This is a genomic window from Nocardia sp. NPDC006044 (genome assembly GCF_042871115.1).
Lineage (GTDB): Bacteria > Actinomycetota > Actinomycetes > Mycobacteriales > Mycobacteriaceae > Nocardia.
Window position 1 is genome coordinate 57,672 of record NZ_JBIAID010000004.1, and the last position, 109,387, is coordinate 167,058.

General features: G+C 67.0%; 117 protein-coding genes and 3 pseudogenes (2 of these 120 only partly in view). 64 read left to right on the plus strand and 56 right to left on the minus strand.

The window, feature by feature from the left end; genetic code table 11:
* Positions 1-957: the 5' portion of a PP2C family protein-serine/threonine phosphatase gene (locus ACFYO1_RS31475; protein WP_387238883.1), read on the minus strand. 336 nt of this gene lie to the left of the window's left edge; 957 of the gene's 1,293 nt are visible here — the first part of the coding sequence; the start codon lies at positions 955-957; the stop codon falls past the left edge of the window.
* Positions 958-1,168: 211 nt separating this feature from the next.
* Positions 1,169-1,660 carry a hypothetical protein gene (locus tag ACFYO1_RS31480; RefSeq protein WP_387238886.1) on the minus strand — a complete coding sequence of 164 codons (492 nt, stop codon included), beginning with the start codon at positions 1,658-1,660 and terminating at the stop codon, positions 1,169-1,171.
* A gap of 645 nt (positions 1,661-2,305) precedes the next feature.
* Between ACFYO1_RS31480 and ACFYO1_RS31485 the strand changes: the two genes are divergently transcribed.
* A complete protein-coding gene (locus tag ACFYO1_RS31485) occupies positions 2,306-4,876 on the plus strand; it encodes an MFS transporter (protein WP_387238890.1) in 2,571 nt (856 codons plus the stop codon).
* A gap of 1 nt (position 4,877) precedes the next feature.
* Here ACFYO1_RS31485 and ACFYO1_RS31490 read toward each other — a convergent pair whose 3' ends face one another.
* Entirely contained in the window at positions 4,878-5,573 is a 696-nt protein-coding gene (locus ACFYO1_RS31490) for an SDR family NAD(P)-dependent oxidoreductase (RefSeq protein ID WP_387238893.1), read from the minus strand.
* Positions 5,574-5,663: 90 nt separating this feature from the next.
* Here ACFYO1_RS31490 and ACFYO1_RS31495 point away from each other — a divergent pair, with 90 nt between their 5' ends.
* Complete coding sequence (locus ACFYO1_RS31495; RefSeq protein WP_387238896.1) at positions 5,664-6,158, plus strand: MarR family winged helix-turn-helix transcriptional regulator; 495 nt, start codon at positions 5,664-5,666, stop codon at positions 6,156-6,158.
* A 144-nt stretch (positions 6,159-6,302) separates the two neighbouring features.
* On the opposite strand, the gene ACFYO1_RS31500 is transcribed toward ACFYO1_RS31495, so the two are convergent.
* The gene (locus tag ACFYO1_RS31500; protein ID WP_387238899.1) at positions 6,303-6,698 is read right to left on the minus strand and encodes a hypothetical protein; all 396 of its coding nucleotides are present in this window, start codon (positions 6,696-6,698) and stop codon (positions 6,303-6,305) included.
* A 136-nt stretch (positions 6,699-6,834) separates the two neighbouring features.
* Positions 6,835-7,425, minus strand: a complete 591-nt coding sequence (locus ACFYO1_RS31505) for a DinB family protein (protein WP_387238902.1) — start codon at positions 7,423-7,425, stop codon at positions 6,835-6,837.
* Positions 7,426-7,735: 310 nt separating this feature from the next.
* Between ACFYO1_RS31505 and ACFYO1_RS31510 the strand changes: the two genes are divergently transcribed.
* Positions 7,736-8,065, plus strand: a complete 330-nt coding sequence (locus tag ACFYO1_RS31510) for a hypothetical protein (RefSeq protein ID WP_387238905.1) — start codon at positions 7,736-7,738, stop codon at positions 8,063-8,065.
* Between the two features lie 111 nt (positions 8,066-8,176).
* Here ACFYO1_RS31510 and ACFYO1_RS31515 read toward each other — a convergent pair whose 3' ends face one another.
* The 3 genes from ACFYO1_RS31515 to ACFYO1_RS31525 all read right to left on the minus strand — a co-directional run bounded on the left by ACFYO1_RS31515 (position 8,177) and on the right by ACFYO1_RS31525 (position 9,744).
* Positions 8,177-8,515: a hypothetical protein gene (locus ACFYO1_RS31515; protein ID WP_387238908.1), complete on the minus strand. Its 339-nt coding sequence runs from the start codon at positions 8,513-8,515 to the stop codon at positions 8,177-8,179.
* Positions 8,512-8,967 (minus strand): VOC family protein, encoded by a 456-nt coding sequence (locus tag ACFYO1_RS31520; protein ID WP_387238911.1) that lies wholly within the window; start codon positions 8,965-8,967, stop codon positions 8,512-8,514. The genes ACFYO1_RS31515 and ACFYO1_RS31520 overlap by 4 nt, the downstream gene beginning before the upstream one ends.
* Before the next feature lie 96 nt (positions 8,968-9,063).
* Positions 9,064-9,744, minus strand: coding sequence for a TetR/AcrR family transcriptional regulator (locus ACFYO1_RS31525; RefSeq protein WP_387238914.1), 681 nt, complete (start codon positions 9,742-9,744; stop codon positions 9,064-9,066).
* A gap of 69 nt (positions 9,745-9,813) precedes the next feature.
* Here ACFYO1_RS31525 and ACFYO1_RS31530 point away from each other — a divergent pair, with 69 nt between their 5' ends.
* Positions 9,814-10,923, plus strand: coding sequence for an FAD-dependent oxidoreductase (locus ACFYO1_RS31530; RefSeq protein WP_387238917.1), 1,110 nt, complete (start codon positions 9,814-9,816; stop codon positions 10,921-10,923).
* Between the two features lie 99 nt (positions 10,924-11,022).
* Here ACFYO1_RS31530 and ACFYO1_RS31535 read toward each other — a convergent pair whose 3' ends face one another.
* From ACFYO1_RS31535 to ACFYO1_RS31550, 4 genes are all read right to left on the minus strand, one after another.
* On the minus strand, positions 11,023-11,442 hold the full coding sequence (locus tag ACFYO1_RS31535) for a Dabb family protein (RefSeq protein ID WP_387238920.1): 420 nt from the start codon (positions 11,440-11,442) through the stop codon (positions 11,023-11,025).
* 25 nt (positions 11,443-11,467) lie between these two features.
* Positions 11,468-12,667: an MFS transporter gene (locus tag ACFYO1_RS31540; protein WP_387238922.1), complete on the minus strand. Its 1,200-nt coding sequence runs from the start codon at positions 12,665-12,667 to the stop codon at positions 11,468-11,470.
* Between the two features lie 247 nt (positions 12,668-12,914).
* Positions 12,915-13,088, minus strand: coding sequence for a hypothetical protein (locus ACFYO1_RS31545; protein WP_387238925.1), 174 nt, complete (start codon positions 13,086-13,088; stop codon positions 12,915-12,917).
* A gap of 236 nt (positions 13,089-13,324) precedes the next feature.
* Entirely contained in the window at positions 13,325-13,858 is a 534-nt protein-coding gene (locus tag ACFYO1_RS31550; protein ID WP_387238928.1) for a GNAT family N-acetyltransferase, read from the minus strand.
* A gap of 270 nt (positions 13,859-14,128) precedes the next feature.
* Between ACFYO1_RS31550 and ACFYO1_RS31555 the strand changes: the two genes are divergently transcribed.
* On the plus strand, positions 14,129-14,608 hold the full coding sequence (locus ACFYO1_RS31555) for a hemerythrin domain-containing protein (RefSeq protein WP_387238931.1): 480 nt from the start codon (positions 14,129-14,131) through the stop codon (positions 14,606-14,608).
* Between the two features lie 402 nt (positions 14,609-15,010).
* Here the strand turns inward: ACFYO1_RS31555 and ACFYO1_RS31560 are convergent, their stop codons facing one another.
* Positions 15,011-15,844 (minus strand): hypothetical protein, encoded by an 834-nt coding sequence (locus tag ACFYO1_RS31560; RefSeq protein WP_387238934.1) that lies wholly within the window; start codon positions 15,842-15,844, stop codon positions 15,011-15,013.
* Positions 15,845-16,021: 177 nt separating this feature from the next.
* Here ACFYO1_RS31560 and ACFYO1_RS31565 point away from each other — a divergent pair, with 177 nt between their 5' ends.
* The 3 genes from ACFYO1_RS31565 (at position 16,022) to ACFYO1_RS31575 (ending at position 17,655) form a co-directional block, all read left to right on the plus strand.
* Positions 16,022-16,450 carry an SgcJ/EcaC family oxidoreductase gene (locus ACFYO1_RS31565; RefSeq protein WP_387238937.1) on the plus strand — a complete coding sequence of 143 codons (429 nt, stop codon included), beginning with the start codon at positions 16,022-16,024 and terminating at the stop codon, positions 16,448-16,450.
* A gap of 105 nt (positions 16,451-16,555) precedes the next feature.
* Positions 16,556-17,194: a GntR family transcriptional regulator gene (locus ACFYO1_RS31570; protein ID WP_387238940.1), complete on the plus strand. Its 639-nt coding sequence runs from the start codon at positions 16,556-16,558 to the stop codon at positions 17,192-17,194.
* On the plus strand, positions 17,191-17,655 hold the full coding sequence (locus ACFYO1_RS31575; protein WP_387238943.1) for an OsmC family protein: 465 nt from the start codon (positions 17,191-17,193) through the stop codon (positions 17,653-17,655). The genes ACFYO1_RS31570 and ACFYO1_RS31575 overlap by 4 nt, the downstream gene beginning before the upstream one ends.
* 21 nt (positions 17,656-17,676) lie before the next feature.
* Here the strand turns inward: ACFYO1_RS31575 and ACFYO1_RS31580 are convergent, their stop codons facing one another.
* Positions 17,677-18,123 (minus strand): hypothetical protein, encoded by a 447-nt coding sequence (locus ACFYO1_RS31580; protein WP_387238946.1) that lies wholly within the window; start codon positions 18,121-18,123, stop codon positions 17,677-17,679.
* Between the two features lie 700 nt (positions 18,124-18,823).
* On the opposite strand from ACFYO1_RS31580, the gene ACFYO1_RS31585 reads away from it, so the two are divergent.
* Together ACFYO1_RS31585 and ACFYO1_RS31590 are read left to right on the plus strand one after the other, a co-directional pair.
* The gene (locus ACFYO1_RS31585; protein ID WP_387238949.1) at positions 18,824-19,327 is read left to right on the plus strand and encodes an SRPBCC family protein; all 504 of its coding nucleotides are present in this window, start codon (positions 18,824-18,826) and stop codon (positions 19,325-19,327) included.
* A 336-nt stretch (positions 19,328-19,663) separates the two neighbouring features.
* Positions 19,664-20,974 (plus strand): FAD-binding oxidoreductase, encoded by a 1,311-nt coding sequence (locus ACFYO1_RS31590; protein ID WP_387238952.1) that lies wholly within the window; start codon positions 19,664-19,666, stop codon positions 20,972-20,974.
* A 208-nt stretch (positions 20,975-21,182) separates the two neighbouring features.
* Here the strand turns inward: ACFYO1_RS31590 and ACFYO1_RS31595 are convergent, their stop codons facing one another.
* From ACFYO1_RS31595 to ACFYO1_RS31605, 3 genes are all read right to left on the minus strand, one after another.
* On the minus strand, positions 21,183-21,572 hold the full coding sequence (locus tag ACFYO1_RS31595) for a GNAT family N-acetyltransferase (protein WP_387238955.1): 390 nt from the start codon (positions 21,570-21,572) through the stop codon (positions 21,183-21,185).
* A gap of 250 nt (positions 21,573-21,822) precedes the next feature.
* Positions 21,823-22,515, minus strand: a complete 693-nt coding sequence (locus ACFYO1_RS31600) for an SMI1/KNR4 family protein (protein ID WP_387238958.1) — start codon at positions 22,513-22,515, stop codon at positions 21,823-21,825.
* A gap of 85 nt (positions 22,516-22,600) precedes the next feature.
* Complete coding sequence (locus tag ACFYO1_RS31605) at positions 22,601-22,918, minus strand: DUF222 domain-containing protein (protein WP_387238961.1); 318 nt, start codon at positions 22,916-22,918, stop codon at positions 22,601-22,603.
* 340 nt (positions 22,919-23,258) lie between these two features.
* Here ACFYO1_RS31605 and ACFYO1_RS31610 point away from each other — a divergent pair, with 340 nt between their 5' ends.
* Both ACFYO1_RS31610 and ACFYO1_RS31615 read left to right on the plus strand, forming a co-directional pair.
* Positions 23,259-23,651: a VOC family protein gene (locus tag ACFYO1_RS31610; RefSeq protein WP_387238964.1), complete on the plus strand. Its 393-nt coding sequence runs from the start codon at positions 23,259-23,261 to the stop codon at positions 23,649-23,651.
* Positions 23,652-23,956: 305 nt separating this feature from the next.
* Positions 23,957-24,148, plus strand: a complete 192-nt coding sequence (locus ACFYO1_RS31615; RefSeq protein WP_387241719.1) for a hypothetical protein — start codon at positions 23,957-23,959, stop codon at positions 24,146-24,148.
* A gap of 41 nt (positions 24,149-24,189) precedes the next feature.
* Here ACFYO1_RS31615 and ACFYO1_RS31620 read toward each other — a convergent pair.
* Positions 24,190-24,355 (minus strand): annotated as a pseudogene (locus ACFYO1_RS31620) (heat-shock protein HtpX); the annotation flags it as partial.
* Positions 24,356-24,504: 149 nt separating this feature from the next.
* Positions 24,505-24,870, minus strand: coding sequence for an ArsR/SmtB family transcription factor (locus ACFYO1_RS31625; RefSeq protein ID WP_387238967.1), 366 nt, complete (start codon positions 24,868-24,870; stop codon positions 24,505-24,507).
* Between the two features lie 119 nt (positions 24,871-24,989).
* Here ACFYO1_RS31625 and arsM point away from each other — a divergent pair, with 119 nt between their 5' ends.
* From arsM to ACFYO1_RS31650, 5 genes are all read left to right on the plus strand, one after another.
* A complete protein-coding gene (gene arsM / locus ACFYO1_RS31630; RefSeq protein WP_387238969.1) occupies positions 24,990-25,805 on the plus strand; it encodes an arsenite methyltransferase in 816 nt (271 codons plus the stop codon).
* Positions 25,806-26,150: 345 nt separating this feature from the next.
* Complete coding sequence (locus ACFYO1_RS31635) at positions 26,151-26,909, plus strand: hypothetical protein (protein WP_387238972.1); 759 nt, start codon at positions 26,151-26,153, stop codon at positions 26,907-26,909.
* 254 nt (positions 26,910-27,163) lie between these two features.
* Positions 27,164-28,246: a hypothetical protein gene (locus tag ACFYO1_RS31640; protein WP_387238975.1), complete on the plus strand. Its 1,083-nt coding sequence runs from the start codon at positions 27,164-27,166 to the stop codon at positions 28,244-28,246.
* A gap of 119 nt (positions 28,247-28,365) precedes the next feature.
* Positions 28,366-29,172, plus strand: a complete 807-nt coding sequence (locus ACFYO1_RS31645) for a DUF3137 domain-containing protein (RefSeq protein ID WP_387241628.1) — start codon at positions 28,366-28,368, stop codon at positions 29,170-29,172.
* Positions 29,169-29,780 (plus strand): LemA family protein, encoded by a 612-nt coding sequence (locus ACFYO1_RS31650; protein ID WP_387238977.1) that lies wholly within the window; start codon positions 29,169-29,171, stop codon positions 29,778-29,780. The genes ACFYO1_RS31645 and ACFYO1_RS31650 overlap by 4 nt, the downstream gene beginning before the upstream one ends.
* A 47-nt stretch (positions 29,781-29,827) precedes the next feature.
* Here ACFYO1_RS31650 and ACFYO1_RS31655 read toward each other — a convergent pair whose 3' ends face one another.
* Together ACFYO1_RS31655 and ACFYO1_RS31660 are read right to left on the minus strand one after the other, a co-directional pair.
* The gene (locus ACFYO1_RS31655; protein WP_387238980.1) at positions 29,828-29,968 is read right to left on the minus strand and encodes a hypothetical protein; all 141 of its coding nucleotides are present in this window, start codon (positions 29,966-29,968) and stop codon (positions 29,828-29,830) included.
* Between the two features lie 40 nt (positions 29,969-30,008).
* Positions 30,009-30,455, minus strand: a complete 447-nt coding sequence (locus ACFYO1_RS31660; protein WP_387238983.1) for a TIGR03618 family F420-dependent PPOX class oxidoreductase — start codon at positions 30,453-30,455, stop codon at positions 30,009-30,011.
* 752 nt (positions 30,456-31,207) lie between these two features.
* On the opposite strand from ACFYO1_RS31660, the gene ACFYO1_RS31665 reads away from it, so the two are divergent.
* Both ACFYO1_RS31665 and ACFYO1_RS31670 read left to right on the plus strand, forming a co-directional pair.
* Positions 31,208-31,378 (plus strand): hypothetical protein, encoded by a 171-nt coding sequence (locus ACFYO1_RS31665; protein WP_387238986.1) that lies wholly within the window; start codon positions 31,208-31,210, stop codon positions 31,376-31,378.
* Positions 31,379-31,555: 177 nt separating this feature from the next.
* A complete protein-coding gene (locus ACFYO1_RS31670) occupies positions 31,556-31,714 on the plus strand; it encodes a hypothetical protein (protein ID WP_387238989.1) in 159 nt (52 codons plus the stop codon).
* Here ACFYO1_RS31670 and ACFYO1_RS31675 read toward each other — a convergent pair.
* Together ACFYO1_RS31675 and ACFYO1_RS31680 are read right to left on the minus strand one after the other, a co-directional pair.
* The gene (locus tag ACFYO1_RS31675; protein ID WP_387238992.1) at positions 31,711-32,025 is read right to left on the minus strand and encodes a transcriptional regulator; all 315 of its coding nucleotides are present in this window, start codon (positions 32,023-32,025) and stop codon (positions 31,711-31,713) included. The two genes, ACFYO1_RS31670 and ACFYO1_RS31675, sit on opposite strands and share 4 nt — an antisense overlap.
* On the minus strand, positions 32,013-32,435 hold the full coding sequence (locus tag ACFYO1_RS31680) for a hypothetical protein (RefSeq protein WP_387238995.1): 423 nt from the start codon (positions 32,433-32,435) through the stop codon (positions 32,013-32,015). Before ACFYO1_RS31680 ends, ACFYO1_RS31675 begins: the two co-directional genes overlap by 13 nt.
* Before the next feature lie 409 nt (positions 32,436-32,844).
* Between ACFYO1_RS31680 and ACFYO1_RS31685 the strand changes: the two genes are divergently transcribed.
* Positions 32,845-34,392: a HEAT repeat domain-containing protein gene (locus tag ACFYO1_RS31685; RefSeq protein ID WP_387238998.1), complete on the plus strand. Its 1,548-nt coding sequence runs from the start codon at positions 32,845-32,847 to the stop codon at positions 34,390-34,392.
* A 72-nt stretch (positions 34,393-34,464) separates the two neighbouring features.
* Here ACFYO1_RS31685 and ACFYO1_RS31690 read toward each other — a convergent pair whose 3' ends face one another.
* Positions 34,465-34,641 carry a hypothetical protein gene (locus ACFYO1_RS31690; protein ID WP_387239001.1) on the minus strand — a complete coding sequence of 59 codons (177 nt, stop codon included), beginning with the start codon at positions 34,639-34,641 and terminating at the stop codon, positions 34,465-34,467.
* A 731-nt stretch (positions 34,642-35,372) separates the two neighbouring features.
* Here ACFYO1_RS31690 and ACFYO1_RS31695 point away from each other — a divergent pair.
* From ACFYO1_RS31695 to bla, 4 genes and pseudogenes are all read left to right on the plus strand, one after another.
* A complete protein-coding gene (locus ACFYO1_RS31695) occupies positions 35,373-36,245 on the plus strand; it encodes an alpha/beta fold hydrolase (protein WP_387239004.1) in 873 nt (290 codons plus the stop codon).
* A gap of 230 nt (positions 36,246-36,475) precedes the next feature.
* Positions 36,476-36,616: pseudogene (locus ACFYO1_RS31700) on the plus strand (TetR family transcriptional regulator); the annotation flags it as partial.
* A gap of 317 nt (positions 36,617-36,933) precedes the next feature.
* Positions 36,934-38,145, plus strand: coding sequence for an alpha/beta hydrolase (locus ACFYO1_RS31705; RefSeq protein WP_387239006.1), 1,212 nt, complete (start codon positions 36,934-36,936; stop codon positions 38,143-38,145).
* Positions 38,146-38,626: 481 nt separating this feature from the next.
* Positions 38,627-39,514 (plus strand): class A beta-lactamase, encoded by an 888-nt coding sequence (gene bla, locus ACFYO1_RS31710; protein WP_387239009.1) that lies wholly within the window; start codon positions 38,627-38,629, stop codon positions 39,512-39,514.
* A 61-nt stretch (positions 39,515-39,575) separates the two neighbouring features.
* On the opposite strand, the gene ACFYO1_RS31715 is transcribed toward bla, so the two are convergent.
* From ACFYO1_RS31715 to ACFYO1_RS31730, 4 genes are all read right to left on the minus strand, one after another.
* Positions 39,576-40,196: a dihydrofolate reductase family protein gene (locus ACFYO1_RS31715; protein WP_387239012.1), complete on the minus strand. Its 621-nt coding sequence runs from the start codon at positions 40,194-40,196 to the stop codon at positions 39,576-39,578.
* Positions 40,197-40,245: 49 nt separating this feature from the next.
* Positions 40,246-40,848: a dihydrofolate reductase family protein gene (locus ACFYO1_RS31720; protein ID WP_387239015.1), complete on the minus strand. Its 603-nt coding sequence runs from the start codon at positions 40,846-40,848 to the stop codon at positions 40,246-40,248.
* A gap of 35 nt (positions 40,849-40,883) precedes the next feature.
* Positions 40,884-42,056 carry an epoxide hydrolase family protein gene (locus ACFYO1_RS31725; protein ID WP_387239018.1) on the minus strand — a complete coding sequence of 391 codons (1,173 nt, stop codon included), beginning with the start codon at positions 42,054-42,056 and terminating at the stop codon, positions 40,884-40,886.
* 331 nt (positions 42,057-42,387) lie between these two features.
* Positions 42,388-42,747 carry a VOC family protein gene (locus tag ACFYO1_RS31730; RefSeq protein ID WP_387239021.1) on the minus strand — a complete coding sequence of 120 codons (360 nt, stop codon included), beginning with the start codon at positions 42,745-42,747 and terminating at the stop codon, positions 42,388-42,390.
* A 546-nt stretch (positions 42,748-43,293) separates the two neighbouring features.
* On the opposite strand from ACFYO1_RS31730, the gene ACFYO1_RS31735 reads away from it, so the two are divergent.
* The gene (locus ACFYO1_RS31735; RefSeq protein ID WP_387239024.1) at positions 43,294-45,999 is read left to right on the plus strand and encodes a caspase family protein; all 2,706 of its coding nucleotides are present in this window, start codon (positions 43,294-43,296) and stop codon (positions 45,997-45,999) included.
* A 43-nt stretch (positions 46,000-46,042) separates the two neighbouring features.
* On the opposite strand, the gene ACFYO1_RS31740 is transcribed toward ACFYO1_RS31735, so the two are convergent.
* The gene (locus ACFYO1_RS31740) at positions 46,043-46,279 is read right to left on the minus strand and encodes a hypothetical protein (RefSeq protein WP_387239027.1); all 237 of its coding nucleotides are present in this window, start codon (positions 46,277-46,279) and stop codon (positions 46,043-46,045) included.
* A gap of 312 nt (positions 46,280-46,591) precedes the next feature.
* Positions 46,592-46,888 (minus strand): annotated as a pseudogene (locus ACFYO1_RS31745) (TetR/AcrR family transcriptional regulator); the annotation flags it as partial.
* Positions 46,889-47,147: 259 nt separating this feature from the next.
* Here ACFYO1_RS31745 and ACFYO1_RS31750 point away from each other — a divergent pair.
* Together ACFYO1_RS31750 and ACFYO1_RS31755 are read left to right on the plus strand one after the other, a co-directional pair.
* The gene (locus ACFYO1_RS31750) at positions 47,148-47,606 is read left to right on the plus strand and encodes a hypothetical protein (RefSeq protein WP_387239030.1); all 459 of its coding nucleotides are present in this window, start codon (positions 47,148-47,150) and stop codon (positions 47,604-47,606) included.
* Between the two features lie 96 nt (positions 47,607-47,702).
* Positions 47,703-48,560, plus strand: a complete 858-nt coding sequence (locus tag ACFYO1_RS31755; RefSeq protein WP_387239033.1) for an ADP-ribosylglycohydrolase family protein — start codon at positions 47,703-47,705, stop codon at positions 48,558-48,560.
* An 8-nt stretch (positions 48,561-48,568) separates the two neighbouring features.
* Here the strand turns inward: ACFYO1_RS31755 and ACFYO1_RS31760 are convergent, their stop codons facing one another.
* Positions 48,569-48,961 carry a hypothetical protein gene (locus ACFYO1_RS31760; protein WP_387239036.1) on the minus strand — a complete coding sequence of 131 codons (393 nt, stop codon included), beginning with the start codon at positions 48,959-48,961 and terminating at the stop codon, positions 48,569-48,571.
* Positions 48,962-49,269: 308 nt separating this feature from the next.
* Here ACFYO1_RS31760 and ACFYO1_RS31765 point away from each other — a divergent pair, with 308 nt between their 5' ends.
* Entirely contained in the window at positions 49,270-49,404 is a 135-nt protein-coding gene (locus ACFYO1_RS31765) for a hypothetical protein (RefSeq protein ID WP_387239039.1), read from the plus strand.
* Positions 49,405-49,637: 233 nt separating this feature from the next.
* Here ACFYO1_RS31765 and ACFYO1_RS31770 read toward each other — a convergent pair whose 3' ends face one another.
* Entirely contained in the window at positions 49,638-50,507 is an 870-nt protein-coding gene (locus tag ACFYO1_RS31770; protein ID WP_387239042.1) for an NAD-dependent epimerase/dehydratase family protein, read from the minus strand.
* Between the two features lie 86 nt (positions 50,508-50,593).
* Positions 50,594-50,926 carry an EthD family reductase gene (locus tag ACFYO1_RS31775; RefSeq protein ID WP_387239045.1) on the minus strand — a complete coding sequence of 111 codons (333 nt, stop codon included), beginning with the start codon at positions 50,924-50,926 and terminating at the stop codon, positions 50,594-50,596.
* Positions 50,927-51,165: 239 nt separating this feature from the next.
* On the opposite strand from ACFYO1_RS31775, the gene ACFYO1_RS31780 reads away from it, so the two are divergent.
* Positions 51,166-52,068, plus strand: a complete 903-nt coding sequence (locus ACFYO1_RS31780; protein ID WP_387239048.1) for a LysR family transcriptional regulator — start codon at positions 51,166-51,168, stop codon at positions 52,066-52,068.
* Between the two features lie 158 nt (positions 52,069-52,226).
* On the opposite strand, the gene ACFYO1_RS31785 is transcribed toward ACFYO1_RS31780, so the two are convergent.
* Positions 52,227-52,664 carry a DoxX family protein gene (locus tag ACFYO1_RS31785; RefSeq protein WP_387239051.1) on the minus strand — a complete coding sequence of 146 codons (438 nt, stop codon included), beginning with the start codon at positions 52,662-52,664 and terminating at the stop codon, positions 52,227-52,229.
* Positions 52,665-52,851: 187 nt separating this feature from the next.
* Here ACFYO1_RS31785 and ACFYO1_RS31790 point away from each other — a divergent pair, with 187 nt between their 5' ends.
* The 8 genes from ACFYO1_RS31790 (at position 52,852) to ACFYO1_RS31825 (ending at position 59,925) form a co-directional block, all read left to right on the plus strand.
* Positions 52,852-53,346: a TlpA family protein disulfide reductase gene (locus ACFYO1_RS31790; RefSeq protein WP_387239055.1), complete on the plus strand. Its 495-nt coding sequence runs from the start codon at positions 52,852-52,854 to the stop codon at positions 53,344-53,346.
* Positions 53,343-55,154, plus strand: coding sequence for an ABC transporter ATP-binding protein (locus tag ACFYO1_RS31795; protein ID WP_387239058.1), 1,812 nt, complete (start codon positions 53,343-53,345; stop codon positions 55,152-55,154). Before ACFYO1_RS31790 ends, ACFYO1_RS31795 begins: the two co-directional genes overlap by 4 nt.
* A 344-nt stretch (positions 55,155-55,498) precedes the next feature.
* A complete protein-coding gene (locus ACFYO1_RS31800) occupies positions 55,499-55,942 on the plus strand; it encodes a S26 family signal peptidase (protein ID WP_387239060.1) in 444 nt (147 codons plus the stop codon).
* Positions 55,939-56,457: a MauE/DoxX family redox-associated membrane protein gene (locus ACFYO1_RS31805; RefSeq protein WP_387239063.1), complete on the plus strand. Its 519-nt coding sequence runs from the start codon at positions 55,939-55,941 to the stop codon at positions 56,455-56,457. Before ACFYO1_RS31800 ends, ACFYO1_RS31805 begins: the two co-directional genes overlap by 4 nt.
* 113 nt (positions 56,458-56,570) lie before the next feature.
* Positions 56,571-57,179, plus strand: a complete 609-nt coding sequence (locus ACFYO1_RS31810) for a dihydrofolate reductase family protein (protein WP_387239066.1) — start codon at positions 56,571-56,573, stop codon at positions 57,177-57,179.
* Between the two features lie 35 nt (positions 57,180-57,214).
* Entirely contained in the window at positions 57,215-57,538 is a 324-nt protein-coding gene (locus ACFYO1_RS31815) for a YciI family protein (RefSeq protein ID WP_387239069.1), read from the plus strand.
* Positions 57,535-58,761 (plus strand): RNA polymerase sigma factor, encoded by a 1,227-nt coding sequence (locus ACFYO1_RS31820; RefSeq protein ID WP_387239072.1) that lies wholly within the window; start codon positions 57,535-57,537, stop codon positions 58,759-58,761. Before ACFYO1_RS31815 ends, ACFYO1_RS31820 begins: the two co-directional genes overlap by 4 nt.
* A 243-nt stretch (positions 58,762-59,004) precedes the next feature.
* Positions 59,005-59,925 carry an NADP-dependent oxidoreductase gene (locus ACFYO1_RS31825; protein WP_387239075.1) on the plus strand — a complete coding sequence of 307 codons (921 nt, stop codon included), beginning with the start codon at positions 59,005-59,007 and terminating at the stop codon, positions 59,923-59,925.
* Positions 59,926-59,977: 52 nt separating this feature from the next.
* Here the strand turns inward: ACFYO1_RS31825 and ACFYO1_RS31830 are convergent, their stop codons facing one another.
* Positions 59,978-60,514 (minus strand): GNAT family N-acetyltransferase, encoded by a 537-nt coding sequence (locus tag ACFYO1_RS31830; protein WP_387239078.1) that lies wholly within the window; start codon positions 60,512-60,514, stop codon positions 59,978-59,980.
* 354 nt (positions 60,515-60,868) lie between these two features.
* On the opposite strand from ACFYO1_RS31830, the gene ACFYO1_RS31835 reads away from it, so the two are divergent.
* Both ACFYO1_RS31835 and ACFYO1_RS31840 read left to right on the plus strand, forming a co-directional pair.
* On the plus strand, positions 60,869-61,438 hold the full coding sequence (locus ACFYO1_RS31835; protein ID WP_387239081.1) for a TetR/AcrR family transcriptional regulator: 570 nt from the start codon (positions 60,869-60,871) through the stop codon (positions 61,436-61,438).
* Positions 61,439-61,594: 156 nt separating this feature from the next.
* Positions 61,595-61,819, plus strand: coding sequence for a hypothetical protein (locus ACFYO1_RS31840; protein ID WP_387239084.1), 225 nt, complete (start codon positions 61,595-61,597; stop codon positions 61,817-61,819).
* Between the two features lie 78 nt (positions 61,820-61,897).
* On the opposite strand, the gene ACFYO1_RS31845 is transcribed toward ACFYO1_RS31840, so the two are convergent.
* The gene (locus ACFYO1_RS31845) at positions 61,898-62,224 is read right to left on the minus strand and encodes a DUF732 domain-containing protein (protein WP_387239087.1); all 327 of its coding nucleotides are present in this window, start codon (positions 62,222-62,224) and stop codon (positions 61,898-61,900) included.
* 176 nt (positions 62,225-62,400) lie between these two features.
* On the opposite strand from ACFYO1_RS31845, the gene ACFYO1_RS31850 reads away from it, so the two are divergent.
* Entirely contained in the window at positions 62,401-62,976 is a 576-nt protein-coding gene (locus ACFYO1_RS31850) for a hypothetical protein (RefSeq protein WP_387239090.1), read from the plus strand.
* 7 nt (positions 62,977-62,983) lie between these two features.
* Here the strand turns inward: ACFYO1_RS31850 and ACFYO1_RS31855 are convergent, their stop codons facing one another.
* Complete coding sequence (locus tag ACFYO1_RS31855) at positions 62,984-63,817, minus strand: enoyl-CoA hydratase/isomerase family protein (RefSeq protein WP_387239093.1); 834 nt, start codon at positions 63,815-63,817, stop codon at positions 62,984-62,986.
* A gap of 122 nt (positions 63,818-63,939) precedes the next feature.
* On the opposite strand from ACFYO1_RS31855, the gene ACFYO1_RS31860 reads away from it, so the two are divergent.
* Positions 63,940-64,320, plus strand: a complete 381-nt coding sequence (locus tag ACFYO1_RS31860) for a winged helix-turn-helix transcriptional regulator (RefSeq protein ID WP_387239096.1) — start codon at positions 63,940-63,942, stop codon at positions 64,318-64,320.
* Positions 64,321-64,394: 74 nt separating this feature from the next.
* A complete protein-coding gene (locus ACFYO1_RS31865; protein ID WP_387239099.1) occupies positions 64,395-65,033 on the plus strand; it encodes a hypothetical protein in 639 nt (212 codons plus the stop codon).
* A gap of 25 nt (positions 65,034-65,058) precedes the next feature.
* On the opposite strand, the gene ACFYO1_RS31870 is transcribed toward ACFYO1_RS31865, so the two are convergent.
* Positions 65,059-65,337 (minus strand): hypothetical protein, encoded by a 279-nt coding sequence (locus tag ACFYO1_RS31870; RefSeq protein ID WP_387239102.1) that lies wholly within the window; start codon positions 65,335-65,337, stop codon positions 65,059-65,061.
* 98 nt (positions 65,338-65,435) lie between these two features.
* Positions 65,436-66,503 carry a LysR family transcriptional regulator gene (locus tag ACFYO1_RS31875; RefSeq protein ID WP_387241631.1) on the minus strand — a complete coding sequence of 356 codons (1,068 nt, stop codon included), beginning with the start codon at positions 66,501-66,503 and terminating at the stop codon, positions 65,436-65,438.
* A gap of 34 nt (positions 66,504-66,537) precedes the next feature.
* Between ACFYO1_RS31875 and ACFYO1_RS31880 the strand changes: the two genes are divergently transcribed.
* Positions 66,538-68,295, plus strand: coding sequence for an adenine deaminase C-terminal domain-containing protein (locus tag ACFYO1_RS31880; protein WP_387239105.1), 1,758 nt, complete (start codon positions 66,538-66,540; stop codon positions 68,293-68,295).
* A 41-nt stretch (positions 68,296-68,336) separates the two neighbouring features.
* Positions 68,337-69,041 carry a YitT family protein gene (locus ACFYO1_RS31885; RefSeq protein ID WP_387239108.1) on the plus strand — a complete coding sequence of 235 codons (705 nt, stop codon included), beginning with the start codon at positions 68,337-68,339 and terminating at the stop codon, positions 69,039-69,041.
* A 33-nt stretch (positions 69,042-69,074) separates the two neighbouring features.
* Here the strand turns inward: ACFYO1_RS31885 and ACFYO1_RS31890 are convergent, their stop codons facing one another.
* From ACFYO1_RS31890 to ACFYO1_RS31915, 6 genes are all read right to left on the minus strand, one after another.
* A complete protein-coding gene (locus ACFYO1_RS31890) occupies positions 69,075-69,227 on the minus strand; it encodes an ATP-grasp domain-containing protein (RefSeq protein ID WP_387239111.1) in 153 nt (50 codons plus the stop codon).
* Positions 69,228-69,238: 11 nt separating this feature from the next.
* Complete coding sequence (locus ACFYO1_RS31895) at positions 69,239-69,703, minus strand: MerR family transcriptional regulator (protein ID WP_387239114.1); 465 nt, start codon at positions 69,701-69,703, stop codon at positions 69,239-69,241.
* On the minus strand, positions 69,700-70,020 hold the full coding sequence (locus tag ACFYO1_RS31900; protein WP_387239117.1) for a hypothetical protein: 321 nt from the start codon (positions 70,018-70,020) through the stop codon (positions 69,700-69,702). Before ACFYO1_RS31900 ends, ACFYO1_RS31895 begins: the two co-directional genes overlap by 4 nt.
* 52 nt (positions 70,021-70,072) lie before the next feature.
* Positions 70,073-70,948 carry a TIGR03621 family F420-dependent LLM class oxidoreductase gene (locus tag ACFYO1_RS31905; protein WP_387239120.1) on the minus strand — a complete coding sequence of 292 codons (876 nt, stop codon included), beginning with the start codon at positions 70,946-70,948 and terminating at the stop codon, positions 70,073-70,075.
* 127 nt (positions 70,949-71,075) lie between these two features.
* On the minus strand, positions 71,076-71,411 hold the full coding sequence (locus ACFYO1_RS31910; RefSeq protein ID WP_387239123.1) for a hypothetical protein: 336 nt from the start codon (positions 71,409-71,411) through the stop codon (positions 71,076-71,078).
* A gap of 90 nt (positions 71,412-71,501) precedes the next feature.
* Positions 71,502-72,092, minus strand: a complete 591-nt coding sequence (locus ACFYO1_RS31915; protein ID WP_387239126.1) for a TetR/AcrR family transcriptional regulator — start codon at positions 72,090-72,092, stop codon at positions 71,502-71,504.
* A 131-nt stretch (positions 72,093-72,223) separates the two neighbouring features.
* Between ACFYO1_RS31915 and ACFYO1_RS31920 the strand changes: the two genes are divergently transcribed.
* The gene (locus ACFYO1_RS31920) at positions 72,224-73,423 is read left to right on the plus strand and encodes an FAD-dependent oxidoreductase (RefSeq protein WP_387239129.1); all 1,200 of its coding nucleotides are present in this window, start codon (positions 72,224-72,226) and stop codon (positions 73,421-73,423) included.
* Here ACFYO1_RS31920 and ACFYO1_RS31925 read toward each other — a convergent pair.
* Together ACFYO1_RS31925 and ACFYO1_RS31930 are read right to left on the minus strand one after the other, a co-directional pair.
* Entirely contained in the window at positions 73,420-74,058 is a 639-nt protein-coding gene (locus tag ACFYO1_RS31925) for a histone deacetylase (RefSeq protein ID WP_387239132.1), read from the minus strand. The two genes, ACFYO1_RS31920 and ACFYO1_RS31925, sit on opposite strands and share 4 nt — an antisense overlap.
* A 109-nt stretch (positions 74,059-74,167) precedes the next feature.
* Entirely contained in the window at positions 74,168-74,830 is a 663-nt protein-coding gene (locus tag ACFYO1_RS31930; RefSeq protein ID WP_387239135.1) for a class I SAM-dependent methyltransferase, read from the minus strand.
* A 60-nt stretch (positions 74,831-74,890) separates the two neighbouring features.
* Here ACFYO1_RS31930 and ACFYO1_RS31935 point away from each other — a divergent pair, with 60 nt between their 5' ends.
* From ACFYO1_RS31935 to ACFYO1_RS31970, 8 genes are all read left to right on the plus strand, one after another.
* Positions 74,891-75,679 carry a glutamate racemase gene (locus ACFYO1_RS31935; RefSeq protein ID WP_387239138.1) on the plus strand — a complete coding sequence of 263 codons (789 nt, stop codon included), beginning with the start codon at positions 74,891-74,893 and terminating at the stop codon, positions 75,677-75,679.
* Between the two features lie 65 nt (positions 75,680-75,744).
* Positions 75,745-76,692, plus strand: coding sequence for a winged helix-turn-helix transcriptional regulator (locus ACFYO1_RS31940; RefSeq protein ID WP_387239141.1), 948 nt, complete (start codon positions 75,745-75,747; stop codon positions 76,690-76,692).
* A gap of 79 nt (positions 76,693-76,771) precedes the next feature.
* Complete coding sequence (locus ACFYO1_RS31945) at positions 76,772-78,232, plus strand: carotenoid oxygenase family protein (RefSeq protein WP_387239144.1); 1,461 nt, start codon at positions 76,772-76,774, stop codon at positions 78,230-78,232.
* Positions 78,229-79,218, plus strand: a complete 990-nt coding sequence (locus ACFYO1_RS31950; RefSeq protein WP_387239146.1) for an LLM class F420-dependent oxidoreductase — start codon at positions 78,229-78,231, stop codon at positions 79,216-79,218. Before ACFYO1_RS31945 ends, ACFYO1_RS31950 begins: the two co-directional genes overlap by 4 nt.
* Positions 79,211-80,395, plus strand: coding sequence for a thiolase family protein (locus tag ACFYO1_RS31955; RefSeq protein WP_387239149.1), 1,185 nt, complete (start codon positions 79,211-79,213; stop codon positions 80,393-80,395). Before ACFYO1_RS31950 ends, ACFYO1_RS31955 begins: the two co-directional genes overlap by 8 nt.
* Positions 80,396-80,405: 10 nt before the next feature.
* Positions 80,406-82,181 carry a class I adenylate-forming enzyme family protein gene (locus ACFYO1_RS31960; protein ID WP_387239152.1) on the plus strand — a complete coding sequence of 592 codons (1,776 nt, stop codon included), beginning with the start codon at positions 80,406-80,408 and terminating at the stop codon, positions 82,179-82,181.
* A gap of 8 nt (positions 82,182-82,189) precedes the next feature.
* Positions 82,190-83,428, plus strand: coding sequence for an acetyl-CoA acetyltransferase (locus ACFYO1_RS31965; RefSeq protein ID WP_387239155.1), 1,239 nt, complete (start codon positions 82,190-82,192; stop codon positions 83,426-83,428).
* A gap of 258 nt (positions 83,429-83,686) precedes the next feature.
* Positions 83,687-85,354, plus strand: a complete 1,668-nt coding sequence (locus ACFYO1_RS31970) for a hypothetical protein (protein WP_387239157.1) — start codon at positions 83,687-83,689, stop codon at positions 85,352-85,354.
* Positions 85,355-85,432: 78 nt separating this feature from the next.
* On the opposite strand, the gene ACFYO1_RS31975 is transcribed toward ACFYO1_RS31970, so the two are convergent.
* Positions 85,433-86,347, minus strand: a complete 915-nt coding sequence (locus ACFYO1_RS31975; RefSeq protein WP_387239160.1) for a MerR family transcriptional regulator — start codon at positions 86,345-86,347, stop codon at positions 85,433-85,435.
* Positions 86,348-86,414: 67 nt separating this feature from the next.
* Here ACFYO1_RS31975 and ACFYO1_RS31980 point away from each other — a divergent pair, with 67 nt between their 5' ends.
* Positions 86,415-87,080 carry a maleylpyruvate isomerase family mycothiol-dependent enzyme gene (locus tag ACFYO1_RS31980; protein WP_387239163.1) on the plus strand — a complete coding sequence of 222 codons (666 nt, stop codon included), beginning with the start codon at positions 86,415-86,417 and terminating at the stop codon, positions 87,078-87,080.
* 40 nt (positions 87,081-87,120) lie between these two features.
* On the opposite strand, the gene ACFYO1_RS31985 is transcribed toward ACFYO1_RS31980, so the two are convergent.
* The 3 genes from ACFYO1_RS31985 to ACFYO1_RS31995 form a co-directional block, all read right to left on the minus strand.
* Complete coding sequence (locus ACFYO1_RS31985; RefSeq protein WP_387239165.1) at positions 87,121-88,014, minus strand: class I SAM-dependent methyltransferase; 894 nt, start codon at positions 88,012-88,014, stop codon at positions 87,121-87,123.
* Positions 88,015-88,180: 166 nt separating this feature from the next.
* On the minus strand, positions 88,181-88,648 hold the full coding sequence (locus tag ACFYO1_RS31990; protein ID WP_387239168.1) for a GAF domain-containing protein: 468 nt from the start codon (positions 88,646-88,648) through the stop codon (positions 88,181-88,183).
* 97 nt (positions 88,649-88,745) lie between these two features.
* Positions 88,746-89,450, minus strand: a complete 705-nt coding sequence (locus tag ACFYO1_RS31995; protein WP_387239171.1) for a GntR family transcriptional regulator — start codon at positions 89,448-89,450, stop codon at positions 88,746-88,748.
* Between the two features lie 157 nt (positions 89,451-89,607).
* Between ACFYO1_RS31995 and ACFYO1_RS32000 the strand changes: the two genes are divergently transcribed.
* The 4 genes from ACFYO1_RS32000 (at position 89,608) to ACFYO1_RS32015 (ending at position 93,946) form a co-directional block, all read left to right on the plus strand.
* Positions 89,608-90,885: an MFS transporter gene (locus ACFYO1_RS32000; RefSeq protein ID WP_387239174.1), complete on the plus strand. Its 1,278-nt coding sequence runs from the start codon at positions 89,608-89,610 to the stop codon at positions 90,883-90,885.
* A gap of 10 nt (positions 90,886-90,895) precedes the next feature.
* The gene (locus ACFYO1_RS32005; RefSeq protein ID WP_387239177.1) at positions 90,896-91,546 is read left to right on the plus strand and encodes an allophanate hydrolase subunit 1; all 651 of its coding nucleotides are present in this window, start codon (positions 90,896-90,898) and stop codon (positions 91,544-91,546) included.
* Entirely contained in the window at positions 91,543-92,430 is an 888-nt protein-coding gene (locus tag ACFYO1_RS32010) for a biotin-dependent carboxyltransferase family protein (protein ID WP_387239180.1), read from the plus strand. Before ACFYO1_RS32005 ends, ACFYO1_RS32010 begins: the two co-directional genes overlap by 4 nt.
* Positions 92,431-92,620: 190 nt before the next feature.
* On the plus strand, positions 92,621-93,946 hold the full coding sequence (locus ACFYO1_RS32015; RefSeq protein ID WP_387239183.1) for a lipase family protein: 1,326 nt from the start codon (positions 92,621-92,623) through the stop codon (positions 93,944-93,946).
* Here the strand turns inward: ACFYO1_RS32015 and ACFYO1_RS32020 are convergent.
* The 5 genes from ACFYO1_RS32020 to ACFYO1_RS32040 all read right to left on the minus strand — a co-directional run bounded on the left by ACFYO1_RS32020 (position 93,887) and on the right by ACFYO1_RS32040 (position 103,861).
* Entirely contained in the window at positions 93,887-100,159 is a 6,273-nt protein-coding gene (locus ACFYO1_RS32020) for an amino acid adenylation domain-containing protein (protein WP_387239186.1), read from the minus strand. The genes ACFYO1_RS32015 and ACFYO1_RS32020 overlap by 60 nt on opposite strands.
* Positions 100,160-100,326: 167 nt before the next feature.
* Positions 100,327-101,199, minus strand: a complete 873-nt coding sequence (locus ACFYO1_RS32025) for a PaaX family transcriptional regulator C-terminal domain-containing protein (RefSeq protein ID WP_387239189.1) — start codon at positions 101,197-101,199, stop codon at positions 100,327-100,329.
* A complete protein-coding gene (locus ACFYO1_RS32030) occupies positions 101,180-102,415 on the minus strand; it encodes a kynureninase (RefSeq protein ID WP_387239192.1) in 1,236 nt (411 codons plus the stop codon). The genes ACFYO1_RS32025 and ACFYO1_RS32030 overlap by 20 nt, the downstream gene beginning before the upstream one ends.
* Before the next feature lie 4 nt (positions 102,416-102,419).
* On the minus strand, positions 102,420-103,274 hold the full coding sequence (locus ACFYO1_RS32035; RefSeq protein WP_387239195.1) for a tryptophan 2,3-dioxygenase: 855 nt from the start codon (positions 103,272-103,274) through the stop codon (positions 102,420-102,422).
* A 161-nt stretch (positions 103,275-103,435) separates the two neighbouring features.
* Positions 103,436-103,861, minus strand: coding sequence for a nitroreductase family deazaflavin-dependent oxidoreductase (locus ACFYO1_RS32040; protein WP_387239198.1), 426 nt, complete (start codon positions 103,859-103,861; stop codon positions 103,436-103,438).
* Positions 103,862-104,130: 269 nt separating this feature from the next.
* Between ACFYO1_RS32040 and ACFYO1_RS32045 the strand changes: the two genes are divergently transcribed.
* The 6 genes in view from ACFYO1_RS32045 to ACFYO1_RS32070 are tightly spaced (each overlapping or abutting the next) and all read left to right on the plus strand, a layout consistent with a single transcriptional unit that may run on beyond the window.
* Positions 104,131-105,084 carry an NAD-dependent epimerase/dehydratase family protein gene (locus ACFYO1_RS32045; RefSeq protein WP_387239201.1) on the plus strand — a complete coding sequence of 318 codons (954 nt, stop codon included), beginning with the start codon at positions 104,131-104,133 and terminating at the stop codon, positions 105,082-105,084.
* Entirely contained in the window at positions 105,081-106,019 is a 939-nt protein-coding gene (locus ACFYO1_RS32050; protein ID WP_387239205.1) for a glycosyltransferase family 2 protein, read from the plus strand. The genes ACFYO1_RS32045 and ACFYO1_RS32050 overlap by 4 nt, the downstream gene beginning before the upstream one ends.
* A complete protein-coding gene (locus ACFYO1_RS32055) occupies positions 106,016-107,215 on the plus strand; it encodes an ATP-grasp domain-containing protein (RefSeq protein ID WP_387239208.1) in 1,200 nt (399 codons plus the stop codon). The genes ACFYO1_RS32050 and ACFYO1_RS32055 overlap by 4 nt, the downstream gene beginning before the upstream one ends.
* Positions 107,212-107,898, plus strand: a complete 687-nt coding sequence (locus ACFYO1_RS32060; RefSeq protein WP_387239211.1) for a hypothetical protein — start codon at positions 107,212-107,214, stop codon at positions 107,896-107,898. Before ACFYO1_RS32055 ends, ACFYO1_RS32060 begins: the two co-directional genes overlap by 4 nt.
* The gene (locus tag ACFYO1_RS32065) at positions 107,898-109,106 is read left to right on the plus strand and encodes a hypothetical protein (protein ID WP_387239214.1); all 1,209 of its coding nucleotides are present in this window, start codon (positions 107,898-107,900) and stop codon (positions 109,104-109,106) included. Before ACFYO1_RS32060 ends, ACFYO1_RS32065 begins: the two co-directional genes overlap by 1 nt.
* Positions 109,106-109,387, plus strand: partial view of a hypothetical protein gene (locus tag ACFYO1_RS32070; RefSeq protein WP_387239217.1) — the 5' portion only. Its footprint extends 660 nt past the window's final position; the window shows 282 of its 942 coding nt (coding positions 1-282); its start codon is at positions 109,106-109,108; the stop codon falls past the right edge of the window. The genes ACFYO1_RS32065 and ACFYO1_RS32070 overlap by 1 nt, the downstream gene beginning before the upstream one ends.

Consider the following 109,387-nt stretch of genomic DNA (forward strand, 5'->3'; position numbering starts at 1 on the left):
CACCTGCGTGCCGGTGCGCATCAGCATGCCGGGGTGACCGGCTCTGGTGATGACGACCCGGTGATCCCAGGGGCGCAGAACCAGGCTGGTGAGGGTGGCAAAGGTCTGTTTGCCGGTGCGTTCGGCGAGCAGGACTTCCTCCAGCAGCCGCAATTGACGCAGGCCGAAGATGTCGCTGAGCACCAGGGTGCGCCAGGCCAGCCGCAGGGCGACGCCGGTCGCGGCCTCGTCCGGTCCGTGGCCGGCGACATCGCCGATCAGCGCGTGCACGGTGCCGTCGGCCTGCTGCACCACGTCGTAGAAGTCGCCGCCGAGCAGCGCGTTGGCCCGGCCCGGACGGTAGCGCGCGACGATGTCGACCGAGCGTTCGCCGCGCAGCAGCGGCGTCGGTAGCAGGCCACGTTCGAGGCGGGCGTTTTCCTGCGCGCGCATCTGACTGGTCCGCAGGGCCGCGGCGGCGCGTTCGGCCTGCTTACGCTGAATGGCGTAACGCAGTGCGCGACCGAACAATTCGGGCTCGATCCGGCCCTTGACCAGGTAGTCCTGGGCGCCGGCGGCGACCGCGGCGAGCCCGATCTGCTCCTGGTCCAGCCCGGTGAGCACGACGACCGCGACCCGGTCGGTGTACTCGCGCACCACGCCCAAAGCCTCCAGGCCGTCGGCGTCGGGGAGGTGCAGGTCCAGCAGCACACAGTCGGGTAGCTGTTCGGCGAGGAGCGCCCGCGCCTCGGCCGCGGACCGCACCCAGCGCACCGGCAGACCCGGCGCGCCATCGGCGATCAACTCCTCGACCAGCAACGCGTCGGCCTGATCGTCCTCGACCAGCAGCACCGACAGATCCGGCCAACTCCAGACGGCAGCGCGGTCTGGTCGGCGCTCAGGAATCGGTGCTTCTGCGCGGGCCTTGCCGTCACCGTCGCCGAGAAGGCCTATCTGCCCACTCTGCCCGGAAAGCATCGACTCCGGTCTCCTTCCATCCGCGTTGACCTACTCGGTCGTCGTCAAATACGACTAACGCGGAGTACCCACATTCGCGCAGCGCACCCTCCGGGTCTTGTACCACGCGACGTGCCACATTACCGCCCCCGCGGCATCTGGCGAGACTTACCGGGTGGGGCGGGTGTCGCATACGCCGACCGGTACAGTGCCGGGCCCGCGCGGCGATGGTTTACCTGGGACGCCAGGTGGTGAAGTCGAATTCGAGGTATTGCTCCGCGGCCGAAGGAATATGGGTGAGCGTGAGTTCCGCGAGATTGCCCTGATCGGTTTGCACGCAGAGGTGACCGCCGGTGGGCAGGTGGTACACGTTGTCCAGGGTCTGGCTCCAAGCACCGGGCACGATCGCGCTGCAGCGGTCCAGGCCGGAGCCCGCGTCGGTGCGCGGGACGGCGAAGCGGGCGTGGCCGTCGGTCATGGCGTTGAGCGAGTCGGCGGTTTTGGACGGGCTCATGTCTACGCCGGATTTGTCCTGGTAGTAAACCTGTCCGGTGTCCAGGTCGATGCCCTCGACGTTGGCGATCTTCTGGTGGCCGTGGGTGAGGGAGGGCGGCTCAGGGGTGGTCGGTCGCGGGGACAGGCCTGGGACAGCGGAGTCGGCCGGCGCGGCCGAGGGCGAATCGGAGCCGCGGTCGTGGGCGACGGTGTAGATCAAAGCGATCACGGTCGCGACACTGCCCACCACTGTCCAGAGCAGAGTCGACCGCCACAAGGATGCCGGCCGCCAGAAAGAGGTGGAGCCCGCCGGCCTGGTGTCGTTCGGTGCGGGTGGCGGATCGCTGGGTGGGTTCGGCGCCGGTGGTGCTGCGTCGGGTGCCGGGTCGTTTTCGGACATCTGTTGTTTCCCCCTGTCGCCGGATGCTGGTCGGAACCTGCGACAAAGGCGAACCGCAGCCCGCGCCGCAGAAGCATGTCCCGCGCGCGGCGAGACACGAAAGACCTTACATAGCAGGCGGCTATCTGGGCGCGGGTTTCTCCGGAACCCGCCACCCGCGGTGATAATGGATTGACAGGCTTATGTATTGTTCGCGACAGCAACTAGTTGCGCGGTTTTGGTAGGTCTGCTGGTGAAAATGGGGAGGGGCCACGCCCGTTGGCGGCCCACAGCACACCGGTAAGCTCGCCGAACTGTCGCACCGCTGAGAGTTTTACCAGCAGTAGTTAGTGCAGATCGCTTGTGTCACAAGGCTTGGCGAGTGCCGAGCCGATCCGATCGATGGCCGCGCAGCATATTCGGGGCGACCGACGAGCGGAAGCGCGTGTTCGAGAAAGACCGCTGACAACGCAGCCGACCAGAATTAGGGCGCACATGACGAATTCCACCACCCAGGCAATGCCGCCGGGCCTGGAAGCGGACGCGGGTCCCGCACTGTCACACCGGCAGATCCTGACCATCCTGTCCGGTCTGCTGCTCGGCATGTTCCTGGCCGCGCTCGACCAGAACATCGTCAGCGTGGCGATCGTGAAGATCTCCAACAGCCTGCACGGCTTCGACGAACAGGCGTGGGCGACAACGGCTTACCTGATCACAGCGACGATCACCACGCCGCTCTACGGCAAGCTGGCCGACATCTACGGGCGTAAGCCGTTCTACCTCACGGCAATCGGGCTGTTCATCGTCGGCTCGGTGGCCTGCACCTTCGCCACCTCGATGTATGAGCTCGCCGGGTTCCGCGCGTTCCAGGGACTCGGCGCGGGCGGCCTGATGTCGTTGGCGTTCACCATCGTCGGCGATATCGTGCCCGCCCGCGAGCGGGTGCGATATCAGGGCTATTTCATGATGGTCTTCGGTTTCGCCACCGTACTCGGGCCCGTGCTCGGCGGGTTCTTCTCCGATCTGGACACCCTCGGCGGCATCGCCGGCTGGCGCTGGGTGTTCCTGGTGAACGTCCCGGTGGGTGTGCTCGCCTGGCTCGTGGTCGCCAGGGTGCTGAATGTGCCGCACCAGCGGCAGAATCACCGCATCGACTGGTTCGGCGCGGTGACGCTGACGATCTGCACCGTGCCGCTGCTGGTGGTCGCCGAGCAGGGGCGGAACTGGGGCTGGCAATCGGATCGGGCGCTGCTCTGCTACGGGGTCGGCGGGGTCGGGCTGCTGCTGTTCCTGCTCGTCGAGTTCCTGATGAAGGACGCGGCGCTGATTCCGTTGCGGCTGTTCAAGAGTTCGACGTTCAGCGTCACCATCGCGGGCGGCTTCATCGTCGGCATCGCCATGTTCGGCGCGATCACCATGGTGCCGCAGTACTTCCAGGTGGTGCGCGGCTTCACCCCGACCAACGCCGGGCTGCTGATGCTGCCGCTGGTCATGGGCATCACGGTCGGCTCGCAGCTCGGCGGGCGGATCACCAAGAAGACCGGGCGCTACAAGATCCTGCCCGTGGCAGGCACTTTCATCACCGCGGTCGGCTCGGCGCTGTACGCGCAGGTGCACTACGACAGCGTGCTGTGGCAGCCGCTGGCGTATTGCGCGGTGATCGGGCTGGGGCTCGGTTTCTGCATGCAGACGTTGGTGATCGCGGCGCAGAACGCGGGCCGGCGTTCGGACATGGGCGTGTCCACCGCGGCGGCGACCTTCTTCCGGCAGATGGGCGGCACCCTCGGCGTCGCGGTGTTCCTGACCATCCTGTTCAACCTGTTGCCCAACAAGATCATCGACGCGTTCGGCGGAACGTTGCCGGCCGGTTTCGATGCCGAGCAGCTCAGCAACATGCAGAGCAACACCAGTGGCATCGAGGCGCTGCCCGACGAACTGAAGGTGCCGATCCTGATCGGCTTCACCAACTCCATGCACTGGGTGTTCTATGTCGCCGCGGCGGTGGCGTTGCTGGCCTGCCTGGTGTTGATGTTCATGAAAGAGATCCCGTTGCAGGACAATCCGGTGCCTGCCGCCGTGCGTGCACCTGGCCCGGCCACGGAGTCGAGCTGGGACGAGGATCAGATCTGGGAGGGCGCCGCGCAGGCGCTCGCCGAACCCGAACCGGTGCTCGCCGGGGCGGTCGGCAGGCCGGCGGCCGCCGAACACCGCGGTCACGGTTCGCCCGAGTTCGCCATGGCGGCAACCGGTTCCACGGTGACCGTGCTCGACTCGGTGGAGGGTTTCGAAGGGTACGGCGATGGGGCGATCGGTGGACGGATCCGGCGGGAGAACGGGCATCCGGTGCCCGACGCGGCGCTGACCCTGATCGATCAACGCGGGCATCAGGTTTCGCGGGCGACCGGCGACGCGGACGGCGGTTACGTCATCGGTGTGCCCGAGACCGGCAGCTATGTGCTGATCATCTCCGCCACCGGCCATCAGCCCGCGGCGGTGACGGTTTCGGTGGGCCAGCGGGCCCAGCATCTGGATCTCACCCTGCTCGGCTCCGGTGAGTTGTCCGGCATCGTGCGCTCCGCCGCCAGCGGCACCCCGCTCTACGGCGCCACCATCACCCTGACCGACCTGCGCGGTGAAGTGGTCGGCGCGGCGATGACCACCGCCGACGGGCGCTACGTGTGCCACGGGATCGTCTCCGGCACCTACACATTGGTCGCCGTGGCCGAACATATGCGCCCGAGCGCGACCACCCTCACCGTTCCCGATGCCGGGCTGCTCCGGCACGACATCGAGATGTCGCCCATGGCGGTGCTCGCCGGGTCCGCGCTGGCCGAAGACGGTCGTCCCGTCCCGGACGCGCAGATCAGCGTCCTCAACACGACCGGTGATCTCACCGCCACCGCTCGCACCGACGACAACGGCCGCTACCTCGTCACCGATCTGCCCCAGGGGCAGTACACCGTCGTGGCTCGCGGTTACCCACCGTCGACCAGCCAGATCACCGTCGCCGGTGGCGAGGTCAACCACGACGTGAAACTCGGCTACCAGCTGGAGGATTCGCAGTAGATCAACCGGCGTAGGTAACGTCCGCCTCGTTCCTGTCCTGATGCATGTCCCACAGCAGTTCGGCCAGGTGGGCGGGGGAGACGACCGGCACGTCCCAGACCGGTTCACCGGCCGCCTTCGCGCGTTCGAGTTCGGTGTGCCAGGCGCTGTTCTCGATCGCCGCGCCGATATAGAGGCCGCCGACGTAGACGCCTTTCCCGGCCACCTCGGCATGCAACGCCTGGAGGTAGTTGCGCTGGGCGGCGAGAGTCAGCCCGCCCGCGACGCGCGGATTCCCGTGCACGGCACTCGCCCCCTGTGCGCTCAGGATCGCGCCGTCTCCGCGAGACACCATGGCGGGCAAAAACTCTCGCACCAGCTCGAGCAGGGAGTAGACCCCGAGCCGCATCAGGTCTCGAACGTGCTGCGGGGTCAGATCGAGCACCGGGACGAAACCGTTGGCCGCCGCGCCGTAGTACAACACGTCGAGATCGCCGACGGCGGAACGAATCTGCTCGGCGAGCGTGGGAATCGCGCCGGTGCCGGCCAGATCCGCGGTGATGATATGCGTTGTTCCGGAGAGCTTCTCGGCGAACGCCTGGAGCGGCTCGCGGCGCCTGGCGACCAGCACCACGTCGTACCCTTCGTCCGCGTAACGGTGTGCGACGGCCTGGCCGAGGCCCGGCCCGGCGCCGAGTACGGCGATCGACTTCGTCATGAATACCCCTCGAGAGCAATGAGATTCGGAAAGATCCGCGCAGCGCGACCTGACCCTCCCGATAATAGTCACAATCGCTGATGATCAGCAATGCTGACGATCAAGAAAGTATATGGTCTCCAGGTGCCGATTCCTGCTCACCCGCCGCGACCATCCGAAGAAGCCGCGCTGCCTCGGCTCGGATACCTGCTCAAACACGCAGCCCTGCACTACGCGGAGCTGACCTCGGCCGAACTCGCCCCGCTGGGCATCACCCCTCAGGAATGGGCGGCCCTCAACTGCCTGGACGATCAGCCCGACCGCTCACAAAAGGAAGTAGCAGACCTCCTCGGCATCGACCGCACGACCATGGTCGCACTCATCGACCGCCTGCAAACCCAAGCCTGGGTCGAACGCCGCCCCCACCCCGCCGACCGCCGCAAAAACACCGTCACCCTCACCCCGCCCGGCCGCGCCATCCTCCACTCCGGCGCCACCATAATCGACAACTGCGAACACCAATTCCTGGCAGCCCTCGGCGCCCCAGCCGCCCACCAGCTCAAACAAGCCCTGCGCACACTGATCACGGCCAACCAATCACGCTGAACTACGAGCCTCGCGCCGAGATGCGCTGCTGGACAAGTGATCACAAGGAATTGGTGTAACTGGTCTCTCGGGCGATGCCTGCATCAGTTCCTCCTGATCATCCGACCGATAGCGAGGGTGATCGTCGGCTCTGACGAGGGTGCGTCAATCTTCTACCGGCAGGTGGGGGGAGTGGTATAGGAGTGCTTCGGCCACGTCCCAGGGGTCGGTGACGGTGGGCAGGTTGTCGAAATCCGTGGGGGAGATGTCGACGGTGAAACTGAATGTTCCGCGCCCGTCCAAGGTGACGCCGGCGTAGCATCGCCAGGCCTGAAGGCGGCCTGCGACAGTGGTTTTGGCGCAGATCGGGATCAGCACGACCGAGACTATCTCTGGCAGAGAAGCTTTGGTCCACAGTGGTCTGCCGTAGGCGGAGAAGCCGTGGGAGCGAGCTGCCGTGCCGAGTTCGAGCAGGCCGAGACCGTTCACGCGTTTTACGACCGAAGGTACCTCCTGCCCAAGCAGTCCCGGCCGCATGGACCGCGCCTTCCCGAATCGCATAGTGCACCTTCCGAACAAGCGGCCGGGTGCGCCGCAACGGTCACCCGACCGATGATTCCGGCCGAGCCGCTCGCCCGCCACCCCGGGATTGCCCAGTGGCCCCACCGGATCGACGGCGGGCGCGAGGACGTCTCGGTCAGTCGAGTCCGGCCGCCTGTTTCGCGGCGTCATCCAGCTTGGACCGATACCCCTGCCACCAGTCCGGATCGCTGGTAGGCAGGTTGTCGTTGTGCGGGAGCAGGCCGGCGGCGCCGTCGATGAGTTCGCGAATGATGTCGGCATGTCCCACATGCCGGTTGGTCTCGGTGGTCACATGCACCAGGATCCGATGCAGAGTGACGACCCGGTCCTTCGTCCACCACGGCACCGAACCCTCGGCAGTCAGGTCCAGGCTGTCGATCGTCTCGTCGGCGTGCGCCCAGGCCCGCTGATAGAACGCGATGATGTCCGCCCGCGATTCATCGGCGGTGGCCCACATGTCGGCCGTGGGATCGGCGTCGAAATCGAGCTTCGTGATGGGTTCGTCGACCGGCCGTCCGAAGGTGTCGCCGAAATACCCGAACTCGATCGCGCCGAGATGTTTCACGAGCCCCAGCAGATTGGTGCCGGTAGGCGTCATAGGCCGGCGAACGTCATACTCGGACAGCCCATCGAGCTTCCACAACATCGCTTCGCGGGCATACCGCAGATACCGGTGCAGATCCGTCTTGGGATCGGAGGCAGTCATGTCGAGCACTCTGCCAGGAGACCCACCCACCCCGCCCATTTTCCGGTCGCCACCAGCAAAATTCACTCGCGAGACGAGGCCGGTTCGCTCGAATTGCCATGGTGCCCTGGATGAATGACGTAGGACCGGCCGAACCGCTGAACGCTTCCTCAGGTCCGGGGTGGATTCCATTGCCCCCCGGGCACCCACGTTGTCGGTTGTTCGCTCGACTACCGCCTCGAACCCATGCGGGGGAACGTTATCGGGCAGGTACGTCTCGGCAATCGTCGTGCCGGACGGTCGGAGCGCACCTGGAAAGGTAAGGAGCAGCATGGAAATCCGGAAAACATTGATCAGATCGGCTTTCGCTCTTTGTTTGGGCATCGGTGGCGCGCTGATCGCGGTCGCGCCTGCCCAGGCGGGTGTACTCGGCGGTATCGACGTCCAGCGCGCCTGCCGTGCGAACCACGGCGGAGATGTGTGGTGGAACGCTACGCTGGTCACGCAGGATGCTTTCGGTTGGCGCTGCTACAGCGACAAAGTCATGAAGTACGACAACGGCATCGATATGAACGCGGCATGCCGTGCGCAATACGGCAACCGGGCGAAGGCCCACGCCTTCAATGTGCACGACCCCTACAGCTGGGTTTGCGAAAGCTGAAGTCCGAGAAACGGTTCGGCTCGACCGTCCAGTGCGGCCGGGCCGTACTGCTCACTGACCGGGGCAGTGGATTCAGCAGGCACCGGCCGCGGGCACGGTCGGGTCGATGGTTCAGGCGGGGATGGCGTCTCCGGGGAAGCCGAGGCTGGGGTGTACCTCGACGCGGATCATGTCGGCTTGCACGCACGGGTCCCCGGCCATGATCTGCGCGGCTTCCTCGGCGGGCACGGTCATGATGGCGACGCCGGCGACTGTGTCGGAGACGACGGGGCAGAGCACGGCGATCACGCCGTCGGCGCGCAGCGACACCATGCGCCGCTGGTGTTCGAGTTCGATGGCGTCCGCGCCGTCCATGGTCCGCTTCGGTCCCCACTGGAGGAGCGCGACGCTGAACGGTTTGGCGGTCGCGGCCAGGGCCTGGATCTGCTCGTCGGTGATTGTCGTGGTCATTCTGTTCCTCGATTCTCGATCTGCTCGGCCAGCGAGACGATGATTCCTTCGGGTCCGCGGATGTAGGCCATCCGCCACATCCCTTCGTATTCGCCGATGCCACCCACGAGGCCGTAGCCGTCGGCGGCGGCGTGCTCGACCGCGGCCTTCAGATCGGTGACCACGAAGGCGACGTTGCGCAGGCCCAGTTCGTTGGCCGGGGCGGCGGGCGAACCGGGGAGGTGATCGGGCCGGACGAAGCTCGACAGTTCCAGCGTCGTTCCGCCACCGGGTAACCGCAGCATGACGATCTCGGTGGCCGCGCCGGTCATGCCGATCACGGTGTCCAGGAACTCGCCCTCGACGGTCATCTTCTGGTCTGCTTCCAGCCCGAGACCGACGAAAAACGCTGTCGCGGTGTCGATGTCGGCAACGGTGATGCCGACGTGGTCGAAGCGCTGCGCGAAGCCCATTCGATACCTTCCTACGTTGTCGGAGACGCTGAGGACGGTAGCACCTTTGAGTTCCCTAAGGGAACTCTATTGGTGAGATCGGTGTCGGGCGAACGCTCAGCTCGGCAAGCCGGCTGCGATGCCGTCGAGCAGGAAGCGGAGCCCGGCCTGAAAGGTCTGGTCGGCGTCCAGGTGCGTGGCATCGTGCACGACCGTGGACAACGCGGGGAACTGCCCGGTCGCGAAGGCGCGCGTGAGGTATGGCCCGCGCGCGGCTTGCCAGCCCCGCTCGTCCAGGCCGGTGGCCCGCTCGGCCCGCCGCTCGGCGATCTCCCGGCGCACCGCGCCGGTCACGTACGCGTTGACGGCGGCGACCATCGGCATGACCGCGTCCACGTCCAGATCGCGCAACGCCGCCGCCACCGTCTCCCCGTTGGTCAGTGCATGGGGTCCGAGTTGCGGTCGGCCACCTAGCAATTCGGCGAGCCATTCGTGCCGATGCGCGGCGTTGCGGGTGGCTTCGGCCAGCGATTGCAGCATCGCCCGCCACCCGTCGCCGGCCGGCCGGATCTCGGCCTGGACGGCGTCGACCATCAGGTCGAGCAACTCCGCCTTGTCGTCGATGTAGCCGTAGAGCCGCATCGGGCCGACGTTCAGCTCGGCGGCGATCTTGCGAAACGACACCGCGTCCAGGCCGTCCGCGTCGGCCAGCCGGATCGCGGCTTGGACGATCTGTTCCCGGCTCAGCGGGGCCGGCGCGGGTCGATTCGGTGGCTCCGGCCTTTCCCATACCAGCATGAACTGACAATACATCGCATCTGTCGATACAGTGTATCGAGCTATGCGGTGTATCGAAGGAGGGCAATCATGACCATCGCCATTGTCGGGGCCGGCCTCGGCGGCCTGGCGCTCGCGCGGGTACTGCACGTCAACGGGATCGATTCGGTGGTGTACGAACGTGAACCGGCACGTGATGCGCGCGGGCAGGGCGGCATGCTCGACATCCACTCCGGCCAGCGGGCGCTGCACGCGGCCGGTCTGATCGACGAGTTTTACGCGATCGCCCGCAGAGAAGGTCAGGACATGCGGCTGCTCGAGCCGGACGGCACCCTTCTGCTGCAAGAAGACACACCCGACGACGCCCCGCTCGATCGCCCCGAGGTCGACCGGCTCGATCTGCGCAACCTGCTGCTGGATTCCCTGCCGGAAGGGGTGGTGCGCTGGGGACACGCGTGTACATCCGCCAGGCACGGCATGCTGCAATTCGCCGACGGCAGCAGCGCGACGTGTGACCTGCTGGTCGGCGCGGACGGCGCGCAGTCCCGGGTCCGCCCGCTGCTCACCGACGCCCGCCCGGCGCATATCGGCCAGAACGTCGTCGAGCTCGGCATCCCCGACATCGACCGCACGCATCCCGACCTCGCGGCGATGGTCGGGCGCGGAAACTATTGGGTCATCGGCAACGGAATATCCTTGGGAGCGCAGCGAAATGGCGACGGCCGTGTGCGCGTCGGCCTCAGCTTCTACAACACCGCCGAGGACTGGTTCGCCGCCGGCGCGATCCCGTTCGACGATCCGGCCGCCGCTCGCGCGCGGCTGATCGACTTGCTCCCCGGCTGGCACCCCCGCATCACCGCGCTGATCGCGGCCTGCGACGACGCGATCGCGCCGCGCACGCTCACCACCCTCCCCGTCGGCCTGACCTGGCCGTCGACGCCCGGTGTCACGCTGCTCGGCGACGCCGCGCACCTGATGCCGCCGGTCGGGGAGGGCGCCAACATGGCCCTGCTCGACGGCGCGGTCCTGGGGCTCGCGCTGGCCGCCCATCCGAACGACTTCCCCACCGCGGTAAAGGAATACGAACGCGAAATGTTCGAACGCACCAGCGCGGCCGCCCGCATGTCCGCGGACATGCAGGAACTGCTGATGTCGCCGGACGCCGCTCAGAGACTGCTGGCCTTCTTCCAGCCTGGCTGAGCGGCCGCCGAACACGTTGCTTGCCCCGTGGGTGAGCAATAATGCGAAACCCCCTGCCGGACAGTTTGTCGGGCAGGGGGTTTCGGGTTCGATCGGTTCTTACTGTTCGCCGTGCCGGCCGGGGGCGGCGCTACCGCTGTATTCGCCCAGATCGGAGACCAGCTTGGTCAGTTCCGGGTCGCTGTCGTAGCGGCGCTGGTGCAGTTCGGCGATCTTCTCGGCCATCGCCGGGTCCGGGTCGTCGGTGATGTCGAAGGAAGCGAACTTGTCGACCAGGGGAAGGCCGACGCGGTCGGTGTGGCGGTGGGTCGGGTGGATCAGGTACTCCCAGTAGCCGTCCAGGTCTTCGATGACGAACACTGCGCCCCACTGGTATTCGCCACCGAAGTCGGGGCCGACCACAAAGGACTTCACCGAAGGGATGCTCCGTCCTTGGTTGCGCAGGCTCTCGATGGCCTCCTCGACGGCTTCGGGGGAGGCGTCGGCGCGGAGGGTGAGGCGGTTGCAGTGGTAGATCATTATCTTCATCCTTCATTCGTTGGTGTTACTTGGCATTACGGAGCAGGGGCAGCGCGATCGCCGCGCCCGCGGTCATGGCGAGCCCGGTCCAGAGGAACGCGTCGCCGATGCTGGTCAGGTGGATGAGCGGCGCGACGATCAGCGGAGATACGAACTGGCCGAGGAAGATTCCGGTGACCAGGCCGCTGAGGATGCGGCCGCGGGTGGCGGGCGGTGCGAGGTCGCTCAACCGCAGGTTCAGATTCGGGACGGCGAGGCCGACGCCGAAGCCGCCCACGAGCAGTCCGGCCACCACCTGCGCCACGGTGCTCGCGGTACCGACCAGCACCCACCCGAGGCCCAGCGAGCCCACGCTGGCGGCGGTGAGGACGCTCGGTGACCAGCGGGCCCGCAGGGACGGAAAGGCCAGTGCGCCAACGACACTGCTGAGAGTCGTCGCGGCGATCACCACACCGACCAGGGCCGGACCGATGTGCAGTTGCGCCAGCAGGAAGGGCAACTGGGTGGGGGCCATGTAGAAGGCGAGCGTCACCAAGAAGGCGAGCAGGTAGAGCCCGGCGATCGGCCGGAAGATACCAGTCCGCGCATCTGCAGTTTCGACACCGACTGGCCCGGATGTCTTGTTCCGCTGTTGTTCTCGCAGTGCAAACAGCGCGAACGGCAGGATCAACGCGGAGACGCCGTAGATCCAGAACGGCAGTTTCCAGTTCGACGCGGCCAGCAGACCCGCCAGCGGTAGGAAGACGACACCGCCGATACTGGCGGAAGCCTGTTGCAGCCCAAGGAAAGTCGCCCGCTTCGGTCCCTCGAACCAGTCGGTGACGATGGCGCTGATCGCGGTCATGATGCCGCCGACCGCGACGCCCACCAGGGCTCTGGTCACCAGCAGGACGCCGATGCTGTCGACGAAGAACCCGGCCGCTCCCGCCACGGCGTACAGCGCGAGACTGCCCACCAGCAGCGGCTTCCGCCCGATCCGGTCGGCCGCCATGCCCGCCAGCGGTGCGCTGAGACCGATGGCCAGCGACGTGACGGTCAGCACCAGCCGCACCAGCACATCCGCCCCGGCCACCGCCGAGAACGTCTCGCGCATGGCGGGCAGGCTCGGCGCGATGACCGCCGGGGCCATCAGCGTCAGCGTCGCGGCGGCCAGCACGGTGGCGCGGGCGATGCGCGCCGGCGCGGCCGGCAATCGCTGCACCGCCTCGTCAGGTGCCGCGCTCATGGTGTTCCTCCTCGTGTCCGGCAAGTCGTGCTCGCTTGCTGACCTCGAGATTTCCATCCGAGCACCGGCGCCCGCGTCGGTGATTTCTACCTAGATACGTAGGCGATCCAGCGGTTAAGTAACGACCGGGGTAGTCCTGGTCTCGACCACTCGTCGGTGATCCCATCGCGCTTCGGCCCCGGCGATCGCGGCGAGGTCGGATCAGCTGCGGATCGAAAGACGAATCCACACAGGTTTCGGCGGTTCCCTAGAGCAACTCGCCGTAACCGCAGATGTGCACGGCGGGCGGTCCGGCGATCATCTCTCCGACCACGTAAACGGCTCGGCTGCGCTGCCCCGATGGCTTGGCATGCGGCTGGAGCAGCTCGCCGTAGCCGCGGGCATGTACGGCGGGCGGCCCGGAGATTATCTCGCCGACCACGTAGCGACGGCTCGGCCGCGCTGCTCCGGTTGCCTGGCATCCGGCTGGAGCAGCACCGAGGTCAACGCGAAGTTCCTGCGCAGCTCGCACAGCTGGCAGCACTGTTCAACCCGCGCACGGGCTGGCTGCTCGTCGTCTCGCCGTAGCTGCGGGTTACCCGGCGGCAGCCTTGCGATCATCTCGCCGACCACGCAGACGGTTCGGCCCGCGCTGCACCCGGGGGCTGGGCACGCGGCTTATAGCCGGGGTTTCACCATGTGCACGGCACCGCTGATGTGGTTGGGCGGGAGGGGGTTCGGGGTGGGGAGGAGCCGGTAGCCCGCGTTCCGATACATGCGGATGTTGCGTTCGCTGCGCGCGCCGGTGAACAGGACGAATTGTTCGATGTGCGGCGGAGCGAGACCTTCGATCAGTCGCAGCAGGTGGGAACCGGCGCCGCGACCGGCCAAATCGGGGGCGACCATGAGCCGGCCCACGTGCCAGTTGTTGCCTTCGACCTGGCCGCGTACCGCGGCGACCAGACGTCCGCGTTGCCGCACCACCAGGGTCGTCGAAGTGCTCGCCCACGCCAGGACCTCGTCGTGGGTCTCGAGCAGTGGGGGGAGGTCGAGCATGTCGTTGAGCACAGCCTCCGGCACCCAGCAGCATCGTTGCAGGACAACGAGTTCGGCGAGATCGTCCGCGGTGAATCGGGAGAGTGTGGAGCCGGGGAGCACGCTCGACAGGGCGTCGTGGGACAGGTCCGTCTGGTTCGGCGACCGCGTGGTCATGAGCGGTTCTGGCCGATTCCGGTGGTGCCGATGAGAATGTCGCGATACATAACCCGAAATTAGGGCGCGTTGTCGTCCCGGAGCAAGGGAAATACCGAGCATTCCAGCCGAGTGGCCGAGGTGATCCAGCCGATCGGCGGTCCGAACGGTGCTCGGACGGCCCCGCGAAGCAGTCGGCGCGCCGCCCGACCCCCTAAGCTGTCGTGGTGTCGCGTGTGCGCGCCCGGTGGACGGCGTCGGCATGGAGGCACCACATTTCGAGAGGCAGCCGTGGATCCCCATCGCGCCCGCACCCTGAGCCATGAACTGATCGACACTCACCAACGGTTGCGTAGTGAACTACGCCGAGTCGCCCGCGCATTGGACGAGTATCGGGAGGACGAGCCGATTGGTCCGCTCCGAGACCTGCGCACGCACTGCCTGACCTTCTGCCAGGCCCTCACCGACCATCACACCAGCGAGGACGAGACAGCGTTTCCCGTTCTGGCCCAACGCTTCCCGGATCTGGCGTCGGTGCTCGCCGAACTCTCCGCCGACCACCACCTGATCGCGGACATCCTGACCCGAATGACCACCGCGCTAGCCGAACTCGACCCCGGGAATCTAGCGGCGGTGCGCAGCGAGATCGCCGGACTATCAGCCATCATGGAGTCCCATTTCCAGTGGGAAGAACGCCGAATCACCGCCGCCTTGGACAAACTGTCCCCCTCCGACTATACCGCAGAGGCAATGTTCAGCGCTGGACCATGACGTCCGCCAGCAAGCGCAGGAGCTGATGAGGACGTCGCGTGCCGAGGCGGCCCAGGGGTGCGTATCGGCAAGTGCTGTCAGCCAACAGGTTTGGTCAACATCACTTGCGAAACGAATTCGGTCGCCACCAGTGATCGTCGCCAATCTGCCGCGCTCAGTGGCTCTTTCGCGCTCAATGCCGCCCGTAGTCGCCGTCCTTGTTCGTACAGGTCCGCCACGCTCGCAAAGCCCATCGCGATCGCGAGTACCTCCGTGCAGGGCCGCCCCATTCGCCGAGCCCGCGCTGTAGTACTTCCTGTTTGTCAGCCGAGAGGTCAACCGCTATCAGGCCATCCGCTTCCATCGAACCATGTTGGCCTACGCAGCGTCGTCCTGGGCAGTCAGCGCAATGACGGCCGATTCTCAGTCGGTGGGGGACAATTGGACGACAATCCCGCCGAAGCGGGCCTCCTGCATGGTGGCGGGATGGCCGTCGATGAAGCACACGCCGGTTCGGGTGACCTCGACGCATTCTTCGTACGGGGTGTCCGGATGGTCGATCGTGTCGGTGTAGTAGGCGATCATGCCGCCGCTGAGGCTGGTGTTGTAGCCGGTGATTCGGCGGCCGGCGTGATCGGTGGTCCGGCTCAGGCAGTGTTCGCAGACTGCGCGGGGGTAGCGGTCGGCGTAGACGGCCGGTTGCGCGCAGAGCGGGCAGGGGTGGGTGTATCGGCGGCCTGGGGTTGCGGCCTGTAACAGGAAATCGTTGCGGGCGAGGATGTTTCGTCCGGTGCCCGTCTGGTTTCGGCTGTGCCGGAGGTTCAGGAGAACGAACTCGGCGTAGTCGGCCGTCTCGGCGTCGAGCGCTTCGTGCCCGGGCAGGTCATCGATTCGCCCGTGGCCGGCGTCGTAGGCCGCGAGCGCCGCTCGGTGCGCCACCGAGAGTTCGCTGTCCGGGATGTAGCGGTTCGCGTGTTCGGCCCGAGCCAGGTGTTCGGCGATTATTTCGTCGATGGTCCGTCCGTCCGCCAGCAGCACTCCGCTGCCATAACCGGACGTGGACACCAAGACGTAGCCGTCCATAGGCCCACGGTCGCCGTTGATCTTCTCCAAGAAGGCGAAACCACGTCCGTAGCGGGCATTCTCGAGACCCGGATGGGGATAGTGGACGAGTGTGCCCGGATCCTGCGCCACATCACGCGCGTACCGCAGGGCTTCGTCGAAGGTCGGCGGCGAACTCAGGTCTGGACGCTTCATGACCGCCACCCTATCGAGCCCGATATCCCCGCGATAATCTCTTCGGCGGTCTTGGAATCCGCAGCTGCTCTGGCTCCAGAAATGTTGGTGCCCAACGTTGTAGCCGAGTGCCGCGGTCAACCGGTACAGGCCGAACCGCTTGACCTTCACCGAGGTTCAGGTTTCAGAATTCGGTGCATGACCGATGACACCGCCGCGATCCGCGAACTGTTCGACCGCTACACCGAGCTCTGGACTCGGCACGAGATGCGGGAATGGGGCGAGTTGTTCACCGAGGACTGCGACTTCATCACGCACCGGGGCGTGTGGTGGCGGTCGCGGGAGGAGAGTGTGCGTGGGCATCTGGACGTCCCCGAATCCGTTCTGGCGCAGAAGAAGAACTACACCCAGACGATCGTCGACCTCCAGCCGCTCACCCCCGGAGTGATGCTGGTGCACACCGAATGGGCGTGGCCCGATCACGTATTGCCGGGTGCCGCCGCGGGGGAGGACCGTCGTGGACTCATCACCGCGCTTCTCGTGCGCCGCGCGGAGGGCTGGTTGATCCGAGCGGCCCACAACACCCGCCTCAACGGGCTCGACGACTTCGCGCCGGTCGCGTCGTGAAGCGCAGGCTCGCGTAGTCGGGTATCCGATCGTCGCCCCAAACGGGCGATAATCGGGACGGTGGCATATCGTATCCTTTGTATACAACGGATGCGAAGGGGTGCTGTGGTTTACGAGAACATACGTGAGCTGATCGTGCTCGGGGTGTTCCCGGCGGGGCAGGCGCTCGGTGAGCAGGAGTTGTCCGATCGGCTCGGAGTCAGTCGCACGCCGGTTCGGGAAGCATTGCGGCGCTTGGAAAGTGATGGTTTGGTGGCTGCCGCGCGCCGGGGTGTCACGGTGGTCGAACTGGATGCCAAGGCGCTGCGGGACGCGTACCTGATGCGTGCCTCCCTGGAGTCGCTCACCGCGGAACTCGCCGCCCGGCGCCAGCAGGCGGGTGAGCTGTCCCCGGCGTCGCTGCGCAGGCTCAGCGAGCATGCCGACCTGGCCGACGCGGCGACTCGCCGGGGCGATCTCGCCGCCGGTGTCGAGCACAATCGCGCCTTTCACCGGTACATCGCCGAACTCGCCGATATCCCGCCGGCGCTGGAGGTGCTGGAGCGGATCTGGGATCGGATCGTCGTGTCCACCCGGGCATCGCTGAACGCGCCACCGAGACCGGCACGGGTGGACGAGCAGCACCGCCACCTCATGGCAGCGATCACCGCGGGTGAGCCGGATGCGGCTGCCGCACATGCCCGTAACCACGTCCTGGCCACGATGTCCGTCGTGGCCGAGCTAGAGCAAGGAGCGGCCAGTTGAGCAAAGAGCACGGCTATCAGGTGACAGTGCGGTGGACCGGCAACACGGGGACCGGCACCTCCGGCTATCGCGACTACGGCCGCGACCACGACATCCTCGCCGATGGCAAGCAACCGGTGAAAGCTACTGCCGACCAGGCTTTCCTGGGCACCGCGGATCGATGGAATCCCGAGGAGTTGCTGGTCGCCACCCTGTCGCAGTGTCACATGCTCACCTACCTCGCCCTGTGCGCCCGCGCCGGCGTGGTGGTCACCGACTACACCGACTCGGCCAACGGTGTGATGGAAGAGGATCTCGGTGGCGGGGGGCACTTCACCGAGGTGGTGTTGCGGCCGGAGGTAGTGATTGCCGATCTGGACATGCGCCACCAGGCGATGGAGTTGCACGAGCGGGCGCACAAGTTGTGTTTCATCGCCAATTCGGTCAACTTTCCGGTCCGTCACGAACCGGTGGTGCGCTGATCTGTTGTCCGGATGCGGATTTCAGATCGGTTCGAGTAGCGCGGTGAGTCTGGCGGTGCGGCCGGTGGCATCGAATTCGAAATGCAGGTAATGGTCGTTCACCGCGTATCGGTCGAAGTTCGGTCCGCTGCGCTCCGGTGTCCCGAGCATTGCTGCCGCTTCGGCACGAGTTGCGTTGGGGGAGAGGCCTTCCAGTAAGTCGTGCGGGCGCGGATACAGGCCGTAGGCCTCGTCCTGGTTGTCCGGCTGGGTCCGCACCATCGCCGATACGAGTACGTCGTCTTCGAAAAGCAGGTCCGTCCCGGCCGGGTGGAAGACGTAATACGTCGACCTGGTCTCGTCCCAGTCGAACTCCTCGATCGTCATCACGGGGCCTACCAGTGCGATCGCGGCGAGAATGCGGTTGTCGCCTTGCCGAAGCCCGAGAACCCCCAGCAGTACGGCGATCTCGCCTCGGACGACGGTCATATCCTTACTCCGAATCGGCAGGCGCGGGCGATCAACAGGTCGGGCGTCCGATCGAATCGCTCGCGACACCCATCGAGGAGTTACGTTATCCGATGGCTTCTCGCTCGTCGGTACGCTGCTGTGTGCGCCGGATCGCCGGCGGGGCATCGCGTTTCGCCTGTCCCTCGGCGCCCGGAGTTCGTCCACAGGCAGGCGCGGTGCGAATCGCGATGGGTGCGGGCACCTCTCGGCGCATGAGTGGGTACGAGCCGGCTGGTTTGCTGAGGGCTGTAGTCCAGCCGGCTTCACACCCCCGGCAGCATGTGAGAACCAACCACGACATGACGGGTCTCCGAGGCTGTCTTGTCGCACACCGGGCCCCTGGTCTACGCCCTCCTCAGGACCTATTACTCACTGTGGCAACTCCTGCGCCACAGGTCTGAGGTGACCTTCCTCTCCGCGCCTGCGCCACCGACCTGTTCGAACGACGAGTAAATCCGGTGGTGCCGACATCCAGGTGGCCAGGCTGACCGCCCTCGCAGGGTGCCGGAAACGGCTGGACGCGACGGAAAAATCGGGCCGCTGACGCATCTGCGGCGAGCCCCGGCAACGACGATTCCGAGGCATCGGCTTCCAGGTGAACCGTCGTGCCTTGGGGGAAGGCGCCGTGCCCGTGCGCTAATATAGAGTGATCATTCTATAAACTGTGCGAGGAGGAGTTATGGCCGTCTACAACGTGCACGAACGACTGCTAGCCGCCAAACCCAGCGAGGTGGGCGCGCTAATCGACACTCTCGCGAGCAGCGACGACAAGCTGTGGCCCCCCGGATGGCCGCCGATGGAGTTCGACCGCCCACTGGCGGTCGGTGCGGTCGGCGGGCACGGACCGGTCCGCTACACCGTCGCCGCCTACGTACCGTCCACCTGGGTGCGGTTCACCTTCACCGGCCCCCGCGGCTTCGACGGCTTCCACGAATACGCTGTCCTGGCCGTCGACGCGGACCACACCCTCCTGCGGCACACCGTCGCCATGAAAACCCACGGCACCGCCCGACTCACCTGGCCCCTGGCCATCGGGCCACTCCACGACGCCTGCCTGGACGACAGCCTCGACCGCGCCGAACTCGCCTGCGCGGAAACAGTTGCACGGCCGGCACATTGGGGACCATACGTCCGGCTCCTACGCCGGCTCCTCGGATCCCCAAAACTCCCGAGCACCAACTGACCGGCCCCCGAGGCCATCCCGCCCCGGCCGACTTGCACACCAACAAACCCCGGTCCGAGCATGCGAATGACGCACAGCCGCACCACTTCTGATTTCCCGCACCGAAAATCGCATGCAATTTCAGGTGCGGGAACTCAGAAGTGGTGCGTGAAATCGGAGGGTGTGCGGAGGCGGGTCGGCGTCGAGCCTAGCGACACCGCACCGATGGACCGATCTGCCGGGCCGCACGGTTTGAGCGAGCGCTGGCGTGGATCCCGCAGCAGATGTCACACCGGCGCGCTCTACGTCGTCATTCAGTAGACAACCCGGCTCGACAATGACGATTGAGGATTGAGAATGACTATCGAAAATCTGCGCACCTCGGTCCGTGGTGGTGTGCTGCTGCCGGGCGATGCCGAGTTCGATCGGGCGGTGCAGCCGTGGAATACCGCTGTGACGCAGTCGGTGGCGGGTGTGGTGGAGGTGGCCGACGCGCAGGATGTGGCGGCGGTGCTCGAATATGCTCAGCAGTCGGGGCGCGTAGTGGTGACACAGCCGACCGGGCACGGTGCGACCGGTGATATTGATGGTGCGATTTTGGTGCGTACCAGGCGGTTCAACACCGTCGATATCGATCCCGTGCAGCGGGTGGCGCGGGTGGGTAGTGGGGTGCAGTGGGGCCAGGTGCAGGCTGCGGCGGCGGGGTATGGGCTGACCGGTTTGGCTGGGAGTAACCCGGTGGTCGGGGTGACCGGGTACACCGTCGGTGGTGGTTTCGGCTGGTTCGCGCGTAAATACGGGTGGGCTGCGAATGCGGTGCGTGCGGTCGAGCTCGTCGATGCTTCCGGGCGTCCGCAGCGGGTGACGGCTGATTCGGATCCGGATCTGTTCTGGGCGGTGCGCGGCGGCGGCGGTGATTTCGGGATCCTCACCGGGCTGGAGTTCGAGTTGTTCGCCCTGCCCCGGCTGTACGGCGGGCGGGTGACGTGGCCGGCCGAGCGCGCTGGCGAGGTGTTCGACGCGTTCACCGCGCTCACCACCGACGCGCCTGCCGAATTGTCGGTGTGGTTGCAGCGCTACCAGATTCCCGGTATCGCGCCGAGTGTCTCGATCGATTTCGCTTACCTCGGTGACGCGGCCGAGGGCCGTGAGCTGACTCGCCGATTGGACACGATCGACGGTGTCGTCGCCGATACTCGTGGTGTGCTGACTCCGGCGGAGATCGGCAAGATCACTGCCGAGCCCATCGATCCGAGCCCGTCGCTGTCGCGGGGTGAGATCCTGACCGAGCTCGACGACGCGGTGGTGAAGACCTTGATCGAGGCGCCGGTCGCGCCGTTGCTCAATGTGCAGATCCGCGGTTTGGGTGGGGCGCTCGCCGAGGATCGGGCTGGTGCTGGTGCGCGCGGTACGGTGGCCGAACCGTATGCGTTGTATCTGCTCGGGCTCGGGTTGCCGCATCTGCTCGGTGATATCCGCACTCGATTCACCGAGATCACCGACGCGCTCGGCAGCCAGATCACCGGTGCCAAGCCTTACACCTTCCTCGCTCCCGGCGAGTCCGCCGCCGTCGCCTTCGACCCCGACACCCTCACGCGACTCCGGGAGATCAAACGAAACCGCGACCCGCACAACATCATCCGCGCGAACTTCCCAGTCCTGGACTAGCCGGAGTTCCCTCCGCCGTCCCGCCGCATGCAGTCGACTCCGGATGCGGGCACAGATCACAGACTTCGGGTGAAGTCCACACCGGCCTGTGCTCGCTCATGAGCAGCATTCATCAACGATCGGTGCGGCCAGCCGAGCGACCGGTGGGGCTGTGGGCGGCGGCCGAGAGTCGTCAGCAACACCCCAGGTTGTGTCGGATGTCCTGGTATCAACGTGTATTCACGCGGCGACCGTTGGCGGCGGGCCGGTAGGTGTAGTGAATGAGTCCCTGCTGAAACTTGCCCACATTGTCGTAGAGAGCACGAGCCGGGGCGTCCTCCAAGGTGTTCCAGTAGAGGCCGGGGAAGCCGTGCGCTGTGGCGTCCTGCGCCACCCACTCGATCACCGCCGTGGCCACGCCGCGGTAGTGCGCGATTGCGACCATCTCGCCGTCCAGCCGGGCAGCGATCCCGCGTATTCGCTCGTCATCGAGCAGCCTTCGCCATGTACGTTCGTAGTCGTCGTCGCTTCGTTCGACCGCGAAGTAGACGTCTTTACCCCTCGCCAGCAATTCCCAACTGGCGCGGTCGGATTCAGTCAGGAGGTTGATTTCCACCACGTGACCATCCTGCCCTACGGTTGAGCCTGGCCGGCGTAGCAAAGGCGGTCGGCGGCCGACGTTCTCTGTAGATGTCTGGCGGGCCGAAGGCGGTGGAATCCGTTCGTCCTAGGTTGCGGATCTGGACTTCGTCGCCGCCGCTCGACAGGACGTCCCGGCGCTGGTCGCGGAGGTCCGGCGACTGCGAGTCGCAAGGCCAGACGGCCCATGATCGCTCATCGGCACTGATGTTCGCGTGGATCCCGCCGCATTACCAGGCGTGGGGTGCGCGGTCCGTGAGTTCGGCTTCGCTGCGGTCCAGCCAGCGCCGATACCATTGCGTGAAGCCGAGTTCGGTGCCGGCGTCATCGACCAATGGCTCGAAACCGCAATCCTCGGCGGTGCTGTCGGCCCACATCCGCCCGCGCGACTTCCCGCTGACGACGAGCGCTTCGCGCTGTGCGCAACCCAGGTGGCACAGATAGAGCAGCCCGACCGAATGCGCTGGCCGGTAGACGATCTCATCGTGCTTTTCCCAATGCGCGTCCTCGGCGGCGTTGAAAGCCGCGACCGAGTCGAAGTCCGCGGGAACGGGAGCAGCGGGGAGTCCGGCGGCCGGATTGAAGGCGGCGATGTAGGGAAACGGTTGCGCGAGTGTGTCCAACACGGTCAATTCCGCGCCGTCCCCCTCCCACCGCCATCGCCCTTCCACCCGGCGAGCCGGGAACAGCCCGTAGGCCGGCCCGGCGCCGCCTCGGCCGACAGTAAGGAGGAAAGCTCGATACTCCTCGGGCAGCGCCACCCCTACCTGGTCTTCGAGCTCACTCAATTCGGCGGTAGTCAACGACGGTTCGGCACGCCACCCGTGCCCGGCCGGACCGCTCGCCCCGAAAACCTCGTTCGCGCCTGGAGTCTCGGCAATGCGAGCGAGTCTGTCGGGGACATCGGACCAGTCATGAGTCATGGCCCGCACCGTATCGTGGGGCAGAACCGGCGGATGCCCGGCTCGTTGCAATTTCAGTCGTGCCGAGCCGTTTCCTGCGCACGGATCAACTGGCCGCCGCCAACACCCGCCACACCTTTCTGGAACGCGGGCGAGCCTGCGGAGCGGCGTACTCGATTCGACGACGCGCTTCGGGTGCACTGATCCGCAGCAGATCCGTCAATAGCTCCACGGTGTCCCGATAACCGGTATCCGCGGCGAGGCCACGACGCTCCGCTTCGGCAACGGCGGCGCGCATGGCGGCATCCAGCCGTCTGCGGCGGCGTTCGGTTTCGACGAGGGTGCGCAGCAGGTCGACATCGGTCAGCTCCGACCATCCTGGTGCTGGAGCATCCGGCGCAAGCGCGGTCGAATGTATGTTCACCCGAGGCAGCCTACCGCATAATAGAACATATGTTCGACAATTCGGATCTCTGTTGCGTCGAGTCGGACATCTTCCGCCGTTCTCCTGGAAACCCGCAGGCAGGCAGGTTTCGGACGTCGTGTCGGAGCGGTCCGGAGGATCGGGGCGCGGGCGTGAAACCGAACGGGCAAGCGTCCCGGGTGTCGCTCGAAGCTCGCTCGTCGGCCGAAGCCGCGCTTCCTCGATCGACGACGCTCGAGGTGTTCGTGCGGACCGTCCTGTTACCTTCCCCGGCGTGCGCTCGTCATAGGAGCGACGACCGAATACGAGGTCGTCGCACCGACGAGCAACGGAGCACGGAATGCTGAGCAACATCATGTACGCGACGATCTACGTCACCGATCAGGACCGCGCGCTGGAGTTCTACACCGAGGGCCTCGGCCTGGAAAAGCGGATCGACTTCGCCGGCCCTGACGGCCGTTTCCTCACCGTCGGCGTTCCCGACAGCTCGGTGGAGATCATCCTGTGGTCGCACGCGCCGGCCGCGGGACAGCCGGCCGAGGTGGGCCTGCGCGTCGCGCCCGGCCCCCTCATCCTCGAATCCGATGATCTGCGAAAGGATTTCGAGATTCTCCGCCAGCGCGGCGTCACCTTCGAAGGTTCCGAGCCGGAAGAGTACCCCTTCGGAATCCGCATCGAGGCAACGGATCCCGACGGCAACCGGATCTCGCTGCGCGAGCAGCGCAGGCCGTGACCGCTCGCCCATCCGACGTCCTCGCCGAGGCGTCCCTTTCCACGAAATCGCCCACATCCTGGGGAAATCCACCGACGCCCCAAGATGATCGGCAGCCGCGCCCGCCGCAAGGTCCGAGCCACAGGCCAGCAGGGGTACACCGGTAGAAAGCATCGCAAGGTCGTCCAAGCCTTTCACGACGCTGCCCAGGGCGGCGACTTCGCAGCGCTCCTGCGCGTCCTGGACCCGAACGTGAAATTGACCGTCGACACCCCCGACGGTTCGTCGTCACGCTCGGCGCCACCGAGGTCGCCGCCGGTGCCCGCATGTTCTCGGGTGAGGTCGCCCGTCACCGCCCCGTCCTGGTCAACGGCATCCCAGGGCACATGTCCTGGCGCCCGGACGGAAACCCCTTGTCGGTCATCGCCTTTACCGTCGCCGAAGAACGAATCATCGCCATCCACATCGTCATCGATCCGGTAAAGCTCGCCGCGATCCACCTACCCGACCCGGTCTGAACTAGTAGCCGAGCGACGGGCTCGGGGCGCGCCGAGCAGGTCTCGGCCATGGCCTCGATGGCGGCGGGATTGTTGGTGTCGGCGAGGTGGTTCCGGCGGAGCGGACTTCGACCCGGTCACCGGTGAGATGGGCGGTTAAGCCTGGGTCATTTGGGAACGTCCGGCGTTGTGGACGCAGACGAACAACACGTTCGGCCTGGATGTCACTGTGGGATAGCGCCTTTCGGCGATGCTGGCGTGCGGGACGGCGGCAGCATCGACGGGCTGCGGGTGACGCGGGGCAGTAGACGGTGACCAACGTTGCGCTGCCGAGTGTTCGGGGGCAAGCCGTCGCGTCAGTGGCGGCAGCATGGCGTTCAGGCCGGAGTGGCAGCCAGTCCGGTTGGGATCAAGGCGTCGGAAAGTCGTTGCAGCGCAGCGGGAACGACCCGGTAGTAGACCCAGGTGCCGCGCCGTTGCGAGGTCAGCAGGCCGGCCTCGCGCAGCACCTTCAAATGGTGGGAGATGGTCGGCTGGGAGAGCTCGAACGCCGGGGTCAGCTCGCAGACGCAGACTTCCTCGCCGCCCGCGGCCGCGATCAGTGAGAGCAGCCGCAACCGGACCGGATCGCCGAGGGCTTTGAAGGTGGCCGCCAGGTCGGCGGCGGTGGCTGGGTCCAGTCGTTCGGAGACGGTGGTGCAACAGCCGGTCGCGGCAAGCACCGGAAGTTCTTGTTTCGACACTCATCAATATTGACAGATATCTATTCGGCGCGCCAGACTTGCATCGACAGATGTCAATACAACCCGGTCAGTGAGGGATCGCCCTTCAGCTCCGGGTGTTTCCGAGAGGGAGTGCTCCCATGTCCGAGCCGATCAACGAACTGCGCGAGACCGTGCGCGAACGCTATGCCGCCGCCGCGGTGGCCGTCGCGAGCGGCGGGACCGCCGAGGACTGTTGCGGCGGCAGCGATGGTTGTGCGACCGGGGTCATCGAGGTCGATGAGAACTTCGGTGCGAGCCTGTATGGGGCGGGCGACCGGGACGCGCTGCCCATCCAGGCGGTCGCCGCGTCACTGGGTTGCGGGAACCCGACCGCGGTCGCGGATCTGCGCGAAGGGGAGACCGTTCTCGATCTCGGCTCCGGTGGCGGGATCGACGTACTGCTGTCCGCGCGCCGGGTCGGGCCGAGCGGCAAGGCGTTCGGGGTCGACATGACCGATGAGATGCTCGCCCTCGCGCGGGAAAACGCCGTCAAGGCCGGGGTCACCAACGTCGAGTTCGTCAAGGGGACGATCGAAGCGATCCCGTTGCCCGACAACACGATCGACGTGGTGATCTCCAACTGCGTGATCAACCTCTCGACCGACAAGCCCGCCGTGTTCGCCGAGATGGCCCGGGTTCTCGCGCCGGGCGGGCGCATCGGAATCTCCGACGTCGTCGCCGAAGACACCCTCACCCCCGCTCAGCGCGCCGAACGCGGCGACTATGTCGGCTGCATCGCCGGAGCGCTGTCGTTCGCCGAATACCGCGCCGGACTGGAAACGGCCGGGCTCACCGAAATCGAGATCACCCCAACCCATTCCGTCGCCGAGGGCATGTATTCCGCGATCGTGAAAGCCGTCAAACCCACCGAGTCGGCGAACCAGGCCTGCTGCGGTCCGAGCTGCTGCTCCTAGAACCGTTGCGGCGCCGGGCATCCGGCGCCGCACAGTCCGCTCCAGCAAGAACAGGCACTATCCAGTGGCGCACCGAATGGGCAGCTGGTGATCGGAACCTACTCGGTGTGCCACTGATCGTGCTTCGGTGCGGGGAGAGCGCGCGGATGTATCCCAGAGTTCGGCAGAGCCATGTACCCGTCGACCAATCGGGCAACCGCTAACCGGACGCAGCGAACCGAGCTTTCGGATCGCGGTCATTGTCGGAGCCGCGCTGATGACGGCGGGGAGCCGGCCGAGTGAGATCCCGGTCGCGCTAGAGTTTCGGTCGTTCACGGAGACTTACGTTTTGATTCGGGGTATGTGGTGGCTCTCACCAGCCAACAACAGGAAGAACTACTCGACGAAATCGAGCAGGTGTTGCGCGGTGGTCTACCCGCGGGCGGGCGAGGGGTGTTCACCTGGTCTTCGGTGGGAGATGGCGGCTCACAGGCCGGATTCGCGGTCGTCGATGGTGAGGGGAAGCCCATCGCGTATCGCCATCCCGAGGGGTTGGCCGACCTGTGCTGGCGGTTGAAACAGGGCATGAACCGGCCCGACATCGGGACCTGGTTCACCGTGCGGTGCCAGGTCGACGAAAGCGGTTCTTTCCGAGCTGATTTCGACTACGACGGCGAGCCGTCGATGGGGGCGATACCGGAGCACTACGCCCGGGAGATGGAGTGGTTTCCCCGTGCCGCTGCGCATGTTCCCGACTGGCTGAACGCGGTCCTCGACCGAGTTCCCAATGTCTACATGGGCATCATCGCCGAACCAGGCGACCAGTACGAGGACGAGATCGGCCCGCACCTGGGCGAGGTCGCCATCGCGTTTCGCCGGGCCGGTTGGGACGTCCGCCGTCGCCAGTTCGGCGAACTCGACCTCAGCATCGAGTGGGGGACCCTCGAAACCGTCTCCAGCTACGGGCACATCCGCCTCGCGGGAAAGATCGATCCCGGCCGGTGGACCGTTCTGGTCGACCTGATGACGCAATCGGGTTGGAACGCCGGCGGTGAGCTCTACGACGGCGGCACCATCACCGCCGAATTCCGTCGAGCCGACGACGGCGCACGCTCGGCCGAGTGACACGGTCACGGCGGGACCGCCATTCGCGCCCCGCCGGCTTACACGGCGATCACGCACGCGGCCATGACATGCTCGCCCCGGCCGCGAGCGCCCGCTGGTGCCGCTCGCCACGTGGGGAGTAGTCGAATTCGATTGCAGTGCAGCCGAACTCCGGCACGCCCGCGTGGCTTCATTCGTCGCGTCGAGTATCACGCGGAGAAGTCACTGCCAGGCGGCTCCGGTTTCGGGACAGCTCGTACGGGTAGGCGGCTGCCATGGACGGCAACGAACACGAGGACGATAGGCCAGCCGATCAGCGGGTCTCGGTGTTGCTCATCGCGGATCCGGGTAAACCTGCCGCTGTCGCCGAACACCTTGCACGGGGGCTGCCCGCCCGCCTGCGAAGCCGCGACCATTCCGGTCGCCGGTGGACCACCAGCGTGCGCCCCAAACCGTATCTCCCCGATGAGCAAGCGAGTCTCGCGGACGCGATCGACACGGTCGATCCGTCCGCCGAAGCCGAAGACCTCGTTGTCTACCTCACCGATCTGCCCCGCCGCGACGACACCCTGCCGATCGTGGCCGACGTCAGCACCGACCATCAATTCGCGCTCATCTCCGTGCCCGGCGTAGGTGGGCTCCGCCTAGAGCAACGCCTCCGCACAGTCATCGAACTCGCGATCAGCCACATGGTCGGCGACCCGCGACTGACACCGGCCGGCGCCGAGCGGCGGTTCCCTTCCACGGAAATACCCAGCGGCACAAGATATTTCACCCCGCCGGGCCTGCGACGACTGCGCCTGCTCTCGGGCATGGTGCGGGCCAACCGGCCATGGCGGTTGGTCACCGGTCTCTCCAAGGTGCTCGTCGGCGCCTTCGCAACGGGCGCGGTCGCGCTGGCCACCAGCACGATCTGGATGTTCGCCGACACCATGGGTCCCTGGCGCATGAGTGCGGCGACGATCCTGTCGATCGTCGCGATGGTTCTGTGGCTGATCCTCGACCACGAACTGTGGGAACGACCGAAATCGCGGTCGGACCGCGAGCGATCGGTGCTCTACAACACCGCGACCGTAGTCACCCTGGTCACCGGCGTCGTGGTCTTACACGTGGCGTTGTTCGGACTGTTGCTGTGCACCGCGTGCATGACCCTTCCCCCGGAACTGTTATCGCGCATTCTGGGGCACGGAGTGAGCTTCGCCGATTACCTCACACTGGCATGGTTGCTGGCGTCCATCGCGACCGTCGGCGGGGCCCTCGGATCCGGTCTCGAAGACGACACCGCGGTCAAGGACGCGGCATACGGGGTCCGGCAGCGCCAACGTCTCGACGAACACCGTTCCAGCGCGCCGCGATGATCGGCCCCTCGTGGGCCGCAGCGCCGACCGTCAGCCGTTCGTAAGGACATCGCAAGGTTCGTGACGATCATTGAGGCATCCGCGCCCGCGGTGTGACGCAAGGAGAAGCAGTGGGTGGCATGGCCGATGATCTGAGTGCGAGGGGGCCGATCTGGGCGCGGCCCCGTCTGCTCAACACATTGACGTTCATTACGTTCTTGGTTCTGGTGATCGTGCAGGGCATCTGGTGGCGCGATCATGGGAAACCGGTGTCGTGGATACTGTTGCTCGCCACGCCGTTTCTGGCTTTCCTGCCCTCGGGGGTGATCGTCAAGCTGTTCCGGAAACAGTGGACCGCGCGGTGGGCCGAGCAACACGGTTTCAGCTATCAACGTGCTGCCGACTGGGGAGTGCCGGCTTGGAACTTCCCGCCGTTCACCATTCGCCGGGCGCGACGGATGCGGGTCCGGGACGCGATGCAAGGCAGAGTCGGTGCCTATCCGGCGAGCTTTTTCCATCTGACCTGGCTCAACAACAACAAAATCAACGTGAGCACCCACTACCGGAATGTTTTCGTTCTGGACCTTCCCACGGCGCTGCCCCGGTTGACGATGGGCCCGAACTTCGACACCACCGCGGGTACCCGGGTGGAATTCGAATCCGCCGAATTCAACGGCAAATTCGCGGTGTACTCCTCGAATCCGGCTTTCGCGCACGCGGTTTTCACCCCGCGCACCATCGACCGGTTGATCGAACTCGGCCGACGCGAACCCGCGGTGCTGCTGACCAAATTCGAGATCACCGGGAATCAGTTGGTCGGCGTAACCACGCTCGGCAACCGTCCCTGGGAGATCGCCGCGGTCTTCGATGTGATGCGGGTAATCGCCGACGGCATCCCGCGGTTTGTGTGGTCCGACGGTACTGCCCCGGAAAGGACTGTGGCATGAGCGGCACCGTCGGCATCCTCGTAGCTCTGGCAGGAGCCATCATCCTGATCCTCTGGTACTTCGCGGTGTACAACGAATTCGTGCGGTTGCGGAACCTGGTGGCCGAATCGTGGCAGCAGGTCGGCGTCGAACTGCAGCGCCGCCACGATCTGGTGCCGAATCTGGTCGCCACCGTCGAGCAGGCGGCGGTCTTCGAACGCGGGAGTTTGACGGCAGTGGTCGAGGCCCGCAATCGTGCACACGTCGCCGGCGCGTTGGCGCCCTCCCCGGGACACCGAGCCGCAGACGTCTCGGAGGTCGCGACTGCGGAGAACGCCCTCACCACGGCGTTGGGTAGCGTGCGGGCACTCGCCGAGCAGTACCCCACCCTGGGCGCCGTGCGAAACTACCTGGCATTGCAAAGCGACCTGGCCGATATCGAAGACCGGATCGCGGCGGCGCGGCGGCTGTACAACGGCAATGTGCGGGCGTTGAACACGAAGATCGAATCCGTGCCCGCCGGACTCATTGCTTCTTTCCACCACGTTTCGCCCGCCGAATACTTCGAGATCAGCGGCCCCGACTTGGGGGCGGTAACCGACGTTCGCCGATTGTTCGGCGCCTCCTGAACGCCGGCCCGCGCCTCGCTTCTGTCGCTCCGCCCGCTTACCGCGGACTAGTTCTGCTCGTTCGTTTCCCAATGCTCCTTTTCGTCTTGCAGCAGTGTCCGCCTCCGGTCGAATGCGTGCTCCCAGAACGCTATCGAGTCCTTGGCGGATTGTGACGGGGTGGAGTGATCATCCGGGTCTTCGCTCATAGGCGATCCTTTCTGCTCAGCTGTGACACGAGGTGGCTCATCACATCGCGGCGTTGGTATATACCCGGGTCGGGGTGACGAAAACGAGGGTGCCGTGTTTGTCGCGCATAACCTGGTCGTAGGTGTCCCAGTCCTGGGTGACACCGGCGTTTCCGAAGATTTCGCGGATCAGGAGCCGCTGCCTTTCGGCGTCGATATCCGGATCGGGGTCGTCGGCGCCGACCAGCTGAGTTGTTCCTTCGACAGTCACCCACTGCCAGCCGCTGCGAATGGTGAGGGCGATCGCCGGGTTCGCGCGCAGATTGGCGAGTTTCACAGTGGCACTGGGGGATACGAAGGCGACGACGTCGGTTCCGGTGATCGGATGGGGCAAGACGGCGGCGTTGACGACCGTGGCGTGCGGTGTGCCCTCGGCGCGCAGCGTGACCGCGACGGAAAGGCCGTAGTCGAGCGGCACCAGGTCGGCGAAAGACTTCAGATCTGTCACATTGCTCCTTCAGCGGAATCGGCATGGTCGGAACCCAGCGAACGGCCATTCTGCGGTATCACCCCGGTCTTGCGGCAAGCCCCCCGGTCCGATATAAGTTGAAGTAGGGGAGGGGAAATTCGCGACGTATTCCGGCCGGTAGCCTGCCAGGGCATATCACGCGTTGATGCCGCTTAGTGCGTGGTTCAGGCCAACGACGCCCTAGTGGCGCAAGCGGTCGACTTCGGCGCCCTCCGCCGGATCTGGACTACGTCATGGGCTGTCACGGGAACTGACGCCACGCCAGATCAACGCCGATCCGAACTCTGCCGACGCACGACATTGCCGCCACGCGTGCTCGGGTGAGCAGCGCGGCATGCCGGAAGGTCAACGTGCGGAGATCGTCTCGGGCTCGGCACCCCGCGCACATGCCGCGATGCGGGTGTTCGCCCGGCTGCCATCGGCTCTGTTGCTGGTCGATTGATCACGAGGAGCTGGTGTAGGCATCCGTCGAGAGGCCACTTACATCATTTCCTCGTGATCAGTTGTCCAGCAGCGTATTTCGAGAAGAACTCTGCTGTAGGTACGCGCATGCCGATTGTACGATGGTCCATCTTCCTCAATATCGAGTGTCAACATGGATTTCGGGGCATGCCCACGGCGGCTCGCACTGACAGGATGGCCACGAGCCGAGCAGAACCGTCGTTCGGTGGAACCAGCTGCAGTTCTTCGGACTGCTGAATTTCAAGCCCGAGGACTCCTACGGCAGTTGCGTGGTCCTGGTGCCCGACACCCAGCAGCTCTTCGAGGCGTTCGCCGCCGGCATGCGCGCGGTCCACGGCAAGCTCCTGGTCTCTGGAATCCCGCGGATGACCCGCCCGCGGAAGCGCAAGAACGCCGACAACTACTCCGGGTTCACCGTGATCGACCCCGGCTGGAACTAAATCCGGATCTTCGCGGCGGCGGGTACCGACGGCACCGGTGCGCCCGCGGTCGGCAAGCTGGCCAGGGCACTGGAGAACGCCGTAGTTCTCGGTGACTCCAAGGGCGACAATCAGCAGGCGGCGAAGATCCTGGACGCCAGGCTGGGCCGGGCGCATGGGCGCGCACCAGGTGCCGCAGTGATCGCGTCATTGGCCGCTGCGGGCGAGATCCAGAAGAGCAACCGGGTTCCGCGCTGGTCCCGGGGGCCGGCCTCGCTCGAGCGCGGCCCGGATCGCCTGCGCGACGAGACCCGGAGCAATCACGGTGCCCTGACCGATGATGGCCGCCACGACTAGGAATCGCTCCGGTCGGAAACCGTCTCACTCGCTTTCTGGGTCAACGCGGTGAGCGCTTCGAGATGGGTGCGGTAAGCGTTGCGGCCCGCGAAGGTCAGAGCTAGCCAGGTTTTCGGCTTGCGGCCTTCGTAGCCCTTGGTGACGGTGAGGTATCCGGCGGTCTCCAGTTGAGTCATCGACTTGGAGAGCGTGGACTTGTTCATCTCGCAGAGCTCGGTGACCACCAGGAACTCTGCCTCGCTGCAGCCGTTGAGGAAGGCGACGAGTTTCAGGCGTGGCAGCGAGGCCAACAGGCCGTTCAGTTCTGCCATGATCGCAGTTTGCCCACCGAGATCCGGGGTCGCGCCTGTACGAACCAGATCCATACGCCGATGATTGCGCTGGGCACCAGTTGTAGCCAGATGCCCAAGCCGCCGAGCCCGATCGGCGTGATCGCGACGACCAGAATCACCATCGTGTTCTGCTTCCATTCCGCGATCGGCAGGGGAAGGATACCGCGGGCACGCCGGACATCGCGCAACCAACGCAGCAGCCGGAAATACACCGCGCCTACAGCGATTCCGGCGACCGCGAGGATGGCACGAACGAGAATACTTCCGCTGTCGTCGATCGCGGTGCACAGCAGGAAGGCAGCGATCCCACCGGCCGCGCCGGCCGCGACCGGACCCCAGCTCGGCAAAGAAGTGGCGGCGTGTGCCCGCCGTGTGGCGGCGGTGGCCATCGCCAGGGCCTGCTCGGGCGTCTGTGTATCTCGCATGCGCAGACTTTAACGCGGCAAGTTTTCATTTGGCAACCAGTTTTCGAATGCAGTTATAGGGTGGCTGGACATCGTGCGTGCGGCATGTGCGGCGGACGCCGCTCCAGCGGAGACCGGCTGGCCCCGGTTGACCCTGGAGGGTTTGGTGTGGTGATTGGTCGTGCGCCGTGGGTGGCGGTTGGGGGTCCAGCGTCGGCCAGTGGTGACGACGGCATGGGGGCGGCGCCGGATGGTCACCGCGATAGCGGCTCAGCCACACCGATCCCAAGGCGTGATCGAGAGTTCGCTGTCGACCGGGTTGTCGGAGGGCTATGGCACAGTACTCGGCGCAGTGTCCCTCTGGGACAACCTATTCGAAGGGTGATTGATAACGGTGCGTATCGAAGATGCCATCGCCGCGTTGGAGTCGGCCGAAGAGCATGTCCGGCAGTCGGCTGTGGAGACGCTGATCGCATCGGGCCGCCGGGCGATACCGGCCATGGTGCGCGAACTGCGTGAGACCGACTCGACCGCCAGGGCCGATGCGTGCGCACAGGTGTTGACCGGGCTCGGCCCTCTGGCTTACCCGCCACTACTCGAGCTGTTGTCCGGAATTCGTACCGCGCCCGAATCGATCGAGGTGAATTCCCGCACCGAGTATCGCGTTTGCCGACTGCTGGGCCTTCCAACCATCAACCAAGCGGCTTACTACGCAGAACACAGCTGGGTGGGAGCGGAATACGCGGCGCGATACTGGGTCGCCAACCACATCGGTGAACACCGGCTGAGCGAGTATGGGTTCGTGCTCGCGGTACTGCTCGGCGATGACGACGAGAGAGTACACACCAGGGCGGCGAAGGCTTTCGTCGAGATAGGCACCGAGCTGGTTCCGATGCTGCATCAGATCCGGCGGTCGTCTCTGCCGGCGCGGCACCTCGCGTTGCAGGTGCTGGCCGAAATCGGCTGGCACAGCATCGCCCCGGAAGATCTGCGTCTGTTGCACCGGTTCGTAACCAGCGAACTCGCTCGCGAAGCACCGCAGGTGCCGGCCTCGACGAAATGCTTGTGGTGGGCGCTCCCGACCGATGATCGGGAGGCGGTGCTCGAGGCATTCGGGCTTTCCGATCCAGTGCCGGCGACCATTGCCATGGGCAAGGCCGTGGCTGAACAGAGCGGCCTCCGTTGGGCGTGGGAGTGCGAACAGGTCTATGTCAGTCCCGTATTGAACGGGTGGACACTGGTGTTCGGTGACGCGAGCTCGCACTATCCCCGCGACGAACAGCGGATCCGCGCATACCTGGAAGACGATTTCACGGCAGCACTTTTTGAACTGCACTCCGATGATATGAAAGAGGTGACACGCGAGTCCGTAGCGCGCCCCTCCCTCGAGGAGCGTTGCATCGAGTTGAGCTTGCGGTTCGGAGCAGCTCACTATTACAAGGAGGTGGACGCCTACGACTGGGGTGGCTGGTGCATCGCCGAACAGGGGGAGATACGCAGAAAGGCCGAGTGGGGCGATGCCATGGACGATCTGAGCTTGGATGGCGATGGGCACCCCTCGGAACAGGGACTGCGCGTGGAGTCGATCTCGACGTGGTTGGGTGAGCACGGTTTCGCGCCCAGCGAATGGGACGAGCTTCTCGAAAGCGTCAAAAGACGCTTCACTGAGAATTCGGACCGCAGTACATACGATGCTGTTATCAAGGACGAATGGGCGAAGTTCGAACAGCGGACAGGAATCCCGAAGGCGATGACGACCACCCGGATCGCGGAGAGGGCGTCGGTCGGGCCGGCCAGTTTGGGGCCTGGCACTGAGGTGAAAGGACACGGTGTGCTCGCGTTGACAGAATACGGCCGCCGGACCGGCGGATACCGCAGTGCGCTCCCCCTCACGCCCACGGCGGTCGTTGCCTCGATAAGGCCAACACGTGGGCGGCAATAGAAGGTGAGATCCAGCGGCGTCAGCTCGGGAAAGACGGCCTCGAGATCCATCGGACGTGGCGGGTGTCGTGAGTCATGCGACGAGCCGGGAATGCGATTGCGCCGGTAGCTGTTCCATTCCGATTTCCATCCGGCGAACGTAGCGATCATCGGGCTTGCGCGGGTGATGCGGGAGGCCGGGCAAGAGAATCGACGGCAATAACAGCGAGCCACGATCAACTTCATCACCGCGACTATCCAGCGTCAGCATGACCTGTATGTAGGGATCTATCAGGATCCGTCATTCGCAGAGAAGGCCGCAACGGTCGATGGCCGTGAGTTTCATGAGCTCACTTCATATTTGGGTTACCTGGACTACCTGGCCGCCGGAGTCAACATGGGGATCTTCGCCTCGGAGGTTGTGAGCAGGACAATCGGTAGTCGCCTGATCCGCGCCAACGACACCTGCGGGGAGTGGATCCAGATAGAAAGGGCGCGTCTGGGCAACCCGGGGGTGTACATCGAACTGGAGGATCTCGCTCCCCGACTGCGGTCACTCCGTGAAGGCCATCTAATCAAGCGTGCCCAGGCCGATTAGCAACACTGCTGAATCCTGGCGGCAGGTCGGACAACGGGCCGAGCTCTGTTGGTATCGGCGGCTTCCGGCGTCACCGCCGAATGCGTCTGGCGCCCTGAGTGGCCGTTGAATGCACGCTCATGCCGCGGCCCGCGCGTTCTGAATCGGCCGCGGGCTCGGCCAGCGAGTGCGCGCTCGTGCCGATTTGCATGTGGTGCGCCCTCCTCCGAGCCGGGTTACCCGGCTCGGAGACGCGGGATAAGACAGGGAATTCGGCCTGGAGTGGGTAGTGATCGGAGATGCGGTACGAGGTTTGGGTGCGAGTGTTGTCGGTGATCCGGGATGATGTCGTGTCCTGGTGGGTTTGGCGGTCGACATTGCGCAAGATGAACCAGAGCAAAGCCGTCGGTGACCGAAGGAGCGCGATGACACTCCCCGAAGAACAACTGATCGACACCGCCCGTGGAGCGTTCAATGTGTTGACCTGGCCCGGGGACAGTGGCCCGGCGCTGGCCATCCACGGTCTCGCCAGCACCAACCGACTCTGGACCTGGTTGCATCAGGCCGCACCCTGGGCCACCCTCCTCGCGCCCGACCTGCCCGGCAGGGGTGCGACCCCCGTCAGGGACGCCCGCCCGTCGTCCGCACGAAACCACGCTGACGGACTGGCAGCCCTGCTAGACGCGATCGGCGTCGAAACCGTCGACGTGATCGGCATGTCCTTGGGTGGGTTCATCGCGGTCGAGTTGGCCGCGCGTCACCCTGATCGGGTTCGTTCGGTCACGCTGGTCGACGGAGGCCTACCCACCCCGGTAATGGCGCAGCCCGAGGAACTTGCCGGGATGCTGCGCGCGAAGTACCGCGAACAGCCCGACTGGCCCGATGTGACCGCGTATGCGCGGCACCACGCCGACACCGAGACGCCACTGGTGAACGCCGCCGATCCGCGGTTCGTCGAGATGCTCGCCCACGAACTGCGCGATGGCACAGCCGGGGGTCCGGTGCTCCGTGACGTCGACACCGAAGTCCAAGACGCGGTCAGCGTGCTCGCTTCCGAGCGGCCGATCGCCGCGCTGGCCCAGCTCGAGGCACCGACTCGGCTGTTGCACGCTCAATGGTCCACGGGCGAGGGCAGTGCGCCGATGTACCCACCCGAGCATGTAGCGGCCCTCGAGAAGCGAACGTCGGCATTGATCCATACCGAGCTTGTCGAGCGCGTGGACCACGCGGCGCTGATCATGACCGACCGCGGTGCCGAACGCTGTGCGGCCGTCCTGGCGAAGGCACTGGGGCGATGAGTACCCCATCATTCATCAAGGTCGATTAGAGCTGAGGGGACGGGCAGATCGGTGGTCCGATCCAACGCACGCTCATGCCGCGACCCGGGTGTTCCGGAGCAGTTGCGGGCGCGCCAGTGGCGTATGCACCTACATGCCGACGTGCGATCACATCGGGCCGCGGTGACGGTAGGGCGATCCGAGCGGGCAATTCCGCAATCGGGGCCGCTGGGGTGCAGGACAATCGGATCATGCGGATCGAGCCGAAACCCAGGCCGACACTACGGGATCGGAAGAAGCAGCGGACCCACCGCACCATTCGGGTCGAGGCGTTGAGGTTGTTTCACGCGCACGGCTACTCCGAAACCACCGTTGAGCAGATCGCCGCCGCGGCCGACGTCGCGCCGAGCACGTTCTTCCGCTACTTCCCGGCCAAGGAGGATGTGCTCCTCGTCGATGATCTGGACGCCCTCATGATCAAGGCCGTTCGGGCACAGCCTCTCGACCTCCCGGTTCTGGAGGCATTTCGGCGCGCCACGGCGGAGGTCATCGCCGGCCTCGATGCGGAGGCCCGCGAGTCCGTGCGGCAGCGCCAGGATCTGCTCTGCAACGTTCCACAACTCCGCGGGGCACTGGCCCGCGATCTCGACCGCAGCATCGCCCTGGCCGTGGGTGATTCGACGCCCTGCATCCGCAGGCCAAGGGCACCATGGAACAGCTCGGCCACGATCACACCGACTTCGACAAGGTTTTCGACCTGGTGCAGAGCGGGGCGATGCTGCCGAAGGCCTGGGCTACTGTGGCTGCCCAAGCCGAGCAGCGCGCCGCCCAACACGAGCGAAACGGCTTCGCGCGCACGGCCGCCGATCTCTACCTTCGCGCCGCGGTGATGTGGGGCAGGGCGCAGTACTCGATATTCGACGCCACCGACGCGCGCAAACGCGCCTTCCGGGAACGCGCCAACCACTGCGTCGAGCGGTTGAGCGAGTTACGCGGCGGACTTGTCCGGCGCGTGGCGCTCGACTTCGAAGGCGCGCAGATCTTCGCGTTGCTGCACCTGCCGGCGGGCACGGTGCGCAACGCGCCTGCGGTGATACTCGGTCCGGGTATGGACATGATCAAAGAGGACTACCTCTACGCCGCCGAGCGGTACTACACCTCGCGAGGCGTGGTCGCATTGTCCATCGAAGGCCCGGGACAGGGCGAGACCCGGGCCAACGGACTGACCGTGGATCTCACGAACTACGAACGCGCGATAGGTCGTTACCTCGACTACCTGGCCGAACTGCCCGAAGTGGATCCGCGACGGATCGGCATGTTCGGCATCAGCATGAGTGGCTACTGGGGTTCGCGCGCGGCCGCCACGGATCCGCGGCTGGCGGCGCTGGCCGCCTTCGAGGCGCCCACCGGCGACTTCCACACCATCTACGAGCGTGCCCAGCCGACCTTCAAGCACAACTACATGTACATGTCCGGCTATACCGACGAAGCGGCGTTCGACCAGGAGCTCACGGCCCGCATGCCGCTGGGCGATCTCGTCGGCGAGATCACCTGCCCGGTGCTGTACGGCATCGGCGAATTCGACGAGTTGACCCCGCTCGAGCAGGCCCTCGCCAACTACGAACTCGTGCGCGCGCCCAAAGAGATTCGTGTCTACGAGGGGGAGTTCCATCCGCTCGGCGGAGTCGCGGCCGAGGTATTCCGCTTCGGCGCGGAATGGCTCGAACGGGCGCTGTCCGGCGAATTCGCGGACCCCGGGCGAGACGTGCGGCACTACGTGCACCGCGACGGCCGGACCACCGACGGCACCGCCGATCCCCAATGGTGGTCGGGCGCTGTCCCCGCCGCAATCGCGCAGCTGCGAACCGAACAGCGGCTCGGAGTTGAGCTGCCCGCCCGTACCGTGTTCGGCACCGAATAGCGTTTCCCGTCGTCCAAGCGAACATCCTCTTCCGCCGCGATGCGGGCGTTCGGACCGGCTGCCATCGGCTCGGTTGCTGGTCGATTGATCACGAGGAACTGGTGTAGGCATCCGTCGAGAGGTCACTTACATCAGTTCCTCGTGATCAGTTGTCCAGCAGCATATTTCGGGACTCGTTCTGCTGAACGTACGCAAATGTAGATGAGCGGGTGAGGCGTGGTGGAGTCGCCGGAACCCCGAATGTGTCTGCCGGGGTAAGTCAACGCGCAGAGATCATCTCGATCTTCACGACGCACCATCATGTCGATTGGGCGATAGTGGGCCGTAGCGCACGATGGCGACTGCGGCGTTCGTTGGTCCTAACCACGTCGATTAGCAGTCCGCGCGGGCCTCCGTCGCGCTCTGAGCCGAATCGAGTTGCAATCAACTCGGTGTATCCAGTACTCGTGGGAGTACTGGACGACTACGAATGGGGAGGCGAATGCCGCTGCCGCAGAACATCATCACCCGTCGCACCATGCTGGGCGCCCTACTGTTGCCGCTGGCCGCCTGCGCGGCCGAGGTCGCACCGGCCGCGCCGCCTGCCGTCACCGAGCGCCACGACCAACTCTTCGAGCTGGAACGACGATTCGACGCCCGTATTGGCGTCTTCGCCCTCGCCACCGCCACCGGCCGCACCATCGCCCACCGCGCCGACGAGCCCTTCGCCTTCTGCTCCACCTTCAAAGCTCTGGCGACCGCCGCGATCCTGCACCGAAACCCGTTGTCGCACCTGGATACCGTCGTCACCTACTCCGACGCCGACCTGATGAAGAGCTCCGCCATCACCCGCGACCACGTCGCCACCGGCATGACCATCAGCGCTCTCTTCGACGCCGCCGTGCGCTACAGCGACGGCACCGCCGGCAACCTGCTCCTACGCGACCTCGGCGGCCCCGCCGAACTCACCGCCTACCTCCGAACCCTCGGCGACACCGTCACGAGAATGGACCGCACCGAACCCTTCATCACCGAAGCGACCCCCGGCGACCCCCGCGACACCTCCACTCCGCGCGCCCTCGCCACCGACTTCCAGCAAATTGTTCTCGGCGATGCCCTCCCCGACGACAAACGCGCACTCCTGCTCGACCTGCTCGAACGTAACCTGACCGGCGCCCAGCGCATCCGCGCCGGCGTCCCGCGGGACTGGCGCGTAGCCGACAAGACCGGCACCGGCGACTACGGCACCCTCAACGACATCGCTGTCCTCTGGCCCCCGAACACGGCCCCGATCGTCCTGGCGATCATGTCCAGCAAACCAGCCAAGGACGCCTCCTACGACCAGGCGGTGCTGGCCGAAGCGGCCCGCTACGTAACCTCAGCCCTCTGACCCGGGGCACAAGCCCCGACACAGAGGCAATCGCCGAACTTTGGTCGGCGCTGCCGTCCGTTCAGGGCAGCACGCGATAGGTCAGGTGCGTGACCGAACTCGCTGCTCGCGACTCCACCTGCGTGAGGTTCAGTGGCGGGACACCCTCGAACAGTCGCGTTCCGGCGCCGAGCATGAGTGGCGCGATGTGCAGCCGTATCTCGTTGATCAAGCCTGCGGCGAGGTATTGGTTGACGGTGGTCGCGCCGCCGTGGATGGAGATGTCGCCGTCCCCGGCGGCATCGCGTGCCCGTTTCATCGCGGCTTCGATTCCGTCGGTGACAAAGTAGAACGTGGTGCCGCCGTCCATCGGCTGCGGATCGCGCGGGTGGTGGGTGAGCACGAAGACCGGGGCGTGGTAGGGCGGATTGTCGCCCCACCAGCCCTTCCACTGCCGATCCCACTCGCCGCGAACCGGACCGAACATGTTGCGCCCCATGATGAATGCCTTGGCGGTCATCATCCGGGCGAACTCGGCCGGGTGCTCTGCGGCACCTTCGGTGAACCAGGCGTGCAGCTTGTCACCCCAGCCGTCGCCACCGTCGTCGCCGAACGGACGTTGCTCGCTCTGGTTGAGCCCGGCCGAGTATCCGTCGACCGAGACGGTGAGGTCGCAGGTCACCTTGCCCAGGTGTGCGGTCATTACGCTGTCCTCCTCGTGGCGATCTTCCGTTGCAATTCCGGGCCCACGGCTATTTGCGCACCACGTAGCGCAAATGCAGGACGCCTGGATCCTCCAGCGTGCGTACCAGATCGAGTTCGGTGTGCTCGGCAGGGAGATCATCGAAGAGCCGCCGGCCGCGCCCGAGCAGAACCGGCCGCAGCTGGATGTCGATCATGTCGAGTACGCCGGCCCGCAGAGCCTGCTGGCCGGTGTAGGCGCCGTGCATCATCACCCTCCGCCCGCCTGCGGCCTGTTTGGCCTGCTCGACACAGGCGGCGACGCCCTCGGTGACGTAATGCACACGCTCATAAGGGTTCTCGGCCGGCGGCCGGTGTGTCGGCACGAAGATCGGCACCCCGTTGTGATGGTCTCCGTTCCAGTAACCGGCGAACTCCGCGGTCCGTTTCCCGGCGATCACGGCCCCCGTCGCCATGGCCTCGTCGAACACGAGTCGGCTGTTAGGGTATGTCGGGCGGAAGGTGTGGGGCACCCCCGCATCGGACGCGCCTCCGCCGTCGAGCCAATCCATCAACCGCATCCCGTTGGTGCCGGCGGGGTTCTCGGCGTTGTCGTCCGGGCCGGTGATGAACCCATCGAGTGACATAGCCATGGTCAGGAACACCTCAGACATCCACTTCATCCTTCACATCCGGTGGGCGGTATGGGTTAGGACGATGCGGGCGTCGGAAACTCATCGCGGAGCCGCCGGAAAAACCTGCGGACATCGTCGGCGAACAGGTCGGGAACTTCGAGGGCGGGAAAGTGCCCGCCCTCGGGGTGTTCACCGAGAAAAGCCGCGCTGTCGTCGGCACTGAGGGCCTTGCGCACGAGAGGATCGCTGTAGAACAGCGACTGGCCCTGCGGAACGGGTGAAGACCCGCCCCATCCGCTGTTCGGGGCGTGGGCCATTTCCCAATAGAAGTCGGCCGCGCCCGGTCCGGTGCGCGTGAACCAGTACAGGCTTGCCGTGAGCAAAACCAACTCGGGATCGATCGGCGTCGCCGGGTTGGCCCACTCCTGGAACTTCTCCGCGATCCAGGCCAGCTGCAAGATGGGTGAGTCGGCCAAGCCTGCCGACAGGGCGTTGGGTTCGGTCGATTGCAGCACTCGGTAGCCCTTGCTGTGCGACCAGCTCCGCTGTGCCGCTTCGAGTTGTTCGCGTTCGGCGTCGCACAGGCCGTCGGGAACCGGGAAGTCTTCGCCGACCATGCCGAGCTGGAGACGATCGCCGTGGGTGTGCGCGCCGATCACCCGCTCAGGTAGCAGCGCCGCCATCCGGCTGGCCACCCCTGCGCCGATGTCGCCGCCCTGCACACCGAAACGCTGGTAGCCCAGGCGCGTCATGAGCTCACCGAATGCCAGCGCGGTTCGATCGAGATTCCAGCCACGCGCGGACAGCGGTGTGGAGAACGCGAAGCCGGGCAGCGACGGGATGACCAGATGGAAGGCGTCGGCCGGGTCCCCGCCGTATGCGCGCGGCTCGGTCAGCAGCTCACTCACGGGCAGGAATTCCAGGAAGGACGTGGGGTAGCTGTGGTTCAGCAGGAGCGGCGTCGCGTTCGGTTCGGGAGAGCGCAGGTGCAGGAAATGGATGATCTGCCCGTCTATTTCGGTGACGAACTGCGGCAGGGTGTTCAGCTCGGTCTCGTGCGTGCGCCAGTCGAATTCGCGGGTCCACCGAGTGGCCAGCTCACGCAAGTAGTCGGTGGCGATGCCGTGGTCGCGGTCGGCACCCGTGCCGGGGATCGGGTACGGCGAGCGGGTACGCGCCAAGCGGTCAGACAGATCATCGATGTCGACCTGCGGAATCCGGATTCGGAAGGGAATGATGTCGGTCATGCAGATCAACCTAGGTTCGATCTAGGCCAGAATCGGTCCTAGATCATCCGCACGAGTTTTGTGTCGTGCACTACGTACGCGCTGGTCGCCTCCGATTGCCCTCCCGGCCCGCCGAATCGTGACGCCGTTGATCTGGCGGCATCCGTGCGTAGATGGCGTTCGGCAGTCGCCGCCCGAGCATTGACCCGCCCGGTCCGAGTCTGAGGATGTCGATCGATCACCGGGCATGGCGGTGGCATCTCGCGAGGGACAGCGGTCACCGGTGCCTGATGATAGCCTGTGCAGCAGCGTATTCCGGCCGCGGCTCACCCTGGTATCCGCTCGTGTCGGTTCAGGGCGTTCCCTGGGGCGAGAGTGGTACTTCGGCCAGCGACAGGCTGTTTCTGTCGGGGTCGAGCACTTCGATGTGCCGTACACCGCTGCTGTAGGTTTCTACCGGTCCGTGGGTGATGGCATGTTCGGCGAAGCGAGCCAGGAAATCATCGAGGTCGGTGACGCTCAGGGTGACCATCGCTCCGCCCACCCGCTCGGCCCGGACCGCACGATCGTCGACGACGATCCAGGCGTTCTCACCGGTCTGCCACAGGGATTCCTCGCCGATGACCAGGTCCGCTGGACGACCGAAAAAGGCTGTATACCAGCGCAATGCCCGGGCCTGGTCACTTACGCACATGACACTGAACAAGTCCATTCCAACCACTCCTGTCTGCGTTACACGAGTTCGGACGACGGTCGCGGCCGGAAATCATCGGCCTGAACAAGAACGTCCGCGCGTGCCGCTCGTGGCTTCCCGGCGCGCATCGAGAAGGTCCCGCGTGCCGCGCGCAACTGCTTGGCGGTCGCCATTCCGGTGGGCAGTTGCGCCCAGCTGTGGGAACGCCGGCAATCCGGCGCACGCTGCCCCATCCTGACCTGAACGGGCAGATGGGCGAGGGCACGCAGGTTCGCGACGTCGCGGCAAGGGCCCGCGCCAGGCGCCGGCCCTGGGTTCGGCCCAGGCCGAGATCATGGTGGGAAGAGGGCGTGCTGCCCGCGGTGTGCCGGCCGACTTATCTTCGTAATCGGGTGTTCCGGAGTTATCGGGATTACCATCGGACCCGTGGGGAGAAGGCTTGCGCTGATTATCGGTTCCGAATGTGATGCGCTCATACACCTCGGATTTCCGTCCACCCTCGCTGCGAAAGCCGCTGCTGCTCTTGCTGATTCCGGCCAATGGCGGCCGGCCGTACCCGACGGTATGACGATAGTGAACCCGACCGTCCGGAATCTCCAGGCCGCGTTGCGATCGGCATTCGAGGCCGCGTCCCGGCAACAGGCAACGTTGCTGTTGTGGTTTATCGGGCACGGACTCAGTGCCAATGGCGACTATTACTTCTTGGCCCGTGATTCACTCGAATCAGACGCGGCCGGTAACGCGATTCTGGACTCGCAGTTTGCCGTTCATCTCGCCCAGACCCTCAAGGAACGGATCAGCGGTTCGCCGGGACTGGATGGTCTGCTGGTCGTGGTGGACAGTTGCGAAGCCGCAGCGGCAGCGGACGCTGGGGCACGCAATTGGCCTGCCCTCGTCCGGCAGGTGTCCGGCCGGGTGGACCTTCTGGTCGCCAGCGACGACGGCAAGGCCTACAGCGGGTGCTTCACCGAGACACTGCTCGAGACCTTCCGCACTGGAATACCCGCCGGCGGAGAGAATTTGCTGGCCGCGGATCTCCTTGCGCCGGTCGCGCGAGCCTGTAAAAACCAGCAACCACAGCACTTCTCGTACGCCGCGGGCTCGCCCACCCCGGTCGCCGACCACGGATTGTGGTTGGTACCCAACGTGACTCGTGCTCGCGACGCGGTGCGCGACCGTCCGGACGCGAGCACCGTCGACGAACTCGTTCGCGGATTGCACGTCACCAAGGCGCTGCGCAGTCAGGTGAACGCCGTGGCCGAGCACGGCTACGAGCGCCTGCGGGTGCTCCTCGGGCCGGGCGGCAGCGGAAAGTCCACCGCCGTCGCCCTGCTGGTGCGCCCAGACCTGCTCGGCCTCGAAACCGCCATCAGCGCAGCACATATCGGCGCTGCCGTCTTCCTCACCGGCACCAGTACGCTCCGGTCGGTGACCGAGGAACTCGCCGTTCAGCTCGAACGCCGAGTCGCGCTGCTCAGCGCCGCGGGGGAGATCGAACCCGTCGCGACGGTCATTTCCGGCGAGTACCGCAAGGTGACAGCGAGATTGGCACGGGCGCTCGTGACGCTGGGCGAAACCGGGCGCACCACAACGCTTCTCATCGACGGGCTCGATCTGCCAACCGAGCACGGACACCGCGACGAACTGTGGGCCGCGATCGAGACGTTGACCAGCCACGCCGACTTCGCGCATGTCCGCGTAATCGGCACTGCCCGTAGCGATGCCGATGCGCCCCCGCTGCCGTCGGACCTGCGTATGTGGCGTTTCGAGTTGCCGATGCCCGGTGTGGGCGTCGTGGGTGACTACCTGTTGCGGCACGCGCATGACGAACACGGTGAGCCGTGGCCGAGGTCCAGCGTCACCCGCGCACTCACCGCCGTCGACCCCGGCGTGCCGGCTGACGGGGCGTGGCCGGACCGCCCGTGGCGTGCGGTGGGGGGCTGGCTGCATGCCCGGTTGATTGTGCAGGTCGACCGGTTCCTCGGGGACGCTGACTTCGCCGCGGGTCTGCCCATCGACTGCCTGGTCCGGCATCGGCTGGGGCATCTGCAGTGGTCGCTGAGCGGGCCGCGTGCGGAGGCGGTCGGGCTGCTGATCACCGTCGTGGTCGCCGCGGAAGCCGGCCCGGTCCTGCCGATCGATATCGTCCGGCGCGCACTGCACGATCTCGGCGCGCGCACCATAGATGAAGCGCAGGTGCGTGATTCGGCGGTCGGCCTCGGTGCGCTGATCGCCCGGCGCCGCCCCGGCTCGACCGGCGAGCATCTCGGCGTCGCGCATACGGCATTGAAAGATCCACTACGCAAAGCGAATCCACGCAAAGACATCTCGAGCGTCCGCGCGCACCGGGCGATCATTGCCGCGCTCGGCCAGAGCGGCACCGCCGAGGCCGCCGCGTATCGGGAGGTGGCAGCCATCCGGCACTACCTCGGAGCGGGGGATCCGGTCGGTGCGTTCGGCGCACTGTACGCGTTGCCCTCGGCGTCACTGACGGACCGGATCGAGTTGTGGGAGGCGTGGCTGCCGAACTTCACCGCTCGTCTCGGCCCGGATCACCCCGAGACGCGGCGGGTGCGCGACACCATCGCGAAATGGCGTACTCCACCCGATCCGCCCGCAAGGCGCGGCCGTCGCAGCATTCCGCGTACGCTGATCGGCGCGGTGATCATAGCCATCGTGCTGGGACTGTGGGGCACCTGTTCGCGAATGACACCGCCGCCCGCCGAGATCGCTGCCACCGGCTCCGTCTTCACCACTCCACCAACGGATTCCGCGGTGGACGAGACCGAACAGCTTCCGCCTGACCCGAACCCGAAGCCCGAGCCGACCCGCACCGGACAGCCGCGGTCGAACGTGCCGACCGCGGCACCACCCACCACGGCGTCCACCGTCGAATCGACCACCAGCCTGGCGAAAGTCATTCCGATTCCCATTATCCCCTCGAGCACGACGCAAAAGCCGGCCTGCACCCCCTACAGCACCGCGGTCTACTACGGTGACGTCCAATACGGGAAGGCGGTCAAGAAGTACATCCCCTTCGCATACATGGAGTGCGACAACCTGGCCGTAGTGCAACTCGATGACGGCATGAACGGCAAGGCCTTCTCCATCCTCGACGGGGAATGCCCACCGCCCCAAGGGAAGACCGAATGCTACCTGCGGGTGATATTCCACCCACCCGACGCGGGCCAGTTCGACGCAACACTGAAGATCAACCAGAAGAACGGCACTCCACGCCTGAAGATCACACTGCACGGCACCGGGACATAAGACCCTGTGCGGTGTACCGGGTCGCTATTGTTGTGTCGATCCGCTAGTCGACAGACCCTCGGGCAGTCAGGACGGTCCTGAGCACGTGCTCGACCGCGGACTCGAACAATGCTCCCCGTAGCTCATTTCGGGTAGCCAGGTTGCGACCGGCGAGGTCGAGCATCTGATCAGGGGTCAGGCGGCGCACTACCAGAGCGGCGACGTCTTCCAGGTCGAGGTCGCTGTTCGCGTAGTCCAGTCTGATCAAGGCGAACGCGACGACGATTTCCTCGTCGGTCATTCTTCGCCTCCGCAGTTCGCTCGTACGGCCACGCCGTGACAGTCAAGGTTAAATTCTACGGCGTTGGTCATCGCTTCACCTTCCGGTCGATGCTGACGCCGAGTTCACGGCCGCGAGCCGGATCTCGCTGGTCTCGACGGCCACGTCCGAGCCTTGGTGATGTGGCATCTTCACGGCGGCGAGCCGTAGTGAATCCTCGACCCGATCGATGATCACAGATTGAAAGTGGCGCAGTTCACATATCGCTCATCGCTGGGTGCTGCCGGTGCGACGACCGGGCCGGCGGGTCTTCCCGTGTAGCCCTGCTGTGGGTCAGTCGACGCGTGGCGGGTCGACAGGGGGCAGGGGGCGGCGGCAGATCTCTTGGGCTTCCTCGGCGGAGAGGCCGAACATGCGCAGCAGGTCCTCGGTCACTTGGTCGGCGGCCTCGGCGTCGTCGCGTTCGGGGTGATCATGCAGTAGCCGACCGAGGCACAGGGCCGCGCCGGCGACGATGGTCATCGACAGTTCCGGGTCGTGGATGGTGAAGCGCCCGGCTTCGGCCGCGGCCTCGATGTCCTCGCACAGCAGGTCGAGCAGGGCGCCGTGCCGGTCGAGCGCCTCCTCAACCCCGAAAGCCGCTGATTGATCCCAGGCCCTCAGACGCCCGGCCAGTAGATATCCGGAGGTGTATTGCAGGCCGACGGGAGGGCGGATACGTTGAGCGGGTGAACATTTCCTTCGGAAAGGGCGCCGTGCGCCCCTGCCGGTGAACCCGGTGCCTGGCTGGCCTCCCCATAGCAGCGACGACCAGCCCGAGTTGACCCAACCTGCCTGCGGGCCGGCCCAGCGTGGTTGTTCCAGCTCGCCGAATGATCACGGACGCACCGTGATGGATGATCATCGGTCAGATTGCGGGTTGGTGGATTGGCGCTCGCCCTTCAAGCTTTATCGAGATCAAGAACCGGTCGGGCCGATTGTCAGCTATTGGTCCGAAAGGCCTTGGGCGCCTGACCTCGTCGAGAACGGCGGTCACAGTGGGGCTGAAAACCCAGACGTACAGCCTTGGGCTACTGGGGTTTTCGATGATGACGACCATGACCGGGCCGAGCGCACGGATCGCCTTTTGCGGTTCCTGCCGATGATGCAGGAACGCGGAAGAAGTGTGCCCGCTGACGAACAGGATTCCGAGGAATTCACCGCGGAAATGGCCCGGAACGGGGCTACACAAGCCGATCTCGACTGGTGCACGCGCGGTACCTGGACGATCCAGACCTGGGACGGCAAGCATCACCCGATGCATTCGGTCTGCTTCATCGCCCCACGCACGCTCCGGTGGCAGTGGTGATTCCGGCGTTGCGCTTGATCGAAATCGGCTCTGCGCTGCGGATGTGGGTTCTGCGAGACTGGTCGGATGAGTTCTGATGGCCGATCACAGGCGCTGATGTCGCTGCGGGGCTTGGCGGTGGGGGATGCGTTCGGGTCGTGCTTCGATGATCCGATCAACCATGACGCGCTTCGGGAACGCAGGGTGCTGCCCGGTCCGTGGTTGTGGACCGACGACACTCAGATGGCGTGCTCGATCTTCGCGGTCCTGACCGAACACGGCCGAATCAGTCAGGACGCGCTGGCGCAGTCGTTCGCCGAGCACTACGACATCTACCGTCGATACGGCCCCGGGACGAGTCGGATTCTGCGGCTGATCCGCCAAAAGGGTTACCACTGGCGCGAACTCGCTCAGCAGGCGCGCGACGGCCGGGGGTCTTGGGGGAATGGTGCTGCGATGAGGGTGGCGCCGCTGGGTGCGTGGTTTGCCGACGATATCGATCGCGTCGTCATGGAGGCCACTGCCTCGGCGGAGGTCACCCATGCTCACCCGGATGCCGTAGCCGGGGCGGTCGCGGTGGCAGTTGCTGCCGCCTTGTCCGCGGTGAAACCGGAACTGCATGGTGCCGAACTCCTTCGGGTGATCGCCGCTCAGGTGCCGGATGGACCGGTCTGGGACAAAATCAGGAACGCGGAGTCGATCGACGATTCCGAGACTGCCGCTGGGGAATTGGGCGTCGGCCAGGAGACCTCTGCGCTCGATACTGTGCCCTTCGCTCTCTGGGTGGTCGCCCATCATGGGTGGGATTTCGCCGACGCGTGTTGGACGGCCGTCGCGGCCGGCGGTGATATCGATACCACCTGTGCGATCATCGGCGGGGTTCTGGGTGCGCGCGCGAAATCCGTTGGCATACCCCTCGATTGGCTCGAATGTTGCGAACCGCTACCCGATTGGGCGAAGGCGTTCACAAGGTGATCCAGGTGTCACATGTCGTCTTCGGTCGCGGGTAAGGCGAACACGTCTCCCCGGAGGCAATTTCCCAGGGGGGCGCGGCTCAACGGCCATGGCTCGTCGACGACGACCTTCGCCGTCCATCCTTCGAGTTCGAGGCCGTCGGCTTGGTATTCGTCGAGGCGATTTGCGACCTCGTCACTCAGCAGGCCCGCTTGCTCGAGAATGGTGAAAAGTGCTTCAGCGGCGCAACTCACCTGCTGCTCTGCCTCGAGGGAGTCGCTGTCGGGGTGAAGGTCGAGATACGCCCGGCGGGCGGCAGCAAGCAGGCGCGACGCGTCTGTGATGTGGAAGTCGCGGCGGTACCTCAGTGAGATGTTCATGCCGTCTGCCAGTGGCTCGTTTCCGCGAACTTCGTCGGTCATTCGGTGATGGTAGAGCCCTGCTTCGGCAACTTCGACGGAGCCTGGCTGAGTGGCCAGTCATCTGACTGGATGCATCTGATCGCTTGTGCGGCAACGTACTCGAGCTTCAGCTGAACGCGTGCTCATGTGGTCGCTGGGCGGGCGGCGCGAGATCGGCTGCGTGGCAGATGTATTCGATTCGCCCGTTTGAGCTCGAATATGCCGGGTATCAGCTGGTCGATCACAGATTCTCGCATCAGTGCAGCCGATCGGATGCGATGCGAGAGCGTCACGGTTAGGAGTTCGTCATTATTACGCTGGGTGTTGTCTTGCTGGTTCTCGGTTTCCTGCTGGGGATTCCGATTCTGTGGACATTGGGCATCGTGGCCCTGGTGGTCGGTGCGGCGCTGGCGTTGTTCGGCGCGCTGGGACGGCCGGTGGCGGGCCGGGCTCACTATTACTGACCGGGCTGGCTTCGGTATCGGAGTGGTTGGGGCGGGCCGAACTCGGCCCGCCCCAACGGTTTCCGGCTTGGTGAATTGGAGCCGGGTGAGCTGGCGCGTGTGTGCGCCCGACTCGGTTGGCGATGTCCGCAGCTCGACGGTCGTCGAAAGTTCCCCGGTGCCTTCTGCATCGACGAAAGTGCTTGCAGAGCAAGCCTGTCCGGCAATATGGCAGGCTTGCCGGCAAGAGCGAGTCAGCGATAGGACCCGTTGGTCAGATCCGAGATGACGTCGGCACCCTCGGGCTTCCAGTTCAGCTGCTCGATTCCGGCCTGTCCGCTGATGGTCTGGCTGAGCGCCAAGGCATCGGCGAAGGGCGTGCCCAGTTCTGCTCGGGCTTCATCGAGGGGCCAGACCTTGATATTACCGCTGACACCGGCGGCTTCGGCTGCGGCCGTGGCCAGTTCGGCGACCGGTACGGCAGACTGGCTGATGCCGTGCCAGATCGAACCCGCCGGAGCCGCGTGCACGACCTTCGTGAACAGGTCGGCCAAGTCGTCGATATGGACCATGGGCCACACAACCGACTCGTTGGCGACGACCACGGGGGCCTCCTGCTTGCGGGCCAGATCGACCAGCAGAGCGGGGATTCCGCCGCCGCGGCCGTGCACGATGCCGGGGCGGACGACGGCCGCGCGGACGCCCGCGTCGGCGAGCGCGAGGACCTGGCGTTCGATCTCGGGACGGTACCCGACGATGGGAATCGGGTTGGTGGGCGAGGTTTCGTCGGCGCCGTCGGTCGCGCCGAGCACCCAGACCCCGCTGGTGTAGACGAACGGCTTGCCGGTACCGCGCAGCGGATCGGTGAGCGCGACGACCGCGGCCGCGTCGATGGCGGCGTCGCCGCTGGGAGTCGCCAGATTGACCACGGCGTCGATATCGGGGGTCACCGCGGCGGTCAGCGACGCGGGATCGGAGAGATCTCCCGTGCGGGTCTCGTACTCACTCGCGCCGGTTCCGACACCGGGACGTTCGAGCGCCACGATGTCGTCCCCGAGGGACGAGAAGTGTTCGGCGACAGCGGAACCCACATACCCGCCCGCCCCGATGAGTAGTACTCGCACGAAATTTCCTCCTGTTTGTAGCTGCCGTCCAGGACTAACCAACCTGAGCGGTACCCCCGTACGGTATTACATCGACTCGAACTCGATCAACCTCGCGACCATGGCGAGCAGTCGGTGCCGTCCTGCACCGGGTAGTCGATGATGATCGCGCCGCCGGTGGCGTAGTTGGCGACATCGGCCGCTGCTCGGCGGCCTTCCGGCGAATTCCGCGCCGCTGTCATGGCGTCGGCGTCGGCATATTCGGCTTCGAAAATCGCGAAATACGGCGCTTTTTCGTCGGCCGCTGCGACATCGAAGCTGTAGCGCCATGCGCGCACGCCAGGGATGTCTCTGACCAGGGGAAGGTGATTGGTCACGTAGTAGTCGCGGAAGTGGCCGGGGTCGACGGGCTCGGAATATAGGACAACCAGCTTATGCATGACTGCCTCCTGGATCGCTAGGTGCGGGATATCGGGATTCGGGTGCGGACTGAGGTGGGTTCAGCGGGGTGCGGGCGAGTATCGAGAGCGGATTCGGGATCGGCGGTGTGTGCGGGCGATGCCCGGTACCGCAGTCGGTTGAATCGTCATATGCGCAGGTTAGGGCTCGATGTGCGGACGAGGGAAAGACCGGATCGCGATAGACTCAGAACGGATCGTTATCAATCGAGGGAGGGCGTATGGCACCGGATACGGTGAGTCTGCGGTACTTCCTCGTGCTGGCGCAGGAGTTGAATTTCACCCGCGCGGCGGCCCGGATCGGTATCGCGCAGCCCGCGCTCAGTGCCCGGATGCGCCGATTGGAGGCGGAACTCGGTACGAGTCTGCTGATTCGCGACACCCGCAGCGTCGTATTGACCACGGCCGGCGCGGCTTTGGCGGAATCCGCGCCGCCCGCGCTGGCGGCGCTGGACCGGGCCTGGGACGCCGCCCGGAACGCGGGGGCCGGTGAACTGGGCACGCTGCGCATCGGATACAGCCTCAGCGTGGGGGCCGAGACGGCACCGGCCCTGGTGGAGCGGCTCGTTCGCAGCAGCCCGGGCCTCGACGTCGGCGCGGTCCCGATGGCGACACCGGAGCTCTCCCCGGCAGTCGCCGACGGCCGCATCGACGCGGGGATCACGCGCGGTGAACAGCCGGGGCGTGGCGTGCGCCGGTTCTTGCTGCGGCGGGTGCGCGTCGGGGTCCAATTGGCACAGCATCATCCGCTGGCCGAACACCCGGAGATCGAGATCGCCGATGCGGCCGCGTATCCGCTGCGACTGCCGGACCGTACGGCCAACCCGGTGATCCATGATCAGCTGGCCGCGCTATTCCGCGACATCCGGCCGAGCCCCCGATTCCACACGCCCGCAGTATCTTTCGACATGTCACAGCACGACCTACGCGACGGACGCACCCTCGCGCCGGCCGGTGAGACCGCGGTCACGACACTATTGACCGGCCTCACGTGGCGACCGCTGCGCGGCGCACCCGCCCTGACGATCCACCTGGTCCTCCCGCGCGTGCAGTCACCAATGCACCGCCGCATCCGTGCCGTCGCCAAAACTCTTGCGCACGAGCTGAACTGGCTGCCGGACTGACGCCTGGCAGATCACGCCCAGGCGAATCCCGCCGGACCGGCCGAGCGCGGCGACGTGCCCGGATCGGTCGCCGCCAACCCTAAGGGCGACCGATCCGGGAACGCGCGAACCGGCGATCGGTGGGTGGGCCACCGGTCATCGGCGTGTCTATGGATGTGTCATCGGGAGAGCGAGTCGCGCAGATCGGCGACGGTGGCGCGGCGCTCGTAGGCGATCCAGGCGAAGATCGCCGCGAGAGCCAGGGGGAACAGGGCCATGGCGGGCTGGCCGGCGAGGAACGCCTGGGTCGCGGCGGCGAGCACGGTGACGATGGACAGGCCCGCGGCGGCGAGAGCGCTCAGGCGCGGCACCAGCAGGCCGATGCCGCCGGCGACCTCCGCGACGCCGATGAAGATGAGCAGCCCGAACGGGATGGTCAGGTTCGCGGGAGCGTTTTCCATCAGGGTGTTCGGTATGACGAGCTTCGGGCCGCCGGAGGCGATGATGAAGAACAGGCCGAGCACGATCTGCAGGGTCCACAGGACGCGGTTGCGGACCTTGCCGGGACGGTAGGTGGTGTCGGCGGTGAAGGCGGCGGCGGGGTTTGCGGTGGTCATCGTTCTGGTCCTTCTCGTCGGTCGCGCCGGGTTGGTTGCGCGTTCGAGGGATAAGACGGAGCACCGCCGGAGAACTCATCGCTGTCCGCAAAACTTTTTCGACCCGGGTCGCGCATCGGCAGGCGGTGGTGCGACACCTAGCCCGGTACCGATGTCGGCGGCATACCTATTCGCCGATGCTGCTCCCATGGCCTTCGTTGTCGCCGCTGTTGTCGTGCTCGCCGTTCTGGTGGTCCTCGATCTGCTGCTCACCTTTGCGGTGCTGCGGCGCTTGCGGATTCACGAGGAGCGGCTGGCGACGCCGGGGGCGGCCCGGCCGAGCGACCGGGATCAACTGATCGGGCGGCAGCTGCCGCAGTTCGCGGGAACCGGGGCTACGCGGCTCGTCGCGTTCTTCTCCGCGGGTTGTGCTCCGTGCCTGGAACAGGCGGCGGAGTTCGCGGAGCATCCCGATGCGGAACGGGTGGCGATTCTGGTGCTGGGGTTGGCACCGGAAGCCGAGCGGGAGCGCCTGCGCACCGCGCTCGGTGCCGCGCCCACGGTGATCGGCGAGCCGGCCGGTGATGCGCTGGCCGGAGAGTTGGGCGTGCGCTCGTTTCCGCAGTTGCTGCTGCTGGATCAGTCCGGAACCATTGTGGCGGCACGACATTCGCTCGCCGCTTTGTCCGCGGGCGTCGCGTGACGGTGCGGTCGCGGCTGCGCACCGCATGGCAGCTGTGCTGGGCGACCGGCCGTGGACTCACCCTCGTTCAGGTGGTGATCACGCTCATCGGCGGCTTCCTGGCCTCGGCGGTGACGTGGTCGACGAAGTTCACGATGGACGGCCTCGCCGAGCCGGGGCACTCGCGGCAGTTGGTCGCGGCCGTATCGGTCCTGGCGGTGGCCGGCCTGCTCGGTGCGTGCGAGCCACGAGTCGCGGAATACGTTCGGGCCGAACTGAATCGGCGCGCCTACCTGCTGATGAACGACCGATTGTTCACCGCCGTAGGCGAATTCCAGGGGTTGGAGCGATTCGAGGATCCGAAGCTGCTCGACCGCATCCGATCCGCACAGCAGAGCACCTCGAACGCGGTGGCGCCCGCGACCACCGGGCTGTTCTCCGCGGTGCGCGATCTGGTGTCGCTGGCCGGGCTGCTCGCCACCGTGTATCTGCTGGCGCCGGTGATGGCGCTGATCCTGGTGCTGTCGGCGGTGCCGGTGTTCTTCGCGCAGCTGTCGCTCGCGCGCCGGTTCGCCGGGATGCTGGACACCATGTCGGCGTCGAGCCGGCGGCAGTTCCAGCTGAGCGCGCTCAACAGTGATGTCCGGGCGGTCAAGGAGATTCGGCTCTTCGGCCTCGTGGACTTCTTCCGCGAACGGGTGCTCTCGGCGATCGTCGCGACGAATCACGCACAGCGCGACCTGGACCGGCGGCAGCTGCGGGTGCAGGCGTCGTTGTCCGCGCTCGGTAGCGTGATCGGCGCGGGCGGGCTCGCGTGGGCGGTGTACGCGGCGAGCCATGGTCGGTTGTCGATCGGCGATGTCTCGGCCTTCGTCACCGCGGTCGCGGCCGCGCAGGCGGCGCTGTCCGGTCTGGTCACCAAGATCAGCGGGGCGCATCGAGGGCTGTTGCAGCTGGATCACTATGTGCGCGTGGTGAATATGCCGCCGGATCGGCCCGCGCCCGCGCTGCCCGCGGTGTTGCCCACGCTCAGCGACGGTATCGAGCTGGTCGATCTCTGGTTCCGCTACGACGAGTCGCAGCCATGGGTGCTGCGCGGACTCGATGCTCGGATCGCGCACGGTGAGCTGCTCGGGGTGGTCGGTCGCAACGGGGCGGGTAAAAGCACGCTGATCAAACTGCTGTGCCGCTTCTACGAGCCCGATCGCGGCGTGATCCGCTGGGACGGCGTGGATATTCGCGATGTCCCGATCAAGGAGTTGCGGCGTCGGCTCGGCGTCCTTTTCCAGGATTTCATGGAATACGACCTCACGGTGGCCGAGAATATCGGCATCGGTGATCTGCCCGCGCTGTCCGATCAACGGCGAATCGAATGGGCGGCGGCCGAGGCCGAAATATCGGAGAAGATCGAGACGCTGCCGCACGGTTATGCCACCATGCTCAGCCGAATATTTTTCAAGGAGACCGATAAAACTGACGCAGAGCACGGTGTCACCTTATCCGGCGGGCAATGGCAGCACATTGCCATTGCCCGCACATTCATGCGCGACGACCGGGAGCTATTGATATTGGACGAGCCGGGTTCCGGCCTCGACGCGGAGGCGGAGCATCGGCTGCATCGGCGATTGGCAGCACATCGGACGGGCCGGACGAGTGTGCTCGTCTCACACCGGCTCGGTGCGGTGCGAGATGCCGATCGGATTCTGGTGCTGGACGAGGGCCGGATCGCCGAGGAGGGTACGCACGCCGCATTGATGGCGCTGAACGGGCAGTATGCGCGCATGTTCACGGTGCAGGCGCAGGGCTACGCCGGCACCCGCGCTGGCTGAGGAACCCCCGGTCCGGCGACGCCTCCGGACCGGGTGCGCTAGATCATGGGCACCCCTGCCGGCAGCCGTAGCCACCGCAGGTATAGCCGGTGCCCGGGCAATAGCGGCATTCTTGGCAGCAATACGACGGATAGTTATTGTCGTGATCACACCAGCATTCCCGCTCGGGTGCGGTACAGGCGGACGCATCCATTTGTGGTACGAACTTCGCCAGCAACCGGTCACCGGCCCTGCGCGCGATTCCGATCATGAATTCACCTCATATCTCGCCGGCCCGTCCGGCGGCGGACCGATCATAACCACATTGCTTTCGATTACGGCAAGCGAAATTGCAGGAGACGAATATGAGATCGCTGGGAGTGGTCACCGCACTGCTGGCCGCGGCGGGCGCGATATTCGCCGCGCGGCGAATTCTGGTCCTGGTGAATGTCACCGGCGCCAGCATGGAACCGACGCTGCGCGACGGCGACCGGATCCTGGTTCGCCGCCGCGGTCCGGACGGCCTGCGACGCGGTCGGATCGTGGTGCTGATGGCGCCCGAGGCAGCACAGGGACCGGACTGGCAGTGTCCCGGCTGGCACGTCAAACGTGTTGTCGCACTGCCCGGTGACCCGCTGCCGGCCGATGTCCCCGCCCCCGACGACACGGGCCTGGTGCCGCGGGATTCGGTGGTGGTGTTCGGCGACAACCCATTCGGCGGCGACTCGCGCAACTGGGGGCCGTACCGCGTCGACGGTTTCGTCGGCACGCTGGTCTGCCGCACCCGGACCGCGGGCCGGCTCGCATGATCTACCTCGTGCTGTCCTGCCGGTATCTGCTCGGGGGAGTGTTCCTTGTGTCGCTGGTGGGTAAATTGCGAAGTCGCGCAGCGTATTCGGAGTTCGTCGCGGCGACGGGCGCGCTGCTGGGCGTGGTTGATCGGACGGCGCGGTGGGCGGCGCGGGCTACCGTCGCGGCCGAGGTGGTCATCGTCTGCGCGCTGATCGCCGAACCGGTGGCCCGAGCCGGTCTCGGGCTGGCCGCGCTGCTGCTGGGATGTTTCACCGTCGCGCTGACGCGTGCGTTGCGGCGCGGTTCCACCACCCCGTGCCGTTGCTTCGGCGCCTCCACCACACCGATCCGGGTCGAGCACGCGATGCGCAGTGCCGTGCTCGGCTCGATCGCGCTCGGCGGGCTGCTGATCGATCTCACCCTCGCGACACACCGCTATGAACTGGCCGGTATCGCGGTATCGGTTCCGGCCGTGGCGGCGGGCATCCTGCTGACCACCCGGCTCGACGATGTGGCGGATCTCCTGCGTTGACGACCCGGAAAAGTTTCTCGAAGAAATCCGGCCGAGGCTGTCGGATCGGGGCAGCGGTGTTCGTAGCAGTGGTGAGGCCACCCACCGGGGGTGGCGCGAGAAGGGAAAAACCAATGAGCACCACCTTGACTGTCGACTTCTTCTGCACCCTCGACGGCTACGGCATGGCCGAGGGCTGGCCCGGATACTGGGGCAAGGAAGGCCCCGAGGTCATCGCGGACCGGGTGCGTACCTTCGCTCAGGAGCAGGTGCTCGTCTTCGGCGCGACGACGTTCCGGCAGTTCCGCAAGTTCGTGACCATGTTCGACGAGCCCTACTACGACAGCCTGAACAAGCTGCCGAAGCTCGTGTTCTCCAGCACGCTCGAAGCGCCGCTCGGATGGGCGAACTCGACCGTCCTCGACGAAGACGCGGTGACGGCGATCGAGCGGCTGAAGCGCACGACAGATGTGCCGATGCGTTCGCACGGCAGCATCTCGCTGAACCGTGCGCTGCTCGCCGCAGGCCTGGTCGACCGGCTCGAAATCCTCATGTTCCCTGCGGTTTCCGGCCGCGCGGGCGATGCGGCGCTGCTGCACGGCGGGGCCGAGCTCGACCTGGAACTCGTCGAGTCGACCGTGCTCGACGGCCGGACGCACAAGCTCGTGTACACCCCGCATCTGCACACGGCGGTGCCCGTGGGCGCAGGTCCGAAGCCCCGGACCGCCGACCAGGTCGCCTGACCACATTGCTTGACACCACAGGAGAGGATTTTCGTATGCGCTATCTGGTTTCCGTGATCGACGACAAGAGCAATCCCGGCAGCACGGACCGGCAGCCGGCGATCAGCGAGTTCAACGACCGGCTGATCGCTGATGGCTACTGGGTTTTCGCGGGCGGACTCGCGGACACCGACACGGCCACGGTCATCGACAACCGCGGCGAGCAGGTGGTGTTCAGCGACGGGCCGTTCGTCGAATCCAAGGAGTACCTGGCCGGCGTGTGGGTGTGGGAGGCCCCTGATCTGGACGTGGCATTGCGGCTGGCCGCCGAGGCGTCGAAGGTCTGCGATCGCAAGATCGAGGTGCGGCCGTTCCAGTGAGCGACATCGAGGAGGCGATCACCCGCGCCCTGCACGAGGAGTGGGCCCGGGTGGTCGCCGGTTTGACCAGGCGATTCGGTGATCTCGACATCGCCGAGGAGGCGGCGGCCGAGGCGTTCGCGACCGCCGTCGAGCGGTGGCCGGCCGACGGCGTGCCGCCCAACCCCGGCGCCTGGCTGACCACCACCGCAAACCGCAAGGCCATCGACCGGATCCGCCGCGAGAACAAGCGCGACGACAAGCACAAGGAGGCTCAGATGGTGTACGACGACGACCCGCCCGAGCCCCTCGGCGTCATCGACGACGACCGGCTGCGGCTGATCTTCACCTGCTGTCACCCGGCGCTGGCCATGGAGTCCCGGCTCGCGCTGACGCTGCGCATGGTCGGCGGTCTGACCGTGCCCGAGATCGCCCACGCCTTCCTGGCGACCGAGGCCGCCACGGGGCAGCGGATCACCCGGGCGAAGGCCAAGATCAAGGCGGCGCGCATTCCCTATCGGATGCCGTCCGCCGAGGATCTGCCGGCCCGGGTCACCGGCGTGCTCGTCGTGTTGTTCCTCGTCTTCAACGAGGGCTACCTGGCGACCGGCGCCGGCACCGATCCGGTCCGGTCCGACCTGACCGCCGAGGCGATCCGGCTCACCCGCCTGATTCGTGCCCTGCTGCCGGAGGACGGCGAGGTGGCCGGGCTGCTGGCGCTGATGCTCCTGATCGAGGCCCGTCAGCCCGCCCGGGTCTCGGCCACCGGCGAGCTGGTCGCGCTCGACGAGCAGGATCGCGGGGCCTGGGACGAAGAGCTGATCGCCGAGGGGCACCAGCTCGTGCGCGAGCGCCTGGTCGCCGGAGTAGCGCCCGGTCGCTATCAGATCTTGGCCGCGATCAACGCCGTGCACACCTCCGCGCGCGACATGCGCGACACCGACTGGTCCCAGATTCTCGCCCTCTATGACCAGCTCGTCCGCCTCGACCCATCGCCGATCGTCGCGCTCAACCGGGCCATCGCCCTCGCCGAGCTCGACGGTCCTGAGGTGGCGCTCGCGGCCGTCGAACGGCTCGAAGACAAGCTGGGCGGCTATCACGCCTACCACGTGACCCGGGCCGACCTGTTGCGCCGGCAGGGGCGGAGTCAGGAATCGCGTGGGGCGTACGACAGGGCCATCGAGTTGGCGGGGAATACCGCAGAGACCGCGTACCTGACCCGTCGGCGCGACCAATTGCGTTGACGTAGAGCGCGACTCCACTCTTGTACACGGGGCCGTGCCAGGTCATGAACTAAGAGTTCCGTTGGCATTCCGTAGGCGCGCCCGGTCGAGCCGATCAGGACTTGGACGTTCGCCTCGCCGAAAGCTTCGGGGCCAAGGCTGTGACCTGCCTCTCATCCGGTTGCCTCTGACGTTGGCGTGAGAGGTGACGATGGTCCTACAGCGCCCGGAACCGCCGGGCCGGTCACCGGGAGGCGACGAAAGATGGTGCGGGCATGGGGTTTCGGCAGGTTCGGCGGGCCTGAGGTGCAAGAGTTCTTCGATCGTCCCGATCCCGTCCCCGGACGCGGCGAGGTCCTGATCCGGGTCGATGTCGCCGGTGTGAATCCGCTCGATCACATCCTGCGCTCGGGTCTGGTCGCCGAACTCGACAGCGGGCGTCCGTTTCCGCGCGTGCTGGGGATGGAGGCGGCGGGGACCGTTCTCGCCCTCGGCGAGGACGTCGATGGGCTCGAGGTCGGTGACGCGGTCTTCGGCTTCGCGCTCACCGGCGGTGGCGCCTATGCCGAGACGACGGTCTTGTCCGCGCCGAACACCGCGCGCATCCCGGCGGGGTTGTCCGCGGCCGTCGCGGCGACGCTGCCGGTGGCCGGGACGACCGCGGTGGACGCGCTCGACCAGCTCGGCCTCCCCGCCGGTGCCACGATCCTGGTCAACGGGGTCGGCGGCGGGGTCGGACTCGCCGTCGCCCGGCTGGCCGTCGCGCGCGAACTCCGAGTGCTCGGCACCGGGAGTGCGGCCAAGCGTGAATACGCCGAGGGCATCGGGGTGCGGTTCATCGACTACGCCGGGGATGTCGTCGCCGGGGTCCGCGAGCTGATGCCCGACGGCGTCGACGGGATCGTCGACCTGGTCGGCGGCGCCTCGCTGCGGGCGGTCGCCGGGCTGGCCCGGGATCCGCGCAACGTGATCGCCGTGGGTGACGCGTCGGTGTCCGAACTCGGTGGGCGTTTCGTCGATCGTCGCCTCGACCGCGAGAACCTGGAGCGCACCGCGCAACTCGCCCTCGACGGAGTCCTCGACCCGGTGATCTCGGCGATCTATCCGCTCGCCGACGCCCCCGCCGCCCTCGCCATCGTGGAGAACGGTCACTCCTCGGGGAAGGTCATCATCCAGGTCGCATAAGACCGATCGTTGCCGGCGATCCTCGCGATTCTGGGCTTGAACCCGGATCGCGTCAGGGCAGCGGTTTGTTGTAGATCATGAAGTCGCAGGGGGTGGCCAGTAGTGGGGCGAGGTGTGGGTAGTCGTCTTCGAGGGCGCCGCGGCGGACGACTCGGTAGCCGAGGCGGGTGTACCACTCGGCGAGGAACTTCTTTGCCGGATGGGTCCAATCCCTTGGCACAAGAAGCTCCAATTGCATGGTGTGCGCGCCTTTTTCGGCGCTTCGTCGTTCCGCGAACCGGACCAGTTCACGCCCGATTCCGGTGCCTCGCCGCGCGGGTGCGGCGACCAGCATGCCGAATTCGCCGAGCCTGTCGTCCAGCTCCTGTATTCGCACCGCGCCCACGAGTTCCCCCGTCGAATCGTGAGCCACCGCGATCTCACCCGCCGCGATGAGATCCGTCAACTCCGCGGGCGTGGTGCGCGCCGCCCCGCCCGCCCAGATCCCTTCCTCCGCAACTTCATACACCTGATTGATCAGCGCGGTCAGTCCGGCAACCAGCTGCTCATCGGAAGCTGCCGCGCTCGAAAGCATTTCGATGCGAACCACGATTACCTCCTCGTTTCCGACGATATCGCCGACCGTCCACATGTTCGCCGACTCGGGGAGTGCCGACGAGCAGATCGCCGTTCACGAACCCGCGCGGGATCGCCGTCGATGCCGTTCCCTAACCGGTCCGGGATTATCGGTTCTTGCCGCATCGACACATCCTCCTTGCCTGTGCAGCAGCTGGTCCGTGACACCTGACAGTCAAGACCGTGCCGTCAGGGCACGGTCAAGTCCTCAGGCAGCTTTGTCCCGGCAGAAGTTCAGCGAGGCCGTCAGCGTGGTGAGCGCCGGCACTACCGCCGAGTCGTTGTCCCGTCCCACGGGTGATGAGACGAAGTCCCGTACACTGCTCCCATGGCTCGCTGGCAACCCGACGCACCAGGGCGGCTCGCCGCCGCTGCCCTAGAGCTGTTCGAGGAGCGCGGGTACGAGAACACGACCGTGGTCGAGATCGCGGAGCGCGCGGGGCTCACCAAGAGCACGTTCTTCCGGTGCTTCACGGACAAGCGCGAGGTGCTCTTCGGTGGGGGAACGGTGGCCGGTGCGCTCATCGAAGGGATCGTCTCGGCGCCGCCGGAGGCCGGGCCGCTGGACGCGGTGGCGGACGCCCTCGACGCGCTCGGCCGGACGTTCTTCACCGCCGACCGCCGCGAGTTCAGCGCCAGGCGCCAGGCTGTGCTGAACGTCAATACCGAACTGCGCGAACGCGAAGCCCTGAAAAGGGCCGACCTCACCGCCTCGATGATCGAGGCACTCGACCGCCGCGGAGTTCCGAACCTGACCGCGCGCGTGGCCGCACAATTGGGCACGCTCGCCTGGGAAATCGCCTACGAGCAGTGGATCGATGCCGGCAACGGCGAGGATTTCGGCCCGCTGGCCCGGCGAGCGCTCGCTGAAGTACGCGCGGCCGGAGTCGTGCAGTAGCCAGGACCCCGGCATGGAGTGCATGCCGGGATGTGTTGCACCGCAATCACTCTGACGCGCGGACCGCGCAGCTTGCCGTGTCGCCTGCGGCGAGTTCTGTAGTGCCCGCGGCCGGGGCCGTATGTTACGTCGGACTTGGACGTAGGGTGAGATCCCGTGGAATCAGACAGCAACCTGGAGGATTTACGGTCGGTGCTCTCGTGCGTTTTCGAGAAGCTCGGGGCCGAGAGCCTCACCGAGCCCGACCGGGTCGAGTTGGTGGCTCGCGCCGAGGTGGTTCAGGACCAGATCGACGCGATCCAGGATGTCATCGCTGACGAGGAGGGCGTAGCCATGCGGACGACCTCCGTGCCGGAGCCCCCGGGCGATCGGCTGTTCTGAGCGCCCGAACCGCGCGGTCGCGGCAGCAGAGTGTGCTCGCTCGGCTCTGGTGCCCGGCACACCCGCTGGGCGACCGACTCAGGACGCGAAGGACGGGCACAGATTCGTTGTCGCCGCGCTGACGAACAACGTGCCCTGCCCGAACTGGTAGGCCCGTTCGACCGCGGAGATTTCATCGAGCACCGGCACGCCCGCGCGCAGGTGGTCACACGTCGCGTAACCCGCGTTGATCATCTCGGTGGTCGACCGTCCGGGCAGGGTGGCGTTGTTCAGGCTGATCTCGTCGACGAACGCGGACTCGGCGCTGCCCGCGTCGGCTGTCGCGACTGCGGCGCCGCCGAGGGCGACGAAGGTTGCGGCACAGGCAATGGCGAAGGTGCGGAGGCGAATTCGGTTGATATCCATGATGTCATCCTTGGGTCCAGGTGCCGTTGTCGGCGTAGCGTCAACGATCCCGTAGTCGACAGCGCCGAGAAACCCACCCCAGGGCTGACCCTGACCACCCCTGCCCGCCGATCCATCCCGCACTTCTCGACGTGCGAGCCCACAGACTTCCGCCGTACTTTCGAAGTGCCTCTAGGATGCTCGGCGTGCCTGTCTCCATCGCCGATCTCGTCGGCTATACCGAACGTGACCTCGACGCCGACCTCGCGCGCTGGTTCCCCTCCGCGCCGCTGGTTCAGGTGCCGGACGAAACACGCTCGGTGACACCATTTCTCGCTCGCCTCGCGCCGGCTGATGCCGCGGCACTGAGCGCGCTCGACCGTCGCGCGCGTTCCGGCCTGCTGCCGCAGTTCCTCGACATCTTCGACTGGTCCTACGGCTTCGATTTCGCCGGAAACGATTGCGGTATCCGCGATTCGGACTACACGACCGAACTGACCGACGACGATGTGTATTCGATCGGCGCCGACGGCGGCGGCAACCTCTACGTCGTGCTCACCAATGGTCAAGTGGCCGTATGGTTTCACGAGGAGGAGGTGGTCGAGGGTGGCACCCGCTTCGACAACCTCGACGTCTTCCTCTGGTCGTTCGTGCGCTACCGGGCGGTCCGGGCCGGACGCCTGACGCGCTCGGCGGTCGAGGCGGACTTCCGCGCACTCGCTCAGGACGGTGCGCTCGATCCCGGCCTAGGCTTGCTCCGGTTCATGCAGTAGCCGAGTCCTATCCGGCCAGTCTCCGGAGCAGACCCTCCAAATCGCGCTCGCCCGTGCGGGTCTGGGCGCCGTTCGCCAGTCCGCCGCGGATCAGCCGCTCCGCGGCGGGACGAGCGAACGTGCTCGCCCAGGCGAGGTGTTCGCGCACCAGGCCCGCGCCGAGATCCTCAGGGGCGAGGGCACGATTGGCCGCCGCGATCACGCCCTCGGGCAGTGCCGCGATGTTGCGGGCGAGGTGGTCGACCAGGTCGTCGAGTTCGTCGGCGGGCACGGCCCGGTTGATCCAGCCGTAGCGCTGCGCGGTCTCGGCGTCGAACAGTTCGGCGCCGAGCACCGCCTCCAGCGCGCGCTGCCGACCGACTCGGGCCGCCAGGTATTGCGTGCCACCGCCGCCAGGGACGATGCCCATGAGCGCTTCGATCTGACCGATCGCCGCGCGACCGATCGCCGCGAACGACATGTCCGCGGCCGCAACGAATTCCGCTCCGCCGCCGCGCGCTATCCCGGCGAGTTTGACGATGGTCACCTGAGGTTGGTGCCGGAGCGATTCACCGAGGGCTTGGAAGACATTGACGCCGTCCGGCAGGTCCGCCGCGAGTTCCGCGAACGCGTCCGGTGTGTCGACCAGCGACATGTCGACGTGCGCGATGAAGAACTCCGGGTCGGCGCTGTCGAACACGATTACCCGAATCGAATCGTCGTCCCGCATGGCAGCCAGCAGGTTCCGCAGGTCGCGCATCAGGGCGACGTTCAGTACGTTGACCGACGGGTTGTCGAGCGTGACGTAGGCGATGCCTGCCGCACGGCGCACGCGCAGGGTGGTGTAGGCGTCATGGTTCATGGAGATCTCCGATCCGTACCCGATAGGCATCTAGGTTCCCGATGCATACTTACCCTGCGGCGACGGAAGACCGGCGTCAATAACGCACTTTCAGCATCGTAAGGATGGCGAAGGATACCGATATGACCAGCTCTGACCCCGGCGTCGTCTTTCGCTCCGACTGCCCGAGCCGCCCCATCCTCGATCAGATCGCCGACAAGTGGTCGATGATGGTGATGGCGATTCTCGACGAGCCTCGCCGGTTCAACGAGATCAAGCGCCGCCTCGAAGGTGTGACCCAGCGGGTCTTGACCCAGACCCTGCGCCGGCTGGAACGCAACGGGATGATCGTTCGCCGCGTGCTGGCGACATCCCCGGTCGGGGTCGAGTACTCACGCACCCCGCTCGGCGAATCCCTGCGGGAGCCCTTCGACCAGCTCTACGCCTGGACGGTCGCCCACGCCGACGAAATCCAAGCGCGCCAAATGGATTACGACCGAAGAGATACCGCGCCGAACCCGTGACAGGACTGCCGGATAGGTTGCCGTGTCCGAAAATCCCTGGCCCCGATCGAACCGATCGCTCTAGCCTCGCACCGGTGCAGCTCGAGATCAGCGTCCACCGCGCACGGCTGGGACGGGACGAATACCGGGTGATCCGGCCCACCCGCCCGATCACAGGTGCTGTGCTCAGCGACTGTAATCCCTCCTACCGCTTCGAATTGACTGCGGAGGCGGCGTTTCAGGTCACCGGGCTGTGGTTGCTGGCAGCCCGATCCCGGCACAGCCTCGTGCATATTCCGTTGCGCGGCAACCAGCCACCGGATCCCATCTCTCCGACCGAACGCGGCGAGCTCGATCTGGTGCTCGGACATTCGCACAGCGGTTTCGCCCCGAATCACTGGAAAGCGTTGCGCCGCAGACTCGATCGCGGTCAACCCCAGATGGTGGCGTGGAACCCCGACGACGTGCTGTGCTGGGACGAGGTGCACCGCGAAAGCGCCAAGTGGCGCTGGCGGCGGCCCGCCGGGGCTCGGTTGCACGAGCAAGTGCACGCGCACACCCTGATCTTGCTGGGTACCGCGGGCAACTACCTGCACACCGCTCGCTACATTCTCGACCTTGCGCTGTGGCAGCCCGACTCCGACGGCCTGGGCTATCGCTCCGCGACCGTGCACCCCTCCGACGGTCAACTGGATCGGCGCGGACAGGGGATCTCTCTCATCCGGTGGAGCTGAGGCTCACCCGGCGAGGTTCGGGCGTTCAGTCCTCGCTGGGCTGCTGGTGGCCGTGCTCGAGTTCGTTTCCTGATTGATCGAGCACTACGAAGTCGTTGCCTGAGGCTGTCCAGACCACGATCCCCTTGTCGTTCCAGGACACATCGAAGTCCGCGTCGCCGATCATCCGCTCCGCGCGATCGCTCTCATCGAACTCGACAGTGAAAGCATCCCCCGGGCGCAGCCGATACTCCTCCGCCCTCGGCTCCACGAAAATCAAACAGGGCTTATCAGAATGCGGGTTGGTGAATCTGATCTTGGGCACAGCAGCAGCGTATCGGGAGCGGACATCACAGACGTGCATTTATGAAACGCCAAGTGCGCCAGCGAGGTTGCCGGGCGTATCGCGTTCCGCCCGCCGCACTAGGTGGCCTCTGTCGGTCGCATTGCGTCGAGTGCGGACCTCGGTTCGCTGGGTTGGAGGGCGCCTACGATTTCTTCGGCGAGGAGGAAACTGGCTAGGCCGTGGGCGTGTTTGGCGCGGCGGACGAGGGAGACGATGTTGTCGCTGAAGGCGTCGCGAACTTTGCGGAAGGCGAGGCGGCCGTCGCGCAGTTCCTCCGCGACGTCGAACTCGCTGAGGAAGGCGATGGCGTCTCCCGAGGTGGCGAGCCGTTTCATCGTCTCGATCGAATTGGTGTGGAACGCCGGTTCGATGTCGAGGTCGGCCTTGGCGAAGGCTTCGGCGACGATGCCGTGAATCACCATGGAGCGGTCGGCGAAGATCAGTGGGTACGGCGTGCACTGAGCCAGCGGGATCGTGTCCATGTGGGCGAGCGGATGCTGCGGGGAGACAACAACTCCGAGGCGGGTGTTGTTCTGCCAGCAGACCTCGATCTGCGTCGATGACGGAACGTTGAAGCCGAGCCCGAGATCGGCCTCGCTGTTCTCGACCGCCCGCAGGATCTCCATGGTCGTCATGGTGCGGATCGATATCCGGACCCGTGGATGGCGGGCGCGGAAGGTCGTCGCGGCCGTGGCGACGACGCTGCTGGCCAGGCCGGTCATGGTGGCGATCACGACTTCGCCGGCCCCGAGGGCGTGCAGATCGCGGATGTCGGCGACCGTCTCGCGGTATTGCTGAAGCGTCCGCCGGATATGCGCGAGCAGCGCTTCGCCGGCCGGGGTGGGGCGCATACCGCGAGGCAGACGCTCGAACAATGGTTGATCGAGTTCGGCTTCGAGGAGCAGGATCTGCCGGTTGATCGCCGACGGCGCGACGTGCAGCCTGGCGCCGGCCGCACGGATGGACCCGAGCCGGGCAACCTCGTCGATGTATTGCAGCAACCGTGAGTGGAGCATCGCGCGCCTCCTGAGCAATGTGTACGAAAAAAGAGTACGCGTCGTGCGAAAACGGATGCTTGTCAGCAACGGTACCGATCGCGTTCTATCAGTACCAGGCAAGGGGCCGCGCGCATCGGCCGCCTTCACCTGCAAGTGCCTGAACATCGACGTAAGGACCGCAGTGCTCCAACAAGATTCGACAACCGATGCCCCACGCGCAGACGTGGCCGCCCAGGACGATCACGTACGGACGATCTTCGCCATCCTGGAGGGCGAGCGGGAAGCAGACCTGCTGCTGCGCAACCTCAATATCCTCGATGTGCACAGCGAAACCGTCTATCCCGGATCGCTGCTGGTCCACGGGCAGCGCATCATCGCGCTGAACCCGGACGAATCGATCGTGCGGTTCCGCGAATCCTTCGACGGCGAAGGCCTTTACGCCATCCCCGGCCTGATCGATGCCCACCTGCACTTCGAATCCCAGCTCGCGCACCCGGCGGCGTTCGGCGAAGCCATTGTGCCCAGCGGAACGACCACGGTGTTCGGGGAGACCCTCGACTTCGCCAGCGCGGCAGGCGCGGAAGCCGTCGACGCCGCCCGAGCCCTGTTCGCCGACCACGACAAGCTGCCGTACCGGCTGTATGCCTTCGCGCCGGGAAAGAAGACCTCGCCGGAAGTCACGGAGGCGATGCTGGCGATGGATCCGGTCATCGGGCTGGGGGAGCTGGCTCACCTGTCCTACATGACCGGTAACGCCGACGATTTCCGCAAGTCCGCGCTCGGCCGGGCGAACGCGGGATTCGTCAACTGCCACTGGGGAGTCACGTCCCTGTCGGACATGCTGCTCAACTACATGCCCGCGATCGGCGTCGACAACAACCACGACGTCTGGAACGAAGACGACATCGAGAAGAGCATCCGCTACGGCCTGAACACTCAGATCAAGTTCGGTGTCGGCAGTCCCGAGGTCATTCGAACCATGTTGCGCGCCATCGTGAAACGCCGCTGGCCCGCCGAGAACTTCGCGCTGTGCGCCGACAACATCTCGGTGGATCGAGTGTTGCGGCAAGGCCACATCGACTGGGTCGTATCCTTGGCCGTGGAGATGGGCATGCCGCCGATCAAAGCGATCAAGATGGGCACGCTGTACGCCGCGCGCTCGTTCCACAAGGACCGTGACCTCGGCTCACTGAGCCCGGGCCGATTCGCCGACATCGTCCTGACCGACAGCCTCTCCAAGATCAACCCCCGCTACGTGTTCAAGGGCGGTGAACTCGTCGCGAAGGATCGCAAGCTGGTCGCGCCGGTCCGCATCGACTACTCCGTCCTGGCCAAGCAACCGAAACCCGGCCTCGGCGACCTGCGTGCCGAACAACTCGACCTCGTCCCACTCGAGTTGTCCGACAACGGGACTCAGGCCAAGGTGCTGCTCTTCGACGTGTACGGTCGCGGGCATCTCAAGTTCGCGCAGGAGGTGTGGGTTCCGTACCGCGACGGTGCGGTCGTACCCGAACACGAAGGCGAGCGGCTCAACCGGATCTCCGTCGTGCAGCGTTACGCCGACGGTGCCCGGCACATAGTCAACGGCCTGTTCAAAGGCGTCTCGATCGACAGCGGCGCGGTGTCCACCTTCTGGCCGGCGCCATCGGCCTACTTCGTGGTCGTCGGCACCGACAGCGCCGAAATGCGCGACAGCCTGACGCAACTCGACGGTCTGGTCGGCGGCTGCGTCGTGACCGCGGACCGGGAGGTGAAAGCCGTTCTGCCGCTGGACTTCTACGGCGTGATGGCCGACATGGACCTCGCCGAGCTCGTCGAGGCGACCCGCGCGATCGACGACGCTTTGGCGAAGCTGGGCAATCACAACGAAGGTGAGCCGGTGGTCAACAAACTACTGACCCTGTTCATCTCCCTGGACCGCTTCGGATTCATGAAATAACCCCGGGATTCTCCCGATACCGCGACAGAGATGCGACCGTCATGCAGCACGACAAAGACGCAGGAGTCGTCGACACTGGAAACAAGGTGCGGCGCTGGATCACCTACGTTGCCGGAATCTATATCCTGACGCTGGGCCTCAGCCTGGCGATCAGAGCGGGGATCGGCATTTCCCCGCAGAGCAGCCTCACCCGCACGATGACGCTGGTGCTTCCCCCGCTCAGCCAGGGCACATTCAACCTCATGCTCGAGGTCATCATGCTCGTCCTGACCTTCCTGGTCCGGCCGCGGGCATTCCGGGCAGGGCACCTGCTTTCGATGATCCCGGCGCTGGTCCTGGCCTTCTTGCTCGACTTCAACCTGATGCTCACCGAATGGATCGACGTCGGGCCGTATCTGGCCGATCTGGTGCTGCTGTTCTTCGCCGACGCGATGCTGGCACTCGGCCTCTTCCTGATGATCCGCGCCAATCTGGTGCTGATGCCCATCGACCTGTTCGTCAACACCATCCAGCAGAAGACCGGCCGGAAATGGGGAAACATCAAAACGGTCTTCGACTGCACCTTGCTTGCCCTTTCGGCGGGCATCGGGCTGCTGTTTCTCGGCGCACCGCATTTCATTCGCGAAGGCACGATCATCAACGCCGTCCTCGTCGGACAGTACGTGAAGCTGTACTTCTTCTTGTACAAGAAGTTCGCGGGGCGGAAGACGCTCACGCCGGCCGTCCCTGACCCTGTAGCGGAATAGCGCGACAGAGCAGTGTGCCCGGCCGGCGACCGCTCAGTCGCGAAAACTCTTGTGCAGGAGGGTAATCACTGCTTCCGGCGGGATGCTGTCCGGCCGGTCGCTGACCTGTCCGTCGCCAATCTCGATCAACCGCCAGATCCCGTCTTCCCGCTGTGCGAAGTCGGCGGTGACGAAGGGGAGATGCACGGTTGAACCGTCTAGTAGTCGCGATCCGGGGTGTCAGGGGTGATGTCACCGCTCGCCTCGGCGCTGTCCGCATCGGTGAACGGTATTGGGCAGCAGGGGCTTTCGCTACAGACGAGGAAATCGTCACAACCGGCGGCGAGTGTCGCGCGCAGGGTGTCGCGCACGGTGGTCAGCTCGGCGAGTTTCGCGTCGACCTCGGCGAGTTTGGTGACCGCACGGGCGTGTAGCCCCGGATCGGCGCGGCGGGATGGTCGAGTGGCCCGGAGCAGATCGGCCACTTCCTCGAGGGTGAATCCGAGCCGTTGCGCGGCTTTGATGATCCGCAACGTAGCGACCGTCTGCTCGGGATAGCGCCGGTGCCCGCCGAGCGACCGGTCCGGTTCGGTCAGCAGACCACGTCGTTCGTAGTAGCGCAGCGTCTGAATGTTCACCCCCGCCGCGGCGGCGACCTCGCCGGTGCGTAATCCCTCGCTCATCGCGACGCGCCTCCGATTCGCCGTTCGAGGGCGTCCAGGATCTCGACACGACCGACCGGGACATCGATGTGCAGCACCGCCCCACCGGCGGCGGGTTCGAAGGTGAACGCGAAGAACGAGCAGCAGTCCGTTTCCCGCGCCGCCAGCTCCCGCCCGAGCGGCACGGCATCCGCGTCGATCAGCAGATCCAGGCGGGTGCGGTCCGGTCGCTCGGCGCGCAGTACCGAGTCGGTGAAGAACTGATCGAACTCGGCCACTCGTGTCGGCCGCTGAGCGGTCGGCAGGGCGCAGGACTCCGGTACCCAATCGGTCGTCATGAATCCACGGTAAACCTGTACCCAGGTACCGGATGCAAGCCCGAATCAGCGCCTATTTCAGGAGTTCGAGCACAGGCGCGAACGACTCCATGTCCCGTTCCATCATGGTGAAGTAGGTGACCCCGTAGCGGTCCCGGCATTCCCGCACGCGGTCGGCGATCTCGCGGGGTGTGCCGACCAGAACACCAGGCGCGGTGCGGATTCGGTCGTCGGTGAAGCCGGGCTGGAACGCGCGCACCCGCTCGTGGACGGCGTCCCGCTCGGCCGCGGTGCCCACCGCCCACACCAGCAGGTTGAGTTCTACCCGATCGCGGCGGTCGCCGAGCAGGCCGCGCACATAGTCGGCGCGTTCGGCGAGTTCGTCCGGGGTCATGGCGTTCGGCGGGCCGGACTTCGGCAGCGCGGCGCCGGGCAGAGCGATCACGTCGGCGTGCTGCGCGGCGATGCCGAGCAGGCGGTTTCCCGATCCGGCGATCATCAGCGACGGCCCCTCCGGCCGCACGGGCGCCGGTTGATAGTCGGGGTCGGAATACAGCTTCCGCATGGTGAGCACGGTCTGCTCCAGATGCGCGACGCGCGCGCCCGGGCTGGGCATCGGTATCCCCGCCGCCTCGAATTCGGCCCGCACGTATCCCGCGCCCAACCCCAATTCCAGTCTGCCGCCGCTGAATTGATCCAGGGCGGCGACGTCACGGGCCAGCAGCACCGGATTGTAGAACGGCGTGTTCAACACATAGGTGCCCAGCGTGATTCGCTCGGTCGCCTCCGCCGCCAGCGACAATGCCGGAAAGGGAGCGGCCAGCCCGAGATGGTCGGGCACCGACAGGACGTCGTACCCGAGCGACTCCGCCCGGCGAACCTTCTCGACCCAATCGGCATGCGAGCCAGGCATAGCCAGGGTGATACCGAAACGAAACTCATTGACCATGATCTCGAAGGTAGTCACCCCCGCAACCCGTCCACATCGGCCAACCGGCCGAATAACTCCGCCGCCCGGCGGGTCGCAGGCGCGCGTCCGGCACCCGGTCAGCGGCACATCAGCCTTCTGGTCTCGGTCAGCAGGCGGTCTGGAACGGGAAGCACGGCTGCGACGGGACAGTCGGCGGCGCGGGCGCGACGGTGGTCGGCACCACAGTCGTGTCGTCCGGTCTGTCGGTGGACCTCATGTGGGTGAGGGTCAGCACGACCAGCACGAGGACCACGCCGCCTACGAGCACCCCGATGCCCCACAGGATCGGCATAGGCGACGCGCTGCGGTAACCGTGGAAATACGGAGACCGGTAACGCCCCGGCCGAGGCGCGCGTCGATCGGTGAAACGGACGGATCCGCGCACGTAACTCCCGCCGATTCGCCCCCTGCGGGTATGCGGCCGCACAGCTTCATAGCCCATGGCCATCAGTATGGCGCGGGGGCCCGACACGATCGGCCGGTCGGTGAAAGATGGCAGCTGCCAACGTTTCAGAGGGGTTGTGCCACGGGGTCAGGGGTGGGTGGGTTGCGTGCCCGACCATCCGTTGTCGAGGAGCGCGAAGATTTGGTCGAGGGCGGGTTCGGGGTCGGGGCGTCCGTGGACGAGGGTGACGGCTTCGAGGGCGAAGTGGGCCAGGGCTTGGCAGGAGGGGTCGTCGTGGGGGAGTCCGCGGTCGTCGGCGATCGCCGCGGCCAAGGTGGTTTCGTGGCGCAGCGACATTCGCCGGGAGTGCTCGCGCAGTGCCGGCGTGGTCTCGATCAGGCGGAGGAAATCGGCGAAGCGCGGATCGGCGCGGGCCTGCCGGGACCGTTCGTCGCGCAGTAGCTGGCGCAGCGCCTCGGGGATGGACCGGCCGGCGGGGCGCTCGCGGACGGCGGCGACGAGCGCTGCCTCGCGGTCCGCGTCCTGGTCGAAGACCAGCGCTTCCTTGCCGCCGGGGAAGTGCTTGAACAGCGTGGTCGTCGAGACGTCGGCGGCGTCGGCGATCTCCCGCACGCCGACCGCGTCGTAGCCGCGATCCAGGAACAGCTCTATCGCCGCGTCCGCCAGCGCTTGGCGGGTGGCGGCCTTCTTGCGCTCGCGGCGTCCGGTCTCGGTCACTCCACCAGCTTAGCTTCTGGTTGAACAGTTCACAAAGTTAAACGGTTGCACTTTTTTGACGGTTGCACTTATGGTGGAAGCGTCCGCCGGCGACGAGCACTCCGCCGGCTCGAAGCGAAAGGAAACTCCTCATGGCCACACCCCGAATCGCCATCATCGGCGGCGGTCCCGCCGGCCTGATGTGCGCCCGAATCCTCCAGGGACACAACATCCAACCGGCGGTGTACGACGCCGACGCCGCGGTCGACTCCCGCGACCCGGGCGGCACGCTCGACCTGCACGCCGACTCCGGCCAGATCGCGCTGGAGGACGCCGGGCTGATGGACGCCTTCCGCTCACTGGCCCGCGTCGAGGGCCAGGCCAAGAGCCGCCGCGACCAGCACGGCACCGTTCTCGCCCAGTTCATCCCCGTCGAGGGCGACGAGGCGGCCCCCGAGATCGACCGCGGCCAACTGCGGACCATGCTCTACGAACACCTGCGTCCCGGCACCGTCCGCTGGGAACATCAACTCACACAAGCGATTCCGCTCGGCGATGGAACGCACCGACTGGAGTTCGCCAACGGCGTGAGTACCGAAGTGGACCTCGTCGTCGGCGCCGACGGCGCGTGGTCCAAGATCCGCCCGCTGCTCACCGACGCGAAGCCGCAGTACCTCGGCGTCTGCTTCCTCGACGCCCGATTCGACGACGTGGACAGCAGGCATCCCGAGGTCGCCGCGATCGTCGGCGACGGCCACATGTTCTCCACCGACGGCGACGGCCGAGCGGTGATCGTCCAGCGCAACAGCAACGGTGTCGTCCGCGGCTACATAGCTTTTCGCGCCGAACTCGATTGGTACGTCACGGCCGGTGTGGACATCACCGACCGCGCGGCCGTCCGGTGCTACCTGCTGCGCGAATTCGACGGATGGTCCCCCGCCATGCGCCCGCTCATCACCGACAACGACAGCGACTACGTGCAGCGCAGCTTCTGGGCGTTGCCCGCCCCGCTGACCTGGCATCAGGTCCCCGGCGTCACCCTGATCGGCGACGCCGCCCACCTCATGGCCCCCTTCGGCGGCCACGGCGCGAACCTTGCTCTGCTCGACGGCGCCGAGCTCGGGCGTGCCATCGCGAAGGAGAACACCCTCGACGACGCGATCGCCCGGTACGAGACGCCGATGTTCGCGCGATCCGGCGAACTCGCCGCAGGCTCGAACGCCGCGCTGACCAAGTTCTTCGCCACGACCCCCGCCGACGCCCCGCACCTTCCCCCGGATCATGCGCGGGAACACCAGAACTACCAGGACAGGGCAGTGGAATACCGGCGCAGGCAAGCCGCGGAGGCTTAGTCGGTAAGGAGGGCGGCAAGGGTTTCCGGGTTCCAGGTGAGGTCCGCACCTGGGCGAGTAGCCAAGTAGGCGGCGGTGGATTCGATTGTCCAGCCGTGGGATTCGATGAGGCCGGCCGCCAGATGACGTAAGTAGGTGGGGGAGGGGGAGTTTCCGGGTAGATCGGTGTAGTGCCAGGGTGCGGTGCAGGTGAGGATGGGGTGGTTGTCGAATGTCCCTGCGTAGGAGAGGGTTTCGTATCGGCCGGGACCTTGTGGAGAGCGTCCCGTGGTGATCGCCTCGGTGAGGTCCAGGTCGGTGCCGGGGAGCCGGTACATTTCCTGGGCGGCGATATCGGAGAACTGGGCGGCGGTGAGCAGGTACGCGCGGGCGGCGGTTTCCCCGGGACCGTCCGGGTCATAGAAGGCCCGGCCGCCGGTCCACACCAGCGATTCGGTGGCGAAGTAGAGCAACCCCGGCAGCATGAGGGGAATCGAGCGGGCAGGCTCGGACGGATCGCGGCACCCCGGAACCGCCCGCGCCCCACCCTCGGGCGTCCCTCCGGTGAGATAACACCGGAGCCGGCTCAGATGCATGTTCGACCCATACGCCGCATACCAGACCAGCCCCGTCCGGGGACGACCCACACCGTTCATCTCCCCATCCTGCCGCCGCGCGTATCTCTCCCGCAGCCGCACGCCTCTTGATTTCTCGCACCGGAAATCGCATGGGATTCTCGGTGCGGGAAATCAGAAAGGGTGCGGCTCAGCTCCGCTGGAACAACGCGCGCCACCGGATGAAGTTCGGCCGGCCGGCGGGGGAGGCCTGCTCGACGCGCACCGGGCGAAGATCCTCGCCCGCGAACGCGTCGATCTCGGTTCGAGTCAGCGGCCACGGTGGCCCGTCCACCTCCGCGCCTTCCGCTCGGATTCCCGCGATGACCAGCAGATCCCCACCGGGCGCCACCATCCGCGAGACGTTGGCGGTCGCGACACCCCGTAAGGCGATGGGCAGGGACTGCACGGTGATCGACTCGACCACCAGATCGAACGCTCCGGTCCACTCGCCGGGCGGATCGAGCAGATCGCCGACGACGTAGTTCACCTCGGACGCCGGAAACCGTTCCCGCGCGGTCTGGATCGCGGTCTCCGCGATGTCGAACGCGGTCGTCTCGAAGCCGAGCGCGGCCAGATGCTCGGCATCGCGCCCGAGTCCGCAGCCGACCACCATCGCCCGCATCCCACCGGTCCGGTCATGTCGCTCGAGCCAATCCACCAGCAGTTCGTTCGGCTCGTCCGCATCCCACGGCACCACCGCCGCACCCTCCGCGGCTGCCACATACAGCTGCTCGAACCATCCGGTCGGATCACCTTGCCGCAGCGAGGCGGTGGCCAGCCGGGTCGCATCCCTATCACGAGAATCGCTCACCCGCCGAGTCTGTCAGGCGCCCGCGCCGCCCGCACAACGACCACCGGGCATGATCAGCGGGTGACCTCGCTACGCCGCCCGATCGCGGTCTTCGACGCCGGCCTCGGCAGCTACTCGGCCGTGGAACTGCTGCATCGCCGCCTACCCGACCGCGACCTCGTCTACCTCGCCGACCGGGCCAGCTTCCCTTACGGCGCGAAGAACCGGACCGAGTTGCTGACGGTGGTCGACCGCGCCGTCCGATTCCTGGCCGACTTCGAACCGAGCGCGATCCTGCTCGCCTCCAACGCGCCGTCGGTGACCATCCTCGACGAATTGCGCAGCCCGGTCCCGATTTTCGGCGTGCGCCCGCCGGTGCGGGAAGCGCTTGCCGTGGCCGGCGAGGTCGCGGTGCTCGGCGTGCGCTCACTGGTGGAAAGCGCCGAGCTGGCCGAATTCCTCCGCGTCGAAGCGGATTCGGCGATTGCCCGGGTCCATGCCGTAAACGCCTCTGCCCTCGTGGAACTCGTGGAAAGCGGCGACTTCCTGTTCCGTCGTGAGCACACCGCGACGATGATCGCCGACTTCCTCGACGCCCTGCTCGCCGCGCATCCGGGCATCGCCGCGATAACCCTGTCCAGCACCCACTTGCCTTGGCTGCGTGACTATTTCGAACGCGCCCGCCCCGAGCTGCGCCTGTTCGACCCGATCGAGGGCGTCGTCGAGCAGATCCGTCCGCTGTCGGCCGCGGGCACCGGTACCGTTCTGGGCCTGGTGACCGAGAACGAGCAGTACCCGGCCGCCGAGTTCCGCGAGATGCTCGCCCGGCTGGAGATCGACCTCGAGCTGGAGTCCGTCGTCATTCCGTGAGCGCTACATGGTCGCCAATGAACTACAGTTAATGAAGTGCAACGAGTCCCGGGAGGTGCAGGCGGATGACAGAGGAACCGATCGATCCCGAACTGCCCGCCCCGCACCCCGTCGCGGCCACCTTCGACCTGCTCGGCGACCGCCTGACGCTGACCATCCTGCGGCACGCCTTCGTCAATCACACCCGCAGGTTCAACCAGTGGATCGAACGCACCGGCGCCCCGCCCGCGGTGCTCACCGCGCGCCTCGCCGCCCTGGTCGACGCGGGCGTCTTCGTCCGCACCCCGCAGGCGGTATCCCCGGATCGCTTCGACTATCTGCTGACCGATCTCGGCCTGGCGACCTGGCAGATCCTCGTCTCGGTCTGGAGCTGGCAACGCGAATGGACCGCCGCGGGCGCGCTGCACCCCGACCTGGTGCACGATGCCTGCGGTCACCGCGGACCGCCGGTGCTGATGTGCCGCTCCTGCGGCCGCACCGTCACCCCGCGCGACACCGAGGTCGACCTCGGCGACGATGCGTTGTGGCGCTTCACCTCCAGCGGCCGGCGTCGTGGCCGCGCCCCCGTCTCCGCCGGCGGCGACATGCAGTTCGACGAGGTCATGGAGGCGATCGGCGACCGCTGGAGCGCCACCGTCACCGGCCTCGCCCTGGCCGGCATGCGCCGCTTCGGCGACTTCCGCACGGCCATGAACATGTCCCCGACCACCTTGACCGAGCGCCTGTCTCGCCTGTGTGACGCCGAGATCCTGCGTCGATCCGGCGAGGGCGCCGGGCGCGAATACCGCCTGACCCCGCGCGGCCGGGCGCTGTTCGCGATCTTCGCGTTCCTGCTCGCCTGGTCGGACCTCGCACACCCGGCCGCGCCCGAACCCGGTCTGCGCATCCGCCACCGTGAATGCGGCGCACCCCTCGCGCCCGCCCTGCGTTGCCGTGGCTGTGAAGCCGAACTCGACCGCGGCGACGTCCGATTCGAACCGGTCGCCCAGGCGGTCCTCGACCGCTTGGCCTGAGCCGCCCACCGGCGACCCTTGACACCGCTCGTTGAGACGCGTATCACTTCAATAACTGTACTGAAGGGGCAGGCGACTCATGACGCTCAACGAAGAACTGATCGCACCGGCGGCGCAGGCGCTGACCAATCCGTATCTGGAGGGCATGTACGCGCCGACCTCCGACGAGATCACCGCGACCGACCTCACGGTCCTGCACGGCGAACTCCCCGCCGACCTCGACGGCGTCTACGTCCGCAACGGCCCCAACCCCCAGTTCGCGCCGATCGGCCGCTACCACTGGTTCGACGGCGACGGCATGCTGCACGCGGTGCATTTCGAGCACGGCAAGGCCACCTATCGCAATCGCTACATCCGCACGACGGAGTTCGAGGCGGAGCGCGCCGCCGGAACCGCCCTGTGGCGCGGCGTGATCGAGCCGTGGGACGACAACCCGCCCGGCGATCGCCGGGAACGCAACTCGGCCAACACCGACGTCGTCTTCCATCACGGCAACCTGCTCTCGCTCTGGTACCGCGCGGGCAAACCCTATGCGCTGGACCCGATCAGCCTGGAGACCCGCGGCGTCGACACCTTCGGCGGCACCCTGCCCGGCGAGATCTCCGCGCACGCCAAGGTCGACGAACGCACCGAGGAATTCGTCTTCTTCGACTACGGCATCCACGCGCCCTACCTGCGCTACGGCGTCGCCGACCCGTCCGGCACGGTCACCCACTACACCGGCCTCGAATTGCCCGGCCCCCGGTTGCCGCACGACATGGCGATCACCGAGAACTACTCGATCCTGATGGATCTGCCGCTCTACAACGACCCGCGTGCGGCCGCGGCGGGCCGGTTCAAGCTGTTCTTCGACCGCGACCTGCCGAGCCGGTTCGCGGTCCTGCCCCGCCGCGGCGACGGTTCGCAGGTCCGCTGGTTCGAGGCCGCGCCCGGCTACATCTATCACACGGTCAACTCGTGGGAGGAGGGCGACGAGATCGTCTTGATCGCCTGCCGCGTGTCCAAGCCGAGCCCCGTCTCCGACCGCACCAACCCGCTCGCTCAGCTGCTGGCCTACCTGCGCCCGGAGGCGACTCTGCACAGATACCGCTTCAACCTGCGCACCGGCGCCACCATCGAGGAGCCGATGGACGACGTCAACACCGAGTTCCCGGCGATCGATCAGGGCACCACCGGGCAGCGCGGCCGCTGGTCCTATCAGATGCGGTTATCCGTCGACAGCACAATGCTTTTCGATGCGGTGATCAAGTACGACCTGCGCACCGGTGCGAAGCAGACCCAGCCGTTCGGCGACGGCTTCTTCGGCAGCGAACTCACCGTGGTGCCCCGCCCGGACGCCCGCGACGAGGACGACGCCTGGCTGACCATGTTCGCGTTCAACAGCCACACCCAGCTGTCCGAGGTGTGGATCTACGACGCCGCAGACCTTTCCGCCGGTCCCGTCTGCCGCCTCGGCCTGCCCACCCGCGTGCCCCTCGGCTTCCACGCCACCTGGGTCAGCGGTGAGCGGATGCGCGCGGCCGCCCATCCGGCCGAGTGAGCGCCGTCGATCACCGGCTGAGCGTGAGCCTGCCGTACTGGCAGGACCGCGATCCGCTGGATGCGCTCGCCGTCGCCGAGGCCGCCGACAAACTCGGCTACCACCGCCTGTGGATCGGCGAAATGGCGACCTTCGACGCCTTCGCACTGGCCACCGCGATCGGCCTGGCTCCGGGCCGGATCCCGTTGTGCCTCGGACCGTTTGCCGTCGATGTCCGCACGCCCGCCACGATCGCCCTCGGTGTCGCGAGCGTCGCGGCACTGACCGGTCGATCGGTCGACGTGGCCATCGGCAGCTCCAGCACGGTCGTGGTGAGCGGCTGGCACGGTCGCGAAAGGCGGCGCACCGCAACGCATCTTGAGGAATCGGCGCAGATCCTGCGCGGCTTGCTCGCGGGTGCCAAGGTCGACTTCGAGGGTGCGGTGGAACGGACCAAGGGCTACCGCCTCCGTCTCGCGCCGCCGAATTCGTCCCTGACCGTCGCCGCGTTCGGTGCCCGCGCCTTGGCCGCCGCGGCCCGCACTGCCGATCGTGTGGTGCTCAATCTGGTAACCCCCGAACAGGTTTCACGATGCGCCGCGTTGGTGCGTCAGGCGGCGAACGAGGCGGGTCTACCGGCCCCCGCGCTCTCGGTGTGGGTCACCGCAGCCGCGGACCCGACAGCCGACATCCTCGCGACCGTCCGCCGTGGCGTAGTGGGCTATCTGCGAGCCCCGGGCTACGACGCCATGTTCGAGGAGGCGGGCTTCGGCGAGATCGTGCGCCTCGCCCACAGCGGCGCACACCCACGCGAGGTCCTCGCCGCCGTACCCGACGAATTGCCCGCAGCCGTAGGCATGTTCGGTGACACCGCCACCCTGACCCGCCGCCTCGCCGCGTACCGCACAGCCGGCGCCGACGAAATCGTGGTGGTCCCGGCCACGTCGGCCGCGGACCCGGCCGGCCGGCACACTCTCGAAACCCTCGCGAGGATCGACCATGTCTGACGCCTACCTCTACGACGCGATCCGGCTGCCCCGCGCCCGCGTCCGCAGAACCGGCGGCACCCTCGCCGAGATCCCACCTCACGAACTCTTCGGGCAACTGCTCGTCGCGCTCGAAAACCGTTCGCTCGATCCCGATTCCGTCGATGACATCGTCGTCGGCATCAGCACGACGGTGGGCGAGCAGGGCGGTAACCTCGCCCGCGCGGCAGCCCTGTGGGCCGGCTGGCCCGACCGCGTACCGGGCGGCGTGGTGTCCCGGCTGTGTTGCTCCGGTCTCGACGCGATCGAGAGCGCGGCGGCCCGGGTCGCCACGGGCTACGCCGATGTGATCGTCGCAGGCGGCGTCGAATCGATGTCGCGGGTGCCGATGCTGTCCGACCGGCCCGCCGTCGCCACAGACGCCGACCTCGGCGAGCGCACCGGATTCGTCACGATCGGCGTGTCCGCCGATCTCACCGCCGCCGCCCACGGCATCACCCGCGCCGAACTCGACGCCTATGCCGTGCGGTCACACCAGAATGCCACCGCCGCAACGAGTTCCGACTCCCTGATCCCGGTCCGCAAAGGCGGCACCGTGCTCCTCGACGCGGACGAGGGCGCTCGGGCCGACGCGAACAACGACGCGTTCGCCGCCCTGCCCGCCCTGTTCGGCGACGATCCGGCCTGGGCGCGGGTGGCCCGCCGGCTGCCCGGGTCGCCGCGCCCAGCGGACGGTCTGCACACCATCGCCACCGCACCCCAACTCGCCGACGGCGCCAGCGGGCTGGTCGTCGGCAACCGCCGCGCGGAACAGGTGCTCGGACGGCCACCCATCGCCGCCATCGCCGGCACCGCGCAGACGGCGGTACGCTCCCCGCTCCTGACCGCCCCGGCCATCGCGGCCAGGCTGGCCCTGGACCGCGCTGGGCTCACCACCGCCGATCTGCACGTGGTGGAGGCCAACGAATCCTTCGCCGTCACACCGATTCTGCTCATCCGGGAGCTCGGCATCGACGAGCACCTGGTCAATCCGTCCGGCGGCGCCCTGGCCGTCGGACATCCCCTCGGGGCGACCGGCGGCAACCTGATCGTCCAAGCGCTCGACGCACTCACGCGCACGGGCGGCGAACACGCGCTGGTCACCATTCCCGCGGCCCTCGGGCTGGGCTCCGCGGTCGTGCTGCGGCGTCTGAATTGAAGGAACACCCATGGTCGACGCACCGATCACCGCGGCCGAAGTAGCCGCAGCCAACGCCAACGCCGCCGTGGATCCCGGCGGACCCGTCGCTACCTGCCACCCCGCCGACACGGTCCGCGAATACCTCGAACGTGGCTGGTGGCAACCGGATACGTTGCCGGAGCTCTTCCAGCGCCGGGTAGACGCCGCACCGGACGCGCCGGCCGTCACCGACCCGGCCAACCTCGCCGCCTTGACCGGAGCGCAACCGGAGACCCTGTCCTGGCGCGAACTCGACGAGCGCAGCACCGATCTCGCGGCGGTGCTGTACCGCAACGGCATTCGGCAAGGCGACACCGTCGCGATCCTGCTGCCGAACTCGATCGCGTTGACCGCCACCTACTTCGCGCTCTGGCGGCTCGGTGCGGTCGCGACCCCCATGCCCGCCTCCTACCGCCGCCACGAACTGTCCGGCATCGTCGCGGCAGCCGACGCACGGGCGATCATCACCGCGGGCGAGCTGTCCGGGCGTGAACTCGCCTGCGAGGCACTGGAAGTCGCCCGCACGGTCTTCGCCTTCGGTCCCGGCGTACCGGACGACGCGATCTCCCTCGACGACCCGATCGACGCCGCCGACCGCGAACGTCTGCGTTTCTACGTTCGCGGACTGACGGTTTCGGTCAACGACCGCGTCACCATCTGCTGGACCAGCGGAACCGAGGCCGCCCCCAAGGGAATTCCCCGCTGCCACGGCGACTGGATCGCCATGGCCGGGGGCGTGCAGGACGGACTGCACCTCACCGCGGAGTCCGTGCTGCTCAACCCCTTTCCCATGGTCAACATGGCGGGCTTCGCGGCGGCGTTCCTGCCGTGGCTGCTCACCGGCGGCCACCTGGTTCAACACCACCCGCTGGACCTCCCGGTGTTCCTCGGCCAGATCGCGCGGCACGAGGTTACCCACACCAGCATGCCGCCGGCCCTGCTGACGATGCTGCTGCACAACGAGCCGCTGCGCGCCTCGGCCGACCTGTCCTCACTGCAACGCGTCGGCTCCGGGGGTGCGCCGTTGCCGCCCAGCGTGGTTCGCGGCTGGCAGGACCGGCTGGGCATCGAGGTGCTCAACTTCTTCGGCTCGAACGAAGGCGTCTCGCTGCTCGGCGCGCCCGCCGACTTCCCCGATCCGGAGGTGCGCGCGCAATTCCTGCCGCGTTACGGCGCACCGGGTGTCCGCTGGTCGACTCGCCTCGCCGAAAGCACCAGGGTCAAACTCGTCGACGTCGTCACCGGCGCCACGGTCACGGAAGTCGGTGGCATCGGCGAACTCCGGCTGCTGGGCCCCGCCGTCTTCGGCGGCTACCTGCCCGGCACCGCGACGTCCGAACCGTTCGACGACGACGGCTTCCTGTGCAGCGGAGACGTATTCGAGCTCTGCGGCCCCGACGGCCGCTACCTGCGTTTCGTCGACCGGATCAAGGAGATCATCATCCGCGGCGGCATGAACATCGCCCCCGCCGAGATCGAGGGCCTGCTCGCCGACGCCCCCGGCGTCGCCGACGTGGCGGTGGTCGGCTACCCGGATCCCGTGCTGGGCGAGAAGTGTTGCGCCTTCGTCGTTCCCGACCCCGGCGCGAGCGTCACCCTGGACGGCCTCGTCGACCATCTGCGCGCCCACGAGGTGGCGTCGTTCAAATTGCCCGAGCGATTGGCGATCGTCGAGTCGCTGCCCCGTAACCCGGTCGGCAAGCTGCTGCGCCGCGAGTTGCGGGAGACGCTCACCGCCGACCCGTCGACCACCCAGCACACGTAGGAGTTCCGATGTCCATCAGCAGCATTCACCTACTCGGCGGCAGCCAATCCGACTTCGCCGTCAACTGGCATCGTGCCGGGAAGGGCTTCGACGCGCTCATCGGCGAGGTGGTCGGCGCGACCCTCGCGGCGACCGACGTCGCGCCGAGCGAGATCGGCGTGATCCACGTCGGTAATGCGTTCGGTCAGTTGTTCACCGGCCAGGGCCAGCTCGGTGGCATGCCGGCCACGGTCATCCCGGAGCTGTCCGGCCTACCGGCCAGCAGGCACGAAGCCGCCTGTGCCTCCGGCAGTATGGCGTTGCTCGCCGCCATGGCGGACCTGGAGTCGGGTCGCTACGACTGCGCGCTGGTGGTCGGCGCCGAGCTGGAGAAGACCGTGTCCGGCGACGAGGCGGCGGGCTATCTCGGCGCCGCCGCGTGGGTCGGCCACGAGGCGCAGGACGCGAAGTACGTGTGGCCCACCATGTTCGCCGATCTGGCCGACGAATACGACCGGCGGTACGGGCTCGACGACGCGCACCTGCGCGCGATCAGCGAGCTCAACATCGCCAACGGCCGCGCCAACCCGCTTGCGCAGACCCGGAACTGGACCTTCACCCCGGACAGCTTCGGCGCCGACGACACCGCGAATCCGCCGGTGGCCGGTCGGCTACGCCGTCAGGATTGCAGCCAGATGACCGACGGCGCGGCCGCGGTGATCGTGGTGTCGGATCGATTCCTGGCGCGCCGCAGTGACTTACGTCCCGCGGAGCAGGCCGTGATCACCGGCTGGGGTCATCGCACCGCGCCGTTGTCGTTGGCGCAGAAGCTGACTGCCTCCGCCGACGATCCGTACGTGTTTCCGCATGTGCGCCGGACGATGCTCGACGCGCTGGGCCGCGCCGGCCTGCCCGGCATCGACGCGGTCGACGGTGTCGAGGTGCACGACTGTTTCTCCATGTCGGAGTACATGGCGATAGATCATCTCGGCATCACCGGCCCGGGGGAGAGCTGGAAAGCGGTGGAGGGCGGCGATATCGGGCGCGACGGCCGGATTCCGGTCAATCCCGGCGGCGGATTGATCGGTGGTGGTCATCCTGTCGGCGCTACTGGTGTACGAATGGTACTCGATGCCTACAAACAGGTCACCGGGAAAGCAGGAGCTTACCAAGTGCCGGACGCGCGCCGGTTCGCCACCCTCAACATCGGTGGGAGCGCCACCACCGCAGCGAGTTTCGTCGTGGAGAGCCGGACGAATCGGTCATAGTGAAGTCGATTCGTTCCTGATCGCGCCGTATTCGCCGCCGGGGCAAAGACACTCGGATCCGCCGCGCGGCAACGGCAACTCTGCGGTTGCGGATCGTCGTGCCTGCTCTATGATCATCCAGGAAACGCGTTCGCGGCACGCCGCATTCTCCCGGCAAATCGACGGTTTTCGCTGGCAACGGTGCGTCGACGGCGAATGCGATGTAGCCTTCCCACGCGTGATCACTTGTCTGCCATCGAATCTCCTCTTGGAGCCGAAATGACCATCCAGCATCCCATTGAGGACGAGGTCACACAGCTGGCGCGGCGGGTCGAGAAGGCCCGTGGCCGGCTGGCATACCAATTCGATCCCGCGTTGACCGAAGCGCTGTCCGAGGACGAGCTGCTAGCCGAACGCGAGCTCGCCGAGAAGATCCGCGGGCAAGACCGTGGTCAGCGCTGGAAAGAGGCTCAAGCCGCCGCGGGAGCGGCCGACCGCGCCAGGCAGACCACCGAAGCGATCGAGAAGGCCGACATGCGAGATCTACTGGTGGCCCGCAAGGCAATTGCCGCCCAGCGTCGTGAGTCGAGCCCGCACGCCAAACTGGCCTCCCTATACCGGCACCGCGCCTGGTCGCTGCGGGCGCTGGCCGGTGTGGTCGCCGCGGGCATGCTGTGGTCCGCGGTCAACGTCCAGCACAACATCGCGCCCGGCGGTCCCGGTGACCCGCTGTACTGGTTCAGCTACCTGCTGGAAGGCATGATCAGCGTCTGCCTGATCATCATCATGATCGGCACCAACAAGGTGGCCGAGTGGGGCGTCGTCGACAACCGCAAGCAGGTCGTCGCCGCCGAGGTCGCCCTGCTCGGGCTGACCGTCACCCTGAACACGTATCCGTACCTGCGCGCCGAGCACTGGTACGACGCCGCTGTGCACGCGGTCGCGCCGGTGATGATCGGCGTCTCGCTGCTCATCCACGACGCCGCGAGCGCGCGCTACGGCCTCGCCATCCACCGCGCCACCGACCAGGTCCGGGATCTGCCCGACCCGGCCGAGCAGATCCGCCGCACGCTGCCGAACCTCGCCAGCTACCGGATGCGCCGCCCGGCCGCGGCCGAGATGATGGCGTCCAACGCGTTCGCCGAGCTGACCGTCGAAGCCGAACCGGATCCGCTCGCGGAACTGAACGCGGCCCCGACCGGCATCGTCGATCCCGAGATCGAGGACGCACCGGCCGTCGTGATCGCCGACGAGGACGACACGGCACCCGAGACCCCGGCCCCGGCCCCGGCCCGGTCCGCGTTCCGTTCGGCCGCTCCCGCGCCGTCGGCGAAGGTCGTGGCCGCCGCCACCCTCGGCAGCGACCTGTCCGACAGCACGGCCGAGACCCGGCCGGTGTCGAAGTCCGAGAACGGCTCCGCGCCCGGCACTTCGAAGCCGGTCCAGGTCGAAGAGCCGGCCGCGAAGAGCAAGCCGGTGAACGGCGATACGCACAACGGCGTCGACAGCAAGCCGATCACCCCGGTGAACGGCTCCAGCGCGCCGGCCAAGCCCGCCACCCCGGCCGCCACCAAGCCGGTCGTCGCCCCGGCGGCCCCGAAGCCGGCCACGCCGGGCAAGCCCGCCGCGCAGGCCGCACCGGCCAAGCCGAGCAAGCCCGCCGCGGAGAAGGTCGCCGCCGCTCCGGCCGACCGCCCGTCCGCGACCGCCGCGGCGTCCGCGACGACCGCCGCCATCAAGCGGCAGCCCGCGGCCGACGAAAAGCCGGCCACCGCAACCGATCCCAAGGGTGCGAAGGAGACTCCGGCCACCCCGGAGATCCACGACACCGGCCAGTTCCGCATCGCCGAGATCCTCGAACAGGAGCTCGCCGAGCTGCAGGCCGCCCGCCGCCGCGCCCGGACCAGCCGCAAGACGTCCACCCCCGCGGCCGGCCGCGACCGCTGACGACTCCGGGGCGTCCAACCAACTCCATAAAGTCTTCGGCCGCTTCGTGTTTGCCCGTAACCCGGGCCGCGAGCGGCCTCAGACGGTCTGCCGCAGCGCGTCCAGCAACCAGTAGTGGACGGCTCCGACGGTGGTCTCGGTGCCGGTGATGTCGGCCGTGAGCCGCCAGAAGCGATGCAGCCGCGGATCGGTATCCGTGCCGCCGGTGGTCAGTAACGCGCGCCGGAACCGGGGCGTGTCCCGTTCGCACCTGGCCGCCGCGTGCGCGTGCACGTACTGGTCGAGTTCGGCTCCCGGATGCGGACTCTCGTGCGCCGCGACCACCGGCGCCGCGACCTCGAACGCCCCGGCCACCGAGGTGACGAATTGCAGTCGATCGCTGATCCGGTCGCGATCCGAGCGCCAGATCTGCTGCTTCATCGCCGTTTTCACCTGCGGGTCGGTGGTGAGCGCGGTGAGCTCGGCACACGCGACCACCTGCGCGGGCCCGGGCTCGCTCGGCATCGGCGGCACGTTCATGTCGATGAACGAATCGAACTCCTCCTGGGGCAGCGGCCCCAGGATCGGCCGCCAGAACGCGACCACGCTGTCGATGACCACACTCCGGTCATGCACTCGGGCAAGCAGTTCCAACCGGCGCGCCCGCTCCTCCGGCGGCGCGCTCTCGATGGCCAGCAGCGTAGCCCGCCGCCAGCGCAGCGCCTCGAGTTCCGCGTCGAGCGCGGCCCGCTCCGCGGCGGCGACCTCGCTGATCGACTCGCTGCCGTCCAGCACCCGCATGATCGCGGCCAGCGGCAACCCCATGGCCCGCAACCGGCGAACCAGCAGCAGCCGGTCCGCCGCGGCCGGGTCGAACACCCGATGACCGCCACCGCTGCGGCGCGACTCCAGAACCCCGCTGTCGCAGTAGAACCGGATCGTGCGCACCGGCACGCCGGTGCGGCGCGCCAATTCGCCGATACTCACCGCGGCATGAAGTGTGTCCTCGGTCACATCAACTTGCACCTCCACTTGAGTGGAGTTCTTACGGTAGTGGAACTTCGAGCGAGAGGTTTGAGCTATGAACCACATCGAAACCATGACGGACGAGGACATCTGGCGCGCCGTCGCCGCCGAGCGACAGGCCATGGCCGACCTGCTCGCCGACCGCACCGAATCCGACTGGAATCACCAATCCCTGTGCGCGGACTGGCGGGTCCGGGACGTGGTCGCGCACGTGGTGCTGTGCACCCGCGCGAACCTCGGCTGGATCCTGATCAACCTGATCCGGGCCGGCGGCAGCGTGCACGGGGCGTTGCGGGACACCGCCATCCGGCACGCGGACAACGTGAGCACCAGGCAGTTGCACGCGGAGCTGCGGGCCAGCGTGCCCTCGCGGTTCTTCCCGGTCGGCACGGTGCCCACCGACCGGTTGCTGGACATGCTGGTACACGTCCAGGACATCGCAATGCCGCTCGGCCTCACCCGCGACGTGCCGTCCATTCCGGCGCGGGAGTCACTGAATCGGGTGTGGGCCACCGGTTCCCGATTCGGCATCGAGGAGCGGTTGACCGGTTATCGCCTCGTCGCGACCGACGTCGACTGGTCGGCGGGTGACGGTCTGCGCGTGGAAGGAACCGCAGGCGCTCTGCTGTTGCTCGCGACCGGCCGGACCGTGGCCGCCGCGCAGCTCACCGGCCCCGGCGCGGGCACCCTCGCCGCCACCCTGATCGCGGGCGCGGCGTGACCGTAGGGGCAGTCGCCGAGCGCGGCAGCCCCTGATGTGCTCAAGCGGGCTTGACGGCCGTCAAATACCTCATGCTGTGCAACATCTGGGCGGATGGTTCGAGCGCCGCGGTCAGCGGCCGGCCATAACGTTCGGCCAGTTCCGCGGGTGCCGCAGTGGCGGTGGTCCAGCCTTGCTTCGTCAGCCACTCGGCCGGGTCCGACCGTTCGTCGGTATAGAAAAGCTCGGTGATGTCCATCTTTTCGAAGGGCGTGTCCCGCAGTTGCTTCGCCTGGAGGTCGGCGAGCTGCTGGAGGTCCACATCGGGGGCGAGGGTATCGCTGGCCAGGCTGCTGCCCGGCGCGGACAGCTGATCGATGCGGACGAACAGCGCATCCTGGGCGGCACCGGGCAGATACGGGAGCAGCCCCTCGGCCGACCACACCGTGGGCCGAGCCGGGTCGAAGCCTTCCTCGATGAGCGCCGCGGGCCAGTTGTCCCGCAGGTCGGCGGCCACTTCCCGGCGATCGGCCCTGGGTGTGGCTTCCGCGTTGGCGAGCACCTGCCGCTTGAACTCCAGCACCTTGGGCTGGTCGATCTCGTAGACGACCATGCCCTGCGGCCAGTCCAGGCGATAGGCGCGGGCATCCAGACCGGCGGCCAGAATTACCGCCTGCCGCACCCCGGACTCGGCCGCGGCAAGGAAGTAGTCGTCGAAGAACTTGCTGCGCAGTCCCATGAAACCGGCGTGGAGCGGGCTCTCCGGTCCCAATTCTCGATCGTCGATCAGCCGGTTCGTATCCGGATCGCCGGCCGCCGCGACGAACAACGCGGCGAATTCGTCATGGACCAGGGCGTCGGATCGCTGCGACTCGGCCGCTCGCGCGGCCGCCACGAACAATGCGGTCATCCCGACGCTGCTGACGATGTCCCAGGTATCACCTTCGGTACGCATGCTGCTCTCCTCGAAGTCTTCGAATAGCCTGCGCGACAAGCGGTCCCGGTCATCCAAGCACGCGAACCACGGTGTCGGCCAGCCATTTGACGCTGCTGTCGATAAGGGTCGAGCGGTAACCAGAATTGATCCTACGACTGAGCGGTCTGCTTTGCAGAACACATGGTCAGGGGCGTGGATCGGCGAGCGTCCGCTCGGCCGCCGCGCGCAGCTCCGCCAGCTGGGCTCGTTCCGCCGGGCTGTAGTCGCGCACGTGATCATCGAGCACGCAGACCGTCCCGTAGACGCTGCCGTCCGGATTGTGCACCGCCAGCCCGAGGTAGTTGACCAACCCGAACTCCACCTCGTCCTCGTTGCCGGCGAAGGACGGGTCGCTGCGCGAATCACGCACGAACAGTTCGGCGTCGTTGTCTACGACCCGCTCGCAATACAGCTCTTGCGCGTCAGCGAAGGCCGCGCCCTTCTTCCCCTCGGCGCCGACCGGGTAGTGGACCTCCGCCCCGCCGGCTGTCGCCTCGACCGCCATGTGCGTCGGCGTGGACCGCATCACCAGCACCGACCGCACCCCGAGCACGGCCGCGGTCTGTTCGAGCAACGATTCGATCGGCCGGAACCGCGCACTGCTGTCGGACATGACGACCTCTCTCGGCACGAGACACACGGGACAGGTCGTCCACTCTCCCCGGCGAACCGCGTGGCGGCCAGGATTGCGCTCACGCTGCGACGAAGTGTCAGGCGACGATCCGGGTGTACGCGCCGCGGATGTGCGACTCGGCATCGGTGAGGTAATCGGCGAGCATCCGCTCCGCCTCGGTGGATCGTCCGGCGATCATCGCCGCGTAGATCTCGTGATTGCGGGCCAGGTACGGCTCGTGGAAGGTGAGCGGATCGGCCATCACATGGAAGACCAGCCGCAGTTCGTTCCACACGCTCGCCATCATCTCGTCCAGGCGTTTGCTCCGGTTGAGCGCGGCGATCGCCTTGTGGAAGTCGATGTCGGCCGTGCCGACCCCGGTCCAATCCTGTTCCGCCGCACACGCGTCCGCGCGCGCCAGGGCGGCGGCCAGCTCGGCCGGGTCCTGATCGCTGCCGAACCCGTGCACCGCCGCGCCCTCGACGACCCGGCGGCACTGATACAGCTCCGCTACATCCTCTGAGGTCGGAATGCGCACGAACGCACCGCGATTGAGCTCGTGGTTGACCAGTCGCTCCTCGATCAGCGAACGGAACGCCTCGCGCAGCGTATTGCGCGAAACACCCAGCGCCGCACAGATATCCGGCTCGGACAAGCGCTGACCCGGCCGTAGCGACCCGTCCAGGATGCTCGCGCGCACGATGTCGGCGGTCTGCGAACTCCGGCTGGATCGGGCGAGCAGTCCCTTGTGTTCGGAAAGGGCCGTGTAGACGGGGTCGGGCCGATCTACCGGTGTCGTCATCCAAACCTCCGCGGACCAGTGGCTTTGCCGTTCGAGCATAACCCAGGGATCGAACGCCCAGCCGACGATCCAACTTTAGGATTGCAGAATCGTTCAACGATCCGTACGCTGCTGTGACGTACGTCGCTCTCCTGAGCTCGAGCATTGCGAGGCATCCATGAGCCTTTCCACAGACCTCCCGGTGGACCCCGCCGAGAAGTCGCAACCCTTCGACTGGTTCCGCACCCTCAGCGCCAAAGGCAAGAAGGCCTTCCTCGGCGCGTTCGGCGGATATGGCTTGGATGCCTACGATTTCCAGGTTCTGCCGCTGGCGCTGGGCGCCATCTCCTCCTACTTCGTGATCAGCTCCGGCAAGGCGGGCCTGCTGACCACGGTGACGCTGCTGGTGTCCGCGCTCGGCGGCGCGCTGGCCGGCGTGCTGGCCGACAAGATCGGCCGCGTGCGCACCCTGCAACTCACCGTCGCCACCTACACGCTGTTCACCGTGCTGTGCGGTTTCGCGCCCAACTTCGAGACCCTGCTGGTCTTCCGCGCCTTCCAAGGTCTGGGCTTCGGCGGCGAATGGGCGGCGGGCGCGATCCTGGTCGCCGAGTACGCGCAGACCAAGTATCGCGGCCGGACGGTGGCCTACGTGCAGAGCGCCTGGGCGGTCGGCTGGGGCCTTGCGGTGCTGGTCTACACCCTGGTCTTCCAGTTCGTCAGCGAGGATCTGGCCTGGCGGGTGCTGTTCTGGACCGGCGCGCTGCCCGCGCTGCTGATCATCTGGGTGCGCCGCAACCTGACCGATTCCGACACCGTCACGCAGCGGCGCGAATCGGCGGGCAAGCGGGCCGGTTCGTTCGCGGCGATCTTCCGGCGCGACCTGGTCCGGACGACGCTGTTCGCCTCGGTGCTCGCCACCGGTGTACAGGGCGGCTACTACACCCTCGCGACCTGGCTGCCGACCTATCTGAAGAAGAGCCGTCATCTGAATGTCGTTGGTACCGGCGGATATTTGTTCATGCTGATCGGCGGAGCGTTCCTCGGTTACGTCACCGGCGGCATCCTTGCCGACCGGATCGGCCGCAAGCGCACCATCCAGCTCTTCGCCGTGCTGTCCGTCGCGTTCATGGTCGCCTACATCCAGGTGCCGGAGGGGGCGAACACCATGGTGCTGATCCTCGGCTTCCCGCTCGGATTCTGTACCGCCGCAATCTTCTCCAGCTTCGGCTCGTTCCTGTCCGAGCTGTACCCGACCGCGTCGCGCGGTACCGGGCAGGGCTTCACCTACAACTTCGGCCGTGGCGTGGGCGCGGTATTCCCCACGATCGTCGGATTTCTGGCCTCCACGACGCTGGGTTTGGCCGGTGCCATGATGTTCGGCGCCTTCGGCTATGTCCTCGCCGTGCTCGCGTTGTTCGGCCTGCCGGAGACCCGCGGCCGCGAATTGGCCTGAGGGAGTGTCGATGTCGGTGATCACCGCGCCGCTGCGCATTCTGCCCGCGGGGGACCGGTCGCTGCTCGTCGCGCCCGACCGGCATGCCGATCTGGTCGCGTTCATCGACCTGCTGCGGCGCGAATCGCCGGTCGGCGTGCACGATGTGCTGCCCGCCGCGCAGACGGTACTGGTCACGCTGACCGAGGCCGCCGACATTCGGGCCGTCGAAGCGCAACTGCGGCACCTGTTCCGGAGTGTGCATGGCGCCGGAGCGGTCGAGGTGGAACCGGAGCCGATGTGCGTCATCCCGGTGCGCTACGACGGGCCGGATCTGGAAAGTGTTGCGGCACAGCTGGGCATCTCCGTCGCCGAGCTGATCGCCGCGCACACCCGGGCGGTGTGGCGGTGTTCGTTCATCGGATTCGCCCCTGGCTTCGGCTATCTCGAAACAGGCGGGTCCGGCCTCGCCGTGCCGCGCCGGGCGGAGTCGCGGACCGCGGTGCCCGCGGGCTCGGTGGCCTTGGCCGACGGATACAGCGCCGTCTATCCTCGGCGTTCACCCGGCGGCTGGCAGCTCATCGGCACCACCGACCTGCGGATGTGGGATCTCGACCGGGCCGAGCCGTCGCTGCTGCGCCCGGGCACCCGGGTCCGGTTCATCGAGGAGGGGTCGCAATGAGCTCGACGTGCCGCACCGTATTGCGGGTTCTCGACGCGGGTGCGCTGAGCACCATTCAGGACCTCGGCAGACCCGGCTGGTTCGCGGTCGGCGTCGGAGTTTCCGGTGCGGCCGATCGAGGTTCGCTGAAGCTGGCGAATCGCTTGGTCGGCAATCCGGAAGACGCCGCGGGCATCGAAACCTTGCTCGGCGGACTGGAACTCGTGGCCGAGGCCCCGGTGCTGGTCGCGGTGACCGGTGCCGACGCGCCGATCACCGTGGACGGCGTCGCGGAGGCCAACGCGTCCGTGCTGGCGTTGCGGACCGGCCAGCGGCTGAAGCTCGGTGCGGCCGCCGCCGGGTTGCGCGTGTACGTCGCGGTGCGCGGCGGCATCGCCGTGGACGAGGTGCTCGGCTCGCGCAGCCGGGACACCCTCGCCGGGCTCGGCCCGGAGCCGCTTTCCGTGGGTGACGAGCTGCGTGCGGGCGCGGCGGACGCGTACCCGTGGCCGAATGTCGCGGTGGCACCGGTGCTCTCGATGAGTACGGGGATCGTCACCGCCCGAGTCCGGCTCGGGCCGCGAGACGACTGGTTCACCGATCCGCAGGCGCTGTTCACCGGAACCTGGGCGATGACCGACCGGGCCGACCGGGTCGGCGTCCGGTTGGCCCGGGTCGGCGACGCGGCACCGCTGACCCGGATCAACGACAAGGAGCTGCCCACCGAGGGCATGCCGCTCGGCGCCATCCAGGTGCAGCCGAGCGGCGAACCGGTGGTGTTCCTCGCCGATCACCCGATCACCGGCGGCTACCCGGTGATCGGGACGGTCATCACCGCCGACGTCGACCTGCTCGCGCAGCTACGTCCCGGCCAGCACCTGCGGTTTCGCCAGGTCGCATCCTGACCTGCTTATGCACAGTGCACAGCGGCAACGGGCAAACCCTGGCCGGTTGCGTAGTGACACGCTGGCGAACCGTCGTGTGAACTGAGACCCGCTTTCGGTCCGTCGGGCGCTCGATGGTGTCCCGGTTGGCGGCCGCTGGTTCAGCGGCTTCTGGCTTCGATGTCGTCTTCGCCTGAGAGGTACTCCGCCCGTGCTCCGTGTTTGTCGTGCCACATGCACCGTTGGTTTCACGCTCGCGCTGTCTCTCGCGATCGCCGCCCCGGCCACCGCCGGACCGGATCTGCCGAACACCGGCCAGGTGGGTGCTCAACCCACCTGGCCGGTGCGGCCCGACGAGAACCAGCTCCCGCCGCTGCCGCGCGAAACCGACATCTACTCGGTCATTCCGGTGCCCATGCCCAAGGATGACCGGTGGTATGACGACCCGGCCGATCTCGACCGTTATGCCAATGGCGACGTGATCCGCAAGCGCGTGGTGACCAGCTATCTGCTCGCCGTGCCGTGGCCGCCGGTGCACACCGAACAGATCCTGTACCGCAGTACCGACAGCCGCGACCGCCCGATTGTCACGGCCACCACGGTCATGATTCCGGGCATCCCGTGGCTCGGCCCCAGCCCGCGCCCGGTCATTTCCTATCAGGAGGCGATCGACGGACTGGACCCGGCGTGCAACCCGTCGCACACCGTGCGCGCGGGCACCATGAAGGAAACCCAGTTGCTGCTCCAGTTCCTCGGCGAGGGCATGGCCGTGTCGGTGCCCGACTTCAACGGCAAGACCAGCACCACCCTCGCGCCGAACGAAGGCCGGATGGTCCTCGACGGTGTCCGCGCGACCCGTCGCGGTGGTTTGGGCCTGGCCGATGCGCCGGTCGGGCTGTGGGGTTACTCCGGCGGCGGCAGCGCTACCGGCTGGGCGGCCGAACTGCATCGCGGTTACGCGCCCGAACTACCGATCAAGGGCAGCGCGCAGGGTGGCGTCCCCGGCGACAAACACGCGATGACCATGTTCGCCATGGACGCGGGCGCCGGTCTGGCCGGCCAAGCCGATTTCGTCGGCTGGATCTGGCTGATCGGATTGTCCAGGGAATACCCGGATTTGATGCCGCTCGACAAGTTCCTCACCGCCGACGGCATGACCCTCGTCCACGACATCGCCACCCGCTGTCTCTACACCGCGGCCGCCACCGGCGCCTGGCGGCCGCTGAAGAACTACCTGAAGGACCCCAACGCGTTCCTCGACCCCGACATCCAGAACGTCCTGCACCGAGACAGTCTCGGCTACGCGGATACCCCGGATGTTCCGGTGGCCATGTGGCACTCCATGACCGACCCGATCATTCCCATCGCCGCCATCGAGCCCGTCGTGCAGCGATACTGCGCGGCGGGCGCGAACCTGCGATTCTTCAGAGTTCCTGCGACAGAACATATTTCGGCCGAACTGGTCGGCTATGAGCCGTCACTGCTGTGGCTGACCGCCGTCCTCGCCGGTGGCGATCCCGGTCCCACAACCTGTTGAGCGCACGTCGTTCGGGCGCAGGACCGCGCCGGGGGTGGGGCCGGACGGCAGGAACCCGGAGGTGATGAACTCGCGGATGTAGGCGTCGAGTCCCGCCTCGGTGATCGGCGGGCAGTCGATGCCGGTGCCGGCGAGGGCTTTCCGGGTCTGCGCGTCGCTCCAGTCGAGGTTGGCGAGGCCGAGGTAGTTGGCGCTCAGCAAGGCGGCGCGGACGAGCGAATCGTCGCCGATCGCGTTGCGCCGCTGCGATTCCGCGGCGAGGGCGGCTCGGACGGTGTCGAGCGGAGCGATGGTCACCGGGAGGCCGTGATAGCGCAGGCGGGTGAAGATGTCGCCGACGGGCACCGGGGTCTTGTTGACCAGGTGATACACCGATTCCGAGCGGGGGTGCAGCGCGAGTTCGACGATGGCGCGGGCCACGTAGGTCACCGGCACCAGCGAGACGGTGGCATCGCCGACATCCGGTGCCAGGCCGAGGATCGCGGCGGCGCGGACCATGTTCCAGAACGAGTCGTCGGCACTGTTCACCCCGGCCCGCAGATCGCCGCTGATGGTTCCGGGGCGGTAGATGCCGATCGGGATGCCGCGTTCGCCCGCTTGGCGGACCAGTTCTTCGGCGGCCCACTTGGAGGTGACGTAGCCGTTGTCGGACAGCCGGTCCGCACGCAGCCGGGTGTTCTCCTCGATCACTCCCGGTGTCTCCGTCGCCGGGACGGTGGTGCCGAGGGTGGAGACGAAATGCACCGGCTTGAGCCGTCCGGTCGACGCGAGGCGAAGTATGTCCCGGGTTCCCTCGATATTGGCCGCGCGTAGCCGGGCGTACGGATCGATGTGATTGACGCGGGCGCCGTTGTGCAGGATGACGTCCACGGTTTCGGCGAGACGGACCTGGTCGGCGTCGGCGAGCCCCAGCCGCGGTGCGCCGAGATCGCCTGGGACGGCGACGATCCGAGCCGCGACGGTGTCGTCCCACAGCCGATAGCGATGCATCGCCCGCCGGATCCGATCGGCGCCCTGCGCTGCCGTATCGGCCCGGACCAAGCACAGCACCCTGGCGTCGGTGCGGGTCAGCAGCTCTCGGAGCAGGTGGGCGCCGAGGAAGCCGGTCGCGCCGGTCAGCAGCACCGCGCGTGGCGGACCCGGGTGCGCGGGCAGGCAACCGCGGCCATCGATTCCGGCATCGAGGACGGCGTCCTCGGCCGCGGTGATCGCCCCGGTCTGTTCCGCGGTGCCGGTGAGATGCGCGGCGAGGCCACCCACGGTGGGCGTGGTGAGCAGCGCCGCCATCGGCACGTCGTAGTCGAGCCGGGACGAAAGCCGTTGGTGCAGCGTGAAAGCCATCAGCGAGGAGCCGCCGAGTTCGAAGAAGTCGTCGGTGACCCCGATCGGGGAGACGTCGAGGACCTCGGCGAACACCTCGGCGATCGCCCGTTCGAGATCGGTCGACGGTGCGACGCCGTCCCGTGCGGCGAAGACCGGCTGGGGGAGTGCCGCGCGATCGAGCTTGCCGCTGGTGTTGACCGGCAACGCGTCGAGAACCACCACCGCCGACGGCACCATGTAGGCGGGCAACGTGTGAGATACCGACTGCCGCAGCGTATTCGGGTCGATGACCAGATCGGGCGCCGCGACCACGTAGCCGACGAGGCGGTCACCGGCATCGGAGTGCTTGACGGCGACTGCCGCCTGAGCGACGGCGGGATCGGCGAGGAGCGCGGTCTCGATATCGCCGAGTTCGATGCGGTGCCCGCGCACCTTCACCTGGAAATCGCTGCGGCCGAGGTACTCCAGCGTCCCGCGCGCGTGCCAGCGCACCAGGTCCCCGGTTCGATACATGCGCGCCCCTGGCTCGGCCGGATCCGCGACGAACCGTCCGGCGGTCAGCCCGCTCGCACCGTGATAGCCGCGCGCGAGTTGTATACCGGCCAAATACAGTTCACCGACCGCGCCCACCGGCACCGGCCGCAGCCGGGCGTCGAGGACGACGGCCCGCGAATTCCATTCCGGCACCCCGATCGGCACCGTGGCCGCCGGATCGGCGGGGTCGAACCGGTGCTCGGTGATGCTGACCGCGGCCTCCGTCGGCCCGTACAGGTTGTGCACCTCGGCGCTGCCGATCGCGTCGAACGCCCGCGCCGTCTCGGGGGCGAGCGCCTCGCCGATCACGAAAACGGCACGCAGAGAAGAGACTTCGGCGGCGGTCGCATGGCCGGCGAACGTGGTGAGCATGGTGGGCACGAAATCGGTGAGCGTGACCCGATGCGTGGCGATCAACCCGCACAGCGCCGCCGGATCACGATGGTCGTCCGGTCCGGCGATCACCATCCGCGCACCGGCCCGCAGCGGCAGGAAGTATCCCCACAGCGACACATCGAAGGTCGCCGGCGTCTTCTGCAGGTAGACGTCGGTGGCATCGACGCGGTACCGATGCCCCATCCAGTCGAGCTGGTTGACGATCGCCGCGTGGCTGACCACGACCCCCTTGGGGCGGCCCGTCGACCCGGAGGTGTAGATGACGTAGGCGGGGTGCGCACCACGCAGCGGCATACGCCGCTCGGCCTGGCGCACGGGCGCCGTGTCCAGGTCGGTCAGCTCGAGGGTGTCGACCACGTGCGCGGCCGTAACGGTGAACTCGTCTCGGCTGGTGGTCAGGACACACTGCGGCGCGGCGGAATCCAGCACGTAACCGATCCGCTCGGCCGGATGATCCGGATCGATCGGCACCCACGCGCCACCCGCTTCGGCGATCGCGCACAGCGTCACGACCTGATCGATGGACCGGCGCATCGCCACCGCGACGATGGTCTCCGGGCCGACACCCTGACCGATCAACCACCGCGCCAGCCGGTTGCACCGGTCCCGCAACTGCGCATAGGTCAGCGTCGCCGATCCGCAGACCAGGGCGACAGCATCCGGCGTCGCTTCGGCCTGACGCTGCATAGCCGCCCCGAGTGGCTCGGACGCGACCGCGTGATCGGCTCCGGCCGACCAGGACTCGATCAACCGCCGTTCATCCGGATGCACCAGATCGATGTCGCCGACCGCGCCGGCCGGATCGGCGGCCACCTGATGCAGCACCCGAATATAGGCCTCGAGGAACCGCTGCACCGTCGGCTCGTCGAAAAGGTCGGTGGCATAGTTGAATCGGATGATGATGTGACCGGGTGTGCCGTCATCCGCGTGCTCGTCCACCACGGCGATGTGCAGGTCGGTCTTCGCCGTCCGGGTATCGACGTCGAGCCCGGAGAACGTCAGGCCGGGCAGCTCGAGGCTGGCCTTGCCGAAGTTCTGGAACGCGAACCCGACCTGATAGAGCGGATGTCGCCCCGGCGACCGCACCGGATTCACCGCGTCGACGACATGCTCGAACGGCACCTCGGAGTGCGCGAAGTTCACCAGATCCCGATCTCGCGTGCGGTCCAGCAGCGCGGCGAAACTCTCTGCCAAATCGATCCGGGTGCGCGACACCGTCGTGTTGACGAACATGCCGACCAGCTCGTCCAGCGCCGCCTCGGCCCGATTGGTCATCGGCACCCCGATGGCCACGTCGGTGCTGCCGGACAGGCGAGACAGCAGCACGGCCAACGCCGTCCGCATCACCATGAACAGCGTCGCCTTGTGTTCGCGTGCGACCGTGAGCAATTCGCTGTGCAGACTGGCCGGCACCGGCCGCTGGGTCGCCGCACCCCGCAGCGACGCGGTGTTCGGCCTGGGCCGATCGGTCGGCAGATCGAGCTCGTCCGGCAGTCCGGCCAGCTCCGTGGTCCAGTAGGAAAGCTGCTGGGACAGCATCGAATCCGGATCATCGCGAGAACCGAGCAACTCCTGCTGCCACAGCGCGTAATCCGCGTATTGGATCTCCAGCGGACGCCACATCGGCGCGGTGCCCGCGGACCGTGCGGTGTAGGCGTGGGCGATATCGCGGGCCAGCGGGGCCAGCGACGAGCCGTCGGCGCAGATATGGTGCACCGCGCACACCAGGACGTATTCGCTCGCCGTCCGCAGCAGCCGCACCCGCAGCGGGACTTCGCTCGACACATCGAAACCGCGCCACAGGATCGCGCGAATGCGCTCGGCCACCGCGTCGGGCGTCGCGGCCGGCATCTCCTCGACCGCGAAATCGGCTATGACGTCTTCGGTTTCGAGCGCCAGCTGGCGCGGCCCGGTGGCGTCGGCGGGATACATCGTGCGCAGAATCTCGTGCCGCGCCACGGTATCGGCGAACGCCGCGCGCAGGACGGCGATGTCCAGCTCACCGGACATGTTCAGCGCGAAGCCGATGTTGTCCACCGACGAGTCCGGGTCGAACTGGTTGCGCAACCAGAACCGCAGCTGCGCCGGCGACAGCGGCACCCGCTCCGGTCGCGACCGGGCCAGCAACGCGGGCCGCTTCTTGTCGAACCGCTGCGCCTGAATGGCCTTGGCCAACGCCCCCACCGTCGGATGGTCGAACAGCAACCGGGTCGGAATCCGCGCCTGCCACAGCTCGCTCAACCGGGCCGCCACCTGCGTGGCGAGCAGCGAATTACCGCCCGAGGCAAAGAAATCCGAGTCCGCGCCGCACTGATCCTGACCCAGTACCCGAGCGAACACCTCTGCGATCAGCTCCTCGCCGGGGCCGGACAACGACCGGCACGCGAACTGTTCGATCGCGCGCAGACGCAATGCCGCGCGATCCGCTTTTCCGGTGGGTGTCAGGGGAAGCCGGTCGATCACCGTGATCGAGGCGGGCAGCATGTACTGCGGCAGCTGACGCGCCAGCGCGTTCGCCAGATCGGCGGTGTCGAGCAGGTGTCCCGGCTCGGCCTGGATGTAGGCCGCGAGCATGGTCTCGCCCGCCGGAGTCCGGCGATCGACGGTGACCGCCGCCCGCACCCCGGACTGCCGGCCGAGCACCGATTCGATCTCACCGAGCTCGATCCGGAACCCGCGAACCTTGACCTGATCGTCACTGCGCCCGAGGTATTCGAGGTCGCCGTCGGTGCCCCGGCGAACGATGTCGCCGGTCCGGTACATCCGTGTGCCCGCCGCACCATGTGGATCGGCCAGGAAACGCTGTGCCGTCAGGCCGGATCGGGCGTGGTAGCCGCGGGCCAGTCCGGGCCCGGAAACATAGAGCTCACCCGCGGTGCCGACCCCGACCGGGCGCAGCCGCTTGTCGAGCACCCGGCAGTTCATGCCCGACAGCGCCGACCCGATCGTCACGGGACGATCCGGCGACAGCGGAGAACTGATCGCCACCATGATGGTGGTCTCGGTCGGACCGTAACCGTTGAAGAACCGGCGGCCCGGCACCGCCCACCGGCGCACCAGCGGCGCGGGGCAGGCTTCGCCACCGACGACGACCACCCGCAGCAGATCGAGCCCGGTCGGTTCGAGCGAGGCCAGCGCCGACGGTGTCATGAACGCATGGCTGACCTGGTGCCGCGCGATCAGGCCCGCCAGCTCGGCGCCGCCGTACACGGTCGGCGGCACGATCACCATGGTCGCGGCCGCACCGACCGCGAGCAGCAACTCGAGCACCGACGCGTCGAAGCTGGGCGACGCGAAATGCAGGGTGCGCGCCGCCGGGGTCAGGGAGTACCTGGCGATCTGTTCGGCGCAGAACGCGGCGAGTCCGGCGTGCGTGACCGCCACACCCTTCGGCCTGCCGGTGGAACCGGAGGTGTAGATCAGGTATGCGACATTCGAAACCCGCAGCAGCACAGGACGATCGAGATACGATATAGGGTTGGCCGACTCTGCCGAGGTGCGCGCGACGAACTCGGGATCGTCGATCGCGAGCCAGCGGACGCCTGCGGGCAGTGCGGGCGCGAATTCGATAGTGGTCAGCCCGATCTCGGCGGCACAGTCGGTCAACTGGAACTTGATCCGCGTGCGCGGCAGGCCCGGATCGATCGGCACGAACGCGGCCCCGGTCTTCGCCACGGCCCACACCGCGAGCACCGAGTCGATGGACCGCGGCAGCGCCACCACGACCGCCGTCTCCGGGCCGGCCCCCAGTGCGAGCAGCGTGCGCGCCAATTGCGCGGAGCGCGCGTCGAGTTGGCGGTAGGTGATCGCACTGTCGCCGCACACCGCCGCGACGCCGTCCGGATTGCGCTCCACCGCCGCGGCGAGCAGCGCGGCGAGGGTGGGTGAGTGCGACGCCGAGGTCCGGCGGGAACGCGCGCGCCGAGCGGCCGAGGGGGTCCGCTGAATACCACTGGTCAAGCTCTGGTCCCGCCATACGAAGTGACAAAGGGGCCTGATGGTACAACGCCGCCGTGGGGTTCACCACCGATGTCGAAACAGCTATAAGCGCACGTACTCAGCCCGGTCGCACGGCGCGGAGCAGTACATTACGGTACTGGGTGCCAAGAGATTTCGAATTCCGAGGATTATCGTCCGACGTTTGTCGCGGCGCCGATTCCGGCCCGCGCCCAGCGCCGGCTCGGCTCCAGGCATCGGCGCTGCGCGTCGGCGAACAGCCGCACGCTCGCCAGCCCCGGCCAGTCGGCGGGCAGCATCCGTTCGGGCAGACCGGGATCGAGATACGGGATGATCCGCCACTCGTCCAGTAGCGGCACGAAGCGATCGAAGGCCGCTCGGTCGGTGAGCTCGGGCAGGGTGACGATGTCGCGGTGACGATCGAGGAACGCGCGGTGCCGATCGGCGAGCGCGGGCAGATCCCACCACTGCGCCGCCGCCGCGCGCAGCGTGCCCGGGACCGTGAGTTCGGTTGCGCGGAAGGAGGTCACGTACTCGTCCAGCTCCAGTGCGGAGACGATCGCGGACGCCTCTGCCGCGAGATATTCCGGGCAGATCCACAATCCGGCCGAGACAGTCCCGCAGCCGATCGAGGACAGCCGGCGGCGCAGCTGATGCCGGGCGGCGCGCTGGGATTCGGGGATGCCGAACGAAATCAGGTGCCACGCATCGCCGTCGGCCATCTGCCGGAACCCGAAGATGCGCGGATCGCCGCGAGAGTACATCGCCTCCGCGGCATCGGTGATCCGGTATCCGCTGCGCCCGCCACGGGTTTCGGCGTCGAGCACCCCTTTGCTCTTCAGCCGGGTGACCGCCGTCCTGGTGCTCTGCTCCGGTACCCCGAGCCCGGCCAGCAGGCCGCTGAAGTCGGCGATCGCGATCCAGCCACCGAGATCGCGGACGTACGCGCCGAGCATGGTCCGGGCCAGCGAGGTCGCGCTGCCCGGCCGCGAATCGATATCGTCGAGGACCGCGCCCGCGAGGTCAGCGCGCGGTGAGTTCATCGCGGATCGCCGCCACCCCGGCGAGCACCTCGGCGTAGGTGGTGCTCAGCGGGCTCAGGCCGATCCGGATGCCCTGGGGCGGCCGGAAATCCGGGATGACGCCGCGTTGCCATAGTCGTGCGGTGATCTCCTTGAACTGCGGGTGGTCGATCGTCACGTGGCCGCCGCGGCGGTCCGGGTCGGTCGGTGACGACACCGAGACGCCGAGCGGCAGCAACCAGGATCGCACGAGTTCGAGCGCGAACTCGGTGAGGGTCACCGACTTCGCCCGCACCGCCGCCATGCCCACCTCGTCGATCAGGTCGAGGGTGTCCTCGATCGGCAGCATGCCGACGATCGCGGGCGTTCCGCTGATCACCCGCCGGATCCCGTGGGCCGGAACGTATCCCTGCGCCATCTCGAACGGACTCTCGCGGCCCATCCACCCCCAGATCGGCTGGCTGAAATCGGCGAGGTGCTCGGTGCGGACATAGGCGAACGCGGGTGCGCCGGGACCGCCGTTCAGATACTTGTAGGTGCAGCCGACCGCGAAATCGACTCCCCAGGAATCGAGTTCGATCTCCACCGCGCCCGCCGAATGGCACAGGTCGAGCAGCAGCAACGCGCCGGACTCATGGACGGTGGCACAGATCGCCGGGGCGTCGAGCAGGTACCCCGACCGATAGGCGACGTGACTGAGCACCACCAGCGCGGTGCGCTCGGAGACGGCGCCGGCCACGTCCTGCGCGGTGACGCCGCCGGTGAACTCCGGTTCGATCCAGCGCAGCGTCAGGTCCAGTTCGCGGGCGATCGCCTCCAGCAGGTAACGGTCGGTGGGGAAGTTGTCGCGGTCGAGCACGATCTCGGTGCGCCCCGGCCGCAGCGCCAGCGCACCGCGGGCGAGCTTGTACAGCAGCACCGTGGTCGAATCTCCGATCGTGGTCTGGCCGGGCGCGGCGCCGAGGATCGACGCGCCGATCCGTTCGCCGATCCGGACCGGCAGATCGAACCACTGCTCGTCCCAGCCGCGGATGAGCCGGCCACCCCAGGCCTCGGTGACGAAGGCGGCGAGCCGATCCGCGGTCGCGCGGGTGGGACGGCCGAGCGAGTTGCCATCGAGATAGGCGACGATCTCCGGATCGTCGCTGCCGAGAAAGCGGCTCGGATAGTCGCGCAGCGGGTCGGCCGTGTCGAGCACCGTGGCGCGGGTGTGGAAATCGTCGAGTGCGGTGGTCATGTCGTCAACGTCCGATCTCGGTACGTACCGCGAACAGTTCGGGGAAGAAGGTCAGGTCGAGCGCGCGTTGCAGGAACCCGACCCCGCTCGATCCGCCGGTGCCGCGCTTCGTGCCGATGGTGCGCAGCACCGTGCGCATGTGCCGGTACCGCCACAGCTGGAAGTTCTCCTCCAGGTCGACCAGCTCTTCGAAAGTCTCGTAGACCGACCAATGGCGTTCGGGTGCTTCATAAATCGACTTCACCAGCGGTAGCAGATCCGGATCCGGAACGTAGGCTTTCGTGACGTCCCGGTCCAGCGTCGACCGCGGCACCTCGAGTCCGATCCGGGCCGCGTGGTGCCAGAACGCGTCGTAGAGACTCGGTTCGTGCAGTAGGGTGTGCAATTCCTTGTGCGCCAACGGATCCGACTCGAACACCGCTAGCATGGAGGCGTTCTTGTTGCCGAGAATGAATTCCACGGCCCGGTACTGGTACGACTGGAACCCCGACGAGTTGCCGAGGCAGTCGCGGAACTGGGCGTACTCGGTGGGCGTCAGCGTCGCCAGCACCGACCACTGCTCGGTGAGAGTCTTCTGGATGTGCTTCACCCGGGCAATGCATTTGAGCGCGACCCCGATGTCGTCGGACTCGAAGGCGCTCCGTGCCGCACGGGTCTCGTGCAGCACCAGCTTGAGCCAGAGCTCGGTGGTCTGGTGCTGGATGATGAACAGCAACTCGTCGTGGTGTTCCGGCCTGCTGACCGGATGCTGCGCACTGAGCAGCGTCGGCAGGTCGAGATAACCGCCGTAACTCAGGCGGGAGCTGAAGTCGGTGACGATGTCGTGTTCGAGTGCGCGAGTGTTCTGCTCGACGGTCATGCCCATTCCCCATCGGTCGGGTGCTGCCTCGACCCCACGATATGACACCAATGTGACGAACGCTAGAGTAGTGTCATAGCTGCGCCCGTGTCGCACCGCATTCAGCTGGGGAAATGCCTGCTGATGCGGGTCGGATGGGGATCCCCAGACGTCTGGTCGATTCAGCGGGCGGTGAGCGCGAAGATCGGGATGCTCCGGTCGGTCTTGCCGCGATAGTCCGCGTAACCGGCATACATGGCATCCAGCGCGGCCCAGGCGGCCTCGCGCTCGGCGGCGGGGATCTCGGTCGCGGTCACCGGGATCGTCTGCTTCCCGATCTCGACCTCCGCCTCGGGATTGGCGCGCAGGTTCAGCACCCATCCGGGATCCGTCGCGGCGCCGCGATGCGACCCGGCGACCAGGTAACGGTCGCCGTCGCGCCGGTACAGCAGCGGCGACGTGCGCCGCTGACCCGACTTGCGCCCGACGGTATTGAGCAACAGGATCGGCGCCTGCCCCATCTTGCCGCCGAGCTTCCCGCCGCTGATCCGATACAGGGATGCGTTGAGACCCACAAAGATTCGTTCGAGCTGATGCTGAATCGACATGCCTCGAGCCTAAGTTGATCTTCGGCACCCGGCCTTCGGCCGAACCTGACATGACACTGCCAACTTTTGGCAGTTCCCGGCGCGCCGGGAGCCCCCGAAACTATGGCTATCGGCCGCATTCGGCGCTCTCTAGGCTGTGTCGCACATCTCCGTGCGCGTCATCCGCGGCTGCGCGGATCGGACAAAATCCGGACAATGTGGACACACATGGCTGGTCGTCGGCACTCTCGACGGTCAGCCGGATAGACAGCGCTAGGTGGTACAACAGAATGAAGGTCGGCGTCACAGGTGGGTCGGGATTCATCGGCTCCTATGTCTGCGAGGAACTCGTGCGCCGCGGCCACGAGCCGGTGATCTTCGACCATCGAAGGCATGCGCGCCGGCAGCCGTACGAGGTCATGCTCGGCGACATCCGCGACTCCACCTCGATGACCGAACTGGCCGCGCACTGCGAGGGGATCATCCACCTGGCCGCCGTGCTCGGCACGCAGGAGACGATCAAGCAGCCGCGTCCGGCGGCGGAGACGAATCTCGTTGGCGGACTGAACTTTCTGGAAGCGGTCGCGCAGTACGAGCTACCCGGCGTATACATCTGCGTCGGCAATCACTGGATGAACAACAGCTACTCCATCTCCAAGACCGCCGTCGAACGCTTCGTGCACATGTTCAACGCCTACCGCGGCACCCGGGTCACCAACGTCCGGGTGGTCAACGCGTACGGTCCACGGCAGACCGCGGCCGCGCCGTTCGGCGAGGGCAAGGTGCGCAAGTTCACCCCCGCGGTGATCTGCCGCGCGCTGTCCGGCCTGCCGGTGGAGCTGTACGGCGGCGGCGTCCAGCTCTCCGACATGGTGTGGGTGGGTGACGTTGCGCGCGTGCTGGTTTCGGCCTTGGAGTCGGCGGGCAACGGCATCGTCCCGGATGCGGTGATGGAGGTCGGGCCGGCGCGATCGCAGTCGATCCGGTCGGTCGCCGAGCTGATCATCGACCAGTGCGTCGAGCTGGGCTATCCGCGGGTTCCGATCGTCGACCTGCCGATGCGGCCCGGCGAGATCGCCGGCGACACGGTCCGGGCGGATCCGATGACGTTGCCCGCCATCGGCGTCGACCCCGAGTCGCTGCTGCCGCTCGAGGAGGGTATGCGCCGCACGATCGAATGGTTCATCGAGACTCGCGGCACCCACTGGGTCGCGCCGGAGCCGTGCGAGACGGCCACGGCGTGACGGCGTCGTTCCCGATGTTCGGCGTGACCGTCGTCGTCCCGTGCCGGGACGAGGAAGCCAATATCGTTGCCGCGCACCGGGCGATCGTCGGAGAACTCGGCGGGCACGACGTCGAGATCCTGTTCGTCGATGACGGGAGCACCGACGCGACGCTGTCGCTGGTGTCCGCCCTGGCCGCCGAGGACGAACGGGTGCACTACATCTCGTTCGCCCGCAACTTCGGCTTTGAGGCCGCGTTCTCGGCGGGCTACAAGTACGCCACGAAACCGTGGGTGCTGCATGTGGATGCGGACCTGCAAGGTCATCCGGATCAGGCGCACAAGCTGATCGAAGCGGTATCGGATCGGGTGGACGCGGTCTTCGGGGTGCGCGATCAGCGCGACGATCCGCTGCTGCGGCGGTGGGGCTCGACGCTGTCGGATCTGATCGCCCGCCGTGTTCTCGGCATCGAATTGCCGCCGGGGGCGACGACATTCCGGCTGGTGCGTACCGGTATCGCCCGACGGATCGTCGAATTACGCCGTCCTGCTCCGTATTTCATGGCGTCCCTGCCTGCGGTCACCGATCGTTATGTCACCGTGCAGACGGCGCATCGGGCGCGCCGGGCGGGTTCGTCGAAGTTCACGGTTCTCCGCTTGGCCAGGCACGCACTCGATCTGTACGTCGGGCACTCCACCGTGCCGGCGATCGGAGCCACGTTGGTGCTGTGCGCCGGTGTGCTCGTCGGCGTTTTGCTGAGCGTGTTCGGGGCCGGTGCGGTGGCGGTGCTGCTGGTGCAGTTGGCGATGCTCCCGGCGATGGCTCTGCTGCTGCGTTATTCGGTCACGGCGTCGAGCCGGGACGGCCGCGCGCTGTACTACGTGCGCGAATCCGACCTCGTCATCGACGCGGCGGACCGGTTGCACCTGGAGCGGGCCGGCGTGGGTGCGCGATGACGGGCACGTTGGTGATCCTCGGCGGCGCGGACGGTTCGGCGTCCACCTATCGTCGCGCGCGCGAACTCGGCTATCGCACAATCTGTGTCGACCGGCGCGGCGATGCCGTCGCGCGAGCGCTGGCCGACGAGTTCGTGCTCGCCAGCATCCGTGATCCCGAGCTGATCGCGGCGGAACTCGACGGGCGCACCGATCTGGTCGGCGTGCTCTCGCCGGCCAGCGATACCGGGCTGTCGGCCCAGCGAGAACTGGCCCGGCGGTGGGGGTTGCCCGATCTGTCCGCGGCGGCGGTCCGTGCGTCCCAGGACAAGTCGTACTTCCGTGCCGTGTGCGATCGACTCGGCTTCGCGAGCTACGGCTACGTCGCGGGAACCGCCGGCGACGAACTCGCGCTTCGAGCTGCGACACTGCGATTTCCGGTGCTGGTGAAACCCTTGGATGCGCAGAGCAGTCGAGGCATTCAGGTGTGTGACGACGGGTCCGCGATCGCGGTCGCGGCGCGCGAGGCGGCGCGATTCGCCAGCGACGGCGGCGTGATCGTGGAGGAGTACCTGGCGGGAAAGCATTACAGCGCAGAGGTATTCGTCGATCGCGGGCAGATCGCCTTCGCCGGGGTGAGCGCGCGGACCATGACCCCCGCCCCGTACTTCGTGACCACCACGCATCGGGTGCCCGCCGACCTCACCGCAGAACAAGAACGGGAGCTGACCGAGGTGTTGAACGCGCTGGTCGCCGAGCTGGACTATGAGCGTGGCCCACTGACCATCGATCTGCTGATCGATCCGGCGGACCGAATGCACTTGATCGAGATGGGCGCCCGGGTCGGCGGCAACGGGCTCGGCGAACTGGTCAAGCATGCCTACGGCGTGGACACGGTCGCGGCCTCGATCGCCGCGGCTACCGGCGAACCCGCCGACATCACCCGCACCCGTTCGCGCGCGGCGCTGTCCGAGGTGCTCTACACCGATCGTCCCGGCGTGGTCAGCGAAGTGGTCGGCGCCGACGACGTCTCGGCGGTCCCGGAACTGGTGGAGCTGATCCTCTTCGCGGCCCCCGGACAAGAGGTACTTCCGTACCATAATGCGGCGAACAAGCTGGGCCACTTCGTGGTTGTCGCCGACGAGCCCGACCAAGCCGCCGCTGCCGCCGCCGCCATTCGCGCCACGCTGCGCTTCGACCTGAGCGGTGCGGCATGAGCCCCGCGGTGCGCACCACCATCCTGGCGACCCTGGCGGTGGTCGCCGCGGGAGTCGTGTGGTGGGTTTCCGGCCGGCAACACAGCATCGAGAACATCTGGACTCTGCTGGCCTCGCTGATTCCGTTCGTGCTGGCCGCCGAGACGATCGCGAGCCTGCTACCGCACTGGTTCCGGCGCGGCAGGCTGGTCGAAATCTGCGCCCTCGGTGCGTTTGCCGTCGTGTTCTGCTTCCTGGTCCCGAAGATCTTCGCCGCCGCCCTCGACGACGATTTCAATCGCCTGTACTCCTGGATGCGGATCCTGGTCCCGCTGCTGATCCTGTGCCTGGCGCTGATGCTCAGGCTCGGCGGTGCGCTGCCCGCGGTGACGCGCCGGGTCAGCTACGCCGGAATCCTCATCATGCTTTCGGGCCTCGAGGATCTCGCGTTCCAGCTGTTGCGCGGCAAGCCGCTCGCCGACCGCTGGGATTGGGCCGATCACATGACCGTGCGGCTCGGTCACGTCGCCAGCCGGAACGAGGCCCTGGCGTTCATCGTCGTCCACCTGTTGCTCGCCGGGGCGATCGTGCTTCTCCCTGACCGATTCTGGCGGCGGATCGGCGACGGCCTCCGGCGGCGCCCGGGCGGTGCGCGGCGACTCTCGGCGAGTGTCCGGCAACGAGCGGCCGACCGCGCGCGTTGATGGTGTCGACTTCCGCGACGCTGCCCGCGGCCAGGACGGTGGTCTCGCTCGTCGCGGGCCGCGGCGGGTTCCGGATCGCCTACCACGGCATAGCGCTTGGGCTGCTGGCGACTTGGGGCGCCGACGTCTTCGCGGTGTACGCGAGCGCGGTCGGCGCGACGGCCTGGATCGCGTTGCTCAGCTCGGGGCCGGAGAAGGCGGTGCTGAAACTCGTTCCGCGGCTGCCGCGTACGGCCGCGGCGGTGGTGCGGACCGCGTTGCTCACGGCGGCTGTTCCGTTGGCGATAGCGGTACTGCTGATGGTCGTGACGGCTGGGTCGCCGGCAGTGATCTATCCACTGGCGGCGGCCTGGAGCGCGGGCGTCGGACTTATGACGGTTGTGGTAGCGGTACACCGCGCCGCAGGGCGACCCGCGCGGGACAGCCTGGGCTTTGCGGTCCTAGCCGTCCTGCTCGCGGCCTCGGTGGTGCTCGCCGCCGCCGGTGCTCTTTCACCGGTGGGCGAGTTGGCGCTGCTGGTCCTGGTCACTTTTGGCGTCGCCGCCTGGTCGGCCAGGGGAGCGGCGCCCGTCGCGTCCCTGCTGGCTCGCCCGCGCCGCGGCGTCACCGGCGCGGTCCTGCGCGCCGAATTGATGCTCGGACTGTACGAACCGCTGGGCAGCGCAGGTGTCGGCGTGCTGTACGCGGTCCTCGCGCTCAGTGATCAGCGCGGCAGTAGCACCACTCTTTATCTGGCACTGCTGATTTCGAGCGTCGTCGGATCGTTGACGCTCTACCTGTTGCGGATTTACCAGCCGGTGTCGTCGTTGCGGCTGCGCGGTGCCGGTGGACGAGCGGGCACGGACCTCGCGCGGCGATTGTTGACGGCAGCGCTGATCTCGGGCGTGCTCGGGTGCGCCCTCGTGGCCTTGCTCGCCGGGAACCTTTCTGCCACAGCACTTATCGCACTGCTGCTCTGCTTCGAGATCCCTATCCACGCCGTGGTCAGTCTTGCGCTGTTCATTCTGGAGAACGCGGGCCGTCGCGAGTTGACCATCGCCGCGGCAAGTGCCGCAACACAATTCGGTGCAGTCGTGGTGCTCGCCGTATTGCTGGTGCCCGCGCACGGCCCACCGGCGGCGCTCTGGGCACTGGTCGGGTCCTACGCCGTACTCGCCGCAGCGACGGTGCCGCGGCTCCGGGTGAACCCCACGACGCGGGAGGCGTGATGAAACAGCGTGTCGACATCCTCGACCCCCGCCGCGATCCGGAACCGCCGTGGTGGGAGGCGCTGCGCGGCGCGGCCGGCCTGCGCGCGACCTGGGCCTGGGATGTGCTGGCCGTGGCAGGCACCCGATTCGGCATCGTCGTCGTGCACGAGGGCACCGACATCGTCGCCATGGCGGCGGCCCGCTGGATGCTCGGTCTGGCCAACGTCGCGGCGCCCGGCAGTACCGGCCAACCGGGCTGGTGGGTGGCCGATCCCGCACGGCAGACCGAGCTGTTCGGA

What these genes read in the sequence shown, in the direction of transcription:
- ACFYO1_RS31485 (WP_387238890.1), top strand. Translation starts at nt 2,306, where the DNA reads ATGACGAATTCCACCACCCAGGCAATGCCGCCGGGCCTGGAAGCGGAC.
- ACFYO1_RS31490 (WP_387238893.1), bottom strand. Translation starts at nt 5,573, where the DNA reads ATGACGAAGTCGATCGCCGTACTCGGCGCCGGGCCGGGCCTCGGCCAG.
- ACFYO1_RS31495 (WP_387238896.1), top strand. Translation starts at nt 5,664, where the DNA reads ATGCTGACGATCAAGAAAGTATATGGTCTCCAGGTGCCGATTCCTGCT.
- ACFYO1_RS31500 (WP_387238899.1), bottom strand. Translation starts at nt 6,698, where the DNA reads ATGCGATTCGGGAAGGCGCGGTCCATGCGGCCGGGACTGCTTGGGCAG.
- ACFYO1_RS31505 (WP_387238902.1), bottom strand. Translation starts at nt 7,425, where the DNA reads ATGACTGCCTCCGATCCCAAGACGGATCTGCACCGGTATCTGCGGTAT.
- ACFYO1_RS31510 (WP_387238905.1), top strand. Translation starts at nt 7,736, where the DNA reads ATGGAAATCCGGAAAACATTGATCAGATCGGCTTTCGCTCTTTGTTTG.
- ACFYO1_RS31515 (WP_387238908.1), bottom strand. Translation starts at nt 8,515, where the DNA reads ATGACCACGACAATCACCGACGAGCAGATCCAGGCCCTGGCCGCGACC.
- ACFYO1_RS31520 (WP_387238911.1), bottom strand. Translation starts at nt 8,967, where the DNA reads ATGGGCTTCGCGCAGCGCTTCGACCACGTCGGCATCACCGTTGCCGAC.
- ACFYO1_RS31525 (WP_387238914.1), bottom strand. Translation starts at nt 9,744, where the DNA reads ATGCTGGTATGGGAAAGGCCGGAGCCACCGAATCGACCCGCGCCGGCC.
- ACFYO1_RS31530 (WP_387238917.1), top strand. Translation starts at nt 9,814, where the DNA reads ATGACCATCGCCATTGTCGGGGCCGGCCTCGGCGGCCTGGCGCTCGCG.
- ACFYO1_RS31535 (WP_387238920.1), bottom strand. Translation starts at nt 11,442, where the DNA reads ATGATCTACCACTGCAACCGCCTCACCCTCCGCGCCGACGCCTCCCCC.
- ACFYO1_RS31540 (WP_387238922.1), bottom strand. Translation starts at nt 12,667, where the DNA reads ATGAGCGCGGCACCTGACGAGGCGGTGCAGCGATTGCCGGCCGCGCCG.
- ACFYO1_RS31550 (WP_387238928.1), bottom strand. Translation starts at nt 13,858, where the DNA reads ATGACCACGCGGTCGCCGAACCAGACGGACCTGTCCCACGACGCCCTG.
- ACFYO1_RS31560 (WP_387238934.1), bottom strand. Translation starts at nt 15,844, where the DNA reads ATGAAGCGTCCAGACCTGAGTTCGCCGCCGACCTTCGACGAAGCCCTG.
- ACFYO1_RS31565 (WP_387238937.1), top strand. Translation starts at nt 16,022, where the DNA reads ATGACCGATGACACCGCCGCGATCCGCGAACTGTTCGACCGCTACACC.
- ACFYO1_RS31580 (WP_387238946.1), bottom strand. Translation starts at nt 18,123, where the DNA reads ATGACCGTCGTCCGAGGCGAGATCGCCGTACTGCTGGGGGTTCTCGGG.
- ACFYO1_RS31585 (WP_387238949.1), top strand. Translation starts at nt 18,824, where the DNA reads ATGGCCGTCTACAACGTGCACGAACGACTGCTAGCCGCCAAACCCAGC.
- ACFYO1_RS31590 (WP_387238952.1), top strand. Translation starts at nt 19,664, where the DNA reads ATGACTATCGAAAATCTGCGCACCTCGGTCCGTGGTGGTGTGCTGCTG.
- ACFYO1_RS31600 (WP_387238958.1), bottom strand. Translation starts at nt 22,515, where the DNA reads ATGACTCATGACTGGTCCGATGTCCCCGACAGACTCGCTCGCATTGCC.
- ACFYO1_RS31610 (WP_387238964.1), top strand. Translation starts at nt 23,259, where the DNA reads ATGCTGAGCAACATCATGTACGCGACGATCTACGTCACCGATCAGGAC.
- ACFYO1_RS31615 (WP_387241719.1), top strand. Translation starts at nt 23,957, where the DNA reads ATGTTCTCGGGTGAGGTCGCCCGTCACCGCCCCGTCCTGGTCAACGGC.
- arsM (WP_387238969.1), top strand. Translation starts at nt 24,990, where the DNA reads ATGTCCGAGCCGATCAACGAACTGCGCGAGACCGTGCGCGAACGCTAT.
- ACFYO1_RS31640 (WP_387238975.1), top strand. Translation starts at nt 27,164, where the DNA reads ATGGACGGCAACGAACACGAGGACGATAGGCCAGCCGATCAGCGGGTC.
- ACFYO1_RS31645 (WP_387241628.1), top strand. Translation starts at nt 28,366, where the DNA reads ATGGCCGATGATCTGAGTGCGAGGGGGCCGATCTGGGCGCGGCCCCGT.
- ACFYO1_RS31650 (WP_387238977.1), top strand. Translation starts at nt 29,169, where the DNA reads ATGAGCGGCACCGTCGGCATCCTCGTAGCTCTGGCAGGAGCCATCATC.
- ACFYO1_RS31655 (WP_387238980.1), bottom strand. Translation starts at nt 29,968, where the DNA reads ATGAGCGAAGACCCGGATGATCACTCCACCCCGTCACAATCCGCCAAG.
- ACFYO1_RS31675 (WP_387238992.1), bottom strand. Translation starts at nt 32,025, where the DNA reads ATGGCAGAACTGAACGGCCTGTTGGCCTCGCTGCCACGCCTGAAACTC.
- ACFYO1_RS31680 (WP_387238995.1), bottom strand. Translation starts at nt 32,435, where the DNA reads ATGGCCACCGCCGCCACACGGCGGGCACACGCCGCCACTTCTTTGCCG.
- ACFYO1_RS31690 (WP_387239001.1), bottom strand. Translation starts at nt 34,641, where the DNA reads ATGCTGACGCTGGATAGTCGCGGTGATGAAGTTGATCGTGGCTCGCTG.
- ACFYO1_RS31695 (WP_387239004.1), top strand. Translation starts at nt 35,373, where the DNA reads ATGACACTCCCCGAAGAACAACTGATCGACACCGCCCGTGGAGCGTTC.
- ACFYO1_RS31705 (WP_387239006.1), top strand. Translation starts at nt 36,934, where the DNA reads ATGGAACAGCTCGGCCACGATCACACCGACTTCGACAAGGTTTTCGAC.
- bla (WP_387239009.1), top strand. Translation starts at nt 38,627, where the DNA reads ATGCCGCTGCCGCAGAACATCATCACCCGTCGCACCATGCTGGGCGCC.
- ACFYO1_RS31715 (WP_387239012.1), bottom strand. Translation starts at nt 40,196, where the DNA reads ATGACCGCACACCTGGGCAAGGTGACCTGCGACCTCACCGTCTCGGTC.
- ACFYO1_RS31720 (WP_387239015.1), bottom strand. Translation starts at nt 40,848, where the DNA reads ATGTCTGAGGTGTTCCTGACCATGGCTATGTCACTCGATGGGTTCATC.
- ACFYO1_RS31725 (WP_387239018.1), bottom strand. Translation starts at nt 42,056, where the DNA reads ATGACCGACATCATTCCCTTCCGAATCCGGATTCCGCAGGTCGACATC.
- ACFYO1_RS31730 (WP_387239021.1), bottom strand. Translation starts at nt 42,747, where the DNA reads ATGGACTTGTTCAGTGTCATGTGCGTAAGTGACCAGGCCCGGGCATTG.
- ACFYO1_RS31735 (WP_387239024.1), top strand. Translation starts at nt 43,294, where the DNA reads ATGACGATAGTGAACCCGACCGTCCGGAATCTCCAGGCCGCGTTGCGA.
- ACFYO1_RS31740 (WP_387239027.1), bottom strand. Translation starts at nt 46,279, where the DNA reads ATGACCGACGAGGAAATCGTCGTCGCGTTCGCCTTGATCAGACTGGAC.
- ACFYO1_RS31755 (WP_387239033.1), top strand. Translation starts at nt 47,703, where the DNA reads ATGTCGCTGCGGGGCTTGGCGGTGGGGGATGCGTTCGGGTCGTGCTTC.
- ACFYO1_RS31760 (WP_387239036.1), bottom strand. Translation starts at nt 48,961, where the DNA reads ATGACCGACGAAGTTCGCGGAAACGAGCCACTGGCAGACGGCATGAAC.
- ACFYO1_RS31775 (WP_387239045.1), bottom strand. Translation starts at nt 50,926, where the DNA reads ATGCATAAGCTGGTTGTCCTATATTCCGAGCCCGTCGACCCCGGCCAC.
- ACFYO1_RS31780 (WP_387239048.1), top strand. Translation starts at nt 51,166, where the DNA reads ATGGCACCGGATACGGTGAGTCTGCGGTACTTCCTCGTGCTGGCGCAG.
- ACFYO1_RS31785 (WP_387239051.1), bottom strand. Translation starts at nt 52,664, where the DNA reads ATGACCACCGCAAACCCCGCCGCCGCCTTCACCGCCGACACCACCTAC.
- ACFYO1_RS31790 (WP_387239055.1), top strand. Translation starts at nt 52,852, where the DNA reads ATGGCCTTCGTTGTCGCCGCTGTTGTCGTGCTCGCCGTTCTGGTGGTC.
- ACFYO1_RS31800 (WP_387239060.1), top strand. Translation starts at nt 55,499, where the DNA reads ATGAGATCGCTGGGAGTGGTCACCGCACTGCTGGCCGCGGCGGGCGCG.
- ACFYO1_RS31805 (WP_387239063.1), top strand. Translation starts at nt 55,939, where the DNA reads ATGATCTACCTCGTGCTGTCCTGCCGGTATCTGCTCGGGGGAGTGTTC.
- ACFYO1_RS31810 (WP_387239066.1), top strand. Translation starts at nt 56,571, where the DNA reads ATGAGCACCACCTTGACTGTCGACTTCTTCTGCACCCTCGACGGCTAC.
- ACFYO1_RS31815 (WP_387239069.1), top strand. Translation starts at nt 57,215, where the DNA reads ATGCGCTATCTGGTTTCCGTGATCGACGACAAGAGCAATCCCGGCAGC.
- ACFYO1_RS31825 (WP_387239075.1), top strand. Translation starts at nt 59,005, where the DNA reads ATGGTGCGGGCATGGGGTTTCGGCAGGTTCGGCGGGCCTGAGGTGCAA.
- ACFYO1_RS31835 (WP_387239081.1), top strand. Translation starts at nt 60,869, where the DNA reads ATGGCTCGCTGGCAACCCGACGCACCAGGGCGGCTCGCCGCCGCTGCC.
- ACFYO1_RS31845 (WP_387239087.1), bottom strand. Translation starts at nt 62,224, where the DNA reads ATGGATATCAACCGAATTCGCCTCCGCACCTTCGCCATTGCCTGTGCC.
- ACFYO1_RS31850 (WP_387239090.1), top strand. Translation starts at nt 62,401, where the DNA reads ATGCTCGGCGTGCCTGTCTCCATCGCCGATCTCGTCGGCTATACCGAA.
- ACFYO1_RS31855 (WP_387239093.1), bottom strand. Translation starts at nt 63,817, where the DNA reads ATGAACCATGACGCCTACACCACCCTGCGCGTGCGCCGTGCGGCAGGC.
- ACFYO1_RS31860 (WP_387239096.1), top strand. Translation starts at nt 63,940, where the DNA reads ATGACCAGCTCTGACCCCGGCGTCGTCTTTCGCTCCGACTGCCCGAGC.
- ACFYO1_RS31885 (WP_387239108.1), top strand. Translation starts at nt 68,337, where the DNA reads ATGCAGCACGACAAAGACGCAGGAGTCGTCGACACTGGAAACAAGGTG.
- ACFYO1_RS31895 (WP_387239114.1), bottom strand. Translation starts at nt 69,703, where the DNA reads ATGAGCGAGGGATTACGCACCGGCGAGGTCGCCGCCGCGGCGGGGGTG.
- ACFYO1_RS31900 (WP_387239117.1), bottom strand. Translation starts at nt 70,020, where the DNA reads ATGACGACCGATTGGGTACCGGAGTCCTGCGCCCTGCCGACCGCTCAG.
- ACFYO1_RS31905 (WP_387239120.1), bottom strand. Translation starts at nt 70,948, where the DNA reads ATGGTCAATGAGTTTCGTTTCGGTATCACCCTGGCTATGCCTGGCTCG.
- ACFYO1_RS31910 (WP_387239123.1), bottom strand. Translation starts at nt 71,411, where the DNA reads ATGGGCTATGAAGCTGTGCGGCCGCATACCCGCAGGGGGCGAATCGGC.
- ACFYO1_RS31920 (WP_387239129.1), top strand. Translation starts at nt 72,224, where the DNA reads ATGGCCACACCCCGAATCGCCATCATCGGCGGCGGTCCCGCCGGCCTG.
- ACFYO1_RS31925 (WP_387239132.1), bottom strand. Translation starts at nt 74,058, where the DNA reads ATGAACGGTGTGGGTCGTCCCCGGACGGGGCTGGTCTGGTATGCGGCG.
- ACFYO1_RS31940 (WP_387239141.1), top strand. Translation starts at nt 75,745, where the DNA reads ATGACAGAGGAACCGATCGATCCCGAACTGCCCGCCCCGCACCCCGTC.
- ACFYO1_RS31945 (WP_387239144.1), top strand. Translation starts at nt 76,772, where the DNA reads ATGACGCTCAACGAAGAACTGATCGCACCGGCGGCGCAGGCGCTGACC.
- ACFYO1_RS31955 (WP_387239149.1), top strand. Translation starts at nt 79,211, where the DNA reads ATGTCTGACGCCTACCTCTACGACGCGATCCGGCTGCCCCGCGCCCGC.
- ACFYO1_RS31960 (WP_387239152.1), top strand. Translation starts at nt 80,406, where the DNA reads ATGGTCGACGCACCGATCACCGCGGCCGAAGTAGCCGCAGCCAACGCC.
- ACFYO1_RS31965 (WP_387239155.1), top strand. Translation starts at nt 82,190, where the DNA reads ATGTCCATCAGCAGCATTCACCTACTCGGCGGCAGCCAATCCGACTTC.
- ACFYO1_RS31970 (WP_387239157.1), top strand. Translation starts at nt 83,687, where the DNA reads ATGACCATCCAGCATCCCATTGAGGACGAGGTCACACAGCTGGCGCGG.
- ACFYO1_RS31980 (WP_387239163.1), top strand. Translation starts at nt 86,415, where the DNA reads ATGAACCACATCGAAACCATGACGGACGAGGACATCTGGCGCGCCGTC.
- ACFYO1_RS31985 (WP_387239165.1), bottom strand. Translation starts at nt 88,014, where the DNA reads ATGCGTACCGAAGGTGATACCTGGGACATCGTCAGCAGCGTCGGGATG.
- ACFYO1_RS31990 (WP_387239168.1), bottom strand. Translation starts at nt 88,648, where the DNA reads ATGTCCGACAGCAGTGCGCGGTTCCGGCCGATCGAATCGTTGCTCGAA.
- ACFYO1_RS31995 (WP_387239171.1), bottom strand. Translation starts at nt 89,450, where the DNA reads ATGACGACACCGGTAGATCGGCCCGACCCCGTCTACACGGCCCTTTCC.
- ACFYO1_RS32000 (WP_387239174.1), top strand. Translation starts at nt 89,608, where the DNA reads ATGAGCCTTTCCACAGACCTCCCGGTGGACCCCGCCGAGAAGTCGCAA.
- ACFYO1_RS32005 (WP_387239177.1), top strand. Translation starts at nt 90,896, where the DNA reads ATGTCGGTGATCACCGCGCCGCTGCGCATTCTGCCCGCGGGGGACCGG.
- ACFYO1_RS32010 (WP_387239180.1), top strand. Translation starts at nt 91,543, where the DNA reads ATGAGCTCGACGTGCCGCACCGTATTGCGGGTTCTCGACGCGGGTGCG.
- ACFYO1_RS32025 (WP_387239189.1), bottom strand. Translation starts at nt 101,199, where the DNA reads ATGAACTCACCGCGCGCTGACCTCGCGGGCGCGGTCCTCGACGATATC.
- ACFYO1_RS32030 (WP_387239192.1), bottom strand. Translation starts at nt 102,415, where the DNA reads ATGACCACCGCACTCGACGATTTCCACACCCGCGCCACGGTGCTCGAC.
- ACFYO1_RS32035 (WP_387239195.1), bottom strand. Translation starts at nt 103,274, where the DNA reads ATGACCGTCGAGCAGAACACTCGCGCACTCGAACACGACATCGTCACC.
- ACFYO1_RS32040 (WP_387239198.1), bottom strand. Translation starts at nt 103,861, where the DNA reads ATGTCGATTCAGCATCAGCTCGAACGAATCTTTGTGGGTCTCAACGCA.
- ACFYO1_RS32045 (WP_387239201.1), top strand. Translation starts at nt 104,131, where the DNA reads ATGAAGGTCGGCGTCACAGGTGGGTCGGGATTCATCGGCTCCTATGTC.
- ACFYO1_RS32055 (WP_387239208.1), top strand. Translation starts at nt 106,016, where the DNA reads ATGACGGGCACGTTGGTGATCCTCGGCGGCGCGGACGGTTCGGCGTCC.
- ACFYO1_RS32060 (WP_387239211.1), top strand. Translation starts at nt 107,212, where the DNA reads ATGAGCCCCGCGGTGCGCACCACCATCCTGGCGACCCTGGCGGTGGTC.
- ACFYO1_RS32065 (WP_387239214.1), top strand. Translation starts at nt 107,898, where the DNA reads ATGGTGTCGACTTCCGCGACGCTGCCCGCGGCCAGGACGGTGGTCTCG.